At 52.2% G+C, this 114,129-nt stretch carries 112 protein-coding genes and 1 tRNA gene (1 of these 113 only partly in view); 55 read left to right on the top strand and 58 right to left on the bottom strand.

Annotated features, from left to right (window positions below; genetic code table 11):
- The 3 genes in view from BCM14_RS06350 to BCM14_RS06340 are tightly spaced (at most 20 nt apart) and all read left to right on the top strand, a layout consistent with a single transcriptional unit that may run on beyond the window.
- Nucleotides 1-873 carry the 3' portion of an amidohydrolase family protein gene (locus BCM14_RS06350; RefSeq protein WP_106227174.1) on the top strand. 741 nt of this gene lie to the left of the window's left edge, so only the last 873 of its 1,614 coding nucleotides appear in the window; its start codon lies beyond the left edge, outside the window; it ends in the stop codon at nt 871-873.
- Entirely contained in the window at nt 845-1,894 is a 1,050-nt protein-coding gene (locus BCM14_RS06345; RefSeq protein ID WP_106227173.1) for a CobW family GTP-binding protein, read from the top strand. The genes BCM14_RS06350 and BCM14_RS06345 overlap by 29 nt, the downstream gene beginning before the upstream one ends.
- Before the next feature lie 20 nt (nt 1,895-1,914).
- Nucleotides 1,915-2,955 carry an extracellular solute-binding protein gene (locus tag BCM14_RS06340; protein WP_106227172.1) on the top strand — a complete coding sequence of 347 codons (1,041 nt, stop codon included), beginning with the start codon at nt 1,915-1,917 and terminating at the stop codon, nt 2,953-2,955.
- 39 nt (nt 2,956-2,994) lie between these two features.
- Here the strand turns inward: BCM14_RS06340 and BCM14_RS06335 are convergent, their stop codons facing one another.
- On the bottom strand, nt 2,995-3,324 hold the full coding sequence (locus BCM14_RS06335; protein ID WP_106227171.1) for a DUF1840 domain-containing protein: 330 nt from the start codon (nt 3,322-3,324) through the stop codon (nt 2,995-2,997).
- Nucleotides 3,325-3,425: 101 nt separating this feature from the next.
- Here BCM14_RS06335 and argS point away from each other — a divergent pair, with 101 nt between their 5' ends.
- From argS to BCM14_RS06320, 3 genes are read left to right on the top strand one after another with little or no spacing between them, the layout of a single operon-like run.
- On the top strand, nt 3,426-5,129 hold the full coding sequence (argS, locus tag BCM14_RS06330) for an arginine--tRNA ligase (protein ID WP_106227170.1): 1,704 nt from the start codon (nt 3,426-3,428) through the stop codon (nt 5,127-5,129).
- Nucleotides 5,130-5,138: 9 nt separating this feature from the next.
- Nucleotides 5,139-5,864, top strand: coding sequence for an SPOR domain-containing protein (locus tag BCM14_RS06325; protein ID WP_106227169.1), 726 nt, complete (start codon nt 5,139-5,141; stop codon nt 5,862-5,864).
- A gap of 26 nt (nt 5,865-5,890) precedes the next feature.
- A complete protein-coding gene (locus BCM14_RS06320) occupies nt 5,891-6,526 on the top strand; it encodes a thiol:disulfide interchange protein DsbA/DsbL (protein WP_106227168.1) in 636 nt (211 codons plus the stop codon).
- 10 nt (nt 6,527-6,536) lie between these two features.
- Here the strand turns inward: BCM14_RS06320 and metC are convergent, their stop codons facing one another.
- Both metC and BCM14_RS06310 read right to left on the bottom strand, forming a co-directional pair.
- Nucleotides 6,537-7,730, bottom strand: coding sequence for a cystathionine beta-lyase (gene metC / locus BCM14_RS06315; protein ID WP_259673459.1), 1,194 nt, complete (start codon nt 7,728-7,730; stop codon nt 6,537-6,539).
- Between the two features lie 33 nt (nt 7,731-7,763).
- The gene (locus BCM14_RS06310; RefSeq protein ID WP_106227167.1) at nt 7,764-8,822 is read right to left on the bottom strand and encodes an MBL fold metallo-hydrolase; all 1,059 of its coding nucleotides are present in this window, start codon (nt 8,820-8,822) and stop codon (nt 7,764-7,766) included.
- Between the two features lie 107 nt (nt 8,823-8,929).
- Between BCM14_RS06310 and BCM14_RS06305 the strand changes: the two genes are divergently transcribed.
- The 8 genes from BCM14_RS06305 (at nt 8,930) to BCM14_RS06270 (ending at nt 19,440) form a co-directional block, all read left to right on the top strand.
- On the top strand, nt 8,930-10,108 hold the full coding sequence (locus tag BCM14_RS06305) for an isovaleryl-CoA dehydrogenase (protein WP_106227166.1): 1,179 nt from the start codon (nt 8,930-8,932) through the stop codon (nt 10,106-10,108).
- Nucleotides 10,109-10,157: 49 nt separating this feature from the next.
- Nucleotides 10,158-11,765 (top strand): carboxyl transferase domain-containing protein, encoded by a 1,608-nt coding sequence (locus BCM14_RS06300; RefSeq protein ID WP_106227165.1) that lies wholly within the window; start codon nt 10,158-10,160, stop codon nt 11,763-11,765.
- 21 nt (nt 11,766-11,786) lie between these two features.
- Complete coding sequence (locus BCM14_RS06295; RefSeq protein WP_106227164.1) at nt 11,787-13,814, top strand: acetyl/propionyl/methylcrotonyl-CoA carboxylase subunit alpha; 2,028 nt, start codon at nt 11,787-11,789, stop codon at nt 13,812-13,814.
- A gap of 113 nt (nt 13,815-13,927) precedes the next feature.
- Nucleotides 13,928-14,386, top strand: coding sequence for a Smg family protein (locus tag BCM14_RS06290; RefSeq protein ID WP_106227163.1), 459 nt, complete (start codon nt 13,928-13,930; stop codon nt 14,384-14,386).
- A gap of 17 nt (nt 14,387-14,403) precedes the next feature.
- Nucleotides 14,404-15,294: a tRNA glutamyl-Q(34) synthetase GluQRS gene (gluQRS, locus tag BCM14_RS06285; protein WP_106227162.1), complete on the top strand. Its 891-nt coding sequence runs from the start codon at nt 14,404-14,406 to the stop codon at nt 15,292-15,294.
- 92 nt (nt 15,295-15,386) lie between these two features.
- Complete coding sequence (locus BCM14_RS06280) at nt 15,387-18,077, top strand: DNA topoisomerase III (RefSeq protein ID WP_106227161.1); 2,691 nt, start codon at nt 15,387-15,389, stop codon at nt 18,075-18,077.
- 13 nt (nt 18,078-18,090) lie between these two features.
- The gene (gene panB, locus BCM14_RS06275; protein ID WP_106227160.1) at nt 18,091-18,912 is read left to right on the top strand and encodes a 3-methyl-2-oxobutanoate hydroxymethyltransferase; all 822 of its coding nucleotides are present in this window, start codon (nt 18,091-18,093) and stop codon (nt 18,910-18,912) included.
- 39 nt (nt 18,913-18,951) lie between these two features.
- On the top strand, nt 18,952-19,440 hold the full coding sequence (locus BCM14_RS06270; RefSeq protein ID WP_106227159.1) for an SET domain-containing protein: 489 nt from the start codon (nt 18,952-18,954) through the stop codon (nt 19,438-19,440).
- On the opposite strand, the gene BCM14_RS06265 is transcribed toward BCM14_RS06270, so the two are convergent.
- Nucleotides 19,441-19,929, bottom strand: coding sequence for a DUF3429 domain-containing protein (locus BCM14_RS06265; RefSeq protein WP_106227158.1), 489 nt, complete (start codon nt 19,927-19,929; stop codon nt 19,441-19,443).
- A gap of 37 nt (nt 19,930-19,966) precedes the next feature.
- On the opposite strand from BCM14_RS06265, the gene BCM14_RS06260 reads away from it, so the two are divergent.
- Entirely contained in the window at nt 19,967-20,746 is a 780-nt protein-coding gene (locus BCM14_RS06260) for a ferritin-like domain-containing protein (RefSeq protein ID WP_106227157.1), read from the top strand.
- A 36-nt stretch (nt 20,747-20,782) separates the two neighbouring features.
- Here the strand turns inward: BCM14_RS06260 and leuA are convergent, their stop codons facing one another.
- On the bottom strand, nt 20,783-22,456 hold the full coding sequence (gene leuA, locus BCM14_RS06255; RefSeq protein ID WP_106227156.1) for a 2-isopropylmalate synthase: 1,674 nt from the start codon (nt 22,454-22,456) through the stop codon (nt 20,783-20,785).
- A gap of 341 nt (nt 22,457-22,797) precedes the next feature.
- A complete protein-coding gene (locus tag BCM14_RS06250; protein WP_106227155.1) occupies nt 22,798-23,403 on the bottom strand; it encodes a hypothetical protein in 606 nt (201 codons plus the stop codon).
- A 16-nt stretch (nt 23,404-23,419) separates the two neighbouring features.
- Here BCM14_RS06250 and rpoN point away from each other — a divergent pair, with 16 nt between their 5' ends.
- Nucleotides 23,420-24,928, top strand: coding sequence for an RNA polymerase factor sigma-54 (gene rpoN, locus BCM14_RS06245; protein ID WP_445972072.1), 1,509 nt, complete (start codon nt 23,420-23,422; stop codon nt 24,926-24,928).
- Between the two features lie 6 nt (nt 24,929-24,934).
- Here the strand turns inward: rpoN and BCM14_RS15270 are convergent, their stop codons facing one another.
- From BCM14_RS15270 to BCM14_RS06225, 5 genes are all read right to left on the bottom strand, one after another.
- Complete coding sequence (locus BCM14_RS15270) at nt 24,935-25,639, bottom strand: hypothetical protein (RefSeq protein WP_259673458.1); 705 nt, start codon at nt 25,637-25,639, stop codon at nt 24,935-24,937.
- Between the two features lie 15 nt (nt 25,640-25,654).
- On the bottom strand, nt 25,655-27,262 hold the full coding sequence (locus BCM14_RS06240) for a peptide chain release factor 3 (protein ID WP_106227153.1): 1,608 nt from the start codon (nt 27,260-27,262) through the stop codon (nt 25,655-25,657).
- A 20-nt stretch (nt 27,263-27,282) separates the two neighbouring features.
- Entirely contained in the window at nt 27,283-28,629 is a 1,347-nt protein-coding gene (locus BCM14_RS06235) for a DEAD/DEAH box helicase (protein ID WP_259673495.1), read from the bottom strand.
- Between the two features lie 242 nt (nt 28,630-28,871).
- A complete protein-coding gene (locus BCM14_RS06230; RefSeq protein ID WP_106227151.1) occupies nt 28,872-29,840 on the bottom strand; it encodes an alpha-E domain-containing protein in 969 nt (322 codons plus the stop codon).
- Between the two features lie 11 nt (nt 29,841-29,851).
- Nucleotides 29,852-31,285, bottom strand: a complete 1,434-nt coding sequence (locus BCM14_RS06225; RefSeq protein ID WP_106227403.1) for a circularly permuted type 2 ATP-grasp protein — start codon at nt 31,283-31,285, stop codon at nt 29,852-29,854.
- A gap of 179 nt (nt 31,286-31,464) precedes the next feature.
- On the opposite strand from BCM14_RS06225, the gene BCM14_RS06220 reads away from it, so the two are divergent.
- Genes BCM14_RS06220 through BCM14_RS06210 form a run of 3 tightly spaced genes read left to right on the top strand, consistent with a single transcriptional unit; the run spans nt 31,465 to nt 38,396 of the window.
- Nucleotides 31,465-34,908 carry a transglutaminase family protein gene (locus BCM14_RS06220; protein ID WP_106227150.1) on the top strand — a complete coding sequence of 1,148 codons (3,444 nt, stop codon included), beginning with the start codon at nt 31,465-31,467 and terminating at the stop codon, nt 34,906-34,908.
- An 18-nt stretch (nt 34,909-34,926) separates the two neighbouring features.
- Complete coding sequence (locus tag BCM14_RS06215) at nt 34,927-37,509, top strand: circularly permuted type 2 ATP-grasp protein (protein ID WP_106227149.1); 2,583 nt, start codon at nt 34,927-34,929, stop codon at nt 37,507-37,509.
- Nucleotides 37,506-38,396, top strand: coding sequence for a transglutaminase family protein (locus tag BCM14_RS06210; protein ID WP_106227148.1), 891 nt, complete (start codon nt 37,506-37,508; stop codon nt 38,394-38,396). The genes BCM14_RS06215 and BCM14_RS06210 overlap by 4 nt, the downstream gene beginning before the upstream one ends.
- Before the next feature lie 18 nt (nt 38,397-38,414).
- Here the strand turns inward: BCM14_RS06210 and BCM14_RS06205 are convergent, their stop codons facing one another.
- Nucleotides 38,415-38,768 (bottom strand): hypothetical protein, encoded by a 354-nt coding sequence (locus tag BCM14_RS06205; RefSeq protein WP_146129725.1) that lies wholly within the window; start codon nt 38,766-38,768, stop codon nt 38,415-38,417.
- Between the two features lie 115 nt (nt 38,769-38,883).
- Between BCM14_RS06205 and BCM14_RS06200 the strand changes: the two genes are divergently transcribed.
- From BCM14_RS06200 to BCM14_RS06190, 3 genes are read left to right on the top strand one after another with little or no spacing between them, the layout of a single operon-like run.
- Nucleotides 38,884-39,672, top strand: coding sequence for a class II aldolase/adducin family protein (locus BCM14_RS06200; RefSeq protein WP_106227146.1), 789 nt, complete (start codon nt 38,884-38,886; stop codon nt 39,670-39,672).
- A gap of 4 nt (nt 39,673-39,676) precedes the next feature.
- Nucleotides 39,677-40,684, top strand: a complete 1,008-nt coding sequence (locus BCM14_RS06195; RefSeq protein ID WP_106227145.1) for a Bug family tripartite tricarboxylate transporter substrate binding protein — start codon at nt 39,677-39,679, stop codon at nt 40,682-40,684.
- Nucleotides 40,681-41,676 carry a D-2-hydroxyacid dehydrogenase gene (locus BCM14_RS06190; RefSeq protein ID WP_259673457.1) on the top strand — a complete coding sequence of 332 codons (996 nt, stop codon included), beginning with the start codon at nt 40,681-40,683 and terminating at the stop codon, nt 41,674-41,676. The genes BCM14_RS06195 and BCM14_RS06190 overlap by 4 nt, the downstream gene beginning before the upstream one ends.
- An 18-nt stretch (nt 41,677-41,694) precedes the next feature.
- Here BCM14_RS06190 and BCM14_RS06185 read toward each other — a convergent pair whose 3' ends face one another.
- Genes BCM14_RS06185 through phnF form a run of 3 tightly spaced genes read right to left on the bottom strand, consistent with a single transcriptional unit; the run spans nt 41,695 to nt 43,851 of the window.
- A complete protein-coding gene (locus BCM14_RS06185) occupies nt 41,695-42,333 on the bottom strand; it encodes an FMN-binding negative transcriptional regulator (RefSeq protein ID WP_106227144.1) in 639 nt (212 codons plus the stop codon).
- Between the two features lie 42 nt (nt 42,334-42,375).
- Nucleotides 42,376-43,089, bottom strand: coding sequence for a DUF1045 domain-containing protein (locus BCM14_RS06180; protein WP_106227143.1), 714 nt, complete (start codon nt 43,087-43,089; stop codon nt 42,376-42,378).
- 18 nt (nt 43,090-43,107) lie between these two features.
- Nucleotides 43,108-43,851, bottom strand: coding sequence for a phosphonate metabolism transcriptional regulator PhnF (gene phnF / locus BCM14_RS06175; protein ID WP_106227142.1), 744 nt, complete (start codon nt 43,849-43,851; stop codon nt 43,108-43,110).
- A 76-nt stretch (nt 43,852-43,927) separates the two neighbouring features.
- Here phnF and phnG point away from each other — a divergent pair, with 76 nt between their 5' ends.
- The 11 genes from phnG to BCM14_RS06120 all read left to right on the top strand — a co-directional run bounded on the left by phnG (nt 43,928) and on the right by BCM14_RS06120 (nt 53,069).
- Nucleotides 43,928-44,431, top strand: coding sequence for a phosphonate C-P lyase system protein PhnG (gene phnG, locus BCM14_RS06170; RefSeq protein ID WP_106227141.1), 504 nt, complete (start codon nt 43,928-43,930; stop codon nt 44,429-44,431).
- Complete coding sequence (gene phnH / locus BCM14_RS06165; RefSeq protein ID WP_106227140.1) at nt 44,428-45,078, top strand: phosphonate C-P lyase system protein PhnH; 651 nt, start codon at nt 44,428-44,430, stop codon at nt 45,076-45,078. Before phnG ends, phnH begins: the two co-directional genes overlap by 4 nt.
- A complete protein-coding gene (locus BCM14_RS06160; RefSeq protein WP_106227139.1) occupies nt 45,069-46,205 on the top strand; it encodes a carbon-phosphorus lyase complex subunit in 1,137 nt (378 codons plus the stop codon). Before phnH ends, BCM14_RS06160 begins: the two co-directional genes overlap by 10 nt.
- Nucleotides 46,202-47,077 (top strand): alpha-D-ribose 1-methylphosphonate 5-phosphate C-P-lyase PhnJ, encoded by an 876-nt coding sequence (locus BCM14_RS06155; protein ID WP_106227138.1) that lies wholly within the window; start codon nt 46,202-46,204, stop codon nt 47,075-47,077. Before BCM14_RS06160 ends, BCM14_RS06155 begins: the two co-directional genes overlap by 4 nt.
- A complete protein-coding gene (phnK, locus tag BCM14_RS06150; protein ID WP_106227137.1) occupies nt 47,074-47,856 on the top strand; it encodes a phosphonate C-P lyase system protein PhnK in 783 nt (260 codons plus the stop codon). The genes BCM14_RS06155 and phnK overlap by 4 nt, the downstream gene beginning before the upstream one ends.
- On the top strand, nt 47,853-48,581 hold the full coding sequence (phnL, locus tag BCM14_RS06145; RefSeq protein WP_106227136.1) for a phosphonate C-P lyase system protein PhnL: 729 nt from the start codon (nt 47,853-47,855) through the stop codon (nt 48,579-48,581). Before phnK ends, phnL begins: the two co-directional genes overlap by 4 nt.
- Nucleotides 48,578-49,735: an alpha-D-ribose 1-methylphosphonate 5-triphosphate diphosphatase gene (locus BCM14_RS06140; RefSeq protein WP_106227135.1), complete on the top strand. Its 1,158-nt coding sequence runs from the start codon at nt 48,578-48,580 to the stop codon at nt 49,733-49,735. The genes phnL and BCM14_RS06140 overlap by 4 nt, the downstream gene beginning before the upstream one ends.
- Before the next feature lie 92 nt (nt 49,736-49,827).
- Entirely contained in the window at nt 49,828-50,691 is an 864-nt protein-coding gene (gene phnC / locus BCM14_RS06135; RefSeq protein ID WP_106227134.1) for a phosphonate ABC transporter ATP-binding protein, read from the top strand.
- 40 nt (nt 50,692-50,731) lie between these two features.
- The gene (gene phnD / locus BCM14_RS06130) at nt 50,732-51,688 is read left to right on the top strand and encodes a phosphonate ABC transporter substrate-binding protein (RefSeq protein ID WP_106227401.1); all 957 of its coding nucleotides are present in this window, start codon (nt 50,732-50,734) and stop codon (nt 51,686-51,688) included.
- A gap of 9 nt (nt 51,689-51,697) precedes the next feature.
- Nucleotides 51,698-52,492 (top strand): phosphonate ABC transporter, permease protein PhnE, encoded by a 795-nt coding sequence (gene phnE, locus BCM14_RS06125; RefSeq protein WP_106227133.1) that lies wholly within the window; start codon nt 51,698-51,700, stop codon nt 52,490-52,492.
- Between the two features lie 16 nt (nt 52,493-52,508).
- Complete coding sequence (locus tag BCM14_RS06120; protein ID WP_106227132.1) at nt 52,509-53,069, top strand: phosphonate degradation HD-domain oxygenase; 561 nt, start codon at nt 52,509-52,511, stop codon at nt 53,067-53,069.
- Between the two features lie 38 nt (nt 53,070-53,107).
- Here the strand turns inward: BCM14_RS06120 and BCM14_RS06115 are convergent, their stop codons facing one another.
- Nucleotides 53,108-54,685 carry a gamma-glutamyltransferase family protein gene (locus BCM14_RS06115; RefSeq protein ID WP_106227131.1) on the bottom strand — a complete coding sequence of 526 codons (1,578 nt, stop codon included), beginning with the start codon at nt 54,683-54,685 and terminating at the stop codon, nt 53,108-53,110.
- A gap of 149 nt (nt 54,686-54,834) precedes the next feature.
- Here BCM14_RS06115 and BCM14_RS06110 point away from each other — a divergent pair, with 149 nt between their 5' ends.
- Together BCM14_RS06110 and gbd are read left to right on the top strand one after the other, a co-directional pair.
- Nucleotides 54,835-55,134, top strand: a complete 300-nt coding sequence (locus tag BCM14_RS06110; RefSeq protein WP_106227130.1) for an ATPase with chaperone activity — start codon at nt 54,835-54,837, stop codon at nt 55,132-55,134.
- A 29-nt stretch (nt 55,135-55,163) separates the two neighbouring features.
- Complete coding sequence (gene gbd, locus BCM14_RS06105) at nt 55,164-56,303, top strand: 4-hydroxybutyrate dehydrogenase (RefSeq protein WP_106227129.1); 1,140 nt, start codon at nt 55,164-55,166, stop codon at nt 56,301-56,303.
- Nucleotides 56,304-56,314: 11 nt separating this feature from the next.
- On the opposite strand, the gene ppa is transcribed toward gbd, so the two are convergent.
- A complete protein-coding gene (gene ppa, locus BCM14_RS06100; protein ID WP_106227128.1) occupies nt 56,315-56,848 on the bottom strand; it encodes an inorganic diphosphatase in 534 nt (177 codons plus the stop codon).
- 171 nt (nt 56,849-57,019) lie between these two features.
- Here ppa and BCM14_RS06095 point away from each other — a divergent pair, with 171 nt between their 5' ends.
- Nucleotides 57,020-59,095, top strand: a complete 2,076-nt coding sequence (locus tag BCM14_RS06095; protein WP_106227127.1) for a sodium-translocating pyrophosphatase — start codon at nt 57,020-57,022, stop codon at nt 59,093-59,095.
- A 201-nt stretch (nt 59,096-59,296) separates the two neighbouring features.
- Entirely contained in the window at nt 59,297-60,796 is a 1,500-nt protein-coding gene (locus tag BCM14_RS06090) for a M81 family metallopeptidase (protein ID WP_106227126.1), read from the top strand.
- Between the two features lie 13 nt (nt 60,797-60,809).
- Here the strand turns inward: BCM14_RS06090 and BCM14_RS06085 are convergent, their stop codons facing one another.
- The 9 genes from BCM14_RS06085 to petA all read right to left on the bottom strand — a co-directional run bounded on the left by BCM14_RS06085 (nt 60,810) and on the right by petA (nt 66,749).
- Entirely contained in the window at nt 60,810-61,058 is a 249-nt protein-coding gene (locus BCM14_RS06085) for a hypothetical protein (RefSeq protein WP_106227125.1), read from the bottom strand.
- 131 nt (nt 61,059-61,189) lie between these two features.
- Nucleotides 61,190-61,453, bottom strand: a complete 264-nt coding sequence (locus BCM14_RS06080) for an NfeD family protein (protein ID WP_106227124.1) — start codon at nt 61,451-61,453, stop codon at nt 61,190-61,192.
- A 1-nt stretch (nt 61,454) separates the two neighbouring features.
- Entirely contained in the window at nt 61,455-62,339 is an 885-nt protein-coding gene (locus tag BCM14_RS06075) for an SPFH domain-containing protein (RefSeq protein WP_259673456.1), read from the bottom strand.
- Nucleotides 62,340-62,507: 168 nt separating this feature from the next.
- A tRNA-Thr gene (locus tag BCM14_RS06070) sits at nt 62,508-62,583 on the bottom strand.
- A 69-nt stretch (nt 62,584-62,652) separates the two neighbouring features.
- On the bottom strand, nt 62,653-63,081 hold the full coding sequence (locus tag BCM14_RS06065; protein WP_106227122.1) for a ClpXP protease specificity-enhancing factor: 429 nt from the start codon (nt 63,079-63,081) through the stop codon (nt 62,653-62,655).
- Between the two features lie 15 nt (nt 63,082-63,096).
- A complete protein-coding gene (locus tag BCM14_RS06060; RefSeq protein ID WP_106227121.1) occupies nt 63,097-63,708 on the bottom strand; it encodes a glutathione S-transferase N-terminal domain-containing protein in 612 nt (203 codons plus the stop codon).
- Nucleotides 63,709-63,783: 75 nt separating this feature from the next.
- On the bottom strand, nt 63,784-64,650 hold the full coding sequence (locus tag BCM14_RS06055; RefSeq protein WP_259673492.1) for a cytochrome c1: 867 nt from the start codon (nt 64,648-64,650) through the stop codon (nt 63,784-63,786).
- 19 nt (nt 64,651-64,669) lie between these two features.
- Nucleotides 64,670-66,049, bottom strand: coding sequence for a cytochrome b (locus BCM14_RS06050; protein WP_106227120.1), 1,380 nt, complete (start codon nt 66,047-66,049; stop codon nt 64,670-64,672).
- A 58-nt stretch (nt 66,050-66,107) separates the two neighbouring features.
- Nucleotides 66,108-66,749, bottom strand: a complete 642-nt coding sequence (gene petA, locus BCM14_RS06045; RefSeq protein ID WP_106227119.1) for a ubiquinol-cytochrome c reductase iron-sulfur subunit — start codon at nt 66,747-66,749, stop codon at nt 66,108-66,110.
- A 173-nt stretch (nt 66,750-66,922) separates the two neighbouring features.
- Here petA and mscL point away from each other — a divergent pair, with 173 nt between their 5' ends.
- Nucleotides 66,923-67,393 (top strand): large conductance mechanosensitive channel protein MscL, encoded by a 471-nt coding sequence (gene mscL, locus BCM14_RS06040; RefSeq protein ID WP_106227118.1) that lies wholly within the window; start codon nt 66,923-66,925, stop codon nt 67,391-67,393.
- 24 nt (nt 67,394-67,417) lie between these two features.
- Here mscL and BCM14_RS06035 read toward each other — a convergent pair whose 3' ends face one another.
- Complete coding sequence (locus tag BCM14_RS06035) at nt 67,418-68,188, bottom strand: Nif3-like dinuclear metal center hexameric protein (protein ID WP_106227117.1); 771 nt, start codon at nt 68,186-68,188, stop codon at nt 67,418-67,420.
- A gap of 1 nt (nt 68,189) precedes the next feature.
- On the opposite strand from BCM14_RS06035, the gene BCM14_RS06030 reads away from it, so the two are divergent.
- Nucleotides 68,190-69,377 (top strand): trypsin-like peptidase domain-containing protein, encoded by a 1,188-nt coding sequence (locus BCM14_RS06030; protein ID WP_106227399.1) that lies wholly within the window; start codon nt 68,190-68,192, stop codon nt 69,375-69,377.
- A gap of 24 nt (nt 69,378-69,401) precedes the next feature.
- Here BCM14_RS06030 and BCM14_RS06025 read toward each other — a convergent pair whose 3' ends face one another.
- The 26 genes from BCM14_RS06025 to BCM14_RS05900 all read right to left on the bottom strand — a co-directional run bounded on the left by BCM14_RS06025 (nt 69,402) and on the right by BCM14_RS05900 (nt 92,451).
- Nucleotides 69,402-69,725 carry a helix-turn-helix domain-containing protein gene (locus BCM14_RS06025; RefSeq protein WP_106227116.1) on the bottom strand — a complete coding sequence of 108 codons (324 nt, stop codon included), beginning with the start codon at nt 69,723-69,725 and terminating at the stop codon, nt 69,402-69,404.
- A 218-nt stretch (nt 69,726-69,943) separates the two neighbouring features.
- A complete protein-coding gene (gene tatC, locus BCM14_RS06020) occupies nt 69,944-70,657 on the bottom strand; it encodes a twin-arginine translocase subunit TatC (protein ID WP_106227398.1) in 714 nt (237 codons plus the stop codon).
- 47 nt (nt 70,658-70,704) lie between these two features.
- A complete protein-coding gene (gene tatB, locus BCM14_RS06015; RefSeq protein ID WP_106227115.1) occupies nt 70,705-71,247 on the bottom strand; it encodes a Sec-independent protein translocase protein TatB in 543 nt (180 codons plus the stop codon).
- Between the two features lie 47 nt (nt 71,248-71,294).
- On the bottom strand, nt 71,295-71,528 hold the full coding sequence (gene tatA / locus BCM14_RS06010; protein WP_106227114.1) for a Sec-independent protein translocase subunit TatA: 234 nt from the start codon (nt 71,526-71,528) through the stop codon (nt 71,295-71,297).
- Between the two features lie 13 nt (nt 71,529-71,541).
- Complete coding sequence (locus tag BCM14_RS06005; RefSeq protein ID WP_106227113.1) at nt 71,542-71,910, bottom strand: histidine triad nucleotide-binding protein; 369 nt, start codon at nt 71,908-71,910, stop codon at nt 71,542-71,544.
- Nucleotides 71,907-72,257 (bottom strand): phosphoribosyl-ATP diphosphatase, encoded by a 351-nt coding sequence (locus BCM14_RS06000; RefSeq protein ID WP_106227112.1) that lies wholly within the window; start codon nt 72,255-72,257, stop codon nt 71,907-71,909. Before BCM14_RS06000 ends, BCM14_RS06005 begins: the two co-directional genes overlap by 4 nt.
- Entirely contained in the window at nt 72,254-72,664 is a 411-nt protein-coding gene (hisI, locus tag BCM14_RS05995; protein ID WP_106227111.1) for a phosphoribosyl-AMP cyclohydrolase, read from the bottom strand. Before hisI ends, BCM14_RS06000 begins: the two co-directional genes overlap by 4 nt.
- Nucleotides 72,664-73,470: an imidazole glycerol phosphate synthase subunit HisF gene (gene hisF, locus BCM14_RS05990; protein ID WP_106227110.1), complete on the bottom strand. Its 807-nt coding sequence runs from the start codon at nt 73,468-73,470 to the stop codon at nt 72,664-72,666. The genes hisI and hisF overlap by 1 nt, the downstream gene beginning before the upstream one ends.
- On the bottom strand, nt 73,467-74,207 hold the full coding sequence (gene hisA, locus BCM14_RS05985) for a 1-(5-phosphoribosyl)-5-[(5-phosphoribosylamino)methylideneamino]imidazole-4-carboxamide isomerase (RefSeq protein WP_106227109.1): 741 nt from the start codon (nt 74,205-74,207) through the stop codon (nt 73,467-73,469). Before hisA ends, hisF begins: the two co-directional genes overlap by 4 nt.
- 67 nt (nt 74,208-74,274) lie before the next feature.
- Complete coding sequence (hisH, locus tag BCM14_RS05980; RefSeq protein ID WP_106227108.1) at nt 74,275-74,922, bottom strand: imidazole glycerol phosphate synthase subunit HisH; 648 nt, start codon at nt 74,920-74,922, stop codon at nt 74,275-74,277.
- Nucleotides 74,923-74,925: 3 nt separating this feature from the next.
- On the bottom strand, nt 74,926-75,513 hold the full coding sequence (gene hisB, locus BCM14_RS05975) for an imidazoleglycerol-phosphate dehydratase HisB (RefSeq protein WP_106227107.1): 588 nt from the start codon (nt 75,511-75,513) through the stop codon (nt 74,926-74,928).
- Between the two features lie 73 nt (nt 75,514-75,586).
- Complete coding sequence (gene hisD, locus BCM14_RS05970) at nt 75,587-76,897, bottom strand: histidinol dehydrogenase (protein ID WP_106227106.1); 1,311 nt, start codon at nt 76,895-76,897, stop codon at nt 75,587-75,589.
- Between the two features lie 30 nt (nt 76,898-76,927).
- Nucleotides 76,928-77,623 (bottom strand): ATP phosphoribosyltransferase, encoded by a 696-nt coding sequence (gene hisG, locus BCM14_RS05965; protein ID WP_106227105.1) that lies wholly within the window; start codon nt 77,621-77,623, stop codon nt 76,928-76,930.
- On the bottom strand, nt 77,620-78,888 hold the full coding sequence (murA, locus tag BCM14_RS05960; protein WP_106227104.1) for a UDP-N-acetylglucosamine 1-carboxyvinyltransferase: 1,269 nt from the start codon (nt 78,886-78,888) through the stop codon (nt 77,620-77,622). Before murA ends, hisG begins: the two co-directional genes overlap by 4 nt.
- The gene (locus BCM14_RS05955; RefSeq protein WP_106227103.1) at nt 78,888-79,130 is read right to left on the bottom strand and encodes a BolA family protein; all 243 of its coding nucleotides are present in this window, start codon (nt 79,128-79,130) and stop codon (nt 78,888-78,890) included. The genes murA and BCM14_RS05955 overlap by 1 nt, the downstream gene beginning before the upstream one ends.
- 16 nt (nt 79,131-79,146) lie before the next feature.
- The gene (locus BCM14_RS05950) at nt 79,147-79,944 is read right to left on the bottom strand and encodes an ABC transporter permease (RefSeq protein WP_259673455.1); all 798 of its coding nucleotides are present in this window, start codon (nt 79,942-79,944) and stop codon (nt 79,147-79,149) included.
- Nucleotides 79,941-80,732 (bottom strand): ABC transporter ATP-binding protein, encoded by a 792-nt coding sequence (locus BCM14_RS05945; protein ID WP_106227101.1) that lies wholly within the window; start codon nt 80,730-80,732, stop codon nt 79,941-79,943. The genes BCM14_RS05950 and BCM14_RS05945 overlap by 4 nt, the downstream gene beginning before the upstream one ends.
- A gap of 14 nt (nt 80,733-80,746) precedes the next feature.
- On the bottom strand, nt 80,747-81,391 hold the full coding sequence (locus BCM14_RS05940; RefSeq protein WP_106227100.1) for an MlaC/ttg2D family ABC transporter substrate-binding protein: 645 nt from the start codon (nt 81,389-81,391) through the stop codon (nt 80,747-80,749).
- A 6-nt stretch (nt 81,392-81,397) separates the two neighbouring features.
- Nucleotides 81,398-82,177 (bottom strand): MlaA family lipoprotein, encoded by a 780-nt coding sequence (locus BCM14_RS05935; RefSeq protein ID WP_106227099.1) that lies wholly within the window; start codon nt 82,175-82,177, stop codon nt 81,398-81,400.
- A gap of 66 nt (nt 82,178-82,243) precedes the next feature.
- Nucleotides 82,244-82,753: an outer membrane lipid asymmetry maintenance protein MlaD gene (mlaD, locus tag BCM14_RS05930; RefSeq protein ID WP_106227098.1), complete on the bottom strand. Its 510-nt coding sequence runs from the start codon at nt 82,751-82,753 to the stop codon at nt 82,244-82,246.
- 17 nt (nt 82,754-82,770) lie between these two features.
- Nucleotides 82,771-83,556, bottom strand: coding sequence for a lipid asymmetry maintenance ABC transporter permease subunit MlaE (gene mlaE / locus BCM14_RS05925; RefSeq protein ID WP_106227097.1), 786 nt, complete (start codon nt 83,554-83,556; stop codon nt 82,771-82,773).
- Complete coding sequence (locus tag BCM14_RS05920) at nt 83,553-84,362, bottom strand: ABC transporter ATP-binding protein (RefSeq protein WP_106227096.1); 810 nt, start codon at nt 84,360-84,362, stop codon at nt 83,553-83,555. Before BCM14_RS05920 ends, mlaE begins: the two co-directional genes overlap by 4 nt.
- Nucleotides 84,363-84,366: 4 nt before the next feature.
- A complete protein-coding gene (locus BCM14_RS05915) occupies nt 84,367-85,836 on the bottom strand; it encodes a glutamate synthase subunit beta (protein WP_106227095.1) in 1,470 nt (489 codons plus the stop codon).
- A 9-nt stretch (nt 85,837-85,845) separates the two neighbouring features.
- Nucleotides 85,846-90,591: a glutamate synthase-related protein gene (locus tag BCM14_RS05910; RefSeq protein WP_106227397.1), complete on the bottom strand. Its 4,746-nt coding sequence runs from the start codon at nt 90,589-90,591 to the stop codon at nt 85,846-85,848.
- 187 nt (nt 90,592-90,778) lie between these two features.
- A complete protein-coding gene (locus BCM14_RS05905; protein WP_106227094.1) occupies nt 90,779-91,477 on the bottom strand; it encodes a hypothetical protein in 699 nt (232 codons plus the stop codon).
- Between the two features lie 29 nt (nt 91,478-91,506).
- A complete protein-coding gene (locus BCM14_RS05900; RefSeq protein WP_106227093.1) occupies nt 91,507-92,451 on the bottom strand; it encodes an SdiA-regulated domain-containing protein in 945 nt (314 codons plus the stop codon).
- A 214-nt stretch (nt 92,452-92,665) separates the two neighbouring features.
- Between BCM14_RS05900 and rpoH the strand changes: the two genes are divergently transcribed.
- Nucleotides 92,666-93,541 carry an RNA polymerase sigma factor RpoH gene (rpoH, locus tag BCM14_RS05895; RefSeq protein ID WP_106227092.1) on the top strand — a complete coding sequence of 292 codons (876 nt, stop codon included), beginning with the start codon at nt 92,666-92,668 and terminating at the stop codon, nt 93,539-93,541.
- A gap of 1 nt (nt 93,542) precedes the next feature.
- Nucleotides 93,543-96,092, top strand: coding sequence for a cation:proton antiporter (locus BCM14_RS05890; RefSeq protein ID WP_106227091.1), 2,550 nt, complete (start codon nt 93,543-93,545; stop codon nt 96,090-96,092).
- Here the strand turns inward: BCM14_RS05890 and BCM14_RS05885 are convergent.
- Nucleotides 96,072-96,848, bottom strand: coding sequence for an NUDIX hydrolase (locus tag BCM14_RS05885; protein WP_311042723.1), 777 nt, complete (start codon nt 96,846-96,848; stop codon nt 96,072-96,074). The two genes, BCM14_RS05890 and BCM14_RS05885, sit on opposite strands and share 21 nt — an antisense overlap.
- A gap of 175 nt (nt 96,849-97,023) precedes the next feature.
- On the opposite strand from BCM14_RS05885, the gene coxB reads away from it, so the two are divergent.
- From coxB to BCM14_RS05865, 4 genes are all read left to right on the top strand, one after another.
- Nucleotides 97,024-98,178, top strand: a complete 1,155-nt coding sequence (gene coxB / locus BCM14_RS05880; protein WP_106227089.1) for a cytochrome c oxidase subunit II — start codon at nt 97,024-97,026, stop codon at nt 98,176-98,178.
- An 88-nt stretch (nt 98,179-98,266) separates the two neighbouring features.
- Complete coding sequence (gene ctaD, locus BCM14_RS05875; protein WP_106227088.1) at nt 98,267-99,868, top strand: cytochrome c oxidase subunit I; 1,602 nt, start codon at nt 98,267-98,269, stop codon at nt 99,866-99,868.
- Nucleotides 99,869-100,014: 146 nt separating this feature from the next.
- Nucleotides 100,015-100,239 (top strand): DUF2970 domain-containing protein, encoded by a 225-nt coding sequence (locus tag BCM14_RS05870; RefSeq protein WP_106227087.1) that lies wholly within the window; start codon nt 100,015-100,017, stop codon nt 100,237-100,239.
- An 85-nt stretch (nt 100,240-100,324) separates the two neighbouring features.
- Nucleotides 100,325-101,200: a cytochrome c oxidase subunit 3 gene (locus tag BCM14_RS05865; protein ID WP_106227086.1), complete on the top strand. Its 876-nt coding sequence runs from the start codon at nt 100,325-100,327 to the stop codon at nt 101,198-101,200.
- 87 nt (nt 101,201-101,287) lie between these two features.
- Here the strand turns inward: BCM14_RS05865 and BCM14_RS05860 are convergent, their stop codons facing one another.
- The gene (locus BCM14_RS05860; protein ID WP_106227085.1) at nt 101,288-101,491 is read right to left on the bottom strand and encodes a twin transmembrane helix small protein; all 204 of its coding nucleotides are present in this window, start codon (nt 101,489-101,491) and stop codon (nt 101,288-101,290) included.
- Nucleotides 101,492-101,527: 36 nt separating this feature from the next.
- Between BCM14_RS05860 and BCM14_RS05855 the strand changes: the two genes are divergently transcribed.
- From BCM14_RS05855 to BCM14_RS05835, 5 genes are read left to right on the top strand one after another with little or no spacing between them, the layout of a single operon-like run.
- Nucleotides 101,528-102,361, top strand: a complete 834-nt coding sequence (locus tag BCM14_RS05855; protein ID WP_311042722.1) for an SURF1 family protein — start codon at nt 101,528-101,530, stop codon at nt 102,359-102,361.
- A gap of 58 nt (nt 102,362-102,419) precedes the next feature.
- Entirely contained in the window at nt 102,420-103,064 is a 645-nt protein-coding gene (locus BCM14_RS05850) for an SCO family protein (RefSeq protein WP_106227084.1), read from the top strand.
- A gap of 6 nt (nt 103,065-103,070) precedes the next feature.
- On the top strand, nt 103,071-104,090 hold the full coding sequence (locus BCM14_RS05845) for a COX15/CtaA family protein (protein WP_106227083.1): 1,020 nt from the start codon (nt 103,071-103,073) through the stop codon (nt 104,088-104,090).
- Nucleotides 104,087-104,983: a heme o synthase gene (gene cyoE / locus BCM14_RS05840; protein WP_106227082.1), complete on the top strand. Its 897-nt coding sequence runs from the start codon at nt 104,087-104,089 to the stop codon at nt 104,981-104,983. Before BCM14_RS05845 ends, cyoE begins: the two co-directional genes overlap by 4 nt.
- The gene (locus BCM14_RS05835) at nt 104,980-105,594 is read left to right on the top strand and encodes an SCO family protein (protein ID WP_106227081.1); all 615 of its coding nucleotides are present in this window, start codon (nt 104,980-104,982) and stop codon (nt 105,592-105,594) included. The genes cyoE and BCM14_RS05835 overlap by 4 nt, the downstream gene beginning before the upstream one ends.
- 46 nt (nt 105,595-105,640) lie before the next feature.
- On the opposite strand, the gene BCM14_RS05830 is transcribed toward BCM14_RS05835, so the two are convergent.
- Entirely contained in the window at nt 105,641-105,865 is a 225-nt protein-coding gene (locus BCM14_RS05830) for a DUF3717 domain-containing protein (protein WP_106227080.1), read from the bottom strand.
- Nucleotides 105,866-105,925: 60 nt separating this feature from the next.
- Between BCM14_RS05830 and BCM14_RS05825 the strand changes: the two genes are divergently transcribed.
- Genes BCM14_RS05825 through glmS form a run of 5 tightly spaced genes read left to right on the top strand, consistent with a single transcriptional unit; the run spans nt 105,926 to nt 112,274 of the window.
- Nucleotides 105,926-106,501, top strand: coding sequence for a PhaM family polyhydroxyalkanoate granule multifunctional regulatory protein (locus BCM14_RS05825; protein ID WP_106227079.1), 576 nt, complete (start codon nt 105,926-105,928; stop codon nt 106,499-106,501).
- Between the two features lie 59 nt (nt 106,502-106,560).
- The gene (glmU, locus tag BCM14_RS05820) at nt 106,561-107,931 is read left to right on the top strand and encodes a bifunctional UDP-N-acetylglucosamine diphosphorylase/glucosamine-1-phosphate N-acetyltransferase GlmU (RefSeq protein ID WP_106227078.1); all 1,371 of its coding nucleotides are present in this window, start codon (nt 106,561-106,563) and stop codon (nt 107,929-107,931) included.
- The gene (locus BCM14_RS05815) at nt 107,904-109,325 is read left to right on the top strand and encodes an MFS transporter (protein ID WP_106227077.1); all 1,422 of its coding nucleotides are present in this window, start codon (nt 107,904-107,906) and stop codon (nt 109,323-109,325) included. Before glmU ends, BCM14_RS05815 begins: the two co-directional genes overlap by 28 nt.
- A 5-nt stretch (nt 109,326-109,330) precedes the next feature.
- Nucleotides 109,331-110,386: a glycosyltransferase family 4 protein gene (locus BCM14_RS05810; protein WP_106227076.1), complete on the top strand. Its 1,056-nt coding sequence runs from the start codon at nt 109,331-109,333 to the stop codon at nt 110,384-110,386.
- Nucleotides 110,387-110,441: 55 nt separating this feature from the next.
- Entirely contained in the window at nt 110,442-112,274 is a 1,833-nt protein-coding gene (gene glmS, locus BCM14_RS05805) for a glutamine--fructose-6-phosphate transaminase (isomerizing) (RefSeq protein ID WP_106227075.1), read from the top strand.
- 151 nt (nt 112,275-112,425) lie between these two features.
- Here the strand turns inward: glmS and BCM14_RS05800 are convergent, their stop codons facing one another.
- Complete coding sequence (locus tag BCM14_RS05800; protein ID WP_106227074.1) at nt 112,426-112,707, bottom strand: hypothetical protein; 282 nt, start codon at nt 112,705-112,707, stop codon at nt 112,426-112,428.
- Between the two features lie 153 nt (nt 112,708-112,860).
- The gene (locus tag BCM14_RS05795) at nt 112,861-113,664 is read right to left on the bottom strand and encodes a flagellin (RefSeq protein WP_106227073.1); all 804 of its coding nucleotides are present in this window, start codon (nt 113,662-113,664) and stop codon (nt 112,861-112,863) included.
- Nucleotides 113,665-114,129 lie beyond the last annotated feature (465 nt).

Raw genomic sequence — 114,129 nt, 5'->3', positions numbered from 1 at the left:
AACGCATTAAGCTCTGCGAAATGGGGGTTGACCAGTTCTGAACATTATTACGGTATTCCAGAGGCGTTGTTTGAAAAACGAGTCGTGCAAAACTTCCCGGCCGATTACAACTACGGCGATGAGTACATGCGCTTTTCTGTGGCTGGACAGATGTTTATGCAGGCTGCAGCGCCTGGTAGTCAAAAATGGAATGACGTGCTTGATCAGTTTTTAGAGCTGGATCATACGTTTGTGCCGACTTTTAATATTTACGACGCCAATCGCGATTTGATGCGAGCTCGTCGTGCGGATTGGCATGGCGCCTACACCTGGAAGTCGATCTGGAAGTATTTCCAGCCGCAACGAGGTGGGCATGGCGCTTATTGGTATCGCTGGAGCACGCAGAACGAAATTGAGTGGAAACAAAACTATGCGCTTTGGATGCAGTTTGTTAATGACTATAAAAACCGGGGCGGCCGAGTGTGTACCGGAAGTGACTCTGGCTTTATCTATCAGATTTACGGCTTTGGGCTAATTCGTGAACTCGAGCTACTGCAAGAAGCAGGATTCAATCCTCTGGAGGTATTACGTGCTGCGACGTCTCAAGGTGCTGCGCTCTTAGGTATCGATGAAGATACGGGATCAATTGATTTGGGGAAACGAGCGGATCTGTTGGTGCATCAGTGCAATCCTCTCGAGGACTTTAAACAGATGTATGGCACTGGAGCGCTTCGACTAAATGACGCTACTGCTGCGACCGAATGGAAAAAGTCCCTGCAATACACGATCCGTGCAGGCGTTGTTTATGACGTTGAAGAATTGCTCGCAGATGTGCGTGCGTTAGTTGATTCAAGCTGGGAGGGTGATGACAGTGACCGACCATCAGGGCGTTGAGCTTATTCTGCTTTGCGGATTTCTGGGTAGTGGCAAAACGTCTCTGGTTGTTGATTTTCTGGCCCAGAATGATTTGAACGACACGGCTGTCATTATTAATGAAGCTGGCGAAATCGGTATTGACGGTGTGTTGGTTCAGGAAGAAACGACTGAGGTGCCGTTCACCCTATTATCAAACGGGTGTGTTTGTTGTTCTTTGCGTAGCAGTCTGGTTTACACCGTCGAGCAATTGTTGGAGGCGCCACGTCCCTCAGGTTCGCCGCCTTTGCGCAGGATTGTGCTTGAAACTAGCGGGGTGTCCAAGCCCAGCCCGATTCTTGCTTCGTTAGCGGATCCTGCCTTGGTCGTCAGACGTCTGCGCGTGTTGGTCGTGAGCACCTTTGATGCCCAAGTTGGTGAACTGAACAGTGAACGTTTTGACGAGGCCGTCGCGCAGCTCAGCGCTGCACAGCGGATTGTTTTCACCAAGCTTGATTGTGTTGATGAAACCTTGCTACCCCGTCGAATTAACTATGTGAGCTCGATCAATCCTTTGGCGCAGATCGTTGCCGACACCGACCGACGCATCCTGGTCGAGAAAGCATTTCAGTGCTACGAAATGGAGCAAAATCAAGATGAATGGCAACAGCAACTGACGATGAGAGACCTCTCAACGACCGCAGCCCATCCCAGAATTCATGTCTTGAAAGGGATCGCGACGCGAGCGCTTTATTGGGAAGATGTCGCGCAATGGTTGGACGACTTAGCGGGATTCTGTGGGGATAGACTTTTGCGCACAAAGTTGCTTGTGCATGTCTCTGATTGCGCCGAGCCGATACTCATACAAAGCGTTGGCACGACCTATTCAATGCCAAGACGATTGACGAAATTTCTGACTGAGGCTGATGTTATTGTGGTGATGACAATGGATCTGGATGCTATTAGTATTATGAATGAGTTGGCGGATGGGATTATCTGTCTCTCAAATGCCTTAATGCCGACCAATGCCCCACAGCCGTTGTTCAACGTTGTTTCTCATTAACTACGCAATCAGGATCGCTTATGTCATCGCCAAATACGACCAGACGTCAATTACTGAAAACTGCTTCGGGGCTCTTATTGCTGCCAACTGCACCACTGCTAGCAAAAAAGGCAATGGCTGAAGGCACTGATGTCGTGGTCGGAACGTGGGGGGGCGACTACCAGAACCTATTGCTGAAAATCGTTAATCCTGTTTCTGGTGTGCCTGTTGTGTTTGATACCGGCAGCGCCGAAGCGCGATTGACGAAGTTGCGAACAGAGGTGAATGCGCGTCGGGGTTCGATGGATGTTGCCCTGTTACAAGATCTGGATATGTACGACGCTTCACAAGCCGGCACGCTCGAAGCGCTTAGTGACAAAACGATCCCTAATCTCGTGCACGTCCATGATCAATTTAAAACTGCATATTCGATCCCCCATATTTTTAGTGCCATGGTGCTGGTCTACAACAAAGAAAAAATTTCAACGCCGCCCCAATCTTTTAACGATGCACTAGATCCAAAGTACAGGAGTCGGGTAGGTTTTTCCGACATCCTCTTTGCGGCAAGCACGCTTTTTGCGGGTTTGGCTAATGGCGGAAATATGGGTAGCTACGATGCGGGGACTCAGTTTTTATCGAAACTAAAACAAAACGATCCCAAGGTGTTTCCCTCAAACGAAGCGGTTGCCGCTGCCTTCAAGTCGGGTGAGATCTGGATCAGTTGCATGTGGAAGGCCCGCGCTCTGCAATGGCAGAACGACGGTTTGCCGCTTGGTTTTGTCGTGCCGCAAGAGGGTGCGGTGGCGGTGACTTTTGAGGGTGCTGTGCCTAAGAGTTCGCGAAACAAGGAAGGTGCCGCTAAATTTCTTAACGCAATGCTAGATCCTAAGGGGCAAGTCGAGTTCGCTAGGGCGATGGGCTATGCGCCAACGGTTCGTAATGCCGACCTTCCAGCTGATTTGCGTGCGCGCGTCAGTTTTACGGATGACGAAATGAAGCGAGTCTTTGCCTATGATGCCAAAAAACTCATTACACAGAAATCAGTCGTTTTGGATTATTGGAATAAGTCGTTCAAAGCTTGAGTCAAAAGTTTTAACCCCTACGTCAGTCAAGATTAGACCTTACCAACCGGAGCCTGTCTCCCATAAGACAGGCTTGCCGCTCTTCTGAGCTTTGCGCATCAGGTCAAGCAAGGGGAAGGCCCTTTGCCTCAAACTTACCGGTAACAAAAAGGGGCTGGGAATGGTCTCTTCATCTACTTCGGCTGGGACTTCGCTTGCCACCCCGCCTTCAAGCCGTTGGATCGCTTCGGGTAACTGTTCAATGCTAAAAACGCCGCGAACGGGGAAAGGGTTTTCGGCGATTTTACCCGCCAATAGCAAGATGGGTTTGGCATGTTCGCCAAGCATTAAAACGTCTCCGCCGGCTTTGCTGCTGAATGTCACTAGCATTTTTTTCTCCTAGTTGAACTAACCATACACCAAAGCGGTCAGAAGTTTCTAAAACCAATTCAGGCTATTATTTCAAGCTTCCCATTGCGCAGCCACACACCATGCTCCCCGAGCAAAAACAAAACTTAATAAAAAGCCTTCAGGCAGCCGTTAAAAGCGTGTTGCCCGACGCCAATCCCAATGTCCTACTTGAGCGCCCAAAAATTGCCTCGCACGGGGATTTGGCGACAAACGTGGCGATGCAACTGGCGAAGCCAGCCAAATTGAACCCACGCGAGTTAGCTCAAAAAGTGGTTGATGCCCTGATGGCTGACGAAAGCGCCCGCGCCATGATCGAGTCTGCCGAATTGGCCGGGCCCGGGTTTATCAATTTTCGTTTGACGCATCAGGCACGTGTGGCCGTGTTGACGGCTATTACAGAGCAAGGCGAGTCTTATGGGCGAGCCTCTCGTAAAGCTGAAAAAGTAATGGTTGAATTTGTTTCGGCAAACCCAACAGGACCTTTGCACGTCGGCCACGCGCGTCAAGCCGCGCTTGGCGATGCCCTTTGTCGCATCTTTGATGCCAGTGGTTACGAGGTAAGTCGCGAGTTCTATTACAACGACGCGGGTAACCAGATTCATAATCTGGCGATTAGTGTTCAGGCGCGCGGCCGTGGGGTGAACCCAGGCATTGGCGATGAGCCTGGCCATCCTGAATGGCCGGAGGATGGCTATCGCGGTGAATACATTGCCGATATTGCCCGCGATTTCATCGCCAAAAAGACCGTTACCGCGAGCGACGGTCTACCTGTCACCGCAAACGGTGATCTCAATGATTTGGATAATATCCGCCGTTTCGCCGTTGCGTATCTGCGCCGCGAGCAAGACTTGGATCTGCAGGCGTTTGGCCTGGCTTTTGATAACTATTATCTTGAAAGCTCTCTGTATACGAGCGGTCGTGTTGAAGAAACCGTGACCAAGTTGGTGGCGAGCGGCAACACGTATGAAAGTGAAGGCGCTTTGTGGCTGCGCACGACCGAGCTCGGTACGGGCGACGACAAAGACCGCGTGATGCGCAAATCTGAGGGTGGTTACACCTACTTTGTGCCTGATGTGGCCTATCACGTGACGAAATGGGATCGTGGATTTGCCCACGCCATCAACATCCAGGGTAGCGATCACCATGGCACGGTCGCGCGTGTTCGCGCAGGCCTCCAGGCATTGGAAATGGGAATCCCGAAGGATTTCCCTTCATATATTCTGCATAAGATGGTCAAGGTAATGCGCGCGGGTGAAGAGGTCAAAATCTCAAAGCGCGCAGGCAGTTATGTCACCCTGCGCGACTTGATTGATTGGGTTGGGCGCGATGCCGTTCGATTCTTTCTGATTCAGCGTCGGGCTGATACTGAGTTTGTGTTTGACGTAGATCTTGCTCGTTCGCAAAGTGAAGAGAATCCCGTTTATTACATTCAATATGCCCACGCGCGTATCTGCTCAATGCTTGCCCAGTCTGGCACCAATGAGGCAGCACGAACTTTGGCACCGTTAAGCCTCTTGAGTGCGCCGACGGAGCTCTCGTTGCTGCAACGTCTTGCCGAGTTCCCTGCGTTGATTGAGCAGGCAGGGCAAGAATTATCTCCCCATTTACTGGCGTTTTGGTTGCGTGACTGTGCATCTGATTTTCATGCGTTCTATAACGCCGAAAGAGTGCTCGTTGATGATGTTGAACTGAAATGCGTGCGTTTGCGTCTGGCAGACGCAACCCGCCAGATATTGGCAAATGGCCTGGATTTGTTGGGTGTGTCGGCACCTGAACGGATGTAAGATTGAGGTATGGCTAAACGTAAATCTTCAGGCGGTGGTGGTATTGGTGGCATCGTCTACGGTGTGCTGGCTGGATTGTTGATTGGTTTGATGATCGCGGCTTCAGTCGCCTATTACCTGAAGAAATCGCCCCTGCCTTTTGTTGATAAGGTCAGCCGCTCACCCGATAAGACGCTGCCCTCGGGCTCCGTGACTGACGCGCCCGATCCAAACGCTGCGTTTGGTAATCGAACGGGAAGTAATCCCGATGGGCCTCTTGTTGACGTACCGAAAGTCTCAGAGCAACCTGGCGCGGCGACATCGTCGGCTGCGAACAAGCCGGGTGACATGAAAGATGACTTGGGCGACTTAATCGCGACGCTGCAGCCTGTTTCGCCGTCTTCCTCCCGATCGCAAACAGCGCCCTCAGTGGCGAAAGATTCTGCCGCTAAAATCGATGTTCCAAAGCCCGAGGCAAATAAGTCCGAGACCGGTAAATCGGGTGACAGCGCTGCGGGCGCTTCGGGCGGTACTTATTACCTTCAAGTGGGCTCATTTAAAGCAAGGTCAGATGCAGAGACCTTGCGTGCCAAGCTTATTTTGATGGGGATATCGTCAGAGATACAGCAAGCCGAAGTGGGCGGTGGTCAAGTTCATAGAGTGCGAGTCGGTCCGTTTAGCCGTCTGGACGAAATGAATCGTGTACGAGCCCGGTTAGGTGAAGAGAAGATCCCAGCAGTTGTCGTCAGACAATAATTTTTTAAATCATCAGGTAGCCGAAAATGAAGTCAAATATGTTTTTGCGAGCGCTGGCCGTCTGTGCAGTCGCTATGACGACCTTCGTGAGTGCCTCAGCGGTTGCCGCTCAAGACGTGTCCTCAGCTAAATATAAAGCAATTGACCCACCCCAAAGAACTGAGCCTGGCAAAATAGAAGTCCTCGAGTTTTTCGCCTACTCATGCCCCCATTGTGCAGTTCTTGATCCGATGTTGCAGTCCTGGGCAAAGACCTTGCCCTCTGATGTGGTGGTGACCCAGGTGCCTGTCGTCTTCAGCGCGGCGTATAAGCCCCTTGCACAACTGTACTTCTCTCTTGAGGCATTAAATCGGCTGGATCTGCACGGGTTAGTATTCAAAGCAATTCACGAAGAGCATAAGCGTATCTTCACCAAAGCAGAGATGTCAGACTGGGTGGCGAGTCAGGGCGTCGACAAGGCTAAATTCGAAGGGGTGTTCGACTCGTTTGGTGTGTTGTCGAAAACCGAGAGAGCCAATCAGCTGTCTAAGGCCTACAACGTGGAGGGCACTCCATCAATGGCCGTGGCGGGTAAATACCTTACCTCGCCATCCGAAGCTGGCGGGTATCAGCAAACCATTGACGTTGCAGACGCATTGGTCAAGAAAGTGAGAGGCAACTAGTTAAATGCGATTAAAGATCCCAGTTTTGGATCTTGCCCAACGCCTGAGTTAAGTCCTCAATCAGATCCACCGTTGATTCGAGGCCGATGTGCAATCGGATCACCGCGTGTGGATTGTTGGCCCAGTAGGTGTGTGGCGCTAATGAGCCGGGCTCAACCCATTGCACCAGGCTTTCATAGCCACCCCAAGAGAACCCAATTCCAAAGAGCGTGAGCGCGTTGACGAAAGGCTTGGCAGCCTCTGGGCTGCAGTTAAGCTCGATCGAAAGCATGCCGTTTGATCCCGTCGCATCGCGCTGCCATAGCGCATGGCCTGGGTCTTTGTGCCATGCCGGATGAAACACCCGTGCGACTTCTTTGCGTGAGTCAAAAAACTGACAAATTTCAAGCGTATTTTTAGCGTGTTGCGGCATACGAACAGCGATGGTTTTGACGCCACGTAATGCAAGCCATACGTCGTCCGCGCTAATCGAATTACCCATTGCATACTGGGTCTGAAAAATCCGCCTAGCTAAGGCCTCGTCATTGGTCACCACAGCACCCAGCATCACATCAGAGTGCCCCACGACGTATTTGGTCCCGGCGATCACAGAGATATGAGCGCCCAAATCCAGTGGCTTGTAGATGTATCCGGAGCCCCAAGTGTTGTCAGCGGCTAAAACGAGGCCCCTTGCATTGGCGATTTTGGCTAAGGCGGGGATATCGATCATCTCGAACAGTAAGGAACCTGGCGACTCGACGTAAATCATTTTGGTATTGGCTTGTATTAGCGCGGCGACATCATCATGGCCAACCGAGAAATACGATGCCGAGATCCCCAAACGACTCAACAAAGCGTTGTTGAGGTTGCGGACGGGGGCATAAACACTGTCGGAAATCAGCACGTGATCGCCGGCTTGCAAAACGGTCATGAACAGGATGTTGATTGCTGCTAAGCCAGACGGCGCCAGGCAAGTGTAGCAACCGCCTTCGAGCGCGTTAAATACCTCTTCGAGCGCGCGATGGGTATCCATGCCCGATCGACCGTAGGTAATCGGACGCTCACCTTTCATGCGACGTGCAACGGTTTCTTGTAATCGATCGAGATTCTCAAATCTGACCGTACTGGTGCGCATCGAGGGCAGGTTAACGGGGGCAGTACCCGTTACAGGGTCAAAGGGGGCACTGCCAATATGTAGCAAACGAGTATCGAGGTCGTGGTTCACAAAAAATCCTTAATTGTGGTGGCAGCCGTTCGGTTAAACGCATGTAAATCTAATGATGCCATCTTCGCCGACTGTCCGGGATAGCTTGCCGTCGTAATAGAGGGCGTGTAAGTGAGCAGTCGCTTCACCCATCGCAAACGTGGTTTGGTGCAAGTCTAGCTTGCGCTTGAAGAGCACGGGCAAGATATCGTGCGTGCTCTGCGGCGTCGCACACGCCTCCAGTACCTCTGCCAGCCGGTCACGATGATGTTCTTGTTGTTGATTGACGCGCTCGTGCAGGCCGGTAAACGGTTTGCCGTGCGAGGGCAGGATGAGCGTATCTTCGGGAAGCGGATTGAACGAGGCGATCGAGCGCAAATACAGCGGCAGAGGGTTGCTCATTGGTTCGATGTCAAAGACGCTGATATTGGTTGATATTCGCGGCAGCAGCATGTCGCCTGATATCAGTACTTTAAGGTCTTGGCAAAACAGCGCCATATGTTCAGGAGCATGGCCGTATCCGACAATGGTCTGCCAGTTGTGGTCACCAATCCTGATGATGTCGCCATCAAGCATGCGAATATAGGACTCGGGCACGCTGGGCACCAAGCCACTGTAATAAGTTGATCGGGCACCCAGCTGAGCTAAGGCTTCTTGATCGCGCAGGCCGTGACTAGCAAAGTGTGCAACGGCAGTCGCCCCACCCGTGCCGGCGCCGTTGGTGTGCGAGCTCCAGTGTTTGGCTGTCATGTAATCAGTCATACTCATGAACAGGGGCACGCCCCAGTGCTTGCAGATCCAGTCGGCTAAACCCACGTGGTCCGGATGCATGTGTGTGCAGATCACTCGCAGCACGGGCAGTCCTTCAAGTTGGGTATCAAAAATTTGTTGCCAGAGCGCTTTGACCTCGTCTCGACCAATACCGCAATCGACGACCGTCCATCCTTCTACGCCTTCGATATTGTCCCGTAACAGCCACAAGTTGATATGATCGAGTACAAAAGGAAGCGGCATTCTGATCCAGCGAACACCTGGCGCGACCTCAATGGTTGTTGCAGGTTGGGGCAAGGTGTCGCCTAAGGGGTAATGTAATCTGCTTTCGAGTAGATTCATGAGCTTGTTTGTCTCTGTGCTGGATCTGGTGGCTTGACCACGCGAGTTTTATGTCGAAGTCTAACTATACCAACGCTTGCCCCAATTAAAAACGTGAGGAGACTGATATGCAATTGCCAGGCCTGAATTTTGAACTCGGACAAGACATCGACATGTTGCGCGAGGCGATCCGGGACTTTTCTGACAAGGAGATTGCCCCATTAGCCGCTGCGGCGGACAAGGATGATCAATTTCCGATGCAGCTATGGCGCAAAATGGGCGATGTAGGCGTTTTGGGGCTGACGGTGAGCGAAGAGTACGGGGGCGCCAACATGGGCTACCTCGCCCATATGGTTGCCATGGAAGAAATATCTCGTGCGAGTGGTGCAATTGGCTTGTCTTATGGTGCGCACTCTAATTTGTGTGTGAATCAGATTCATCGCAACGGAACCGAAGCGCAGAAGCGCAAATACCTGCCCCAACTGATATCGGGCGAGCATGTTGGCGCTTTAGCCATGAGCGAGCCGGGTGCCGGGTCGGACGTGGTTAGTATGAAACTGCGAGCAGATCCCAAGGGAGCTGACTACGTGTTGAACGGCACGAAAATGTGGATCACCAATGGCCCGGATGCGGACACACTGGTGGTTTACGCCAAGACGAATCCTGAGGCTAACGCGAGAGGTGTCACTGCTTTTTTGGTCGAAAAAGGGATGCCCGGGTTCAGCATCGCTCAAAAGCTGGATAAGCTAGGCATGCGCGGTAGCCATACCGGTGAATTAGTGTTTGAGAACTGTCTGATACCCGGCGATCATGTGCTCGGTGAAGTCAATGGCGGCGTCAAAGTGCTGATGAGTGGTCTCGATTACGAGCGGGCTGTGCTCACCGGGGGTCCGCTGGGCATTATGCAGGCCGTGATGGATCAGGTCATCCCCTATATTCACGATCGTAAGCAGTTCGGCCAGTCCATTGGTGAATTTCAATTGATACAGGGCAAGGTAGCAGATATGTACACGACGCTTCAGGCTTGCCGGGCGTTTTGCTACACGGTTGGAAAAAATTTGGATCAGCTAGGCGTTCTGCATGTCAGACAGATCCGCAAAGACTGCGCGGCAGTCATTTTGTATTGCGCTGAAAAAGCAACGTGGTTGGCTGGCGAAGGGATACAGATTTTTGGTGGTAATGGCTATATCAGCGAATACCCGCTTGGGCGCTTCTGGCGTGACGCGAAGCTCTATGAGATCGGCGCGGGCACCAGCGAAATTCGCCGGATGTTGATCGGTCGTGAGTTGTTCAATGAGACGATGTAATCCATCTAAAAAACGGATGACTGATGTTTGCAAATAAAGGCTGGTTAACATGCCCCAGATAGAATCAAAGATTAATACCCGCTCGGCGGAGTTCATTGAGAACGCCAAGAATCTTCAGTCTCAGCTCGACGATCTCAAGCAGAAGCTCGATCAAACGGCCAAGGGCGGATCTGAGGAAGCTCGAGCGAAGCATATCGGGCGAGGCAAGTTGTTGCCGCGCGACCGTGTTCAGCAATTGATTGATCCTGGCTCACCGTTTCTTGAACTGTCACCCCTGGCAGCGCACGGCATGTATAACGGTGACGCGCCGGGAGCCGGCATCATCACGGGCATCGGTCAGGTTTCAGGCAATCAGTGCGTGATTGTGTGCAACGATGCGACAGTCAAGGGCGGGACGTACTACCCGTTAACAGTGAAGAAACACCTGCGCGCGCAAGAGATCGCCGAGCAAAATAATCTGCCCTGTATTTATCTGGTTGACTCGGGTGGTGCCAACTTGCCTCAGCAAGAAGAGGTTTTCCCCGACCGGGACCACTTCGGGCGTATTTTTTATAACCAGGCCAACATGTCGGCCAAGGGAATTGCGCAAATAGCAGTGGTGATGGGCTCGTGCACGGCGGGGGGGGCGTATGTGCCCGCCATGAGCGACGAATCCATTATTGTGCAAAATCAGGGCACCATTTTTTTGGGTGGACCCCCACTGGTTCGCGCAGCGACGGGCGAGGTCGTTACCGCAGAAGATTTGGGTGGTGGGGATGTTCACACCAGGCTCTCTGGTGTCGTGGATCATCTCGCCGCCAATGATCAGCATGCCCTCTTGTTGGCGCGCAACGCCATCGCCAGATTGAATCGCCAGAAACCCCAGCAACAGGTATTGCGCGAGGTTGTTCCACCAAAGTACGACCCACAAGAAATTAACGGGATTATCCCGTCGGATACGCGCAAGCCTTATGACGTTCGTGAAATCATTGCTCGTATTGTTGATGGTTCTGAGTTCGACGAATTCAAAGCACGATTTGGCACAACACTCGTTACAGGCTTCGCTCATATCCACGGCATGCCGGTCGGTATTGTCGCGAATAACGGCATTCTGTTTTCAGAGTCTGCACAGAAGGGCGCACACTTTATTGAGCTTTGCGCACAACGCAAAATCCCACTGGTGTTTCTGCAGAATATTACGGGCTTCATGGTCGGTCGCAAATACGAGAACGAAGGGATTGCGCGCCATGGCGCAAAAATGGTCACTGCGGTCGCGACGGCTGCCGTTCCCAAATTCACCGTCTTGATCGGCGGCTCGTTTGGTGCCGGTAATTACGGCATGTGTGGTCGGGCGTTTGGTCCAAGGTTACTGTTGATGTGGCCCAACGCGAGAATATCGGTGATGGGCGGTGAGCAGGCTGCGAGTGTCTTGGCCACCGTCAAACGCGATGGTATTGAGTCCAAGGGTGGAGCGTGGTCGCCCGAGGAGGAAGAGGCGTTTAAAGCCCCTGTGCGAGAGCAGTACGAACGCGAGGGCCATCCCTATCATGCGACTGCGAGGCTTTGGGATGACGGCGTGATTGTGCCGGCCGATACGCGCAGAGTACTGGGCTTGGGTTTGTCGGCGGCGTTGAACGCACCGATTGGTGAAACGCGCTTTGGCGTGTTCCGGATGTAATCGGTCTAGCAAGGACAAAAAATGTTTCATACCCTATTGATTGCAAACCGCGGTGAGATTGCGTGCCGTGTCGCAGCGACTGCCCGTCGTTTAGGTATCAAGACCGTTGCGGTGTATTCGGATGTTGACGCGAATGCCAAGCATGTGGCAAGTTGTGATGCTGCAGTTCGTGTTGGTGCTGCGCCAGCGAGAGAAAGCTACTTACTGAGCGATGCTATCCTCCGTGCCGCGCTTGAAACGGGCGCGCAGGCCGTGCATCCCGGTTATGGGTTTTTATCCGAGAACGAGGCGTTTGCAGAAGCGTGCGTTAAGGCAGGGATTGTCTTTGTTGGCCCACCGGCCTCAGCGATTGCTGCCATGGGTAGCAAATCGGCCGCTAAAACCTTGATGGACAAAGCAGGCGTTCCGTTGGTGCCGGGTTATCACGGCGAGCAGCAAGACCCGAATTTTTTGTTGCAACAAGCAGACTCCATTGGTTATCCGGTGCTCATTAAAGCCAGTTCAGGTGGCGGTGGTAAGGGAATGCGAGTGGTCACTAGCCGCGATGCCTTTCAGGATGCGCTTGGCTCGTGCAAGCGAGAAGCCCTGTCCAGCTTTGGTGATGACAAGGTTTTGATCGAGCGTTATCTGCAAAAACCGCGGCATATCGAAATTCAGGTCTTTGCAGATCAACACGGCAATTGCATTTATTTGTTCGAACGAGATTGCTCGGTTCAGCGCCGTCATCAAAAAGTCATTGAAGAAGCCCCCGCTCCAGGGATGACGGCAGCACGTCGTCAGGCGATGGGTGAAGCTGCTGTCGCGGCCGCCAAAGCCGTTAACTATGTTGGCGCTGGGACAGTCGAGTTTATTGTTGAACCCGATGGTCGTTTCTATTTCATGGAAATGAATACCCGTTTGCAGGTAGAGCACCCGGTTACCGAGATGATCACTGGACTGGACTTGGTCGAGTGGCAGTTACGGATTGCTGCCGGCCAGCCTCTGCCCCTGACGCAAGAGCAGCTGCAATTCAAAGGCCACTCAATTGAAGTTCGTATTTATGCAGAAAACCCCGATAATGGATTTCTGCCATCTGTTGGGACGCTTCAATACCTTGATTTCCCTGAGAGCACCGCGTTTCTAAATGGCCCTGTTCGCATAGACGGAGGAATTAGAGCCGGTGACGCGATCTCGACCTATTACGATCCCATGATTGCAAAGCTGATTGTCCATGGCGAGGATAGGGATCAAGCTCGAGCGCGCATGGTGCAGGCTCTCGAGCACACCCGCATTGTTGGCGTGCACACCAATGTCGCGTTTTTACGCCGATTGATGACGAATCAGGCCTTTGCCGAAGGGGACCTGGATACCGGGCTCATTGAGCAACACCGTGATACGTTATTGCCCGCCGCGGTTCGCGCGACTGACCAGGCCTTGGTCTTGGCAACGATTGCAGTGCTAACAGAGCAAGGAGCACAGTCACGTTTGTGGAGCGACCCGTGGCGTGATCAGAGCACTTGGCGTTTGGCGGGTTTAGCTGCTCGCCAGGTCATGCTGGTCGATGGCGAGAGTGTCCGAACTATTCTGGTGACCGGTGACGGGCACACTCGTACTTTTGAGTTAGAAGGCCGAAAACTGTTGGTCAGCTGGACTACTCAATCTGATCCTCAAGCTTTGGCGATGCAGGTTTGTCTCTCCATCCTGGGTCAACAGCATCAGGCAACCGTGCTTCGGGACGGTACAGCGATTCAGGTGTTTGAGCCATCCAGGCAAACAAGTTTGATCTTGACGGATCCTCTGGCACAAGCAGAGCAGGGCACGCACACGAATGCGGGCGGAATGACTGCCCCAATGCCAGGTAAGGTTATTGCTGTTTACGTTAAGTCTGGCGCGTCGGTTAAACGGGGTGATGCCCTCTTGGTCATGGAGGCGATGAAGATGGAGCACACGATTTCTGCGGCGACAGATGGAGTGGTCGGAGAGGTGTATTTCGCGGTGGGTGATCAGGTTGCTGAGGGAGTTGAGTTGCTGAGCGTGCAGTCCGAGCAAAATTTCAATGTGGCATCTTAACCACGCGTAAAATATATTTGCGTTAGACGTTGTCGCAAGTTAGTTTTGAGCGTAAAGTGAAATCACAACAGCGGGAGTCCAATCCGGCTCCCGGTTTTTAAATAGGCGACCTTATGTTTGACATTCTGGTGTACCTGTTCGAAAACTATTACACCCCAGAAGCTTGTCCATCAGCGGATGTACTGGCTAAGCGGTTAGCCGCAGCGGGGTTTGAGCATGAAGACATCGACGATGCCCTGGGCTGGTTGATGGGATTGGCCGAGACCACTGAACAGTGTGTCGAATTGGCACAATCACCCGGAAGCGGTACCCGGGTCTATGCCGACAGTGAGCACAGCCATCTTGGCTCTGACTCAATAGGATTCATCACCTTTCTTGAAGCGACCGAGGCTTTATCGCCTGCGTTGAGAGAAATAGTGATTGATCGTGCCATGGCAACGGCCGAAGCACCTGTCTCGCTCGAGAAAATCAAGATCATCGCGCTGATGGTTCTCTGGAGCCAAGAAGCAGAAGTCGATCATTTGATCCTTGAAGAGCTGCTGCGCGACGACGAAGACCGACTGCTGCACTAGATGCTGCACTGATTGGTTTGTCGTACGTCGGACGTTTTGCTCCCAGCCCCAGCGGGCCCTTGCATGAAGGGTCTGCAGTGGCTGCGGTGGCTAGCTTCCTTGATGCTCATGCGAGCCAGGGCAGGTGGATTGTTCGCTTTGAAGATCTCGATTCTCCCCGCAATGTAGCCGGCGCTGACCGAACAATACTTAAGCAACTCAAGGCTTTAGGCATGAATTGGGACGGTGACGTCTGGTACCAGTCGACCAGACTCCCCCACTATCAGGCTGCCTTTGATCGTTTGCTTGCCCAACAATGCGTCTATCCCTGCGGTTGCACCCGGCGCGAGATTGCCGATTCGGTCTTGCGGCAACAGGGCCAGTTTCCGGACGGTGAGCGGCCCTATCCGGGCACCTGCCGCCAGGGCCTACCTGCGGGCCGACAAGCGCTCTCGTGGCGCTTTAGGGTGCCTGAGGGAGTCGTTGCGTTTACAGACAGACGTTTGGGTTCCCTGCAACAGGATGTCGCCCAGGCTGTGGGCGATTTTGTGCTGAAACGGGCGGATGGGATCTGGGCCTATCAGCTAGCAGTGGTCGTTGACGATGCGGCGCAGGGTGTCACCGATATTGTCCGGGGTGAGGATTTACTGAGTAGTACGGCCAGGCAGCGACTGCTGAATCAGTTTTTAGGCTACCCGCAACCGACAGTCTGGCATGTACCGGTTGTCACAGATGAATTGGGGTTGAAGCTCTCAAAACAGAACGGAGCGCCCGCGCTCGACTTGACCAATCCGCTTGAAACCTTACAAAAAACGTGGAAACTCTTAGGATTCGAGCGCATTCCTGCCAGCGACCTCACCCTTTTTTGGCGGGAAGCCATTCGGATTTGGGATCAGGCAGCACAACGTGCTAACTTGCACGCCTGTTGATAACGCACTTATGATGCGCTTGCGGTGTCTTGACCTATTGTGGTTAAGCGTGCCTTAATGCGTGCCGTGCTCATCGGTGTATCTGGATAGACATGACTAAAACATTGATCATTGCCGAAAAACCCTCAGTAGCCCTTGATATTTCAAGAGCGCTTGGCGGCTTTACGCGTGAAGGCGACTACTTCGAGAGCGAGCAATACGTGCTTTCGTCCAGCGTTGGCCACCTTTTGAGCTTGATTGCGCCCAATGACCCAGTCAAAGGTAAATGGAGCTTCGCTCATTTACCCGTGATCCCACCGCAGTTCGAATTGAATCCTTCGGATAAAAAGACCACCGAGCGTCTCAAGATGCTGGTGCGGTTAATTAAACGCAAAGATGTCAGCGCTTTGATCAACGCCTGTGATGCCGGGCGTGAAGGTGAGTTGATTTTCAGATACATCCAACAGTACTCTGGCCAGAATAAGCCAGTGCAGCGGCTGTGGCTGCAGTCGATGACTCAAGATGCGATTCGTAAAGCGTTTACTGAGCTACGCACCGACGAATCTCTCAAACCATTAGAAGCCGCCGCACGATCACGAGCTGAGGCCGACTGGCTGGTCGGTATTAATGGCACTCGGGCCATGACCGCATTCAATAGTAAGGATGGGGGTTTTTTCAAGACCCCGGTTGGTCGTGTGCAAACGCCCACTCTGGCCATCGTTGCCAGACGCGAAGAGCAAATTCGGCATTTCGTTTCGCGCGATTACTGGGAAGTTCGTGCAAGCTTTGTTGCGGCAGCTGGTTTCTATGAGGGGCGCTGGTTCTATCCCAAGTTTGCAAAGACCGATCCTGACGATAAAGAGCAGGTCGAATCCCGGCTCTGGACAGAAACTGCTGCGAAAACAATCGTTGTGGCTTGCCGTGGCCAAAATGGCGTGGTGACAGAAGAAGCCAAACCGACGAGCCGCGGGGCCGATGCCTTGTTTGACTTGACGTCGTTACAGCGGGCCGCCAATGGCCGTTTTGGCTTCTCGGCAAAAACGACCCTGGCGCTGGCTCAGTCGTTATACGAGCGGCATAAAGCACTCACGTATCCCAGAACAGACTCTAAACATCTGCCCGAGGATTACATCCCGACAGTGATTGAGACGGTTGGTGCCTTGTCTCAAGGGGAGGGCGTAGCACGTGCCCTAGCCCCCCATGCTTCCAAAATTACCAAAAATGGTTGGATCAAACCGAACAAACGAATCTTTGATAACACCAAGGTATCGGATCACTTTGCCATTATCCCAACCTTGCAAATCCCTAAAGAATTGAGCGAGGCCGAGGCCAAACTTTACGATCTTGTGGTCAAGCGTTTTCTGGCGGTGTTTTTCCCCCCAGCGCAATATAGCGAAACCATGCGGATCACAGTCGTATCCGGTCATCATTTTCAAACCAAAGGCAAAGTGTTGACTGCCCCTGGTTGGCTTGAGGTCTATGGCAAAGAGGCGCAAGAAGAAGATGCCAATCTGGTTGCGGTAGCCGACAAAGAAAACGTTCGTACCGAAGAAATCGCTGTTGTCGCCTTGGTGACTAAACCACCAGCTCGGTATAACGAAGGCACCTTGTTGTCAGCCATGGAAAAAGCTGGCAAGGATATTGAGGATGACGAACTCAGAGAAGCAATGTCTGAGCGAGGCCTGGGCACGCCGGCGACGCGTGCATCGATTATCGAGGGGTTGATCAATGAGGTCTACCTGCGACGTGAAGGCCGTGATTTGGTGCCCACCGCCAAAACACGCCAGCTGATGACTTTGCTGAAAGGCCTGGATGTGCAAGAGCTTACCTCTCCCGAATTAACAGGTGAGTGGGAGCACAAGCTCAAGCAAATGGAGCAAGGACAATTGGCGCGCGAGGTGTTCATGCGCGAGATCGCCCAGATGACGCAGGTCATTGTTAAGCGCGCGAAAGAGTATGACCGCGATACAGTGCCTGGCGATTACATTACCCTGACCACCCCTTGCCCGAAGTGCGGCGCGGTCGTGAAAGAAAACTATCGCCGGTATGCTTGCACGCAATGCGATTTCTCGATCAGCAAGCACCCAGGAGGCAGAACCTTCGAACCGGCTGAAGTCGAAACCTTGCTGCACGACAAGCAGATTGGCCCGATGCAAGGTTTCATTAGCAAGATGGGGCGCCCGTTCGCTGCGATCCTTACGCTGGATGGTGAGTGCAAGTTAGCGTTCGATTTCGGTCAAAATGATGATGACAACGCCGAGCCAGTTGATTTTTCAGGACATCAGGCGCTCGGGACTTGTCCCAAATGCAGTGCCCGCGTGTTTGAGCACGGCATGAGCTATTTGTGTGAGAAAGCGGTTGGTCCGGCTCGGACATGCGACTTCAAGTCGGGTAAGGTTATTTTGCAGCAAGAAGTCAGCGCAGAGCAGATGAGCAAGCTGCTTGAAACGGGTAAAACGGATTTGCTCGAGGGCTTTGTCTCAAGCCGAACGAATCGTAAGTTCAAGGCGTATTTGTCGCGGGGAGCTGACGGCAAGGTGAGCTTCGAGTTTGAGGCTCGACCCGATAGACCAGCGCGTAAAACGGCGGGTGGTGCGGCGGCCAAAAAGCTAGCTGCTAAAACCGCAACGAAAACCGCAACCAAGACTGCAACCAAGACTGCAACCAAGACTGCAACCAAAACGGCAGTGAAGAAGGCAACGCCTAAGAAGGCGGCAGCAAAAAAGGCTCCCGCGAAAAAAGCGGTAAAAAAAGCAGCAAAGAAGGTAGCTATAACAGTTGAGACCGCCGGCAGTGATGACTAAAAAAGGCTAAAACGTGAGCGTACACCCAGACGTAAGACGTATGACCGTGCCGCAACTGCTGGCATGCAAAGGTCATCGTAAAGTCGTGGCCCTGACGGCGCATAACGTATCCACGGCCAGGATTCTCGATGACTACGTCGACTTTATTCTGATTGGAGACTCGACGGCGATGGTTGCTTATGGGTTACCGAATACGTTGTCGATCACACTAGAGCAGATCGCTCAACATACGGCGGCTGTCGTGAGAGGTACGCAAAGAGCCTGCGTTATCGCTGACATGCCGTTTGGTAGTTATCAAGAGTCACCCGCCCAAGCATTTAGAAGCGCCGCCTACCTGCTTGAGCATGGCGCTGATGCGATCAAGCTTGAAGGCGGTTCTGTGATGGCAACAACCGTCGAGTATCTCGTTTCTCGCGGAATACCTGTGTTGGCGCATATCGGTTTGATGCCACAATACGTGAATACGATGGGTGGCTATCTTGCTCAGGGTCGCACAGAAGAATCTGCCAAGCGGGTGATGGACGATGCTAAGGCACTCGAAGCCGCAGGGGCCTTCGGCATCGTGCTAGAAGGTTTAGCCGAGGCGGTGGCAGCCAACATCAGTTCGGCTGTATCGGCTTTGACCATCGGTATCGGTGCGTCAGTTTCTTGTGATGGTCAAATTTTAGTCACCGAAGACATGCTCGGTTTGAGCGGTTCGCGAGTACCGAAATTCGTGAAGCGTTATGCCAATCTTGAAAATGAAATGCGTCAGGCTGTTGAACGCTACGCCGATGAGGTACGATCGTCTAAGTTTCCTGAATTGCAACATTGTTTTGCAGTCAAAAAAGACTAAATCGACTTCCCCTTCAAAGCTGAACGATGCACTTGATTCATGAGCAAAACTGAAAAGCCCTGGCACGTTGTCCGTCAATCTAAAGTGCATGGCAGTGGGGTGTTTGCCGCCCGCAAGATCCCGGCAGGCACCCGAATCATCGAGTATCTCGGGGCTACCATCAGTGCAAAAGAAGCAGATCGCAGGCATCCCACTAATCCTGATGATCCGTTTCATACTTTCTTTTTTGCTTTGAGTTCTGGCAAGGTTATCGACGGCAACGAAAATGGTAACGACGCGCGGTGGATCAACCACGCTTGCAGCCCCAATTGTGAGAGCAGTGAGGGCAAGGGCGGTAAACGGGTCTATATCGAAGCAAAAAAAGATATCGCTCGTGGCGAAGAACTGAATTATGACTATGGCCTAGTCATCGACGAAAAGTTAACTAAGACGCTCAAGGGGCAATACGCCTGTCGTTGTGGCGCGCCAGATTGTCGAGGGACGATGCTTGCACTACCCAAGAAGAAAGTCAGTAAAAAGGTCGACTAGTTAGTTCGCAAGCCCTATCGCGTGCCGCAAACCGTACCAGCCGTATACCAAGGCAGTACAAGCCCCCACAGTTAACAAGGTACGCAACTGAAGCATCCAGGTGGTTACCACGAGCGGCATACGCTTGTGCAACATCAAGTCCAACAGCCACTGAAGGCCAAGACCCGCCATCAGCATGATCAATCCGACATCTGGCGTAACCACCATCGCGAACCAGCCGATCAGAGCAGGGAATACGCTCCAGAGAAACATCGCGTTTCGTCTCGTTCCTGATTCGGTATGGGCAGCGATTCCCCACCAGATTGCGCCGACAAAACTCAGAATCACAGCACCGTAGCCCAACAAAGCGAGCAAAGCGGTGATTGGGTCAAGCCCGATATCGTGATTCGACGCAACGGCAAAAAACCAAAAGGGGATGAGACCCATCAAACCGGGGAGGAGTGCAGCCAGCGGGATGCCACGGAGATTGGTTACAGTTTTAAATGGCATCGTAGTTTGTTCACAAAAATATCAGTAACATGAGCGGATGAAGAATGAGCTGAGACATCTTGCACTTGAGGCGCTTACGCAGAGCGACTGGCATGGCAAGGCGCATATTTTGTCGCAAATCGACAGGACCAGTCCAATTGATTTTAGGGCAAGTTTAGTCGCGGCTGAGGGTATCCCGGGACGACCCGTGCTGAGTTTAGTGGCGCCGAGCCAATTGCCACAGAGAAGTGTCAGTACCCATGAGGGCAGAGCAGGCTTGATCCACTCGCTTGCTCATATTGAATTCAATGCAATTAACCTGGCTTTAGATGTGTTGTGGCGATTTGCTGATATGCCCGAGGCGTTTTATCGTGACTGGCTAACGGTCGCGCAAGAAGAGTCTCTGCACTTTAGTCTGCTCCATGATCATCTCAAGCGGCTGGGCTATGCCTACGGGGACTTCGCTTGTCACGATGGCTTATGGGAAATGGCTGAACGTACGCAAGGGGATGTTTTAGCCAGACTCGCGCTCGTGCCGCGAACCCTGGAGGCAAGAGGCTTAGACGCGTCACCGCTTGTCCGCCACAAGCTAGCCAGTGGGGGAGACAAAGCTGCGGCTGAGATTGTTGATCTCATTTTGCGAGATGAAATCGGTCACGTGGCGATCGGCAACAAATGGTATCGCTACGTGTGCGATCAGCGTGGATTGGATCCCATCACCACCTATCGTGATTTATCGAGAACTTATCGCGCACCGACGTTGAAAGGCCCCTTCAATCTCGAAGCACGACGTGCTGCGGGGTTTGAAGAGGCCGAGTTGACGGCTCTGGGGACGTAAGTTTTTACGTGCGTAGGCCGCCCTGAGGTTGTTTGGCTAATTGACACTCAGGTGACGGTTAACTGCGCTTAAAACCGCGTTAAACGAGGCTGTCACGATATCTCGATCGATCCCGACACCAAAACCGGTGTTGCCGTCATCAATGCGCGCTTCAACATAACACGCTGCGCGTGTATCGGTACCCGTACCAATTGCATGCTCATGATAATCAACAATCCGAACTGGCACGCCCAGACAATCCACAAAGGCTGATATTGCACCATCACCACTGCCGTTCAAGGTACGGCGCTCACCATCAACCTCAAACTCTGCTTCGATCGTAAAGCTCTGACCCGCAGCAGCTGTTGGGTTACCAGTGATACTGTGTTTGATCAGGCGCCAAGGTTTGTTCAAGGTCAGATATTCTGACTTGAATACCGAGTGAACATCATCTGCAGTGACCTCGCGTCCGGTTTCATCTGTCACCCGCTGAATGGCTCGGCTGAATTCGATTTGTAACCGACGAGGTAACACCAGACCATGCTCTTGCTCTAGCAAATAGGACACGCCGCCTTTACCTGACTGGCTGTTGACCCGAATCACGGCATCGTAGCTGCGACCCAGATCAGCGGGATCGATAGGCAAGTAGGGGACTTCCCAGACGCCGTTTGGATTTTGAACCGCAAAGCCTTTTTTAATCGCGTCCTGATGTGAGCCAGAGAAGGCGGTAAACACTAAATCGCCCACGTAAGGATGCCGTGGGTGGACGGGCAGCTGGTTGCAATACTCAACACAGCGTCTTACTTCATCGATATCCGAAAAATCCAGACCGGGGTGGATGCCTTGTGTATAGAGGTTCAACGCCAGGGTCACCAGATCGACGTTGCCCGTGCGTTCGCCACTGCCGAATAAGCAACCTTCGACGCGATCTGCGCCTGCCATCAAACCGAGCTCTGCAGCGGCAACTGCTGTACCACGGTCATTGTGCGGATGCAGGCTGACAATAATACTGTCGCGGCACTTCAGGTTTTTGTGCATGTATTCGATTTGATCGGCATACATGTTGGGCGTCGTCGCCTCGATCGTCGCCGGTAAGTTGTAGACGATTTTTTTCTCAGGCGTCGGCTGCCACACTTCAGTGACCGCGTTGCAGACTTCGAGCGCAAAGTCGGGTTCGGTCGTGCTGAATACTTCGGGACTGTATTCGTAGAGCCAGTCGGTCTGTGGGTATTTGGCCATCTCGGCCATCACACTGCGGGTGCCATCAATGGCGACTTGTTTGACTTCGTCGCGGTTCATGTTGAACACGATCCGACGAAAGCCTGGCGCACAAGCGTTATACAAATGGATCATGGCTCGTTTCGCACCGGCTGCGGACTCGACCGTGCGAGCGATCAACTCGGGCCGCGCTTGCGTCAACGCAATGATGGTGACGTCGTCAGGGATCAGCTTGTCATCGACTAACTTGCGCACGAAATCAAAATCAGTTTGCGAGGCAGAGGGAAATCCAACTTCGATTTCTTTAAAACCGATTTTGATGAGCATGTCGAAGAAGCGCAATTTACGCTCGACACTCATGGGTTCAATGAGCGACTGATTGCCATCGCGCAGATCGGTACTCATCCAGACAGGCGGCTGGGTAATACGCTTGGTTGGCCAGGTTCTCTCGACAAAATCGTGTTCGAAGGGCTTGAATGGAACGTATTTACTTGCTGGGTTGGAAAGCATAATGACCTCGAATCATGACAAATATCCCTTAAAGATTGAATTCAAGAGAGTTTTTTTACTTTTTAGCATGTTGACCTGACTGGATTGCGCCAGGTTTTGAATCAGTGGGTGGCGGATGGCTGCCGGACTGCCACGGGGCGCTAGGCCCGGCAACCGATCGCTAGTAGTAGCGGTAGCGCAAAGGTAGATTGCTCGCCAGACATGGCGGGCGAACACGCGCGCTCAACACTCAGGTTGACACGGGTTGTCTTTGGGGAGAAGTTACGACGGCTAGCCGTAAAAATTACTTTCATACCGTAAGTCGAACATAAATTGACGAGAAATGCAAACGCGAGCTAAACCAGTCAGCGGGAACGCGGTGCCTGAGCAGGGGTTTCTGTGGGCACGGTACTAGCCGCCGCATTGGCTGCTAGTGCTGCATCAATGACTGCCTTTTGTTCGCGCGCAAGTGCCAGTTTTCTGGCGCGACCAGACCGAAGCTGTCTTAAAGCCATCCGCATATTGCCGTAGTTAATAGGCACTTCTTTGTCTTTCCAGACCCACCGCAGTACATCAAGTGCTTCAGGGGAAAGTTGCTCGGATAACTCCTGGATGATCTCCAGGGGCACTAAAGCATTGCGCCCGGTCGCCATGCTTTGAATGAGGTAACTTCTAATCCCGCCCAGAATAAATAAGGTGATGATGAGTAGCAACCCCGCCCAGATATACCAGTTGATGCGATTCAGAAAGTCAAGCACCTGCGGGCCGAGAATGCTTAGCCAGCTGAAGCTCTCATATCGCAAACCATCCGTTCTTTTGAGAACGCTGATGCAGACCGAGTACCAAGCGACAGCAACGATGCCAACCACTAAGACCCGAATCAAGACGGGCAACCACGCTAGTCTAAGGCAGATATTTTGCAATAAACGCGAGTCTTGACGGCGATTTTTGGCACTGAGTGGGATGATCATGCACAATATTATATATATGAGCCGACAACTACTCGAACTGAGAACGGGCCAGCAACTGACGTTGACCCCAGCTTTGCAACAATCTTTGCGGATTTTGCAGTTATCTACTCTTGATCTCGAGGCTGAAGTGGCACGTGCGCTGGCAGAAAATCCGCTCTTAGAGTCCCAAGCGCAGGACGTTGAGTCTGATGAAAAACCTAGTTCTGGTGAGACAGGACTCGCCCTAAACCGATACGAAACATCGACTGCGCAGACTGATAATGGTCAGAGCAGTGAAGTGAACGCAGCTGCAACAGAGCCACTGAACACCGATCCGGATTACGGTTCGGGTACCTTGTCGGTCGACTTCAAGTCGGCACGAGACTCGAGCGATGATGATCAGGATGTTCGGCCAGAAACGGCAGTTCAAGGGAGTTTGCGGGATTATTTGCTGGATCAGTTGAACACCACTCGTTTTTCTACAAGAGATGCAGCGCTGGTCGAGATATTGATTGAAGAATTAAATGATGATGGTTTGCTCGCGTCGTCCGTCGAAGAGATCGTCACGTGGATGGATCCTTCTCTGGGCCTCACGGTTGATGATTTTGTTGTTGCGCTGAATCTGTTGCACTCGTTTGACCCGCCAGGCATCGGTGCTCGCGATCTTTCTGAATGCCTCGATTTACAGCTTCAATACGCAGACCTGGATCAATTGCCTGAGGCCAGAGATCAGAAGACACTCGCTTTGGCTCGAGAGCTTTGCCGCACAGGCTTACCGACGCTCGCGACTGGCAACATGATCAAATTGCGCGAAATGTTGGGTTGCGATACTGCGCAACTAAAGAGGGCTCACGCGCTGATCTTAAAGCTAAATCCAAGACCCGCCTCTAATTGGACGCGTCCCGCTGCGGAGTTCGCAGTACCTGACGTGATTGTTCGCAAGACCGATGAGGGTTGGCGGGTGTTTCTTAACGACGCAGTGATGCCCAAACTGCGCATCAACGAAATGTATGCCAAGGCGCTAGGTACTGCGCGGTCGGGTTCGAATGCAGACCTGCACGGGAAGTTGCAAGAAGCCAGATGGTTGATCCGCAACGTTGTTCAACGCTTTGACACGATTCGGCGAGTCGCAGAGATCATCGTCAGTTATCAACAAGCATTTTTCTTCAAAGGTTGGCAAGCAATCAGGCCGTTGACACTTAAAGACATCGCAGGTGAACTCGGCATGCACGAGTCGACGATCTCAAGAGCCACGACGCAAAAATATATTCTCACGCCTTTTGGCACTGTTGAGCTTAAACGTTTTTTTAGCACTGGGTTGGCATCAACCGATGGGGGCGAAGCAACGTCGGCTACGTCGATTCAAACTCGAATCAAGGCATTGATCGCCTCTGAAGATAGGCACAAGCCCTTATCGGATAGTCAGTTGGTGACGCTACTTGATAAAGACGGCATAACTGTTGCTCGGCGCACGGTGGCTAAGTATCGTGAGTTATTGCGTATTCCCACTGCACCACTGAGAAGGTCTCAAGCGCAGGCTAACTAAGGGTTGTTAACCGCCCGCTGTCCGGTTCGAAGTTCCTGCAATGTCCGGGCAATTGGCAGTTTGGCCCCAACCACGGTTTGGCTCGCAGAACTTGCGTTGCGCTTGTTCTACACACCGGGGGCGGTCAAGAAATCTGAGCTTATTGCACTGATCGAGATCGTTTTTGAGAGCTTGCTGCCAACTAAGCATCGGGCTGTTGGGTTTGGCTGGCTTAAGGGGTTCTGCCGGCCTTGCGGGTATTGCGGGTATAGCAGGCATCGCAGGCGTTTGCGGAATGCTGGCGACGACCATAGGGGATTGACCGGACGCTCGAGGAGCGTCGATCGTGACAATATCCGAAGGGCCTTGCGATAGTTGGCTACCCCCAGTAGAGAGTTCTCGACTCGGCATATCGGCCTCTGCTTTGGGGATATCGATGCGGATCATCTCATCAGGGTCACGCACGATACCGTCAACGCTCATCGCCAGAACAGACCATTCGACTGGCGGAATTTCCTTTGGTACACCCAGGGTGCCGTCAATTCGTGGCTGCGGGGGTTGCGCCAGTGTCAGCTTGCTTTTATCGTCTAGCGCAGCTTGGTTTTTTGCGTCGTTGCCAGCTGAGATAGTCGCGGGTGCTTTATTGACAAGCCACTCACCAAGCCTGATACCGCCTTGCCAGCAACCAATGCCGACAATCACAAGAAAACCGATCAACACGCGCCATGACATGGTCTTTCGTCTCAGTTAATGCGCAGCGGATGGGGCTGCACCGTGTTCTCGCATGGCATGAAAGCGAATCGACGGATAGCGCTCTTCTGCAACACGAAGTTGCGCGCCTGAGGTCACCAAGAACGCAGGCGCTTCGACAACATCATAGGCGATATGGGAGGCATTAGCGTCGATAAATTTGCGTAGTTCTTTCGGGTCTTCGGCGGTGATCCATCTTGCCATACTGTAACGAGAGGCCATCATGCGAGCTTCGCAACCATACTCTGCCGCGAGACGATGCGCGACGACCTCAAACTGCAATTGACCCACAGCACCAAGCAGTAATGCGCCACCTGCAGCAATTGGACGAAATACCTGGATTGCCCCTTCTTCGCCTAACTGAGCCAAACCCGTGCGCAACTGCTTAATGCGCAAGGGATCTTTGACTTCTACAGCTTGAAAAAGCTCGGGGGCGAAAAATGGTAAGCCGGTGAAGTGCAAGGATTCGCCTTCGGTTAACACATCGCCCAGGTGCAAAATGCCATGATTGGGGATGCCGATCACATCGCCGGCGTAGGCCTCATCGACCAACTCACGACGTTGTGACAAAAATGACACGACATTATTAGGACGAATCTCTTTACCGTTGCGCGAGACTTTTAAACGCATACCGCGATTAAATTTGCCAGAACTCACGCGGACAAACGCAACACGATCTCGGTGAGCCGGATCCATGTTCGCCTGCACTTTGAAAACGACACCTGTGAATTTGGGTTCTTCAGGATTGACCTGTCTCTCCATGGCTGTTCGCGCCCCGGGCGGTGGCGCTTGTTCTACCAAGGCATCCAATACCTCTTGAACGCCAAAGTTGTTGATGGCAGAGCCGAAGAACACCGGTGTTTGCCGACCAGCCAGAAACTCAGCCCTGTCAAAAACGGGCGAAGCAGCCTGAATGAGTTCGATATCGTTTTTTGCGCTCGTAAAAGCGTCGCCGAATCGTTTAGCGATCTCTGGATTATCCAGACCGTCGATGACGTCGTCTTTGCTGTCGTCACGACGCTCCTGGCCCGGGCGAAACAGACGCATTTTGTCGCGGGCGATATCAAATACCCCCTCAAAAGCCTTACCCATACCGACAGGCCATGACATGGGGACTGCATCCATACCGATGTGCTCTTCGATCTCGGCTAGAAGATCGAGAGGTTCTTTGACCTCGCGATCCATCTTGTTGATGAAGGTGATGATGGGCGTGTTTCGTGCACGACAGACCTGCAGCAAGCGGATCGTTTGCGGCTCAACACCGTTGGCAGCGTCAATTACCATCAAAGCGGCATCAACCGCCGTCAGCACGCGATAAGTATCCTCGGAGAAGTCCTGGTGGCCGGGCGTATCAAGCAAGTTGATGACACAGTCGCGGTATTCCATTTGCATAACGGAGGAGGCAACTGAAATACCCCGCTGCTTTTCGATTTCCATCCAGTCAGAGGATGCGTGTCTTGACGCTTTTCGCGCCTTCACACTACCGGCAATTTGAATCGCCCCCGCGAAAAGCAAAAGCTTTTCGGTGAGGGTTGTCTTGCCCGCATCGGGGTGCGAGATGATGGCGAATGTGCGACGCCGTGCGACTTCAGTTTGGATACTCATGGCGCGAGAATTTAGTCGGGTTATTTACTCAAAGGGGAGGGGCGGCGAGCTCGGTTCGCTTGCCCAGCCGCACCGGTTGAGGCGCCAGCGCCGGGACGGCCAGTGCTTGGACCAGAGCGGGCGCGTGGTGGACCAGAGCGTCCGGGGGCAAAGGCTGGGCGATTGCCGTTCGCTGAGGCGTTGCCTTGCGGTCTTGGGCGCCGGGGCGCTTCACGCCGGCCAGCGGCTCTTTCGTCATCGTCAGCACCGTGCGCTGACGGGGGCGAGGCGGTCCAACCGGTTGGAGCTGGCAAAACAGTGATTTTGCGTTTAATTAAACGCTCGATATCACGTAGATATTTAAGTTCATCGTTATCAATTAATGACAAGGCCGAGCCATTTGCCCCCGCGCGTGCAGTGCGACCAATGCGGTGAACGTAGTCTTCAGGCACGTTGGGCAACTCAAAGTTGACGACCTGTGGAAGTTGATCGATATCAATGCCGCGCGCTGCAATATCCGTTGCGACCAATACGGATACTTTTCCTGTTTTGAAATCATCCAGCGCACGAGTGCGAGCCGCCTGGCTCTTATTGCCATGAATCGCGGCAGATTTTAGTCCGTCTTTGACGAGCTTTTCGGCAAGGCGGTTTGCGCCATGCTTGGTGCGAGTAAAGACCAGAACTTGATGCCAACCGCTTTCACGGATGATATGGCTGAGCACATCGCGCTTGTGTGCTTGTGGCACCATGTGCGCACTTTGATCGATACGCTCGACTGTTGTGTTGCGGGCAGCGACCGATACTTCAATCGCGTCACGTAAAACGCCTTTCGATAACTCGCGGATTTCGTCAGAGAACGTTGCCGAGAACAACAGATTTTGTCGTTGACGGGGCAATAACGCCAGGATTTTGCGAATGTCGCGAATAAAGCCCATATCCAGCATTCGGTCTGCCTCATCCAGCACCAGGATTTCGACGCCAGACAAATCAACCGTTCGTTGACCGCAATGATCGAGCAAACGACCAGGGGTCGCGACAAGGATATCCAGCGGTTTGCGTAGCGCATTGATTTGAGGATTGATATTGACGCCACCAAACATCACCATAGATGAAATATTGGTGTGCACACCATAGGTTTTGACGGACTCTTCAACTTGAGCAGTTAGCTCGCGAGTTGGTGTCAGAATCAGGCAGCGTGGCCGGCCAGGTTTGCGTAATTCGGCAGGCTTGGATAGCAGCAGATGAAGAATTGGCAACGTGAACCCAGCTGTTTTGCCAGTACCGGTTTGTGCAGCGGCTAACAGATCACGGCCTTCTAAGACTCGGGGGATCGCTTGCGCTTGAATAGGGGTGGGCGTGGTGTAGCCGACATCGGCAATGGCACGCATAAGGGAATCGGCTAACCCGAGGTCAGCAAAAGTAGTAGAGGTAGACAAGAAAAGTGCTCCATCGTCATACCGGCTCGCGGGGTCGCCGCAGGCTCCAATCGGGGTAGACGAACAGGGAGTAAAACGCCGTTGAGGCGGGCGCCCACAGAAGCGGGGCTTAGCGAGACACGAGGACTGGAACGTTGTGTCGTGCAGGCATTATACGCTAGCGACGCTAACCCGACGGATTTTTCTAGTTGCTGTTACTGCTGCGTTTGAGTCTGCTCAATCAAGGGCATCAAGAAATCCCGACTGATCCCACTACCGATTCGGTTAATGCGATCAAGAAACTCAGTTAAATAGGGATGAAGCCCTTTTTGCAGAATTTCTTCAATGACGGAGTCTTGCAGTTCTGACAACAAACCGAAGGCGGCCAGCTGTGTACCGCCGGATTGCCGATTCCGAACGCGTACCAGGGTCTCGCAGACCTCTTGCACACTTGCTGCCAAAGACCGCGGCATGCTGGGGTTAAGGATCAGCAATTGAGCGATACGCTCAGGTGTGATGACGTCCTTGTAGTGGCTGCGATAGTTTTCAAAGGCAGATACAGACCGGAGAATAGCGGTCCAATAATAGAAATCATCGACTGCGTTGGGGTCTTCGTGACGGTATTTAGTGGCAGCTAAAAATTTGACGTCAAGCAAACGCGCGGTGTTGTCGGCTCGTTCAAGAAATGTACCGAGCTGACTAAAGTCATACACCTCATTGCGCATCATGGTGCCGTTGTGCACCCCGCGCGTCAGGTGCGAGCGAAACTTCACCCAATCAAAGAAATGTGCAGGTGCGCGCGTAAGCGCCTCGTCGCTGATCATTCTTTGCGCTTCGAGCCAGGTGGTGTTGATAGTCTCCCAGAGCTCGGTCGTGATCGAGCCGCGCACGGCCCGAGCGTTTTCGCGAGCGGCTTGCAAGCAGCGCATAATCGACGAAGGATTATCCATGTCGCTCACCATGAAGGCGATGACGGGAGCAGGTAAATATTTCGACTGCTCTGCGTTGTATTGCGCGCTTAGCTCAGAGATCTCAAGCATGGCTCGCCAGGCGTGCTCGGTTGCCTCTTCAGATTGGGGCAGCAGTGACATTTGATAATTGACGTCCAGCATCCGCGCGGTGTTTTCAGCGCGCTCGGTGTAGCGGGACATCCAGTAAACGTGGTCGGCGGTTCTTGATAGCATGATGTTTAGCCTTATTCCTCAAGAATCCAGGTGTCTTTGGTGCCGCCGCCTTGCGATGAGTTCACCACAAGAGAGCCTTCTTTCAGTGCGACGCGTGTCAGTCCACCGGGAACCATGCGCACGTGATTGCCAGACAGCACGAAGGGTCGCAGATCAACATGTCGAGGAGCGATGCCCGACTCAACAAACGTCGGACAGGTCGACAGCGCAAGCGTTGGTTGAGCGATATAGTTGCTTGGATTTGCTTTCACTCTCAGTTTGAAGTCTTCGATCTCGGCTTGCGTTGAGGCGGGTCCGACCAGCATGCCATAGCCACCAGCGCCGTGAACTTCTTTGACGACCAACTGCGCCATGTTTTTGAGTACATGATCGAGCTCTGAAGCTTTGCGGCAAAGGTAAGTGGGTACGTTTGCGATGAGTGGCTCTTCGCTTAAATAAAATTTGATCATGTCGGGTACGTAGGGATAGATGGACTTATCGTCCGCCACCCCAGTACCGATTGCATTGCAAATTGCAACATTGCCTGCCCGATACGCGCGCAATAAGCCTGAAGCACCAAGCGTGGAATCTGCCTTGAAGGACTCAGGGTCAAGAAAGTCATCATCAACGCGGCGGTAGATGACATCAACCCTGCGTGACCCTTGTGTCGTGCGCATGTAAAGGACGTCGTCGTCGACGAAGAGGTCTTTGCCTTCAACTAGCTCGACGCCCATTTGCTGGGCGAGAAACGCATGTTCAAAATAGGCCGAGTTATACATCCCCGGCGTCAACACGACCACGTTGGGCATGCTGGTGTGCGCAGGCGTCGCATTGCGCAGCGCCTCAAGCAGCAAATCCGGATAGTGTGCGACTGGCGCGACACGGTGCTGGGAAAAAAGCTCAGGAAACAACCGCATCATCATTTTGCGATTTTCAAGCATGTACGACACGCCAGACGGCACGCGCAGGTTATCTTCGAGCACAAAGAACTGCCCTGACGAATCACCATAGTTTGCGCGCACGAGGTCAATGCCAGCGATGTGAGCGTAGATATCTAAGGGGACTTGAACGCCCTTCATTTCGGGTCGAAACTGAGCGTTGTTGAGGACTTGCTCTGCCGGTACGATCCCTGCTTTAAGGATATTTTGGTCGTGATAGACGTCGTGCAAAAACATATTCAACGCGCGAACGCGTTGTATCAAGCCTTTTTCAAGTAACGCCCATTCACTGGCCGGAAACACTCGTGGCACGATATCGAAGGGGATGGTCCGCTCGGTCCCGTCATTGTCCCCATAGACCGCGAAGGTAATGCCAACCCGGCGAAAGATAAGCTCGGCTTCCTCGCGGCGGGCGTTCAAGACGTGATCGGGTTGTTGCGCCAGCCAGGCAGCGAAGGCTTTGTAATGCGCCCGTGGATTGGCGTGCGTGACGTCGCCAACCTGATCGGTCAGTCTGACTTCGTTCATCATTTCGTCAAAAGCGGCTACTCGTTGTTGCATGCAGATACCTTTAAGAAAAACGACACAAGCTCGCTTTTCAAAAATATATCTCAATTCGACAATATCTTCGAGGACTAATGAAGTTAGTATAAGAATTTGGATTGAAGTTAACCTTTTATGCACCTAAAAAGTGCAGTATTGAGATCATGGCCATCCACGTCGCACTTCATCACGTTACAACCTATCAATACGATCGGCTGGTGAATTTGGGGCCGCAGGTCGTTCGCCTGCGCCCCGCTCCGCATTGCCGAACCAAGATACTGTCGTACTCAATGCGCGTCGAGCCAGCAGAGCATTTCATTAACTGGCAGCAAGATCCCTTCTCGAATTATCAAGCGCGGTTGATGTTTCCGAGCCGAACGCGTGAATTCAAGATTACGGTTGATCTGGTCGCCGAGATGTCTGTTTACAACCCTTTCGATTTCTTTCTCGAAGAAGATGCCGAGCAGTTTCCGTTTACCTACGATCCGGCGCTCGCCGATGATTTAGCCCCTTATCTGCGTGTCGAGAAGCCGGGCCCTTTGCTGGCCAAGTTTCTCGCAAAGGTTCATTACGACAAACTACGAACGATCGATTTCATTGTTGATCTCAATACTCGTCTGCGCGATCAGGTCGATTACACGGTTCGTATGGAGCCTGGCGTGCAGGAGCCTGAAGAGACGCTTGAGCTTGCTTCGGGATCCTGCCGGGATTCGGCGTGGTTATTAGTCCAGATATTTAGGCATTTTGGCCTCGCGGCACGTTTTGTTTCGGGTTACCTGATCCAGCTTAAGGCTGACGTTGAGGCGGTTGATGGCCCGAGCGGCGCTCAGTCTGATTTCACTGATCTGCACGCTTGGTGCGAGGTTTATTTGCCAGGCGCGGGATGGGTCGGTTTGGACCCCACTTCAGGGTTGCTTGCGGGTGAAGGCCATATCCCCATTGCGTGTACACCAGAACCGTCTTCTGCCGCGCCCGTTTCGGGCGGGCTTGATGAATGCGAGGTGGAGTTCGATCATCTGATGTCGGTTCAACGGGTACACGAGTCTGCTCGGGTGACCAAGCCTTACGAGGATAAAGACTGGCAGGGCATTGTCGACCTGGGTCAGAAAGTTGATCACTCCCTGGCAGGCATGGACGTGCGCTTGACCATGGGGGGCGAGCCTACCTTTGTGTCCGCGCTCGACCGCGATGGTGCTGAATGGAATATCGATGCATTGGGTCCCACCAAACGAGGCTTGGGAACTGAGTTACTGAAAAAGCTGCAGGCACGTTATGCAGTAGGCGGTTTTTTGCATTTTGGTCAAGGTAAATGGTATCCGGGTGAGCAGTTGCCTCGCTGGTCTTTATCTGCATACTGGCGCAAGGATGGTAAGCCTTGCTGGACTGATCCGACGTTGTTTGCTGACGAAAGAGATCCACATCACTACACCAAAGCCGACGCCGAAAGCTTTATCCGTTTGTTGACAGACAAGCTGGGTGTGTCGAGCGCTTTCATCAAGCCCGGGTTTGAAGATGTTTTTTACTACCTCTGGCGTGAAAGAAAGCTGGCTGTCAACGTTGATCCCTTCGAGTCAAAACTTGATGATGAAATGGAGAGAGCTCGGCTGCGTCGAGTGTTTGAACAGAAGCTTGATTCGCCCGTAGGTTATGCGTTGCCCCTGAGAGTTTTATCTGAGGAGGAAGCGACTGGCAGTAACAAGTGGCGATCTGGCCCTTGGTTTTTTCGCGATGATCGCATGTACCTCATTCCCGGCGATTCGGCGATGGGTTACCGCTTGCCCCTTGACTCCTTGCCCTGGGCCAGTGCAGCTGATCAGCTGCGCTCCTACGATCAGGATCCCTACGCACCGCGCACTGCCTTGCCTGCGCTGACTGAACTTAAGCGGCAATATTCCGATCGGGATGGTGCTGCACTGGGTGTTAATTCGGTAGCCGCGAAAATAAAGGCTGAAAGCCTGACGACGACCAAGGCTGATTCTGTCGATGAAGGGCGGACGCCGCTTGCACCTGCCAAGAACGAGTCTGTGCCCGGGCTGATCAGAACGGCTTTGGTCGTTGAGGTTCGCAACCCTAAGCGGGCGAATGGCCCGACAATCGAATTCGCTGGCAGCGCGAGTTCGGTTCTTTACGTGTTTATGCCGCCACTGACCTCACTAGAGGACTATCTCGCGCTGCTCAACGCAGTAGAAGAGACGGCTGCGACGCTGAAATTCAAGATTGTCATAGAAGGCTATCCACCTCCGCGGGATCCGCGACTGACGGTCTTGCAGGTCACGCCTGATCCGGGCGTGATTGAGGTCAATATTCATCCAGCAAATAGCTGGGATGAATTGGTTGCCAATACTGAGTTTCTGTATGAGGCCGCGCATCAGACCAAGCTGAGCACCGAAAAATTTATGAACGATGGGCGTCACACCGGCACAGGTGGGGGCAACCATTTTGTAATGGGTGGCGCGACAACAGCGGATAGCCCTTTTTTGAGGCGCCCGGATGTTCTGGGCAGCTTGCTTGCTTTTTGGCACAACCACCCCTCGATGTCTTATTTGTTCTCGGGTTTGTTCATCGGACCGACAAGCCAGTCGCCGCGGGTCGATGAAGCGCGCAATGATCAAGTCTTTGAACTTGAAATTGCATTAAACGAAATTGAACGTCAGTTAGAGACCAATGGGCATTGTCCACCCTGGATGGTTGATCGCGCGTTGCGTAATATTTTGACTGATGTGACCGGCAACACGCATCGTGCCGAGTTCAGTATTGATAAGCTGTATTCACCAGATGGCCCGACAGGTCGTCTCGGCTTGCTTGAGTTGCGCGGGTTCGAAATGCCGCCCCATGCGAGGATGAGTCTGGTTCAGCAGTTGTTAATCCGTGCCTTGGTGGCCTGGTTCTGGAAAACCCCTTATCAGCCTGCGTCAAAAACCAGGTTGACCCGGTGGGGGACTCAACTGCATGACCGATTTTTATTGCCGACTTTTGTCATGATGGATTTTGAAGATGTACTGACTGAGTTGGGTCGTGCAGGTTTCAAGTTTGATCGGTCATGGTTTGAGCCGCACATGGAGTTCCGCTTTCCCGCAATTGGCCATGTCGACATCAGAGGGATGCGTTTATCGTTGCGCACAGCACTCGAACCTTGGCATGTGATGGGTGAGGAAGGTTCTGCGGGCGGTACAGTCCGTTATGTCGATTCGTCGCTTGAGCGGATCGAGCTCAAGGTATCGGGCTACACAGACAATCGCTACGCCATCTCGGTCAACGGCGTTGTGCCGAGCTTACAGCCGACGGGGATAGAAGGTGAATATGTGATCGGCGTTCGCTACAAGGCCTGGGCGCCACCGTCGGCCTTGCATCCGTCTATTGGCGCTCATGCCCCCCTGTCATTCGACTTGGTCGATAACTGGCTATCTCGCTCGTTGGGTGGGTGCCGCTACCATGTCACTCATCCTGGCGGTCGCAATTACGACACCCTACCTATCAACGCCTTCGAAGCTGAAAGCCGTCGACTGGCGAGATTTTTTCCACAACAACATACACCAGGTGCTGTGCAACTGACCCATCAAGCCACGGGAATTGAATTTCCATTTACACTTGACCTCAGACGAAACTAATTCAACAGTTCTACATACATGTCGCTTCAATCGACCTCTCAATTTGGCTCAGAAAAGCTTGATGCCAATGGTCAAGATGAGTTAATTAAAAATATTTTAGCGCTGACTGCTGCTGTCAAAACCGGCCACTTTGATGAATGCCGTGATTTACAAGATGAGTTGCGGCCGCACTGGAAAACCTTTTTTCAATATCTTGGGCAAAATGGCCTCGAGCAACTTCCCGAAAGTGCCGAGACCATTGCGCGCCTGATCGCGCAGAATGGCGTGACTTACAACGTGTTTGCCGACAATAAAGGTCAAACGCGTCCCTGGTCTTTGAATCCCCTGCCTCTTTTGATCACTCCTCCAGAGTGGCGCTTGATTGCTGGTTCGCTCGCACAGCGGGCGAAATTACTGGATCTGATGCTTCATGACATCTACGGCGAACAAACGTTGATCAAAGCGGGCTATCTGCCTGCAGCCCTGATCTTTGGCCATCCAGGCTATTTGCGAGGCATGAAAGACGTCAAACCACTGGGCGATATCTATCTACATGTCGCTGCCTTCGATATTGCCCGGGGGCCTGATGGCAGATGGTGGGTGGTCAGGCAGCGAACCCAATCACCTTCGGGTCTCGGTTATACGCTTGAGAATCGCTTGATTACGTCTGGGTTGTTTCCCGAGGCTTATCGTGAGATGCGCATTCAGCATGTGGCATCGAGTTACAAACGACTGCTTCACTCGATACGGACGGCGGCCTCAGCAATCGCCGGTGGTGGTGCTCGGCTCGCTTTGCTGACCTCAGGTCCGTCAAGCGACACGTATTTTGAACATGCTTACCTTGCGCGCTACCTTGGCCTGGCTTTGGTCGAAGGCGCTGATCTGACTGTGCGCGATGACAAGCTGTATTTAAAAACGATGCATGGCTTGCAGCGAATACACGGACTATTGAGACGAATAGATGACGAATATTGCGATCCACTAGAACTCAAGGCGGATTCGACTCTGGGAGTTCCCGGGTTGTTGCAAGCTGTGCGCGCGGGCAATGTTGTGATGGCGAATGCCCTCGGCACTCGATTCGTCGAGTCGCCCGCCGTTCAGGGCTTTTTGCCATCGATATCCGAGTATCTCTTGGGTGAGCCATTGAAGATGCCTTCCTTGCACACGTGGTGGTGCGGTGAGCGAGCCGCCTGGAAGGATATTTCACAAGATCTGCATACCCAGGTTGTGAAGCCGACTTTTGGCACCAATGGCCGAGAGGGCTTTCCTCCGGTCATCGCCAGTTTGCTCGATACGCCAGAATTGCAACATTTGCGTGATCGCATTGATCTGGATCCAGACAGATATACGACGCAGAGTTACTTACCTTTTTCGCAAGCGCCAACCTGGTCCGGCCAGGAACTGACGCCTCGCACGGCAATGCTGCGTGTCTATTTAATTGCGGATGGCAATGGTGGCTGGGAAGCCTTACCGGGAGGCATGACCCGCATCGCAGCGGTTGATCCTCATGTCGTCTCGATACAAAGCGGGGGCAGTACGCTTGATACCTGGGTCATGACGGACCAGTCTGTTGACGACTATTCAATGTTACCGAGCCGAGTCAAGCTGCCGCGATGGACGGAGTCTAACCAACTGGTGTCGAGCCGCTCGGCTGAAAACCTCTTTTGGCTGGGGCGTTATACAGAGCGTTGCGAGTCCATGGTGCGCTTAGCCAAAGAAGCGTTAGTGCTGATGAGCACTGATCAGCAAAATAGTTTACCTGTGCTGAACGATACGGTTAGTGATCTGCTTGAACAGCACGGCATGATCCCGCCAGTGTCGCCAGATCTGACCAGATCAGCCGCGCTCTTAGGTAAGACACTCATTCGTGGATTAACCCTACGCGGTAACAATGGGTTGACTGATCATATTGACTTGCTTGAGTTCACACTAAAAGCAGCGCGTGATAGATTGCCGGCCGAGCATGCGGAAATTGCGCACGCGATGAAAAAAATACTAGGCATTGATTTGATGGTGCCTCGGGCCGAAGGCTCGCTGAAAAACAACACGAGAGCGCAGGCGCGCAAAGCGATCAGCCTCGCGAACAGGCCCGCCATTGATACGATTGAGCTACTCGACGCTGTTGGCGTTCAGTTAGCAGCGCTTGTCGGCTTTCAATCTGATCGCATGACTCGTGATTTGGGTTGGCACATGCTGACGGCGGGCAGGTTAGTCGAGCGCATGATTATCCTCACCACGACGATCAAGGCATTTTTCAAGCACTCAGCGGTTTATACGCCTCGGGGATTTGATAGCCTGCTCACCCTCTTTGATAGCTCGATTACTTACCGTGGACGCTATCAGCGGCAGCAAGACACTTTGGCTCTGATTGATTTGATCGTGCACGATCAGACAAATCCTCGAGCTCTGGTCTGTATTCTTGATCAGCTCGTCGCTGAGATCGCTCATATCCCGCATGCAGAAGGCATCTTGTCGACGATACCGACTATTGACTCCTCAGAAGAGGAGGTACTTAAGATCGTACAAAGTGTTGAAGGACTGGGGCTTTTTGCCCTGCAGTTATCTGACAGCATCAGCCACCGGTTTTTTGCACACGCCGTAGATAGGCATTTCGTATCATGACGCGCATACAAATCGAACACGAGACGATATATGGCTATCAAACCGATGTTGAGCTTGCACATCATCTAGCCTATTTGCATCCGCTTACCTCGCGATGGCAAAAAATCATCAGTGCTGACTTGTCAGTCGATCCCGATCCGACCAATCGATCCGAGGGACGAGATGTTTTTGGCAACATACGTACTTTTTTTACCATTGCCGCGCCTCATTCATCTTTGTCGGTGCGGGCATCATCGGTAGTAGAGATCGAGGATCGCTATATCAGCCTGAATTTGGATGATTCTCCCGCTTGGGAAGAGGTGGCAGAATCATTGAGCTACGTGCTTGATAGACCCTATGTGCCAGCAACCGAGTTCGTCTTTTCAAGCCCTCATGTGCCCAGGCTTGAGGTTTTAAAACAATATGCGCTGGTGTCCTTTAAAAGAGGGCGTCCGATCGGATTGGCTTGCCTGGATCTTAATGAGCGCATCTATAAAGATTTCACCTATTCAACGACTGCGACGACGGTCGATACTCCGATCACTGAGGCGTTTAACAAGCGTGCAGGCGTTTGCCAGGATTTTTCGCATATTTTGATCGGTTGTCTGCGGGCCCTCGGTTTGAGTGCGCAATATATCAGCGGCTATTTGCTTACTCGGCCAGCCCCAGGACAAACCAAGTTACGTGGCTCAGATGCTTCACATGCTTGGGTATCTGTTTATTGTCCTGGTGTCCCTGGCAGCTGGCTTGAGTTGGACCCCACCAATAACGTGATCCCCAGACATCAGCATGTTCGGCTCGCAGTTGGCCGGGATTTTGGCGACGTCTCACCTTTAAGAGGCGTCATCCGGGGGGGCGGCGATCACGCATTAAAAATCGCCGTGACCTGTGAGGAGATTGGCGTTTAGATCAGAGGTCGATCAGCTCTATTTTGCCGAGCAGTCAACTTGAGCTGTCAAGAGCATCTGGTCTTTTTCGTGTGTGACGTCGTATCCCGATGAAACGACCTTGCAAAGTGAGACGGTCTCTATCGCTTTGATTTGTCGTTGCTGTACGTTACCGGTTGGCTGGGTTTCTTTACCCGGATTACCGCCGTAGGCTTCCCAAGTGTTCTCGCTGCGAGGCATCACGCTAATCTCTTGCCGGTCAATCACCGCAACGTGTCGGGCAGGGTCGTGATGATAGAAGGCAGCGGATTGCTGAAAGAGATGACTTGACTCGCAGCCCGACAAGGTCAAGACTACTGTCACAAAGAAGAAGCACAATGCTCTGGATGTCAATTTACACTCGCTTACGGGCGCTGCAGTTAAAAACCATTTAGATCAAATCAACGACGACTGTTAATCATAACCAATTGGCAAGAACGATGTGCCAACGAGAAGGGAGACGAGCATCATGACCAAGCAAGGAATTTTGGCTATTCCATCGCTCAAAGGGAAGGTTTCTGAGGCTGAATGGCAAGCGCGAGTAGACCTGGCGGCTTGTTACCGCTTAGTAGAGATCTACGGCATGGCCGACATGATGGCCAACCACATCTCAGCCCGGGTGCCAGGTGAAGAGGGCACGTATCTGATCAATGCCTATGGCATGATGTACGAAGAAATCACTGCGTCGAGTTTGCTTAAGGTGGATCACCACGGAAACATTCTCACCAAGCCTGATTTTGGTTCATTGAACTATGGGATTAATAAAGCGGGCGCTGTGATTCATAGTGCCGTCCACCATGCCCGCCCCGAAGTCGGTTGCGTGATTCATACGCACAGCTGGGCCTCAATGGCGATTTCTTCTCTTGAATGTGGTCTATTACCTTTGACGCAGACAGCCATGCGGTTTCTGAAAATAAGTTATCACGATTACGAAGGCGTGGTCCTTGACGAGGCAGAACAAGAGTCGCTGGTGCGAGATTTAGGGACTGGCGAGGCAATGATCCTTCGTAACCATGGCGCGCTGACGGTCGGGCGAACCATTGGTGAGGCGTTTAACTGGATGCACAGGCTTGAGCTGGCTTGTCGCGCGCAAATTGGATCCCTGTCGTGCAATACGCCATTGATGAAGGTGTCTCAACCTGTGCTAGAAGACACCTGGAACAATTATCAGCCGGGTACGCGCAGACCCTATGGTGTCATGGAATGGCCAGCCTTGCTTCGCAAGCTTGACCGGCTTGACCCCTCTTACCGAGACTAAGAGTATGCTGACTCTTAGGCTATTGAGGGCAAGGTGTGTCGCTGGCGCCCTGTCCGTCTTGCTTGTGTCGTTAGCACTACTGAGCCCAGCCACGATCGTCAAGGCACAAAGCAGGCTGGACGACTATCCCACTAAGCCTGTCAAGATTGTTGTGTCTTTCACCGCAGGTGGGACAACTGACGTAATTGCCCGTAGCGTTGGGCAATTACTGTCCGAAAAATTTAAACAATCATTCATCGTCGAGAACAAACCAGGCTCAGGCGGCAATATCGGTAATGAGTATGTTGCCCGATCAGCAGCGGACGGCTACACGTTGACGATAGCCTCGGTTGGCCCCATCGCTGTCAATCCGACGCTTTTCAAAAACCTTCGCTATAACCCACTGACAGAATTGACACCCGTGATTCTGATTGCAGACGTCCCGAACGTGTTGCTGGTCAGTCCAAAATTGCCTGTTCATAGTTTCAAAGAATTTATTGCCTACGCGAAGGCTGCGAACGGCAAAATCAACTACTCGTCGACCGGGGTAGGTACATCGTCTCATTTGTCGAGCGTCATGTTGATGGATCTATTGGGTGTTGACGCGCAGCATATCCCCTACAAAGGGGCTGAGGCGCTCAATGATTTGATCGCTGGGCGAATCGACTTTATGTTCGCGACGATCCCCTCTGTGATTGGGCAAATTAAAGCTGGCAAGCTTAATCCGCTTGTGGTGAGTAGCTTGAACAGATCTCGTTCGCTACCCGATGTGCCAACCGTCGCTGAAAATGGTTATCCAGGATTTTCGTCGGGCTCATGGTTTGGCATGCTTGCACCGACAGGTACACCGCCAGAGATCATTACTAAGTTGAACCAGAGTGTGAACGAAGTGATGGTCGGGTTAGAGGAGCGTTTCGTGTCAGAGGGAGCAGATCCGGTTGGCAAGTCCCCTGAATTTTTCAAGGCCTTTATTCAGGCGGAGTATGTGAAGTGGAAGGCCGTGGTTGAAAGCTCAGGGGCAAGCGAAAAGTGAGTAAGCTGAGGATCTTGCTGTCTGACCATAGCGCCCGCGAACTCGGGGTCAAAATCAGTGCGATTTGTGGACTTGAGGGATGGTCTCACGTGACCGCCGAGGACGTTCACTCAGGTGCAGCAACACCTGACGTGGCGTTTATTTCGCGGGAAGTGACGGGTCATTCGACCAAGCATCGCATCATGCCGGCTACCCAGTTTTTTTACGATGCGTTACTCAAAGCTCAGGAATTGAAATGGCTGCAAATCCATTCTGCCGGCGCTGATCGTCAGGTTTTTCTCGATTTGCTTGCCAAAGGAGTGATGGTTACCACTGCATCTGGCGCAAGCGCTGGGATGGTTGCACAAACAGCCTTGACGGGTTTGCTGAGTTTGGCAAGGCGGTTTCCTCAGTTGGCTGAGGCGCAACGTGCACACGAATGGATGCCTTTTATTAAAACCAGCATGCCACCCGAGCTGGAGGGGCAAACTGCGACCATCGTAGGCTGGGGGCCCATCGGCCAAAAATTGGGCGCGTGGTTAAGCGCAATCGGACTAAACATTGTCGCGGTTCGTCGCACTGCGCAAGAACGTGAGGGTGGTGTTGAGTTTGTCGCGTTTGAGAAATTTGAAGAGATCCTTCCGACAACTGATTGGCTAATTCTCGCCTGTCCGCTCACCGCACAGACTACCAATCTGTTGAGTGCCCATGCTCTGGCCAAGATGAAGCCGACTGCTCATGTTATCAATGTGTCACGTGGTGCGGTGATTGATGAGCCAGCGATGATTGCAGCCTTGAACAGTGGGAAACTCGCAGGCGCGTTTCTTGATGTCTTTGCCCAGGAGCCCTTGCCAAAAGAATCACCACTCTGGGACATGCAGAATGTGATTTGCAGCCCGCATACTGCGGGGTTTTCAGACGGTATCGTTGCTCGAGTCGCGCAGGTCTTTATTGATAATTTGCAGCGCTGGCATGACCGCAAAACGCTTATCAATATTGCCAGCCTGGGCTGATCGACTAGCGTCAGACGTTCAGTGTTGGCCCCAGCGAACCAGCTCACTCATCTGCCTGTCTGCATCAGAAAGCGCTGACTGCTCTAAACCGTCTGCAACCCCTTCGCGGTCAGTCGCGGAGCGATTTTGATTGATTTTCCATTTGGCCTGAATACGGGTCACCGTGACATCTACACCCACAATCGCGTCAAGCATTTTCTCGATGAAGTCTGGTGGCGCGTCGCCTACCTTCCAGGTACTGGAGCGTGTTTTTTCCATCGACTGAGTCAGGTGATCAACGATGGCCAGTTTGCTTGGTCGGTCATGGTAAACCGACAACTTACCGTAAACATGTACGACGACATAGTTGTAGGTCGGCACAACTTGGTGGTGCTCTTGTTTTGACGGATACCAGTTGGGCGTGATGTAGGCGCTTGATCCCTGAAATACCAAAAGAATATCTTTGGCAGAGTCGGCGTGTTGCCAGACGTCGTTGTTTTTCGCAACGTGCCCCTTAAGCGTTGCACCAGGCACTAAAGGCCCGGTTAACAAGTAGGGGATATGGTTTGCAACGAGCTCATCGCCGTTCATGGTTACCATGGTGGCCAGGGGATATGCCTTGACCAGTGCTGCTAATTCTTCGGGATCTTGCTGATCAAAGTGTGCAGGTAAGTACATGGTGCGATCTCACGGGATTTGTCTTTGGTGATACGTCACACGTTACCTCAAATTATGAATCTCGACGAGTCGGAAATCGCCACCCTTGATGGGCTCAGCAAAAATCGCTAAACCATCGAGGTTTAAATCAGGCAATTGTCCAAAATGCTGACTCGCTGCCTCAAGAATATTCGCGACGCCTGCCTCGGACAGCTGATCCAGTCGATCCGTCAAGGACATGTGGAATTTAAATTGATCCATGACGTAGGGATAGCCCCAGCGCAACATCAACGCGTCTTGCTCGGGGGTTAGTCTGCTTTGACGGCGACGAGCAATGTCATCGTCAGACAGAGGGCGCGCAAGCGGTTGCAAATGTTCGACAGTCTGTTGCGCGATCAGGCGGATCTCGGTTGCTTGATCTGCAAGCTTTGGAACTAAAGCGATGAAGTGCCCCAATTTAACGGGGTGTAGTTTGAGGTTACTGATTTGAGTTAAGCGCGCTGCTAAACCAGCGACGGCTGCTCGAAGGTCTTGCAAGCTCACTCCAGTGTTCAGACTGAAAGGTGCTTTCAAGGTTGCGTGCCAACCATAGCGTCGAGGATCTGCGGTTCGGGTTGCAAACTCGTTCGCAGTCAGTCCGGGTATCTTGGGCTGGGTGTAGGCTTCCTCAGTCCAGGCGCAACGGCCTAGCCACTTGCTGCCGGCTTGCCACCAAGCGCTATCGGGCGCAGGGCAGAAGTAAATCGCGTATCGGTAGGCGCCGTCGTAAGTATTCATGGCTTTGTTATCTCGCAGTCAATCAATATGGCTGATCGTCAGTTTGACCCGATCACCGGCAAACCAAGTCGTGGCGAATTCAATCGGCGACCCCTGCTCATCGATATTGATACTCTCAACCCGGAGGACGGGCCGGCTTTGAGGTTGTCGCAGATAGTCGGCGATCTCTCGCTCTGGCATTTGTGCGGCCACCCGACTTTCAAGGCGACTGTATTGCCCAACGCCGCAATGGCGAAAGCCGGCGGAAATAGAGCCAGTTTCTGTCACGATTTTTTCTATTTGCGCAAAACGGGGCAAAGGGAAAAGGCGATCGCCCACGTGTAAAGGTCTGCCCTGTGCTTCGCCCAGCACGGTCAGGCGTACAACAGCGCTTCGCAACGGGATCCTCAATAAGCGCGCGTGCTCAGCATTTGCCCGCAAGGTACCGCTAGACAAAACGACCAGTCGGCCTTTCAACCCAGCAATCGCCAGACTGTTTTGCTGGCTAGGTTGCTTTTTGATCATCAGATCAACTGCGAAATCTTCGACATAGGTTCCACTGCCTCGAAGCACTTTCACCAAACCTTGCCTGCTGAGGTGATCGAGCGAGCGTCGGATGGTGTGACGGTTGACGCTAAATTCAACGGCGAGCGCATGCTCGGATGGCAGACGTTGGCCTGGTTGATAGCCACCCGTAGCAATCGTCTGCGCGAGCGTCTCGGCAATACGCGCCCAGGCACTGATGCGCGACGACGTTGACACAGCAGCGAGTGGTGATGTCATAAAAGGGAAATGAAAAAAGGTTATGCTATCCGCATATCCCAAAAGTTGTCTATACAAATATTACGGTAATCGTTCAATGTTTCAGTCTGTTGACAATGCCAGTGTTGCGGTCGATCGCCAAGCTTGGCTCAAGCTTTTATCGCGAGCGCCCTCGGATCTCCTGGAAAAAATACCTCCGCTCTGTGCTGATTCGAAACCTCAGTGGTTACGCAAGCCTGAAATTGGTTTGATGATGGTGCAAGGGCGTGCCGGTGCGACAGGCGAGCGTTTTAACCTGGGTGAAGTGACCGTCACCCGATGCGCGCTTAAATTGACGTTGTCTGCTAACAAGACAGTTGTTGGCGTTTCTTATGTGTTGGGCCGTGCTCACCGACAAGCAGAGCTTGCAGCGATGGCTGACGCCTTGCTTCAAGATGAGACGACATGCTCGGTCGTCAGAGAAACCATCCTAGCACCTATCCAACAATTTCTTGAAGGCCAGCGAGAGGCTCGTCGCAAGCGGGCTGAAAGCACCAAAGTCGAGTTTTTCACCGTGGCTCGAGAATCCAGTTCTCCGGATGCAGACGAGGATCAAGCATGAACACAGTTGACCTGGAAGAAATCGGTGCTGGCTTTAGTAATGAATCGATCGGTAGTCAGCAAGTGTTTCGGGCAGTGCTGGAGGCGTTGTCACGTCCTGGCCTGCCTGTTGCTCTGACGCATGATGCCGAAGTACCCCCGCAGGGTCACGCAAGTTCTGCAGCCTTACTGCTTGCCTTGCTTGATCCCGATTGCCAGCTTTGGTTGTCACCTAGTTTGTTGGCAAGTACAGCACCCACGTGGTTGAGATTTCATACGGGTTGTGTAGTGGTAGATGATCCGTCTGTTGCGAATTTTCTTTGGTTTCATCAAGATGACGCGCTGATTGATTTCAGTCAGTTTTCGCTGGGGACAGAGAGCTATCCTGATCACTCTGCGACGGTCGTGGTCGATATGGCAGAGCAACCAGAGACAGCGAGTCGGCGCCCAGCACTGCTGCTAGCCGGGCCAGGCATCAAGGACCAGATTGAGTTGGCACTTGATGGGCTGAAGGATGAATCTTTTGAAACGCTATTGAACGGTATCAAAGCAAACAGGCTGAGCTTTCCGCGAGGCGTCGATGTGTTGCTTACCAAGCCGACACAGATAACCGGCCTCGCTCGCACGACGTTTCTTTTGACCGAGCAAGGGGTTAAGCCATGTATGTAGCAGTTAAAGGTGGCGAGACAGCTATTCTCAATAGTTATGAGTTGCTCGCGCGACAGCGTCGTGGCGATACAGGCGAAGCTGAGCTCAGCATTAGTCAGATACAGCAGCAGTTAAAGCTGGCAGTAGATCGGGTCATGACGGAGGGCTCCCTCTTTGATCCCGAACTCGCGGCGCTGGCAATCAAACAAGCATCGGGTGATCTGGTTGAGGCAATTTTCTTGTTGCGTGCTTATCGGGCGACTCTACCGCGCTTAGGCACAACCGTCGCCCTTGATACGGCGCGCATGCAACTTGATCGGCGAATCTCTGCGACGTTTAAAGACCTGCCTGGTGGACAAGTTCTTGGCCCAACGTATGACTACACGCAACGCTTGCTCGATTTCAGTCTGCTTGTACAGGATTACGATGAGAAAAAACAAAATCTTCATCCCGACAAAGCGAAGGAATCGCCGATACGCAGGGTTGACAGTGCATCGGAACCCATCGTTGACAGCACGCCGCGAGTGGTTGACTTGCTCAATCATGAGGGCCTGATTGAAACCGCACCCTTACCTGAAGGTGATCCGGCACCCAAAGATTTAACCCGTCAGCCGCTCAGGTTTCCGGCCGATCGCGCAACTCGACTACAAAATTTAGCCCGTGGTGACGAAGGCTTTTTGTTAGCAATGGCTTATTCCACCCAGCGTGGCTATGCTAACTCGCATCCCTTCGTGGGAGAGATCAGATTTGGTGCGATCGAAATTGAAATTGCCCCTGAAGAGTTGGATTTCACAATTTCAATTGGCGATATCGAAGTCACTGAGTGCGAAATGATTAATCAATTCGCTGGCAGCAAAACTGAGCCACCGAAATTCACACGCGGGTATGGTTTAGCGTTTGGGCACAGTGAGCGCAAAGCAATGGCGATGAGTCTGGTGGACCGGGCCTTGCGTGCTGAAGAACTTGGCGAGACCGTCAAGGCGCCGGCCCAGATGCAAGAGTTTGTCTTATCGCATAGTGACAGTCTTGAAGCCTCAGGCTTTGTCCAGCATCTAAAGTTGCCGCACTACGTTGATTTTCAGTCTGAGCTTGAATTGGTCAGAAAAATGCGGGCAAATCCAAGCATCACTGATGAGGATAATGTATGACTACCCCCGTCCATACGGATGGCGATATTAATTTCGCCTATCTTGATGAGCGCACCAAGCGCATGATTCGTCGCGCTATCCTCAAAGCGGTGACGATACCTGGCTATCAGGTGCCCTTTGGCTCGCGCGAGATGCCGCTGCCCTATGGTTGGGGTACCGGCGGTATCCAAGTCACCGCCGCGGTAATCGGGCCCGCTGATGTCCTAAAAGTAATTGACCAGGGATCAGACGATACCGTCAATGCCGTCAATATCCGTCGATTTTTCCAGCGTACAACTGGGGTGGAGATCACCACGAAAACGACGCAGGCGACGATCATTCAAACGCGTCACAGAATCCCCGAGGTGACGCTGACTGAGAATCAAATCATCGTATATCAGGTGCCTAAGCCTGAACCGATGCAACAACTCGAGCCGCGGGAGACTGAGACGCGACTGCTGCACGGTCTTGCAGAGTACGGGCTGATGCATGTCGAGCTCTATGAGGACATCGCCAGATATGGTCATATTGCGACGACTTACGATTATCCGGTCCTCGTTAATAATCGCTATGTCATGGCGCCTTCGCCGATTCCTAAATTCGATAATCCGAAGATGCATATGAACCCGGCCCTGCAGCTCTTTGGCGCTGGCCGGGAGAAACGGATTTATGCTGTCCCGCCATACACCAGCGTTGAAAGTCTGGGCTTTGAGGATCATCCTTTTGAAGTTCAGCGGTGGGATGCCGCGTGTGCCTTGTGTGGGGCAACTGACAGCTTCCTCGATGAAGTCATCACTGATGATCAAGGCTCACGAATGCATGTCTGCTCGGATTCGGATTACTGCGCAGAGCGGCAAGAGCAAAATGAAGCAGGGATGGACACCTCGTCATGAGTATTGTTGAGCAACCTATCCTTCGAGTTCAACACCTCGAAAAAAGTTATGGCGATCATTTGGCGTTGACCGACGCAAGCTTTGACCTCTGGCCGGGCGAAGTGCTTGCCATCGTCGGTGAATCCGGTTCGGGCAAGACCACCTTGTTAAACGCCGTCGCAGCGAGGATTGCTCCCGATCGCGGCTCAGTGCATTACCGTACGACTGACGGTGAACTTCACGATGTCTATCAAATGACCCAGGCACAGCAACGGCTGCTCTCACGCACTGAGTGGGGCTTTGTTCATCAGCATGCAGCCGACGGTTTAAGAATGGATGTATCGGCAGGCGCCAATGTCAGTGAGCGACTCATGGGCATGGGCGACAGGCATTATGGCAAGTTGCGTGCGACGGCGATTGACTGGTTGCAGCGGGTTGAGATCGACGCCAAACGAGTAGACGATATCCCTCGAACCTTTTCGGGTGGGATGCGTCAGCGCTTGCAGATTGCCCGCAATCTCGTGACTAAACCTCGGTTGGTATTTATGGATGAACCAACCTCGGGGCTCGATGTGTCAGTTCAAGCCCGGTTGCTGGATCTGCTCAGGCAACTGACAAGAGAGATGCAATTAGCTGCCATCATCGTGACGCATGATCTCGCGGTCGCTCGACTATTGGCGCACCGCATGATGGTGATGCAACGGGGCAGAGTGGTCGAGTCAGGTTTAACGGATCAAGTCCTTGATGATCCTCATCACCCCTACACACAGTTATTGGTATCTTCGGTGCTGCAACCATGAGCCTTCCTATCCTTAAACTACAAGGCGTTTCTAAAAGCTTTGTGTTGCACAATCAAGGCGCCGCAACCTTGCCAGTGCTGCAGAACGTTGAGTTGACTGTCGAAGCGGGGGAGTGCGTGGTGCTTGACGGCCCCTCAGGCATGGGTAAAAGTACGTTGCTCAAGCTGATTTACGCAAACTACAAAGCGAGCAGTGGTCAGATATGGGTCATCGGTGGTGACCCAAATGCCCACAGCCCTCTGATTGATATGACACAGGCAACGTCCAGAGAGTTGCTGCAGATCAGACGCGACACAATTGGCTACGTCAGCCAGTTTCTGCGGGTGATACCGAGAGTGAGCGCGCTTGATGTCGTGGCCGAACCCTTAGTTGATTCAGCGGCAAGCGATAGCGATAAAATCAAGCAGGCACGAGAGCAGGCGAGCGAGTTGCTTAGGCGACTTCGTATCCCCGAGAGGCTTTGGCATTTGCCACCTGCAACGTTTTCAGGCGGGGAGCAACAGCGCATCAACATCGCGAGAGGTCTGATTAAGCGGCGGCCCTTGATGTTGCTCGATGAGCCCACCGCCTCGCTTGACCAAGGTAATAGCGAGACTGTTGTTGAACTAATTAAAGAGGCACGTGACCAAGGCTCTGCCATCATCGGCATTTTTCACGACGCCCACGTCGGAGAAAAAGTGGCCACACGCAGAATCAATGTAGGTGAATTCAGGGGGATAGTATGAGCGGGACAATGGTGATTACGAACGCGAAGATCATTCTGCCAACTGAGGTTATTGACGGCACAGTTCATGTGTTGGACGGAAAAATCCAATCGATTGACCACAGGGTGTCGTCTTTACCCGAAGCGATCGATTTTGGTGGTGATTATTTGATGCCCGGGATGATTGAAGTTCACACCGATAACTTCGAAAGACATTTGATGCCAAGACCAAAAGTGCACTGGGCCGAAGTGCCAGCGCTGTTGGCACACGACGCCGAGATTGCTGCGGCCGGCATCACGACCGTGCTGGATGCCTTAGGCGTTGGCGAGTCGGATAAGGAAAGCCTGCGTGGCAGTGCTTGGGGTACTGTGCTCAATGCAATTAGGCTTTGTCATGAACAGGATCTGTTGCGTGCCGATCATTACTTGCATGTTCGTTGCGAGTTGCCAGCGCCCAACACCATCGAATTGTTTGAGCCATTTCATGAGCATCCCACACTCTCGTTGATTTCTTTAATGGATCACACACCAGGGCAACGGCAGTGGGAAGATATTGAGCAGGCTCGTATTTACTTTGTGGGCAAGAAGGGCTGGAGCCAAGAGAAATTCAATGACAAAGTGCTGCATGCCGAGAAGCTGCAAGCTGAGTACGCGGCCCCGCATCGTAAATATTTTGTCGACTATTGCAAGTCGCACAATATTCGCTTGGCAAGTCATGACGACACCACACTCGAACATGTTGAGCAGGCTCATCACGAGGGAGCGGTCATGTCCGAGTTTCCAACGACGCTGACATCCGCGCAAGCGGCCCATGCTCTGGGATTGCTCACCGTCATGGGAGGCCCAAACGTTGTTCGCGGCGGCTCGCACTCCGGTAACGTTGCGGCATCCCAACTGGCTAAGCTAGGCTTGCTAGATATCTTGTCGTCCGATTACGTGCCCGGCAGTCTGATCGGTGCGGTCATGCGGCTCGTCAATGACGGTATCTTATCAATCTCGGACGCGGTTAATACCGTCACCAAGGCACCTGCTCAGGCGCTTGGCTTAGTTGACCGCGGTGAGATCGAGATCGGCCTGCGGGCAGATTTGGTCCGGACCAGATTCGTCCAGCTGGGTAACGACCATCGACACGCCGTTATCCGCTCGGTTTGGCGCGAGGGTAGACAAGTCATTTGAGCTCGCGGTGTCAGGCGGCTTGACTGTCAAAAATCTGTCATAAGGGTGTAGCACACTAGCGGTCTCAGTTGAAAACTCCATCGAGTACTCACATGACCGCCTCTATCCTGCGCGTTGCCAATCTCAATAAACACTTCTCCAGCGATAAGCATGCGTTGATCAATATCAATCTGTCCGTGCAACCAGGCGAGATGGTGGCATTGATTGGTGCATCGGGGTCTGGTAAATCAACCTTGCTTCGACACATTGCTGGTCTTGTCGCCGGCGACGCAGCCAGCGATTCATTGATCGAGGTGGATGGTCAGGTCGTACAGCGGCGGGGCAAAATTGATCGCAATATTCGCCGCACACGTGCAAATATCGGTTTCGTATTTCAGCAGTTCAATTTGGTGGATCGTCTGCCCGTTGTGACCAATGTCTTAGTGGGCTTGTTGCATCGTATCGCCTGGTGGCGGGGGATCACGGGCCTGTTTACCAGCGCCCATAAGCAGCTGGCCATCCAAGCCCTCACGCGTGTAGGGATCGCACAATGTCAAGCGCAGCGCGCCTCGACATTGTCTGGCGGCCAGCAACAGCGTGCCGCCATCGCTCGCACGCTCGTTCAAGGTGCGACGGTTGTTCTGGCAGATGAACCCATCGCGTCGCTGGATCCAGAATCATCGCGCAATGTGATGGAGATCCTGACACGAATTAATCGCGAAGATGGGTCAACCGTAATCGTATCTTTGCACCAGGTTGAGATGGCGATCAAGTATTGCCCGCGAACCATCGCTTTGCATCAGGGGCGCGTCGTTTTTGACGGTGCCTCATCGTTGCTTACCCCAACGCTTCTAAAAGATTTATATGGTGTGCAAGTTGATGAACTCTTTTCATCAACAACGAATGATGCACATCAAAGTAGTGCGCAGTTTAGTCAAGGCAAGACTAACGCTGTGTTGATTGCCCAAGCCGCTTGATTGATTTGACCTCCCCACTGGCCTAATGATAGGAAAACCCATGTTTAAAAAGCTACTTGCAACGACTGCTGCAGCCTTTGCCTTGAGCAGCGCGTTTGTTGTCGCCCAAGCACAAGAGATTAACTTCGGTATTATTTCGACCGACTCCACGCAAGCACTTAAAGCTCGCTGGCAGCCTTTGATCGACGATATGGTCAAGCAAACAGGTTTGGACATCAAGCCTTTTTTCGCGCCTGACTATGCTGGTGTGATCGAAGCGATGCGTTTCAACAAGGTCCAAGTGGGTTGGTTTGGCAACAAATCAGCGATGGAAGCTGTTGATCGCTCAGAAGGTGAGATTTTCGCCCAGATGGTCAATGCTGATGGATCGAAGGGTTATTACTCTTACATGATCGTTAACAAAGACAGCCCCATCAACAACATTGACGATATGTTGAAAGCAGCCAAAACTTTGAGCTTTAGTAATGGTGACCCAAATTCAACATCTGGCAATCTCGTTCCAGGTTTTTACGTGTTCGCCAAAAATAAAGTCGACGCGAAAACTGCATTCAAAATCATGCGTTCAGGCAATCATGAAAGCAACGGTTTAGCTGTTTCTGCTAAGCAAGTTGATGTGGCGACTTTCAATAGCGAGCAGTTCGAGATCATGAAGGCCAATGCACCAGACAAGGCTAAAGAGATCAAAATCATCTGGACTTCACCGCTGATCCCTTCGGATCCTCTCGTCATTCGTAAAGATGTACCGGCCGCAACCAAAGAGAAAATCACGAAGTTCTTCCTGGGCTACGGTAAGGATGATCGCGAAAAACAGGTGTTGAAAGATGTTGCTAAGCTGTCTGGCTTCAAGGCGTCGACCAATGATCAGTTGATCCCGATTCGTGAACTCGACTTGTTCTCTAAGCGCCTTAAGTTAGAAGCTGACACGACGATGGCTGAAGGTGACAAAACTAAAGCGATTGCTGAAATTGATGGCAAGCTCGCTGCGTTGAAAAAGTAAGTTACTGATATGTCTACCGCCACGATGCTCTCTAGCGCTGATAGCTTGTCCCGCCGCAGTCTGTTGATACAGTTCGGTTGGGCAATCCTTGGCATCTTGTTGATTGCGTCGTGGCATGGTGCCGATATGCGTCCCGCTGAGTTATGGCGGGATTCAGGCAACATGGCAAAATTTGCGGCGGATTTTTTTCCGCCCAAATTTGCAGACTGGCGAGTGTATCTTGATGAGATGCTCGTCACCTTAGAGATTGCCCTGTGGGGTACCGCCCTAGCAGTAGTCAGTGCAGTGCCGATGGCTTTGCTGGCTTCATCCAACCTCGTGCCCTGGTGGTGTTATCAACCGGTACGTCGTTTGATGGATTCGTGTCGCGCGATTAATGAAATGGTCTTTGCCATGTTGTTCGTCGTGGCTGTTGGTTTAGGACCGTTCGCAGGTGTCTTGGCACTGTGGGTGCATACAACTGGAATTTTGGCTAAGCTTTTCTCTGAAGCGGTTGAAGCAATCGATCCCCAGCCGGTTGAAGGCATTCGTTCAACAGGTGCAAGTAGTTTGCACGAAGTCATTTATGGCGTCCTGCCACAAGTGATGCCGCTCTGGGTGTCATTCACCTTATACCGTTTTGAATCGAATGTGCGTTCAGCGTCGGTCGTCGGCATGGTTGCTGCAGGTGGTATCGGTGCCATTCTCTGGGACATCATGCGCAGCTTTCAGTACGGCGAGACTTGCGCCGTCATGCTTATCATCATCGCAACCGTGATTCTGCTGGACTTATTGTCAGCCAATATCCGCAAGCTGTTAATTTAACTAGGCAATAATTCATATGGCACTGACCTTAGAGCAGATTCAGGTTCTCTTTTTGACACGTGGTTCAAACCAGTATGGTCGCGAGGCGGTGAGTCAGTTGGATCATGCCCTGCAATGCGCGCATTTGGCAGAGCAAGCAGGCGAAACGCCTGAGACCATCGGAGCCGCGCTGCTGCATGATCTTGGCCATTTTCTCGGCGAACAAGAGGAGATGGATAGAACTCAACCCCCCGCAAAAGACGACTTGCATCAGTACATTGCGCTACCGTTTTTGCGCCCGCTGTTTGATGATGCTGTGCTTGAACCGATTCGTTTGCATGTCGACGCAAAACGTTATTTGTGCGCGACCGAGCAGACTTATTGGGATACGTTATCACCCGCATCAAAGCACAGTTTGGAGCTGCAGGGCGGGGTGTTTAACGAAGAGCAGGCGGCAGCCTTCATCGCACAGCCCTTCGCACCCGAAGGCGTTCGTCTGCGTCGTTATGATGATCTGGCAAAAGTACAGGGTCGTGAGACCCCACCGCTTGCCTACTTTATCGCTGGGCTCGAAAAGCTTCAACGAGTCAGTAACTGAGGTGGTATTGGCCAACCCAGTCCGTTCAGTCGAAGCTATCAACTTGCCTGCGCGACAGAATCTCCGTAAGGCGACATGATTTCAGTGCAACCAGTGTTGAGATCACCTGCACGCATGACACCCGCCGGACAGGCGAAAGAATAAGGATAGACGCTTCGGCGAGTTGCCACGGTAGGCATGACTTCATTCAAGGCGGCCATCACCTTGTCAGGCAAGGTCTGATCCGCAAGGATGGTCTCGCCACCACTCACATCGATACGTGGCTGATGAAACGCCTGGTCAATGTCCAGACCGTGATCCATGATGAACGAAGTTAACTGCATCACGGACCCGAGAATCTTGCGCCCTCCTGAAGCACCCAACGCAAAGGTTCGACCCATCGCGTCTTGTCCCACGATAGGGCAATAGTTTGCCAGACAGCGCTTGTTGGGAGCGAGTGAATTGGCTTTGCCCGGTTCTGGATCAAACCACATGATGCCGTTGTTAAGTAGTAAACCGGTCGAGGGCGACACCACACGCGAGCCAAAAATAGATAACAAGGTTTGCGTGACTGCGACCATGTTGCCTTCTTGATCGACAACGCTGAAATGGGTCGTGCATCCTGGTGCAGCTGGGGATTCGTGATCACCCATGTTTTCAAAGCGAAGCTTGAAGGCAAGGCTCAAGGCACGTGCGTAGGCTGAATAGGTGTCTGAGCCTGGTGCACCAGCCTTAGGGGTCAATTCTTTTGCGAGGATCTCAAGCGCTTTGCCATAGGTGGGCCCGCCAGTTAAGCCAGGGGCTGCAAAAACCTTGCCGCCACGATAATGAATGGTAAGCGGATCGACCAGCTCAGCTTCGTAGTGTGAGAGATCGTCAAGGCTCAGGCAGCCGCCTTTATCCCGAACATCTTTGACCAAAGCGTGAGCGATATCGCCATGATAAAAAGCTTTCGCACCCTGATCTGCGATTTGCCCGAGTGTTTTGGCAAAGGCTTTCTGGTTGAGATGCTGCTCGATGTTGGCTGTCCATGAGCCGGCTATTGGGTAGCGGCCTTCGTCCAGAAACATGGCGGCAGTGTCTGGGTCTTTTGAAAGCACTTTTGCGTTGGTACCGGTGACCAGAGACGTATACCAATCCACCAGTAAACCTTCATCAGCGAGTTGAGCGGCCGGTTTCACAAGGTCCTTCCAAGGCATCTTGCCGAAGTGCTTGTGCGCCAAATCCATCCCCGATACGACACCAGGTACGGCGACAGCTGTGGCGCCTTGGACATTGCGATTGTCGACCACCTCGGGCCAGGGGAAGAGGTCTGCTGATTTGCCACTTCCAGACAAAGGATAGTCGGCGGGATCGAGCTCGCGAGGCGAGCGGCAACCGAAATTGATAACGTGTGCTTTTTGTTCTTTAGCTCGCCAAATTACCATCGCACCGCCCGCTGCTGGACCGCTCATCCAAGGCTCCAGTACACCGATTGCGAACGACGTGGCAATCGCTGCATCGATCGCATCCCCGCCCGCTTGCAGAACCGAAGCGCCTACCTCAGCGGCGCGGCGATGTTGAGCCGAAACAACCCCTCCCTTGGTGGCGACAACGGCTTTCCGGATGATCTGTGAGCTTGAAAAGTTATCCAGCATTTTTATTATCCCTGTGGTTGAGTGCATTAGATAGCATGCCCGATTATCAGAGATAGCAAGGCAGATGACAACCTCCTCCCAGGCGTCCAGGTATCTTCGGTTAAGCTGAGTGCGGCAATGCGTATTATTACTAGATACAGAGAGACTAGATGTCGGACGACAACCAAATCATTATCCCGCCGTCTTTTATTTCTATGTTTGTTGAACCCGGTCGGATCAAGCCGAGCGCTTCAAGAGAGCATATTCATGAGCGCTATGACTTGTGTGAAGACCTCGCCAATTTACTGACTGAGCAAGCGAGCAATAAACTGTGGGAGCTCGGTATCACCGAGTCTGATGTCTTGCAGCGGATCAGTACTGGACTGGCTGAGACCGATATTGGACTGAGCGACGCAGAGGCGGGCTGGGTCATCAAGCGTTTGGCAGAGATTCTTGGTTGGCAGCAGTAAAATACATAAAACATAAACGGAGACAAAGCATGGCACTCATTAACTACGTCACCCAAGTTCAATTTGAACACGGTGCAATCAAACTTTTACAAGCAGAATGTGATCGCTTGGGTGTGACTCGGCCGATGCTTGTGACCGATGCAGGTGTGCGAGCAGCAGGCCTTGTTGATAAGGTCTTGGCGCAACTCAAGAACGCTTCAGCTGTAGGTGTCTTTGATCAGACCCCGCCTAATCCAACCGAGGCCGCCATGCGTGTGGCGCTTGCACAATATCGCGCAGGCAAGTTTGATGGCTTGATCGCGTTGGGTGGCGGATCGGCCATGGATCTAGCCAAAGCGGTGGCGATTTGTTCTGTACACGAAGGCCCCCTTAAAGACTTTGCGGCAGTGGAGGGCGGTGTTGCCCGGATCACCGCTGCGACTGCCACGGTTATCGCTATCCCAACCACTGCAGGCACGGGCAGTGAAGTTGGTCGCGGTTCGATGATGATTCTCGATGACGGTCGCAAAGTGGCACTGGTATCGCCTTACATTATCCCCAAGGTAGCTATCTGCGATCCAGAACTCACACTGGGTTTACCACCGCTGTTAACTGCAGCAACGGGTATGGATGCGATCACCCATTGCATGGAAACCTTCATGTCGGCCGCCTTGAATTTCCCTGCTGAGGGGATTGCGTTGGACGGCCTATGGCGCGGTTGGGCTCACATTGAGCGAGCCACCAAAAACCCCGGAGATAAAGAAGCGCGTTTTCACATGATGAGCGCCTCTACTCAAGGCGCGATGACGTTTCAAAAGGGCTTAGGTGCTGTGCATAGCCTGAGCCATTCTTTGGGCGCGTTGAATCCCAAGCTACATCACGGTACGCTGAACGCCATGCTGTTGCCGGCAGTGATCAATTTCAACTCGAGTGTTGATTCAATGAAGCAGGCCAATAAACTGGCTCGACTGGCGCAAGCAACCGGCCTGTCATCTGGCACTGACGTGTCGCCTGCCGTGAAAGCCATGAATCAACGCTTGGGCTTACCTTCAGGTTTGGGCGCATTGGGCGTGACGGAGGATATGTATCCGGCAGCTATAGAAATGGCGATGAAGGATCACTGTCACTTCACCAATCCCCGCATCGCCACTGAACAAGACTACGTAGAAATTCTGCGTGAGGCAATGTAAGCCTCGACAAGTTACTTTTGAGCGTTATAGTTCGCGATGCCCTCAAGGATTTCCTTGTGGGCATCTTCAATCCCACCCCAGCCTTGCACTTTGACCCACTTGCCAGCCTCAAGATCTTTGTAATGCTCAAAGAAGTGCTGGATCGCGTTTAAGCGCATCGGGTGAATATCTGTCGCCTGCTGCCAATGGCTGTAAATGGGCAAAACTTTATCGATTGGCACGGCCAACAGTTTGGCGTCTTGACCGCCTTCGTCTTCCATCAACAAAACACCAAGGGCGCGGCATCTGACCACCACGCCAGGGATAACGGGGAAAGGCGTAATCACCAGCACATCAACCGGGTCGCCGTCACCAGCAATCGTCTTGGGGATGTAGCCGTAATTGCATGGATAGTGCATGGACGTGCCCATGAAACGATCAACGAACAGCGCACCTGACTCTTTATCGACTTCATATTTGATTGGGTCAGAATTCATCGAAATTTCGATGATGACGTTGAAGGATTCAGGCACTTTATCGCCTGCAGTGACCATATCTAAACTCATGCGAACTCCATCAAACCATGTTTAATTAGTGAATACCCTAATGTTAACAAAGAAACACGGCCTAGCCCCCTTTGCATCGTGAACAATCTGTTACATACTGAGGGCGCAGCAAAAGTTCTAATGAGTGAATCAAAACAATTCAAGAGACCACACTTAAGGGAGTTTTTAAGCATGCCTATCGAAACACAGGGCCTTTATTTTGCGTTGGCCTGCGGGTTGATCGCAGTGATCTACGGTTTCACCGTCAGGTCGTGGATTCTTAAGCAAAGCACGGGTAATGCGAAGATGGTTGAGATCGCGGATGCCATCCAGCAAGGGGCAGCGGCCTATCTATCCAAACAGTATCGCACCATTGGCATCGTTGGCGTCGTATTGACCGTCTTGATTGCTGTCTTCATTGATCATGGCGTGGCTCCTTACACGACCGCCCTGGGTTTTGTTATTGGCGCTGTGCTGTCGGGTGCTTGCGGCTTTATCGGCATGAATGTCTCTGTGCGAGCTAACGTACGAACGGCTCAGGCAGCAACTCAAGGCATGAACGAAGCTTTGAATGTTGCATTTAAAGGCGGTGCGATAACGGGCATGCTGGTAGTCGGTTTAGGCTTACTTGGTGTTGGTTTGTTCTACATGTATTTGAGCGCGACAGGTAAAGGCACGGATATGTCCGCTGTCTTGCATCCGCTAATCGGCTTGGCGTTTGGCTCATCGTTGATTTCGATCTTTGCCCGCTTAGGTGGTGGGATCTTCACCAAAGGCGCCGACGTGGGTGCTGATCTGGTTGGTAAGGTTGAAGCCGGTATCCCGGAGGATGATCCTCGTAACCCTGCAGTGATTGCCGACAACGTGGGCGACAACGTTGGCGACTGCGCCGGCATGGCGGCTGACTTGTTCGAAACATACGCCGTAACCCTGATTGCGACGATGGTGCTGGGCGCCTTGATGATTAAGGGGGCGGTTGCTGCTGCCGTGATCTATCCGCTCGTCTTAGGCGGTATTTCTATTATCGCTTCAATCATCGGTTGCTCGTTTGTTAAAGCGACACCGGGTATGAAAAATGTCATGCCCGCCTTGTACAAAGGTTTGATCATCGCTGGCGTTATCTCTCTGGTTGCGTTCTACTTTGCGACGAATTGGGCGATGCCTGACGACGCACTCGGCCATGCTGGCAGCCGGATGCAATTGTTTGGGTGCACGGTTGTTGGCTTGGCACTGACGGCTTTGTTGGTGTGGATTACTGAATACTACACGGGTACTGACTATCCACCGGTCAAGCATATTGCTCAAGCGTCAACACAAGGTCACGGCACCAACATCATCGCTGGTCTTGGCGTATCGATGAAGTCGACCGCAGGCCCTGTCTTGTGCGTCTGCGCGGCGATTTATGCTGCTTATGCGTTGGCAGGGATCTACGGTATTGCCATCGCTGCCACAGCCATGCTGTCGATGGCTGGCATTGTTGTTGCCTTAGATGCTTATGGGCCGATTACTGACAATGCAGGCGGTATCGCTGAGATGGCTGGCTTGCCGCAATCAGTGCGGGATATTACCGATCCGCTTGACGCCGTCGGTAACACCACTAAGGCTGTGACTAAAGGCTACGCGATTGGCTCTGCTGGTCTGGCCGCCCTGGTCCTTTTTGCTGACTACACTCATGCACTCGAGTCTGCCGGCCAAAAAGTGACGTTTGATTTGTCTAACCACATGGTGATCATCGGTTTGTTCATCGGCGGTTTGATCCCCTACTTGTTTGGTGCAATGGCGATGGAGGCGGTTGGCCGCTGTGCAGGTTCTGTTGTTGAAGAGGTCAGAAGACAGTTTCGTGAGATTCCCGGCATCATGGATGGTACGGGTAAGCCAGAGTACGGCGTTGCGGTTGGCATGTTGACCTCAGCTGCGATCAAGGAAATGATTGTGCCTTCTTTGTTGCCAGTCGTTGTGCCGATTGTGGTGGGCTTGGCGCTTGGCCCAGCCGCCCTGGGCGGTTTGCTCATGGGGACCATCGTGACAGGTCTGTTTGTCGCGATCTCGATGTGTACCGGAGGTGGTGCTTGGGATAACGCCAAAAAATATATCGAAGAGGGTCATTACGGTGGCAAAGGTTCAGACGCGCATAAAGCGGCTGTGACCGGCGACACAGTGGGTGATCCCTATAAAGATACGGCTGGCCCAGCGGTCAATCCTTTAATTAAAATCATTAATATCGTGGCACTTTTGATCGTGCCACTGGTGGTGAAGATGTGGAGTTAAAGAGACCAACGTAAGCGATCGCTAAAACGATCGTGAGTCAAAAAGCCGCTCAGGGAGACCAGGGCGGCTTTTTATTTCAACCGTTCATCCGGCCCGGCCATGAAAAAGGCAAACGCTGGTCGTACAAGCTTTTGCCCATTCAATTCACAGTTGTGACAAAATGTTCTATCCATAGAATCGTCTGAACAGAAGGGGTGCCTCTTGAAGATTTACGTCGCAGGATTTCAGCATGAGACCAATACTTTTGCGCCCTCGCTGGCCGACTGGGCTGCTTTTAATCGCGGTGATTCCTTCCCGGCGTTTATCAAAGGACAGGCAATGCTCGACAGTTTGCGCGGCGTCAATATCCCGATAGGTGGCTTCATGGATGCGGCTCGTCGCGAGGGGTGGCAACTGGTGCCTGGCTCTTGGTGCGGCGCGATCCCTTCCTCTTACGTCACCCGCGATGCGTTCGAGCGTGTGAGTGACTCAATCCTTGCCGATGTTCGTCAAGGCGGCTTCGAGGCTGTCTACCTCGATCTTCACGGTGCTGCGGTTGCCGAGCATGTCGATGACTGCGAGGGCGAATTGATTGGGCGGATTCGCGCGATCGTTGGTCCCAAGATGCCCATTGTTGTCAGTTTGGATCTGCACGCGAACGTGACAGTGAAAATGTTGGCAGAGGCCGATGCTCTGGCGTCTTACCGGACTTATCCTCATGTGGATATGGCTGCGACTGGCGAGCTCGCAGCGAAGTTGCTAAAGCGCCGAATCGAACTGGGTCGCAAAGAGCCCCTGGCGTATCGACGTCTGCCATTTCTAATCCCCTTGAACGCACAGAGCACCTGGCTAGAGCCTGCCAAATCACGTTACGAAGACATCCTCGATCTTGATAAAGAGTTCAATGCTTGTCTTAGCTTCTGTATGGCTTTTCCTGCAGCGGATATCGCTGAGTGTGCGCCAATGGTCTGGGGTTACGGGCCGGCGGCAGACATTGCGGTTGATCGCTTGTATCGACTCGTTAGTGAACCGACGCAATGGCAGCTTGAAATCTTTTCAGCGCGAGATGCTGTTGAGCACGCCTGTGTGCTTGCCGAGTCGAATGACAAACCAGTTGTGATTGCAGATACCCAAGACAATCCGGGCGCTGGCGGCGATAGCAACACCACCGGCTTGCTCAGAGCGCTATTAGAGAAAGGCGCGGGCAAACGGATACCCGGTAAAGTGGCGATCGGACTGATTTATGACTCAGCGGCAGCAGCGATGGCACATGCTGCAGGACTGGGCTCGACGATCACGACGACGGTTGGTACCGCCGTCCCGACCTTCACAGGTCAACTGAGTGATGATCCTGTGCAAGGGACTTTTAAAGTTAAGGCTTTATCTGACGGCAAGGTCACCCTTAAAGGTCCAATGATGACAGGGCTATCAATCAAATTGGGCCAATGTGCGCTGCTTGAAATAGATGGTGTGTTGGTCGCGGTGGCTAGTGGTAAAAAGCAATTGCTAGATCGGGAACTCTTCAGAATGCTCGGCGTTCACCCGGAGACGATGAAGATACTGATTGTAAAAAGCTCTAATCACTTCAGAGCAGATTTCACTCCGATCGCGTCGCATGTGTTGGTTGCCAAAGCGGCTGGGCCAATGGCCGCTGATCCAGCGGATTTGCCGTGGACAAAGCTGCCTGCCACGACTCGCAGAAACCCTGGTTTAGTGGCTTAGCGGAAAACCCGAACTAAGTGCGTGTAGCCAGGAAATAGGTAGCTGATACTAAAGCGGTTGATGTGGCGATGATGGTGGATACCATCTTCCACATCAAAGCGGCAATGGTCTCGTGTACCCGGCCTATTTCTTTGTGAAGGGATGACACTTCGCGATGAACTGCCGAGATTTCCCGGTGCATCCCGACTTCAAGTTTTGCCAAATCCTCACGCGTTGCGAGCGTGGGAATAATTGCTTCGAGTTTGGCGATACGAGTTTGCATGCAACACCTTCAAGATAATTAGACGATGATTCTAGTCTAGTGGTGGACGTTTCAAGCTGAGCGATGAGTCAAAAATGTCCTGGCAGCGCTACTGTTTCTGACTGTTACTTGCTTTCACCGCAGCACTCGCGCTAGTAACGATTCACGTCATCTTCAAGAGGCTGTATTTGATCCGTACGCTTTTTAAACACCAACCGGCAAAACACCACAGCTAACACTGAGACTACTGAAAATATGACGATGTCTCGGCTCCAGCTCAGACCAGCAAATAAGTATTGGGATAGTGCAACTGCCATCATGCCAATTGAGAAGCTCAGGAATAGAAACGTAAAGGTTAATACCTCGATGATCGCAAACCCAACCGCGATGAGCAAGCTGATTTGATAGATCGCCATATCAGAACTTGTCGGTAATGCGCGCAATGGTCGATGTCAGTGACGATAAGACATCAGTCGGTAGCATGATGATTTTTGAATTGCTACTTTTTGAAAGCTCTTGCACAGCGGCAGCTTGTATTTTTCTGATCTCAAATTCAACTGCGCTGTTACCGCCGGCACTGATGGCTTTAGATACAACCTCTAACGCATAAGCCTGTGCATCAGCGCGCAAGCGTGTGGCCTCAGCGACTCGTTGCGCCGTGTATAACTCTGCATCAGCCTGCAACTGCAGCGCTTGTTTTTTTCCCTCGGCCTCGGTGACGCTACCACGTCGCATGCGCTCTGCATTGAGCTGAATTTGCATGGCTTCTTTTGTAGCGGGGTCGACATCGACTTCGATGATTTCGACACGAGTCAGCTTGATACCCCATTCGCTCGCGACGTGCTGAAGTTGTTCTTCAATGACCGCGGCCAGATGTTGCCGATTGGTTTGCACGCCATCTAAATCCGTTTGGCCGATTACATTACGAATTGCACCGATTACGACTGTCTCTACTGCGCTTTTCACGTCTTGGATGCGATAAACCGTACGCGAGACATCGACGATGCGATAAAGGATGGCGAGCTTAATGCTGATCGTGACGTTATCTTTCGTGATTGCGGCAATTCGATCGGTAGGGAGTTGGACTTCTTGAATTGAAATCTTGTGCAACGAGGAGATCGATTCGAAGAAAGGGATAATCAGATGTAGACCGGCCCCAAGGGTTCGGTTGTACTTGCCGATCCGCTCTACTAGCCAGTTTTCGGATTGCGGGACTATTTTGACGGTTCTCGTCAGGGACACGATGATCAATAGAGCCAGGAACAGGTAAACGACGGTGCCAAAGGTAAATGATTGATCCACGAAGGTCTCCGATGAGGTTAAATCCCAAACCTTGTTTTGATCGTTTATAACCCTTTTCCAGTCCTCCAACAAAAGGCCTTATCCTTCTTTGGACGGAAACACACATAACGTCGGGCGCAGAAGCAAAAAAGCCCAACCTCTTGAGTCGGGCTAAGTCCTTGATATAACTGGTGCCGGAGAAAGGAATCGAACCCTCGACCTTCTCATTACAAGTGAGCTGCTCTACCAACTGAGCTACTCCGGCATTGCTGCTGCTTTTGTCGCGCTTGATTTAGTAATCAAGGCACGAGATTATAGGTGATTTTTGCCGACTTTATTTGACGATACTCAGTTTGGGTCGAGCTGGGGGCGGATCTTTTGGATCGTCCTCACTTTTTGAACCCTTATCCGCCTGAACTGACACATGACTTGCTGCAACTGGGGCAGCCGAGTCCGTGGCCTCAAAGGCCATGCCTGCACCAGTTTCACGTGCGTAGATAGCAGTCACAGCGGCGACTGGGACATAAAGATCTTCAGTGACCCCGTTGAAGCGAGCCTGAAACTCAATGGCTTCGTTGCCAATAACCAAACGGTTAGTGGCAAGAGAATCGATATTGAGCGTGATCTGGCCGTCTTTAATATAGCCTCGGGGCACCATGGTGTTCGAGTCAACCTTGACGGTCAAATGCGGGGTGTAGCCATTATCCGTGCACCACTCATGTAGTGCACGAATCATGTAGGGCTTTGTAGAGCTTTCAGCCATCTTCAAACGCCTCGCTTAACGACGCATTACCTTTTCTGACGGAGTCAGTGCCTCAATATACGCAGGGCGCGAGAACAGACGCTCACCGTATTTCTGGATTGGGGCTGCTGTCTTGGGTAACTCGATACCATAGTGATCCAAGCGCCAGAGCAAAGGTGCCATGGCAACGTCAAGCATGGAGAACTCTTCGCCCAGCATGTACTTGTTTTTCATCATCAAGGGCGCCAGTTGCGACAAGCGATCGCGTATGGCGATGCGGGCAGCGTCAAGGCGTTTGGTATCGCCACGTGCTGAGCGATCTTCCAGTGCTGCAACATGGATGAACAATTCTTTTTCGAAGTTGTACAAAAACAGACGCGTGCGGGCACGCATCAGGGGGTCAGCAGGCATCAACTGCGGATGCGGAAAACGCTCGTCGATGTATTCGTTGATGATATTTGATTCATACAGAATCAAATCGCGCTCAACCATGATGGGCACTTGACCGTAGGGGTTCATGACCGCGATGTCTTCGGGCTTGTTGTAGAGATCGATGTCACGGATTTCAAAGTCCATGGCTTTCTCGAACAGCACAAAACGACAGCGGTGCGAAAAAGGGCAGGTTGTGCCGGAGTAGAGGACCATCATGATGGGTTCCGTCCTAATAAGAAAAGCGAAAGGCCAGCGCCCACTTTTTGGTAGACGCTGGCCTCGGAAAAGACATTACTTGACGTGCTTCCAGAAGGAAGCGTTTAAGCGCCAGGCAATGACAAAGAATACGCCTAGAAACAGCAACACCCAAACACCGATACGTTTGCGAGTTTGTTGCACAGGCTCTGACATCCACGTCATGAACGCAGTGATATCTGCTGCGTCATTATCGTAGGCTGTTGCGCGGGCAGGATCAGCACTCTTGAACGTCACCGTTGAGGTAGCGGCCCCATGGTAGTTTTCAACAGCTTCGGTTTTAACGGTGGAGTAGCCCATCGCATCGTAGGTCGTTGTGACGCGCTGCCATGCGGCGTGCTCACCGCCGTGACCTTCCGCTGCTGCATGCTCATGCATCGCGACAACCGTCATCTCGCGATCACCCTGACGATCCCATAAAACGTGAGGCATGGCTACATTGGGATAAGCAAGGTTGTTCCAGCCAGTCGGCCGACTTGTGTCACGATAGAAGGTACGCAAGTAAGTGTAGATATAGTCCGAACCGGTTGGGCCTGCCGTAGCCGATTTGGCCCGAGCCATGACAGATAAATCTGGAGGCGCAGCGCCAAACCAGGCTTTACCATCTTTGGCAGAGACCGAACCCATCATCATGTCCCCGACTTTTACGCCGGTGAACAAGAGGTTGGACTTGATCTGCTCATCCGTCAAACCAATTTCTTTAAGTTTGCTGTAGCGCATCGACGATGCACTGTGGCAATTCAAACAGTAATTAACGAACAGCTTGGCGCCATGTTGTAGCGCCGTGAGGTCATTGATACGGTTCGGTGCGGCTTCTAGCTCGTAGCCACCCGTGTTAGCACTAGACCCTGTGGCTAAGATTACTAGGGCAAGAGCACCAATCAGCTTCTTGATCATGGTCATTCCGTAAATAAAGTTGGGCTCAGTGGGCGTGGAAGATGACACGGTCGGGCACTGCTTTGAACGTGCCAAGTGTGCTCCAGATGGGCATCAGGAAGAAAAAGCCCAAATAGATCAACGTACCAATCTGCGACATCAAGTTAAACACGGCGCTGGGTGGTTGAGTGCCCAGATAGCCTAACACCAGAAAGTTGGCAAAGAAGATGCCATACAACACCTTGTGCCAACCCGGGCGATACCGGATCGATTTGACTGGACTGTGATCGAGCCAAGGCAGGAAGAACAGTAAAACAACTGCGCCACCCATCGCAACAACACCCCAAAACTTCGCATCAATCACTTGCAGCAGAACGGCAACGACGATGAGCGCGCCGGCCGAAATAATCTTCATGATGCCTTGTTGCCGAATGAACATGAGGATGGCACCCAAGCCAACCAAACCAGTCAACACAGTCGTGAACTCACTGGTCGTTGCACGCAACATCGAGTAGAACGGTGTGAAGTACCAGACTGGGGCAATGTGGGGAGGTGTTTTTAGCGGATCAGCTGGGATGAAGTTGTTAAATTCAAGGAAGTAACCGCCCATCTCAGGACCAAAAAAGACGATGGCCATGAAGATGATCAGAAAACCTGCCAGACCCATGATGTCATGCACGGTGTAAAAAGGATGAAAAGGGATCCCATCCAGAGGGCGACCATGCTTGTCTTTATACTTCTTGATATCAACGCCGTCAGGGTTGTTTGAACCAACCTCATGCAATGCCACAATGTGTGCAGCCACAAGGCCTAACAACACGAGCGGGATGGCGATGACGTGGAAGGAGAAGAAGCGGTTCAGAGTGGCATCCGATACAACGTAATCACCGCGAATCCAGATTGACAACTCAGGACCGATGAAAGGAATGGCCGAGAACAGGTTCACGATAACCTGCGCGCCCCAGAAAGACATTTGACCCCAAGGCAGCAGATAGCCAAAGAAGGCCTCGCCCATCAAACAGAGGAATATGCCGACACCGAAGATCCAGATCAGCTCGCGTGGCTTGCGGTATGAGCCATAGATCAGCGCACGAACCATGTGAAGATAGACTACGACAAAGAACATCGAAGCGCCGGTTGAGTGCATATAGCGGATGAACCAGCCACCCGGTACTTCGCGCATGATGTATTCAACTGACTGAAACGCGAATTGGGCGTCAGGCTTGTAGTGCATGACGAGGAAAATACCCGTCACGATCTGCAACACCAGCACGATTAGGGCGAGTGAGCCAAAAAAGTACCAGAAGTTAAAGTTCTTTGGTGCGTAGTACTCTGACAGGTGTGCTTTGTAAGTCGACGTCAGGGGGAATCGACGATCTATCCACCCAATCAGTCCTGTCGTTTCGACGGTTTTATCGCCAGCCATGCGATGGCTCCTTGATATGTTTCAGTGTCGCGTTGTTACGGTTTCGTCGGTATGACGATTAAGCTTTATTATCCTCGTCAACACCAATGATAATTTTGGTGTCACTTAAATATTGGTAAGGTGGCACTTCAAGGTTATCTGGTGCGGGCTTGTTTTTGAATACGCGACCAGCCAGATCAAATGTTGATCCGTGGCAAGGGCAGAGGAAGCCGCCTTCCCAGTTGTCGGGCAGGCTGGGTTGCGCACCGGGCTTGAAGTACGGTGATGGTGAGCAGCCCAAGTGCGTGCAGATGCCGACCGCCACAAAGAGCTCTTCTTTGCGCGAACGCCATTGATTTTGAGCGTACTTTGGGGTGTAACCCGGGCGGTTCGATGCAGGATCCGCAACTTCATTATTGGTCACTTTGAGCGAATCGAGTTGCTCTTTTGTGCGGCGGATCAGCCAGACAGGCTTACCTCGCCACTCGACCGTCCGCATTTCGCCGGGCTGCAAAGTGGAAATATCCACTTCGACAGGTGCGCCTGCAGCACGGGCGCGCTCAGATGGCTGAAAAGTACTGACAAACGGCACCGCCATCCCTGCGCCTGCAACGCCGCCTGCAGCACAGGTGGCGCCAATCCAGAAGCGACGTGAGGGGTCTGACGGCAGATTTGGGGGCACTGAGCCCTCGTCGTCTTGCATAGCTGAATCCTGACTCATTCTCTACGATCCTTGTTGCAGCTGCGGAAGTTGACTATTTCTTGGAACCCGAAAAGTCATGTCTTCGGTCCGTTGAAAGGGTCGTTGCAGCGAGAAGGTTACGGTTGTTACTATATCCTTAACCACTTATTATAGCGTCAGCCGCAAAGCAAAAAAAGGATGGAGAACAAGAAATGAGTAAAGCCAGTAGTCTTTTAAAGGAATTTCGTGATTTTGCCGTCCGTGGCAACATGGTCGATCTGGCGGTCGGTGTGATTGTTGGTGCAGCTTTTGGCAAAATAGTCGAGTCTTTAGTCAAAGATATCATCATGCCAGTGATCAATTTCATGGTCGGGGGCACAGTTGATTTTAGTAACAAATTCATCGTCTTACACATGCCGGCTGGGTATAGTGGGGCGCTCACTTATGCGGACCTCACGAAGGCGGGTGCGAATGTGTTTGCCTGGGGTAGCTTTGTCACAATTGTGATCAATTTTGTTTTGCTTGCCTTCGTCATCTTCTTCATGGTGAAGGGGATTAACAGCACGCGAGCCCGCCAGGCGCTTGAGGCCGCAGCCCCTCCGCCCAAGCCCGAAGAAGTGCTATTGACTGAAATCCGCGATTTGCTTCAAGCTAATCTGAACAACGCCAGCAAAACCGAGTAGGGACACTTGTCCTTGCCTGGTTGGCTAGACCGGATTGTCAACATCCATGAATTTGACGGTAATGGGGAAGTGTTCTAGAAGCGCTTGCCCCAGTGCCTGAACACCATAGCGCTCGGTCGCGTGATGTCCTGCGCTGATAAAGGCGACACCCGACTCTCTCGCCAGATGCACGGTTGGTTCAGATATTTCACCAGTAATAAAGACGTCTGCGCCCGCGTCGATAGCCTCTTGAAACATGCTTTGTGCAGCGCCCGTGCACCAGGCAATACGGGTGATCTTTTTCTTGCTGTCGCCGATGACCAACGGCACGCGACCAAGTTTGTCGGCAATTCGGGCGGTTAATTGTCCCAGGTTGCGGATGGATTGACTGCGCCCGACGCCAATCAGTCCATTGCGTCCGGTGGTATGGCTGGTATCAAAGCCAAGAATTTGTGCCAATCGGGCGTTGTTCCCTAATGTGGGATGCGCATCGAGGGGTAGGTGATAAGCAATCAAGTTGATATCGTGCGCCAGCAGTTTGGCTAAGCGAGTGCGGCGGATTCCAATTATCCGGGAATCCTCCCCTTTCCAGAACCAACCATGATGAACCAATAACGCGTCAGCTTTTTCTTGTATTGCCAAGTCGATAAGGGCTTCGCTTGCCGTGACACCGGCGATAATATGCGAGACAGAATCGCGGCCTTGAACCTGCAGCCCGTTTGGGCAGTAATCTGCAAAGGCTTGAGCATTAAGTGTTTTATCTAGCCACGCGCATAATTCGTTTGTGGCAACGGCTTTCTTTTTGTGTGATGACATGATGCGTCGAATTTGGCTGTTATTTGCGCAGACTGTGACGGTCTGCCTAGGGGTTTTATTCGTTGTGGTGACTTTGCGACCAGATTGGCTGGGCCGCGCGACGACCAAGCAGGCATCGCCTCCACTTGCATTGAATACTAACGTAGACCCGTCGAAGTTGTCTAAAGAATCAGAGCGGATGGCTCGTTCTTTTAACGCTCCGACCTCGTTTGCTAATGGTGTTGCTGCCGCCACGCCAGGGGTCGTTAATATTTTTACGACCAAACACGTTGCTGTGAGCAGGCTACCTTTGCCAGCGGATCCTTTTATCAGGAAGTTTTTTGAGCAAATGCCTGGGTTTAGTGAGCGGCGCCAGAGCAACAGCCTTGGTTCGGGCGTCGTTGTATCTAAGGCCGGCCATATTCTTACGAATTTTCACGTTATTGATGGTGCCGAAGAGATTTTGGTTGCGTTGAGTGATGGCCGGCAAGCGAATGCAAAAGTGATTGGCGTCGATCCGGAGACCGATCTAGGGGTATTGAAGATCGAATTACCTGACCTACATGTTTTGCCTTTTGCTACGCAAGAGACCCTGCGAGTTGGCGACGTTGTGCTGGCAATCGGCAATCCATTCGGCGTTGGCCAGACAACCACAATGGGTATTGTCTCGGCGCTCGGTCGAGATGGCCTTGGCATAAATGTTTACGAGAATTTTATTCAAACTGATGCCGCCATTAATCCGGGCAACTCAGGGGGCGCTTTGATCGATACTCAAGGAAAACTTGTCGGAATTAACACCGCGATTTACTCTCAATCGGGCGGATCCTTGGGAATCGGTTTTGCAATTCCCGCCAGCGCCGCTTTGCGCGTGATGGATCAGATAATTAAAGAGGGCCGAGTCAAGCGAGGCTGGTTGGGGATCGAGCCTCAGGACATGACGGCTGAACTTGCGCGAGCTTTTGGGGTTGAGCAAGCTCAAGGCGCCATTGTGGCAGGCATAGTCCGCGATGGGCCCGCGATGATTGCAGGGTTACAGGTGGGGGATATCATTCAACATCTGGACGGTAGGAAAGTTGAAGATGCAAACCGACTTTTGGGGCGGATTGCCGCTTTGTTACCCGGCAAGACCGTCAAGCTGGATGTGGTTCGCAAAGCTCAGCACCAGGACATCACTGTCACATTGGGCACTAAGCCACCGATCAATAGATAACTGACCAGCCGAATGCCTGGTTGCTTATTCGGTTGCTGCCACGGGTGTGTTTCGTGCCAACAAAGTCTCTGCTGAAGCCAGAATCGATTTGCGGTTGTCTGCTGATAAATTGAAGAAAATCTCTTGTAACTTTGCAGCGTCTTCGTCTTGAGTGTAAAACCAGCTCACTGGCATGGTCAGAATTTCAGACACTTTGCACATTAACTGGTAGTCGGGTGCGTGCTTGCCACGTTCGTACTGATTCATGCGAGCACTTGCTGACATTGGGTCAATGCCGGCGAGTTTCCCAAGCTTCTCTTGTGATAAGTTGGCTTTTAAGCGGGCTTGCTTGAGGCGGTGAGCTAGCATGGGATGAAGCTCCTTTAACGAGATCGGGTTGCGATGCTCAAAGAAGCATCGTTCAAAAAGAAATCCTGAGTTAAAGGTTATATGCAACAGAAAAAGACATCAAGATGTTTTTGATGCCTTTCAGAGATATTTTATACGCCAATTAGGGTGTTTTCGACGAAAAACCGCGTATTTGAGTTTTTTCTGAGGGGCAATAAGCTGAGCACAGCAAACTAAACTTAATCGTCTTCTTTAGCGCGCGGCTTCACGCCTCGAGCAAACAGTAAACCCACTTCATAGAGGATGCAGAGTGGCACAGCGAGCATAAACTGGCTGACGACGTCGGGCGGTGTCACAATGGCTGCAATAAAGAAGGCGGCAACGACGAAATAACCTCTGAAAGACTTGAGTTTCTCGACGGTCACTAAGCCCATTCGAACCAGGATCACGACGACGACTGGCACCTCAAACGTGACCCCGAATGCCAAAAACATACTCATGACGAAGCTGACATAGGCTTCGATATCCGGCGCTGGCGTGATGGATTGAGGGGCGAACTGGGCGATAAACGTAAAGACAGTTCTAAAAACGACAAAATAACAAAACGCCATCCCGCCGATAAATAAAACTGAACTCGAAACAATGAGCGGCAGGGCGAGCTTCTGCTCGTGTTGGTACAGGCCAGGCGCTACAAAAGCCCATGCTTGATAAAGCACCACCGGCAGGGCGATAACGAAAGCCGCCATCAAAGTTACTTTGACTGGCACCATGAAAGGAGTAATGACCCCCGTAGCAATCATTTTGGTGCCCTCTGGCAGAGAGGCTAACATTGGTTGCGCTAGTAAGTCGTAAATATAGGACGCGCCGGGGTAAAAAAACAGGACGAGAAAAACAGCCAGTATTGCAGCGACCGCGTAGAGAAGCCTTTGCCTGAGCTCGATGAGATGCGACATGAAGGTATCGCCGGGCTTTGCATCCTGTTCAGCGTTATCCGTTGAGCTCACGAACTTGCCCCCGTCTTGGTCTGGGTGGTCGCAGCAGTGCTCGCAGACGGTTGCGGATGCAGCGCATCGATTTCAAGTTGTTGGGGCACAGCAGGCTCTTCTCTCGTTGCACTTGGCGTCGCTGCTTCGACCTGTGCAAGCGCTGAGTCTGAATCAGTGAGTTCAACCTTGACTAAGTCCTCAGCCCCAGTTGCCGAAGATGCTGTGGATGGAGATAGCCCCGAGTCATGACCGACCTCATGAAGTGTATCCATGGTGTCTTTTTCAAACGTCTTCAAGGGGTCGGAAATGGCTGCTTGAGCTTCGTTAATCGAACTCTTCATCGATTGTGCTGCTTCCTGCACTTGATCCTTGAACTTATGCAAATCGTCAAGATCCATTTCGCGCTGAATGTCGGCTTTCACGTTGTTCACATAACGCTGTGCACGTCCTACAAGATGCCCAAGTGTTTTAGCCACCTTAGGTAAGCGTTCGGGGCCGATGACAATCAGGGCAACGACACCGACGACCATTAATTCAGAAAAACTGACGTCAAACATTTTGAGATGCCGGAGAGATCAGGTTCAACCAAGGTTGAACCCGAAGTTTAGTGCGTGGTGCCAGATTTCTCTTTAGCGGTCACGTCGATCGTTTCACCGGTTGCAACACGCGGTGTTTCGGTGGGTTCAGTTTCTTTTGCGTTGGGATCTTTCATCCCTTCTTTAAATCCTTTGACCGCACTGCCAAGGTCTGATCCGATATTGCGAATTTTCTTTGTACCAAAAACCAGCGCAACAATTGCCAGCAAAACCAGCCAATGCCAAATACTAAAGCCGCCCATAGTGGATCTCCGTTTACCCGTTAGCTGTGGTGCGCCCCTGCCAGGGTCGCTTACCACCAAGAATATGAAAATGCAGGTGATTTACCTCTTGACCACCCTCAATACCTGAGTTGACCATAAGGCGAAAACCACCATCGTGGCCAGGATTGCAGCCGTTTTCTAGTGCAATCTTGGGAAGCAATGCCATTATTCTACCCAACCAACCCGCATCTGTGGGGTTTACCTCTTGCAAAGATATGATGTGGTGACGTGGTACGACCAATAAGTGGACTGGCGCAGCAGGCGCAATGTCGTGAAAAACAACGCAATCCTCATCCTCATGGACAATTTTGGCAGGAATAGCTCCTCCAACGATCTTGCAAAATAGGCAGTGATCACTCATGTTTGACGGCTCGCTTTTTCTATCAATCCCGATACGCCTTCGCGCCGGGCCAGTTCTGCTAAAACTTGCTCTGGTCGGATACCATGCTCAACGAGAGTGACCAGGCAGTGAAACCATAGATCGGCTGTTTCAGAAACCATTCTATCTTTTGCCCCATCTTTAACCGCCATCACGAGCTCAGTTGCCTCTTCGCCGATCTTCTTCAAAGCGGCATCTGGGCCTTTTGCAAACAGCTTGGCTACATAGGACGAGGATGAGTCGCCACCCCTGGCAGGCAAACGGGTCTCTAGCACGTCGGCGATGCGTGCCAGAACCAGATCATCGTGCAGGTGGTTTTCAGTGGTCATTTGTAGATTAACTCTGGATCTTTCAGCACAGGGTCGACTGAATCCCAGTTTGCCTCGATGGTACTTGTATTTAACCGACGATAAAAACAGCTGACCCGACCGGTGTGACACGCAATCCCGCCGTGCTGCTTAACTTTCAACAAAATGACGTCTGCGTCACAGTCAATACGCAGTTCAATGACGTCCTGTGTGTGCCCGGATTCTTCACCCTTGCGCCAAATCCGATCGCGGGAGCGTGACCAGTATACGGCGCGGCTTGTCTGGGCAGTCTCGAGCAGTGCTTCCGCATTCATCCAGGCCACCATTAATATCTCGCCGGATTCAGCGTCTTGCGCGATCGCAGGTATCAATCCCTTGTCGTCGAAGCTAACTTCGTTCAGCCAAGCCGGCCTTAGCGAATTTGTCATCACGAGCTCCTGACAGGGATGCCGCGTTCAGCCATGTAGGCTTTCGCCTGGCGAACTGTATATTCACCATAGTGAAAGATACTTGCCGCCAGCACTGCGCTAGCGCCACCTAACGTCACGCCATCCGCGAGATGCTGCAGGTTGCCGACGCCACCCGAGGCAATGACGGGGATTGAAACCGAGTCGCAAATCCGTCTAGTCAGATCAAGATCGAAACCTGCTTTGGTGCCATCCCGATCCATGCTCGTTAGCAGTAATTCGCCTGCACCGAACTCAGCCATTTTTTTGGCCCAGTCGATCGCATCGATACCTGTTGCCCGACGACCGCCGTGAGTGAAGATCTCCCAACGAGCAGGTTCTTCTGCTTTGCTGACCTTTCTTGCGTCGATTGCCACGACGATGCATTGGGACCCGTGGTAATTGGATGCGTCCCTAACCAGAGCAGGGTTGGCCACTGCAGCGCTATTGATAGAAACCTTATCAGCACCAGCGTTTAGCAAACGTTGGACGTCGCTTACTTGCCTGACACCACCGCCAACCGTCAACGGGATGAATATCTGCGACGCCACTTGTTCGATGATGGGTAAGATCAGGTCCCTCGCATCGCTGGTTGCAGTGATATCCAAAAATGTCAGTTCGTCGGCACCTTGATCGTTATAGCGGCTCGCAATTTCAACAGGATCGCCAGCGTCCACGAGTTCAACGAAATTCACCCCTTTAACGACCCGACCTGCCGTGACATCAAGACAGGGAATAATGCGGCGCGTGAGGCCGCTTTGTGCGCCAATAGGGGGGTTGCCAGTCATGGTGCAAGTTCATCAGCACGCAGTTGCGCCGCTTCAAAATCCAGTGTGCCTTCGTAAATGCTGCGACCGAGAATACAACCTTCTACGCCCTCTTCTTCAACCGCACAGAGAGCGTCGATGTCGGTCAGATCCGTGACACCCCCAGATGCAATGACTGGGATTCTGACGTGTTGAGCCAGCCGCACAGTTGCCTCGATATTGACACCCGAGAGCATCCCGTCCCGACCGATATCGGTATAAATAATCGATTCACAGCCGTAGTCTTCGAATTTTTTGGCCAGATCTGCTACGTCGTGCTTAGTGAGTTTGCTCCAGCCGTCGGTTGCGATTTTCCCGTCTTTAGCATCAAGCCCGACGATGATGCTACCTGGAAACGCACCGCAAGCATCGTGCAAAAACCCTGGATTTTTTACGGCAGCTGTCCCGATGATGACATACGAAATACCAAAATCCAGATATCTTTCGATTGTGTCCAGATCTCGAATGCCACCACCAATCTGCACCGGGATAGTTGCACTAACCGACTGAACAATGGCTTTGATCACGGACTCGTTTTTCGGTTTACCCGCAATCGCGCCGTTCAAGTCAACCAGATGCAAACGTCTTGCCCCTTTGTCCAGCCAATGTTTTGCCATGGCTACCGGGTCTTCGGAGAATATCGTGGCGTCGTCCAAGTCACCTTGGCGAAGACGGACACATTGCCCGTCCTTTAGGTCAATCGCGGGGATCAGCAGCATATCGTTTTTGATCGAGAAGTAAATGTCATTTCTGTTAGTTGTGGTCGAGAAGTGGACATTATTAGATTTAAGGGTTCCAGTCTACAAAATTACGGCACAGGCGCAAACCGGAATCTGCGCTTTTTTCAGGGTGAAACTGCACTGCAAAAATATTATCTCGCGCGATGGCACAGGCAAAGGGAGCGCCGTACAGGCTTGAACCAACGGTTAGCTGTGGATCTTCAGGCACAGCATAATAGCTATGAACAAAATAAAAAGGCGTCATGTCCGGGATGCCAGACCACAGTGGGTGAGTGCGCACTTGCCTCACGGGATTCCAGCCCATGTGTGGCACTTTTAGTCGGTCATCCGACTCTGCACTGTTTAGACCGAAGGCAGGACCACTAAATCTTCTCACAACGCCTTTGAAGAAACCAAGGCTCTCAGTGTTGCCTTCTTCGCTACGGTCGAAAAGCATTTGTTCGCCGACACAAATACCTAGCAAGGGCTTGTTATTGAGGGCCCGCAACACGCTGTCGCGAAGCCCGGCCTCATCAAGGGTGCGAACACAATCCGCCATCGCCCCCTGGCCTGGAAACACGACTCGGTCAGCCTCATCGATCTCAGTTGCTGACTGGCAGAGTTTGACCTCGGCCTCTGGTGCGGCATGTTGCAGAGCACGCGCGACCGAGTGATAGTTGCCCATCCCGTAGTCAACGATGGCGATCTTTAGCATGGGTCAGAGCACGCCTTTTGTTGAAGGGACAACCCCTTCACTGCGAGGGTCCCTCTCAAGTGCCATGCGTAAGGCTCTTCCGGTTGCCTTGAAAATAGTTTCGCATTGATGATGGGCGTTAACGCCGCGGATATTATCAATGTGCATGGTAAGTAACGCGTGGTTGACCAGGCCTTGAAAGAACTCGATTGTCAGGTCGACATCAAAGTCGCCCACCCGTGCTCTGGTGAAGGGCACATGAAATTGCAACCCTGGGCGACCAGAGAAATCAACGACTACCCGTGAGAGCGCCTCGTCGAGGGGCACATAGGCGTGACCATAGCGACGAATCCCGGACTTGTCGCCGACCGCTTTGGCAATTGCCTGGCCAATCGTGATCCCGACGTCTTCAACCGTGTGGTGCGCATCGATGTGAAGATCACCCTCAGCATGCACCTCGAGATCAATCAAACCATGTCTCGCGATTTGATCCAGCATGTGATCAAGAAACGGCACACCCGTATTCAAGTTTTGACGACCGGTGCCATCAAGGTTTAACGCTACCCGGATCCGGGTTTCGTTTGTATTGCGGGTAATCTCGGCGGTACGCATTTCATGCACTCGAAATATTGATCGGCCAATCGGATATCTAGGCTGTTATTGTAGGGCTTGTTGCAGCATTGTTTTATTCAAACACTTTTTTTAGTCTGAACCGAGCGCTCGCAGCATGGGCATGTAGCCCTTCACCGTCAGCGAGGGTGCCAGCAATTGCTCCCAGCGTTTTCGCCCCTTGGCTCGAAACTTGTATCAAGCTGGATCTTTTCTGAAAATCATAAACGCCGAGTGGCGATGAAAATCTGGCTGTGCGAGAGGTTGGTAAAACGTGATTGGGACCTGCACAATAGTCGCCCAGTGCTTCTGAGCTGTAAGAACCCATGAAGATGGCGCCAGCATGCCGGATTAAGGGTAACAACGCATCTGGATCGGCGACAGACACTTCCAGATGCTCTGGCGCAATCAGGTTGCTCAGATCGCATGCTTCTTGCAGATCCTTTACTAGCACCAAGGCGCCTCTGTTAGCTAAACTCGTGCGAATAATATCGGCCCGTGGCATCGTGGGCAATAGACGATCAATGGCAGCCTCGACCGCATCTAGGTAAGCCCTGTCATCACAAAGCAGAATCGCCTGAGCCAATTCATCATGTTCAGCTTGTGAGAACAGATCCATGGCGATCCAATCAGCGGGGGTTTTGCCATCACAGATAATCAGGATTTCACTAGGTCCTGCAATCATGTCGATGCCGACCGTACCAAAGACACGCCGTTTGGCGGCAGCTACATATGCGTTGCCTGGCCCGACAATTTTGTCAACTGCGGGGATGGTGTCAGTGCCGTAGGCCAGCGCACCGACGGCTTGGGCGCCACCTACAGCAAAGGCACGATCTACACCGGCGATCGCAGCAGCCGCGAGCACGATGGGGTTACGAATCCCGTCAGGCGTAGGGGTCACCATAATAATTTCATCAACACCTGCGACCTTGGCCGGAATAGCATTCATCAGCACTGATGAAGGGTATGCCGCTTTGCCACCCGGTACGTAAAGGCCAACACGATCTAGTGGAGTAATCTGTTGACCAAGCCGAGTGCCGTCTGCCTCCGTGTAAGACCAGCTATTTTGGCGTTGATGCTGGTGATAGGATCTGACGCGCTCTGCTGCTGCCTCCAGTGCGAGGCGCTGAAGGCGCGGCAAACTGTTCAGTGCGGCCAACCACTCGTGGCGATCTATTTCCAGTTCGGTGGCGCGACTGATATTCATCCGGTCAAATTGATTGGTCAGCCGCACTAAGGCTGTATCGCCTTCCGCTTTAATTTCTCGAAGAATGCGTGCGCAGGCGGCCTCAATGGCGTCATCTTGCTCAGCGTCGACTTTTAACAACTGACTGAGCGTCGCTTTAAAACCTGGGTCACGAGAGTCGAGGCGACATATATTTGCCATGGGTTACACCGTGCTTAACAAAACCAATATTTATGATGCCGCATGACTGCGGCTCGCTTGTTCAAAAGCATCTAGCAAGGGCTGAAGCTCAGCATGCCGTGTTTTCAATGAAGCTCGGTTGACGATCAGGCGAGACGAAATTTCGACAATGTCCTCGACGGCGACCAGATCATTGGCTTTTAGCGTGTTGCCTGTTGACACTAGGTCTACGATCGCATCGGCAAGGCCAACCAGCGGTGCGAGCTCCATGGAGCCATAGAGCTTGATCAAATCGACGTAAACCCCTTTCGCAGCAAAGTGCTCGCGAGCAGCATTCACGTATTTGGTTGCGACCCGAAGCCTCGCCCCTTGCTTGACTGCGGAGCTATAGTCGAAACCTTTGCGAACGGCGACGCAAAGCTTGCAACGGGCGATGTTAAGGTCAATCGGTTGATAGAGACCGCCCGGATGGTCGCTGGCATGCTCGATCAGCACATCCTTACCCGCAATGCCCAGATCTGCCGCGCCGTATTCGACATAAGTTGGTACATCAGACGCGCGCACGATGATCAGTCTGACCATGGGGTTGCTGGTACCGATGATTAGCTTGCGCGAGGTCTCTGGATTTTCGGATACTTCAATACCAGCGGCAGCTAACAGGGGTAGCGTCTCGTCAAAGATGCGTCCCTTTGAGAGTGCAAGGGTGATGGGGAGCGCTAGCGGGTTGGTATTCGTTTGACTACTCATTGGTTTGCCCTGCTCGAAATTCGCTCAATATTGGCACCCAGTGCGCGCAACTTTTCTTCCATCCGCTCGTAGCCGCGATCCAGATGATAAATCCGTTCAAGCGTTGTTTCGCCTTCAGCTGCCAAAGCGGCGATAACCAAACCTGCCGATGCTCTTAAATCGGTTGCCATCACGGTTGCACCCGAGAGTCTTTGAACACCGCGCACAACAGCTGTATGACCATCAATATCAATATTAGCGCCAAGACGGATCATCTCTTGAACATGCATGAAACGATTTTCAAAAATAGTTTCGTTGATAACAGACGTACCCTGAGCAATCGTATTTAAGGCCATCAACTGGGCTTGCATATCGGTGGCAAACCCCGGGTATTCATGCGTACGCACATCCACTGCGCGGGGTCGTTTGGACATGCTGGCCTTGATCCAGTCGTCACCCTGTGTAATGTCGAGCCCGGCCTCTTGTAACTTTGAAATAGTTGCGCCAAGTGTAGTGGGATCGACACTGCGCAAGACGATGCTGCCCCCCGCTGCACCAACCGCGCAAAGAAAACTTCCGGCTTCGATTCGGTCTGGCGTGACGCTGTGAGTAGCGCCAGAAAGGCTTTTAACGCCCTGAATCACGATTTTGTCAGTGCCATGACCTTTTATCTTCGCGCCCATTTTGATCAGCAGTTCCGCTAAGTCAACAACCTCTGGTTCGCGTGCAGCATTTTCAAGAATGGTTTCACCCTCTGCCAATACGGCTGCCATCATCAGGTTTTCGGTGCCAGTGACCGTCACCATATCCGTGCGGATAATGGCGCCTTTGAGCCGTTTCGCTTTGGCAATGATATAGCCATGCTCGACCACAATCTCGGCTCCTAAAGCGGTTAGGCCTTTGATGTGCTGATCGACAGGGCGCTGCCCGATTGCGCAGCCTCCTGGCAAACTAACCTTGGCTTCGCCAAACCTTGCAACCAGCGGGCCTAAAACGAGAATTGATGCCCGCATGGTTTTCACTAAATCGTAAGGCGCTTCAAAGCCAGTTACTTGATTTGCGCAGGCGGTTACCTTGTAATGACCTTGGCGCTCGCTTTTTACGCCAAGCTTATCTAGAAGTTTGAGGGCGGTGGCCGTGTCGTTGAGATGAGGGACATTCTGTAAATCGAGGGGTTCGCTAGTCAGCAAAGAGGCAAACAGAATTGGCAGTGCGGCGTTTTTTGCGCCTGACACATTGATTTCGCCTTTGAGCTGCGTACCGCCTCTGATTAAGAGCTTGTCCATTAACCCAGCGCCTTGTATTCATCAGGCGTGAGAGTCCGCATGGAGAGCGCATGAATTTCGTCTTTCATCCGTTCGCCCAGTGCTTGGTAGACGAGCTGATGACGGGCAATCAATCGCTTGCCGGCGAACTCAGGGCTCACAATAATCGCTTCAAAGTGAGCGCCGTCGCCGGTGACATCAAGGTGTTCGCAGGTCAGCCCGGCGGCAATGTAATCCCGAATATTTTCTGGGGTGGGTAGCATAAGTGAGTAATCAACCTTAAGTTCGTAGTTTGTAGCCAGTGGCGAGCAGACGCAGCGCAAAGGCCGCCAGTGCGATGAAGACGCAAACGATGACTGCCAGGCTATGCCAAGGTGAGACGTCTGAAACACCGAAAAAACCGTGTCTGAATCCATCAATAGTATAAAAAATCGGATTCCAGTGCGTCACGTATTGCCAGAACTTTGGCAAAGCGTGTACAGAATAGAACACGCCGGATAAAAACGTGGCTGGCATGATCAGGAAGTTTTGAAATGCAGACAGTTGATCGAATTTTTCGCAGGTCAGACCACCGATTAAACCGAGCATGGCCATGATTCCGCAAGAAAGCCCAGCGAAAACCAAGATCCAGAGCGGTTGCACACATTCAATCGTGACAAAGAAAAAAGACACGAGCCAGATACAGATGCCAACAGCAATCCCGCGGATCACACCAGCAAGCACGTAGGCGCTGAAGATCTCGTAATGAGACATTGGCGTCACCAGAACGAACACAAGATTACCCGTCATCCTACTTTGAATGAGTGACGATGACGGGTTAGAAAATGAGTTTTGTAGCATGCTCATCATCATCAAGCCGGGGATCAGAAATGCCGTGTACGGCACGTGACCATACATTTGAACTTTGTCCTGCAGCACTTGCGCGAAAACGACAAGATAAAGCAGGGCAGTGATCACAGGTGCCGCAACCGTTTGGAAACTGACCTTCCAAAAACGTAGTAGTTCTTTTTTGAAGAGTGTTGGAAAACCCAATCCCATCACTTGCGGCGAGGCCATTTTTGTAGTGCTCGTGCTCACGAAAGAGCCTCCTCATTTTGCGAGTCGTCTTTCATGATTTCAACAAAAGCCTCTTCCAGGCTACGTCCACCAAATTGCTCAAGTAGCGCTGCAGTGGTGGATAAGGAAACGATTCGCCCGCGTTTAAGCATGGCAATCCGGCCGCAGAGTGATTCAGCTTCTTCGAGGTAATGGGTGGTGAGCAGGATCGTGTGGCCTGCTTTGTTCAGCCGGGAGATGAACTCCCATAGACTGCGACGTAAATCGACGTCAACGCCAGCGGTCGGCTCGTCCAGCACGATGACAGGAGGCCGATGTACTAAAGCTTGTGCGACAAGCACGCGACGTTTCATGCCACCCGATAAGGTGCGCATGTTGCTGTCTGCTTTTTCGGTCAGACCAAGATTTGCCAGGATTTCATCAATCCAGTCATCATTTTTGGGTAAACCAAAGTAGCCTGACTGAATTCTTAGCGTTTCTCGTACAGTGAAAAACGGATCAAACACCAACTCTTGCGGCACCACACCAAGGGAACGCCTTGACTGTTTGTAATCGGTCACGACGTCATGCCCGCACACGCTAGCGCGCCCAGCGCTCGCCTTTGCCAGACCAGCAAGGACCGATATCAGTGTCGTTTTGCCCGCCCCATTTGGCCCAAGCAGGCCAAAAAACTCGCCCTGCTCAATTGTTAGCGTCACGTCATCCAAAGCTTGAAAGCCTGTGCCTTCAGGTTTTGAGAATAGTGATTTAAATCCACCACGACGCGGTGGGTAGATTTTAGAGACGTGCTCAAACGAAACTGCATGCATGACGGCGCTTTGCCTTATTGTTTTTGATTGTGTTGGTTCAACGCGTCAATCAGCCCGGCGATACCGTTCTGGGCAATTTGCTGTGAAAACTGGTTTCGATAGTTTTCAATCAGCCAGATGTTTTCTACGTTTACGTCGTATATCTTCCAGCCTGTTGGTGTTTTTTCGAGCCGGTAATCCAGAATAGTTGCGTCACTGGTCGGACGCCTGAATAGCTGTGTTCTGACGACGGTGTCGCTGGCAGTTAGGTCGCCTCTAAACGGCATGATCTTCATCGCGGTAGCAGGTTCGACGCGAGTAAACGCCCCAGCATACGTTCTCAATAATGTTGCTCTGAAAGCTAGCGCTAATGCCTCTTGTTGTTCAGGTGTGGCGTCCTTCCAGTAGCGCCCTGCGGCAAGCCGGGTTGTCTTTCTGAAATCAACGTAAGACGCGACAAACTGTTCGACTACCTGTGAAATACGCACCATATCGCCCATTTTTATGGACGGATCATTTTGAATGCTGTGCAAAGTCGAATTGACTGCCTGTTCGATGAACTCGACCGGTGTTTTGGCTGCACTAGCGTCCGCTGCCGCAGTTGTCCCGTTCGCTTGAGCGAAAGCGATTTGGACAAGGCCAAAAAGGGCAATAGCGGTGATGATTTTCTTTAATGTCATCGCTTTCTACTTCTTCGGGCTATCAGTAGCTGTTTGAGTGGCGGAGGCATCGTCGCTATCGTCATAGTTGGGGATGTGATCGGCCTCGGCCGCCGCACCACGAACCTGAGCCGCTCGGCTTTGCAGGTAAGCATCGCGGATGAAGCTATAGGAATCGAGCGCGGTTTTATCAATCGTGTCAGAAATTCCGAGCAAAGCCTCTCGTCGTGCAAGCAATTCGAGCCCATACAGACTGTTGCGAAGCCCGACGTTCTGAATGCTTGTGCCAACTTCAATTTGATTGACGTACAGGTCGGCTAGTTTACCCACGCCGTCACGCGCATTGCTTGGGCCTAAGATCGGTAAAACAACGTAAGGCCCAGTGCTCAGACCCCACACACCAAGTGTTACGCCAAAATCATTTGGAATACGCTTGGCGCCATTTGCACCCGCCCAGTCAAAACAACCAAGACCTAAGCTTGTGTTGAGCAAGAAGCGACCCAGCGTCGTTAAAGCATCTTCTTGTCGACCTTGCAGGGCACTGTTTGCACCCGCCCAGATTTCACCCACGTTCAGGAACATATTGTTGATGCAATTGCGAATATCTGGCGTGGTCACTGCCTGATAACCCTGAGCCAAGGGTTTTAGCACAGCACGATCCACGCCATCATTGAAGGCGAACATGCTGCGGTTTGCTGCCTCAAAGGGATCCCTCGGGTTAGGTGGCCCAGCGGGACCTGCGGCGCAACCGATCAGCGCGGTGCACAGAACAGCACAGGACAGTGCCTTAATAAATGGGACGACCATTTGAGAGCTTAGCCTTGGTGAAACAAGCGTGACCTTACATCAGGCCAATAACGACAATTTGTAACATTATCGCTCGGCTTTGGATCCCGTGCTTGAATCGGAGGGGGTAGTGCTAGAACCCTGTTTATCAGCAAAGCTGAATAGAAACTGGCTGATGAGATTTTCAAGCACGATAGCACTCTGTGTGTAATGAATCGTGTCACCTGTTTTCAGGGTTTTGTCATCCCCACCTGGTTCTAATCCAATATATTGCTCCCCTAGCAAGCCAGAGGTCAGAATTTTTGCTGAAGAATCTGCAGGAAAATCGACCCCCTCCTGAATATCCAGCGTGACAACAGCTTGAAAGCTCTTGTGATCCAAATCAATATTTGACACCCGACCCACTACAACACCTGCACTTTTAATGGGTGCGCGAGCTTTGAGCCCCCCGATATTGTCAAATTTTGCGTAAACGACGTAGGTTTTATTCAGAGAAAATGAGCTCAGATTGCCGGCTTTCAATGAGAGAAAAGTCAAGGAAATAAGCCCCAGTAAGACAAAAAGTCCTACCCACCAATCAGCTTTTTCGTTAGACATGTTGAGTGTTTCCTTTGTTAGTTGCCAAACATCAGGGCTGTCAGCAGAAAATCTAACCCCAACACGGTTAGCGATCCCACGACAACTGTTTGGGTGGTTGAGCGCGCCACACCCTCTGGGGTAGGTTTGGTACGCCAGCCCGAATACAACGCAATCGCAGTAACTGCGATACCAAAAACAAAACTTTTGATCAGGCCGTTCGTAATGTCTTTCCAGATATCCACGCCACTTTGCATCTGAGACCAAAAAATACCATTATCGATGCCAATCAAGGCAACCCCAACCAGCCAGCCGCCCAAAATCCCGACCGCGGAAAAAACTGAAGCCAGGATTGGCATGGCGATAACACCACCCCAAAACCTGGGGACTAGCACCCGTTTGACAGGATCGACTGCCATGACCTCCATGGCATCGAGTTGTTCGCCTGCCTTCATGAGACCGATTTCAGCCGTCAGGGACGTACCAGCGCGTCCAGCGAAGAGCAAGGCTGTGATCACAGGCCCCAGTTCGCGCGTGAGTGAAAGTGCTACCAGCAAGCCGAGCGCATCTTCCGAGCCATAGCGATTGAGCGTGTAGTAGCCTTGCAAGCCAAGAACAAACCCGACAAAAAGGCCTGATACGGCAATGATAATCAGAGAATAGTTACCGATAAAATGAATTTGGCTGATGATGAGGCGGGGGCGTTTAAAGGCCATGCCGCTATTTAGCAGCATGGCAGCAAGCAGCCTCGCGAAGGCACCCACTGCCATCAGATTTTGATTGACGAATCGGCCCGTTGCCGCAATCCAGGTGAATGCTTTCATGAACAGCCCGTGTGTTTGACCAGCCATGCTTCAAATTCAGCGCTCAGCGGATAGTCAAATTTGACTGGGCCATCGGGCAAACCGCGGAGAAATTGCTCAACATAAGGGTCAACCGCGTCGCGCAGTTCGGCTGGGGTCCCTTTGGCCTTGATGGCGCCTTGCCCGATTAAATAAACCTGATCGGCAATCTCAAAGGTTTCGGCCACGTCATGCGTAATAATGAGTGAGCCGCAATGCAAAGTCGTCGATAAATGTCGAATTAAACGCGCGGTAACACCCACAGCGATCGGATCAAGACCTGCGAAGGGCTCGTCATACAAAATCAGCTCGGGGTTCATCACAATCGCGCGGGCTAAGGCGACGCGCCTGGCCATACCCCCCGAAATCTCGGATACCTTGAGATGAGCGGCAGCACGTAATCCGACCGCCGCCAGCTTGTCGAGAACAGTTTGCTGAAGCTGCTCGTTAGGTAGCGACAGGTGCTCTCTGAGGGGGAACGCTACATTCTCGAAGACATTAAGATCGGTGAACAGCGCACCTTGCTGGAAAAGAACCCCCATGCGTTGCCTAGCTTCGCGCAGTGATTTGTTGTCGAAACTATTCACCTCTTGACCGAACAGTTTGATCGATCCCGAGCGTGCCTTTAACTGGCCGGTTGCAGCGCGAAGCAGGGTTGTCTTTCCCGACCCTGAACCGCCCATGAGCGCGACGACTTCACCTTGCGCAACAGTCAGAGAAATATCTTTAAGGATGGTCCTCTGACCGTAACCCAGCGAGACATTGTCTAGCGCAAGGATGGCTGACATCGTTTTAGCGAGGTAGCACAGTTGAACCCATCAAGAACTCATCGACCGATCTTGCGCACTGACGGCCTTCGCGAATCGCCCAGACAACCAGCGACTGACCGCGACGCATATCGCCCGCAGCAAATACCTTGTCGACGTTCGTACGATAGTCGTCGGTGTTCGCGCGAACATTACCGCGCCCGTCTTGATCAACTTCGAAGGCTTTTAGAATGTTGTTGATCGGTGCAACAAACCCCATTGCAAGAAGGACCAAGTCAGCTTTAATATCGAAATCTGAACCCTTGACTTCTTGCATTTTAAGTTGACCAGTTGCTTCGTCTTTGATCCATTCAACCCGACAGGCGACAAGCTTTTGTACCTTGCCGTCCTTGCCTTCGAGATGTTTTGTGGTGATAGCCCAGTCGCGTTCCGCACCCTCTTCATGAGAGGACGAGGTGCGCAGTTTGGCTGGCCAATATGGCCAAGTCATGGTTCTGTTCTCGGTTTCAGGCGGTTTAGGCATCAATTCAATTTGTGTCACCGATTTTGCACCGTGACGGTTGCTCGTGCCAACACAGTCTGAGCCCGTATCGCCACCACCGATCACGACGACGTGTTTTCCTTTGGCAAGCACTTGCCCTTCGACTTTGTCGCCTGCAACAACCTTGTTTTGTGGCCGTAAGAAGTCCATGGCGTACATGACCCCATCCAGTTCACGGCCCTGCACAGGCAAATCGCGAGGTGTCTCGGATCCACCTGATAAGACGATCGCATCGTACTCAGCCTTCAATGCTTCAGGCGTAATGACGGCCAGGCCTTTGGTTGCTGCTGGATCAGTGGCTTTACCAATGTAATGGGATGGCTTGAAGGTCACGCCCTCAGCTTCCATTTGTTTCATGCGTTGATCGATCAACTGCTTCTCGAGCTTGAAGTCGGGAATACCGTAACGAAGCAAGCCACCAACACGATCGTTTTTCTCGTAAACCGTGACGTCATGTCCAGCACGCGCAAGTTGCTGAGCACAGGCGAGACCGGCGGGACCCGATCCCACAACCGCTACACGTTTGCCTGTTCTGGACTCTGGCGGCTCGGGCGTTACCCACCCTTCGGCCCAGGCTTTGTCGATAATTGCGTGCTCAATGGATTTGATTCCAACAGCGTTATCGTTAATGTTCAGCGTACAAGCGGCTTCACACGGAGCAGGACAAATTCGCCCGGTGAACTCAGGAAAATTATTGGTCGAGTGCAATACATCAATCGCCCCACGCCAGTTCTGGTGATAAACCAAATCGTTCCAGTCGGGGATGATGTTGTTGACGGGGCACCCGTTGTTACAAAAGGGGATGCCACAGTCCATGCAACGAGCGGCTTGTTTGCCCGCTTGTTCATCTGACAGGTGCAGCACGAATTCTCGCCAGTGCTTTACACGACTCTGAGGAGCTTCCGATGCTTCCTGTAGACGTTCTACTTCAAGAAAACCAGTAATTTTGCCCATGATGATCTCTTATGCAGCAATAGATTTGGGGTTAGCGGCAGCCCACATTTCAGCAAGCGCGCGTTTGTACTCGATAGGCATGACTTTGATGAACTTGCCACGGGCGCTATCCCAGTCACTCACCATGTCACGGGCGCAAAAACTACCAGTGTGGCGGAAATGATTTTCAACTAATCTGCGCAAGATGGTTTCATCCGCTTCGCGTTCAGCGCCACGGGTCATATTGTGGAACAGAGCAATACCTTGATCTTTTTCTTGCTGTTTAGCAGAAAGAACGGGTTCAATTGCCACCATGCTCAGGTTGCAACGATCGATGAAGCTACCGTCCGGATCCCAAACATAAGCAACGCCACCTGACATACCGGCTGCGAAGTTTCTACCAGTCGCGCCGAGCACGACAACTGTGCCACCTGTCATGTATTCGCAACCGTGATCGCCTGTGCCTTCAACGACGGCTGCGGCGCCCGAGTTGCGCACGGCGAAGCGCTCGCCTGCGACGCCGTTGAAATAGGCCTCGCCAGAGGTCGCGCCATACAGCACCGTGTTGCCGATAATAATGTGCTCTGGGCCGAAACCTCTGAAATCGTTTGGTGAGCGCACGATAATTCGACCACCCGACAAGCCTTTGCCAACGTAGTCGTTACCTTCACCAACGAGGTCGAGTGTGATGCCACTGACCAAGAAGGCGCCGAAGCTCTGTCCAGCGGTACCGTTACATTGAATGTGGATGGTGTCATCGGGCAGGCCCTCGTCGCCATACTTGCTGGCGATACGACCAGATAGCATCGTCCCGATGGTGCGATTGCGGTTTCGTACCGGGACGATGAAGGATACTTTTTCACCGCGCTCGATGGCAGGTGTCGCGCGGTCGATTAGCTCGTGATCGAGTGCAACATCGAGACCGTGGTCTTGTTCTTCGATCTGGCGCCGTGAGCTGTCGGTTTGCGGCTGATAGAACACCCGACTGAAATCTAAACCGTTGGCCTTCCAGTGATCGATGCCAGCACGCGTATCAATCAAATCAACGCGCCCAACCAGATCGTCAAACCGCCGAATGCCAAGCTGAGCCATGATTTCGCGAACTTCTTCTGCGATAAAGAAAAAGAAGTTGACGACGTGCTCGGGCTTGCCTTGAAACTTTTTACGCAATACTGGATCTTGCGTTGCTACGCCAACAGGGCAGGTATTGAGATGGCATTTGCGCATCATGATGCAGCCTTCAACGACGAGCGGAGCGGTAGCAAAACCGAACTCATCCGCACCAAGCAGCGCACCAATCACAACGTCACGCCCCGTCTTCATCTGACCGTCAGCTTGCACGCGTATGCGACTGCGCAGGCGATTGAGCATTAAAGTTTGTTGGGTTTCAGCAAGACCGAGCTCCCAGGGCGTGCCAGCATGTTTAATTGACGAAACAGGTGAGGCACCCGTGCCGCCATCATGACCCGAGATGGTCACATGATCTGCTTTAGCTTTGGCAACACCAGCAGCGACCGTCCCTACACCGACTTCCGATACGAGCTTGACCGAGATCGATGCTTTGTCGTTGATATTTTTGAGGTCGTGAATGAGCTGGGCCAAATCCTCAATCGAGTAAATGTCGTGATGGGGTGGTGGTGAAATCAGACCAACACCAGGCACTGAGCAACGAAGCTTCGCAATGTATTCCGACACTTTGTGTCCGGGCAATTGACCGCCTTCGCCAGGCTTGGCACCTTGAGCCATCTTGATTTGAATCTGATCAGCACTTGCCAGATACTCGGCGCTCACGCCGAAGCGACCGGATGCGACCTGTTTGATTTTCGAGCGCATCGAGTCACCCGCTTGCAGCGGTACATCAGCCGCAATGCGATCTGCCCCCAACTCGGAGGCAAGGGTGGCACCGGCTTTGATGCCGCTGCTGCCTGTGCGCAATTCGTTGCGATAGCGCAGTTCGTCTTCGCCACCTTCACCAGTATTTGATTTACCACCAATACGGTTCATGGCAACCGCCAGCACTGAGTGAGCTTCGGTGGAGATCGACCCGAGCGACATCGCGCCCGTTGCAAAGCGTTTGACGATCTCTTTTGCAGATTCGACTTCGTCAAGCGGAATCGCGCGCGCGGGGTCGACTTTGAATTCGAACAAACCTCTGAGTGTCATCAGACGCTTGCTTTGATCATTGATCAGTTGTGCGTATTCTTTGTATGTGTTGTAACTGTTGGCGCGCGACGCGTGTTGTAGTTTTGCGATTGAGTCTGGCGTCCACATGTGCTCCTCACCACGAACGCGGAAGGCGTATTCGCCGCCTGCATCCAGTGCGTGGGCAAGGACAGGATCTTTGCCGAAGGCCGCGCGATGCGTGCGCAGCGCTTCTTCTGCGATTTCAAAAATACCGACACCTTCGATATTGCTTGGCGTGCCTGAGAAGTATTTGTTAATCAGGCCAGATTGCAAACCAACCGCTTCAAAAATTTGCGCGCCACAATATGACATGTAGGTCGAGATGCCCATTTTGGACATGACCTTGTTTAGTCCCTTACCGATCGCTTTGATGAAGTTCTTAACGGCCTTTTCAGCTTTTTCGGCGCTGGCGGCTTCTGCCTCTAGTGACTCGATTACCAGATAAGGATGAATCGCCTCGGCGCCGTAGCCACCGAGCAGCGCAAAGTGATGGACTTCACGAGCTGAACCGGTTTCTACAACCAAACCCGTGTTGGTGCGCAGCCCTTCATGGATCAGAGTTTGATGAATGGCTGAAGTGGCAAGTAATGCAGGGATGGCAACACGCTGATGATCAACGGCGCGATCGGTCAAAATGAGGATGTTGTAGCCGCTTCTCACAGCATCTAAAGCGCTGGCGCACAATGCCGCAACGCGGGCTTCAATCCCTTCTGCGCCCCAAGCAGCGGGATACGTGATGTCAATCTCATGGCTGCTGAACTTATCGCCCGTTATTGCTGCAATCGATCGGATCCGCGACATCTCTTTTGCATCAAGTATCGGCTGATTGACTTCGAGGCGTAGGGGCGGATTGACGTTATTGATATCAAGCAAGTTAGGCTTGGGACCAATAAAGGACACCAGAGACATCACCATTTGTTCACGAATCGGATCAATGGGTGGGTTGGTGACCTGCGCAAACAATTGACGGAAGTAGTTATAAAAAGGTTTGTCCCGATTGGACAAAACTGCCAGCGGCGCGTCATTGCCCATCGAGCCGGTCGCTTCTTCTCCCGAAGCAGCCATGGGCTCGAGAATATATTTGAAATCCTCTTGCGTCCAACCGAACGCTTGCTGGCGATCAAGCAAGGTTTCCCTGCTTGTCGCCGGCGTTTCGCCTTCAGGTGCGACGAGCGTTTCGATCTTGATGCGAAGCCCTTCAATCCACTGCCGGTAGGGACGCGAATTGGATAACTGGGCCTTGATTTCAGCGTCATCGATGATGCGACCTTGTTCAAGGTCGATCAAGAACATCTTGCCCGGCTGCAGACGCCATTTTTTAACGATGCGGCTTTCAGGGATTGGCAAAGTACCCGCTTCTGACGCCATCACGACCATATCATCATCGGTGACGAGATAGCGGGCTGGGCGCAAACCATTGCGATCCAGTGTTGCGCCGATTTGGCGACCATCTGTAAAGGCGACGGCTGCCGGACCATCCCAGGGCTCCATCATGGCTGCGTGATATTCGTAGAAGGCGCGGCGGCTGGCGTCCATTTGGGTATGTTGTTCCCAAGCCTCTGGGATCATCATCATCATGGCATGGGCAAGTGAATAACCTGACATCACAAGCAGCTCGAGACAGTTATCAAACGTGGCTGTGTCAGATTGCCCCTCGTAAACGATTGGATAGAGTTTGCTTAGATCTTCACCCAGCACAGCAGATTGCATTTTGCCTTCACGGGCCCGTAACCAGTTGAAGTTGCCTTTCACCGTATTGATTTCGCCGTTGTGGGCGATCATCCGGTAGGGGTGGGCCAGAGGCCACGCAGGGAAGGTGTTTGTCGAGAAACGCTGATGGACCAAAGCAACGGCCGATACGGTGCGTGGATCAGCGAGGTCACGGTAATAGCGCCCCACTTGGTCCGCTAACAACAGGCCTTTGTACACTACCGTACGGACAGAGGCTGAAGGGACGAAATATTCTTTGCCATGAGCGAGCCCCATTGACTGAATGGCATGGCTTGCCGTTTTGCGAATCACGTACAGCTTGCGCTCGAGCGCGTCGGGCACCATCACGTTTGCGCCGCGCCCAATGAATAGCTGCCGAATGAAGGGCTCACAGGCACGTACGGCTGGCGACATGGGCATGTCGGTGTCTACGGGTACGTCACGCCAGCCCAGTACTACTTGGCCCTCAGCTTTCACTGCGCGCTCGAGCTCTTGTTCACAGGCGAGCCTCGAGGCGATCTCTTTAGGCAGAAACACCATGGCAACGCCGTACTCGCCTGGTGCGGGGAGTTTTACGCCTTGTTTGGCGAGTTCTTCGCGGTAGAAAACATCAGGGATCTGGATCAGTATCCCAGCGCCATCTCCCATCAACTTGTCTGCGCCAACTGCGCCACGGTGATCGAGATTTTCGAGGATCTTCAAACCTTGTTTGACGATATCGTGGTTCTTATGCCCTTTTATATGAGCAACAAAACCAACCCCGCAAGCATCATGCTCATTCGCAGGTGAGTACAGCCCTTGCGACGGTGGCAAACCGACGGGGGCAGTTGCTGAGGTCCGTACCGAATTGGTCGGATGGAAGTGTAATGGGTGGGTGCTCATTGGGTGCTCCGGTGGCGCTGCGATCATGGTGCAGTGCGAAAAAAGACAATACCGTGGAAAACCCTAGCATGCAAGTAAAATCCGACGATCCGTCCCCTTTTAAAGTCTCAATAAGCAGGGATTCGATAATATTGGGGACGGACCGGTGTCGTGAGAAGTTCAATGTATAGACTGTGTGAATAACGTTTCACCGAGAGAGGTTTGGTGGGCCAGTTTTTTTTGGACGCCCTCGAGACAAGGCAGTCGGGCGGCGATTCGCTATCAGCGACAATGCGCTTAAAAATTGCTTGTCTCCCAAAGCCCACTGACCTCGGACAGCCGCCTCAATGGCTTCTGAGTCTTTTGGGGTATTGCCGAGAACCAATCTTTGCCTGTATTCGGCCTGTCTGTCGAAAGGGGTGTTGCCGCAAGCCCAGTAATCAGAGTGAGGGTTATGCCACGCTGGCGGTTGCAACCCAATATGGACAGCTGCCGATGACCAGGGCCAAGGATCTGCTGGAATGAACGCCCTACGACTAAAGGCGCGACTCTCCAGCCAAACGAGGGACGGTACAACCCACCGATCACTTTGAATCAGACAAGAATGGTACCGCCCAGCAAACACGGCACCTTGAACCAAGCGTGAAGCCAAATTACGGCCAACTGACTGCATCAGCCGCCCCAGGCCCCTGTCATCCTGAGGAGTTGCTAAAAGCCCGATTCCATCGTGATCGATACACCAACCGTGAACCGGCACATGAAAGCGTTGACTTGCCTCGGCGAGCCATCCCTGTATCTGAGTAAAAACTGTTGCCGTGAGCAACTTGCCGTGTAACAAATCGGCCGAGAACGAGGCAAAGGCAAGTTGAGCGATGCCGGGCGCATAAAGTCGAGCTAGTCGAGCCACTTTTGTCAGCCCAGTCGCTAGAGGGTTAATTAGGGCTTACGGAATCGGTAAAACAGGTTCGGCGCACTCACGATGTAGATGTTACCTCGATCGTCCATCGCCACCCCTTCAGGTTTCGGCATGGGACCACCCTTATTGGTGGATAGCTCAAGCATGCCCCGACCCGCTCCCGTATCCCCGTCAACCTGCACGAGAATCTGGGACTCTTCGCTTAACAGAAGGACTCTGCCGTTGCTCGGATCCACTTCGACAGAGGCGAGATCTGTGGCGAAGGGGATTTCATCGAGCCAAAAACTAAAGTTTTCAATCCGTAATCCCTTGGACTCGGAGGATTGCAGATTGCTCAAGCCACTAATACGATAGAGACCCTTGGGGCTGTGCTCTTTCGCAATATAAAGCCGATCGCGTTTTAGGTCGTACCCGAGGCCCTGAAAGCCGTGATTACTGTCCTCGTCTTCGCCAAACCTCAACACCAGAGAAAAAGCGCGTGTGACATCGATGGTTTGCGGGGTGTTTGGGATTTCAGCAATGACGACTCGATTGCGGCGGCCGTTAACTAATGCGATCCGGTTGGCGCCAAGCCAGGCCACCCCATTAGCCTCCGAAATTCCTTTAAGTGGATAGGTCGCAAGCACCAATCCGTCTAGTGATAAAGAAACCAATGCGGCTGGTTTATCTACAACGGCCCACAACTTGTCCTGTAATGAGTCATAGGCTAGACCAGACAAATTACCTTTCACTCCTTCGATCACTCTCGCCGAATCTGGCCCTGAGTAACCAATGAGCGTATTGCCACCAGCCGATGCAATCTTGTTCTCCCAGGCCGCCTGCTTGGCCTTTAGGCCAGAAACCCAGCGATATGCCACTTGCTCTGCGTGGTAATACCGGACGCCAATGTAGCTTGCCCATCCAACCAGGATGACAAGCACGCAAGCAAGCAGGATTTTAGATAAAAATTTGAATAAATCGGCCATGCTGAGTCCGGGGCATAAACAAGACAAGCGAGGGGTAGTGACGCCCGACGTCTGCAGCCCAAGATTAACACCCTCCTAAAAAATTCGGAACTTTCGCGAAAATAGCCAATCCTATTAGCACTCAGTTTAGGAGAGTGCTAAAATCGATACGAATGAAATAAAAGTCATCCCGAGTAAAAAAAGTCATTCTGTGTGGGGGCGGTAACGAAACATCATGACGACGACTGTGACTTTGGCCCAAAACAAATTGGCAATGGCCATTGCCAACCCAGGTGCTCTGGGTTCCATCGACGCCTACATTACGGCAGTTAATCACTTGCCCGTTTTGTCTGCCGAAAAAGAAGTGAGTCTTGCTCGCGCGCTGCGCGATCAGCAAGATCTTGATGCTGCCCGCGAGCTCGTGCTGTCACACTTGAGACTGGTTGTGTCAATTGCGAGGCAATATCTTGGCTACGGTCTCCCGCACGCGGATCTGATTCAAGAGGGCAACGTTGGTCTAATGAAAGCTGTTAAGCGTTATGACCCTGAGCGCGGCGTGCGTCTCGTGTCGTTCGCCGTTCACTGGATCAAAGCGGAAATTCACGAATACATCGTCAAAAACTGGCGTATGGTCAAGGTTGCTACCACCAAGGCTCAAAGAAAGCTCTTCTTTAATTTGCGCAGCATGCGCCCGGATGGTCACACACTTGATCCAGATCAGGTGGCGCATATTGCTAAAACGCTGAACGTCAAACCAGAAGAAGTTCGCGAAATGGAAGTCCGCATGTCGGGTCGCGAGATGGCTCTCGAGAACCCCGAGGATGACGACGACACCTTTGCGCCCATTGCGTTTCTGTCCGACGAAGGCCACGACGACCCGACCCAAGTCATAGAACGTCGGGCTATCGACCTGCAGCAGGGTGAGGGCCTGGACACGGCTCTGGCAAAGCTTGATGACCGCTCTCGGCGTATCGTTAAAGCAAGATGGTTACAGGATGATGGTGGTGCCACCTTGCATGAGCTAGCTGATGAGTTTGGTGTTTCTGCCGAGCGTATCCGTCAGATTGAGGTTGCTGCAATGAAAAAAATGAGATTGGCCCTGACTGCTTAAGATGGAAATCGGCTCGTTAGTGTTCGGCTTAGCGGGACTGCTTATGCTGGTCTGCTTTATGCCACCACTCGCGGTGAAATTAAGACTTCCCCATTCGCTGCTCTTGGCAATTTGTGGCTTTCTGCTCGCCTACGCGGCGCACCCAAACGCCTGGTTGCCACCAGTATTAGGCGATTTTTTGGGCATCATTAACACCTTCGATGTATCGCACCAGACCTTTCTGGTCGTATTTTTGCCTGTGCTCCTGTTCGAAACGGCCCTGGCAATGAACGTGCGCAGACTGATGGAAGACATTGGTCCAATATTAATGCTTGCCATTGTCGCTGTATTTGTGAGCACCCTGTCTGTGGGCTTTCTGGTGAGTCAGTTCACTCCTTACAGCTTAGCCGCGTGCCTATTGTTGGGCGCAATCGTCGCCACAACGGATCCCGCAGCAGTTGTAGGCATTTTTAAAGAAGTTGGCGCCCCCAATCGGTTAATGACCTTAGTGGAAGGCGAAAGCCTGCTGAACGATGCCGGCGCAATCGCGGTCTACACGGTGCTGCTTGGTGTGGTGAGTCACTCCGGCAGCTGGCAAGTCGGGCTCGTCTTGTCGGATACAGTGATCATGTTTTCAGGCGGAGCACTCACGGGTTTTGTGTTGGGACGAATTGCCTGCGAGCTCTTCTTCTGGCTTCGCGGTTGGCCCGCTGCAGAAATTTCGCTGACTCTGTCGCTAGCCTACCTTTCATATTTAGTTGCCGAGCACTATTTTGGCGTGTCGGGAGTCGTCGCCACGGTTGTCGCCGGACTCGTCGTCGGTTCAACTGGCCGAACCAAAATGGCACCCAACACCTTTGAAATGCTGACCCAAGCGTGGCATCAGTTTGGATTCTGGGCTAACTCTCTTATCTTTCTTTTAGCAGCCATGCTCATCCCCCGGCTAATGCCGGATTTGAATCTTGAGAATCTGTTCGAGATCAGTCTCGTGTTTGTTGCGACGTTATTTGCGAGAGCGTTGGTGGTTTTCGGCCTGCTGCCGCTGTTGAGTATGGCAAACCTGAGCGCGGGAGTCGGCACTCGGTACAAACTCGCACTGTGCTGGGGAGGGTTGCGTGGCGCTGTTTCATTAGCTTTGGCGCTTGCCGTTATCGAGCATCAGACTATTCCAGAGGACATTCGGCATTTTGTTGGCGTTTCTGCTACTGGCTTTGTGCTCGCCACGCTTGTTTTGAAGGGCCTCACTTTGCGACCGTTAATCGCCTTACTTGGGTTAAACCGACTGAGCCCGAAAGAAGAAGCGCTGCGCAACACTGCGCTGTTCGAAGCGACGAGCAGCGTCCAGTTGGCGACAGATGAGATCGCCGAAGCAGAGGGACTGTCAGGGCAAGCACGCGACAAGCTACGGGCTGTTTTGGCAGTCAATACGATTCAACTAACGGAAGGTCTGCTCAAAAATTTTTCGGTGACCGAGCGTGTTGAACTGGGCCTGGCGATCGTGGCTCGACATGAGCATGAAATGTTTTTCGAGATTCTTAAAGAGCAGCTTATTGATGAAAAGATAGCGGCACAGCTGCTCAGCAGAGCAGAACAAACGGAAGATGGAATTCGAACCCTTGGTGTGCAGGGGTTTCGTCTTGCGTCGGCAAAAGCAATGCGCTATCCGCGTCGATTCAGGCGAGCGCTGCAAGCGCATAAAGCAATTGGTTTGCAACGCTGGCTTGCTGCCGAGTTGGCGCAACGCTTCGGCTTGCTGCTGGTCATGCGATCAGCCGCGCAGTTGGTCATTAAGTTCGCTGAAAAGGAGGTGCGCCCGCTGCTCGGCGAAGAAATCAGTCTTGAGATCCTCTCGCTTCATCACGAGCGGCTTGCGTTAATCAACGAAGGGTTACAAGCACTGAACTTGCAGTACCCAATTTACGCAATGTGGTTGCAAGAACGATACTTAGGCCGCATTGCACGCAAACTAGAACGAGAGCGATATGAGCAGATGTTTCGTCACTCCCTACTCAGCGGCGCAGTCTATCAAGATTTGCTAAGCCAGCTGCGCAACCGCTGGGCTTTTCTGGAGCAAGATCCGCGGTTGGATATTGAAATGGGTGCGAAAGATTTGGTCGCCCGTGTGCCACTCTTGCAGGGGCTCTCTAACAGCAAGCAAATTGAAGTGACAAAACTGCTGCGTCCCAGGCTTTACTTGCCTGACCAGAGGGTCCTCGCAAAAGATAAGCCATCAATAGAGCTCTACTTCGTCGCTTCTGGCGCTGTGCGAATACTCTTGCCGGACAATACCCATGTCGAACTGGGTACTGGTGAATTTTTTGGTGAGCTACATCTGCTCGGTCAACAAACCGCCGGATTCGAGGTCAGGTCGTTGGGCTACAGCAAACTCTTGTGCTTACCTGCCAAGGCGTTTAACACGCTGCTCGAGCAAGATCCAGACTTGCGAGCGCACATCGAATCGGTTGCTAAACAACGGCTCAGAGCGATTGAGGTGTGGCAGGCTCAGCAGACAGCGTCCGGCACAGCCGCCCCAAAGGATCTTGTGAGCGCCTCACCCAACACTTCTGCGTAACAGATCTTCCGCAAGCACAATGGATGCTTCGATAGTGAAGGCATCTTCTCCCAGCATTCGCATGAGGGTGTCGGGCGCCAGACAGGCGATTTCCATGACTTCACCGTCCCGGTTTTGAGGGGTTACACCGGATTCGAGTACGCACTCGCTGGTGAGCACATCCTCAGCCTGAAAGCCTTCTTTAACTTGTCTGTGCATGCGCGTAATTTTTCTGAGTGAAGTTCTTTGCGAAATTTGAGGTGCATCTAAACCAGCCTCTTCATCGGACTCGCGGATTAAGGCGATTTCCGGGTCCTCCTGATAGCCAACGAGTCCGCCGACTAGCGTATCCCACACCCCCGGGTCTGTTGCTTTGGTTAGTGAACGGCGGGCAACCCAAATGCCACCGTCTGCCGAGAGGCCATTCAGATGCACAGCCTTGGTGACCAGTCCAAGCGGACGCACCACCCCGCGCTCAATGCCCGCGATTGATTGATTTTGCTCTGACCAGACGTCCAGCAGTTCATCACGCCAACCTGGCGCTTGGCCGGCTGCCTTTAACGCCAAGGCGATCTCGGCAAGAGTCTCATTGAGTGCTGGCAGTGAGGTCAGCTCGTCACCAATGTGAACGGTGTGTGTGTGTAAGCGAACTGAACGGCTCGCACGCAATGTCTCGACAGCGGCACGACGCAGCGAGCCACAAAGATGGCCGCCAATCCACAAGGGCAGTGCGTCAGACGGGGCAGACTGATTCGCTTGCCCTAAAAAGTATGACAATAAACCGCTCAGCTTAGAACGAGAAAGACTCAAGTTAACTTGGTGTGGAAACAAGCGCATGGCATCCTTAATAGGAATGATTCCGAATAGAAATATTAATTAACCTATCGTAAACCACTACACCTCGCTGTCGTTTATACTCACGCGGTTTGGTGATGAATTTTTCGAGGTCAGCATGAAGAAGTTCAGTGGATTTCTAGGCGCCTGTGCCATGCTCATGAGCGAGCTGGTGACTGCGCAGGTCAAGGATATGCCCGGCGGGCCGCGTGTTAATCAGATCAATATGCCAGAGGGCGTCACTCAGATTACGCACGCCATCAATGATTTGCACTACATGCTGTTGTGGATTTGCCTGGTCATCTTTCTGGCAGTCTTCGGTGTCATGTTCTATTCAATATGGGCGCATCGGAAATCACGCGGTGCAAAGCCTGCTACTTTTCATGAACATGTCGGGGTAGAAGTTGCCTGGACGGTTATCCCTTTCCTGATCGTGATCGCAATGGCCCTGCCAGCAACCCGCACGGTTGTTGCCATGAAGGATACCAGCGGCGCTGACATGACCATCAAAACCACGGGCTACCAGTGGAAATGGGGTTACGAATACATCGATGGGCCTGCTAAAGGCGTCAAGTTTTTATCAAATCTGTCGACGCCACGCGCCCAGATTGAAAACAAAGAGCCTAAAGGCCCTTTCTATCTGATGGAAGTTGATAATCCGTTAGTCGTGCCTGTCGGCAAGAAGATTCGTATCGCGACGACCGGTGGCGATGTGATTCACTCCTGGGCCGTTCCTGAATTGAGCATGAAGCAAGATGCAATTCCCGGCTTTATCCGTAATACGTGGTTCCGCGCCGACAAAGTAGGTGTCTATCGCGGACAATGTTCGGAACTGTGCGGTAAAGACCACGCGTTTATGCCTATCGTCGTTGACGTCAGATCAGAGGCCGACTTTGCCAAGTGGTCCGAAGATCAGCAAAAACTGCTTGCCGCTTCAGCCGATGACCCGAACAAAGAATGGACCCAAGCCGAGCTCGTTGCACGGGGAGAAAAGGTTTATCAGACTTGCGCAGCCTGCCATCAAGGTAGCGGCAAAGGTGTCATGGGTGCATTCCCTGCACTTGACGGTAGCAAAGTCGTGATGGGCCCCAAAGCAGATCAAATTGCGATTCTGCTCAAAGGGCGCCAAGGCACCGCCATGCAGTCGTTTGCCAATCAGCTGAGTGACGTCGAGATTGCCGCGGTGATTACTTATACTCGTAATAGCTGGGGCAATGCAGGCAAAGGTCAGGATCCTGTTGTGGCGCCGGCAGATATCAAGGCGGCTCGCTAAGTTCAGAGCCAGGGATCTAACAATCAAATTTAACGACGTATCGTGCCACGTTTGCACGATATAGGTAAAAGCAGCAGGGGAGTCCAATATGAGCAGCGTTACAGCAGACCACGTTTCAGGACACGGGCACGAAGGCGACCATGATCATGGCATGCTTCATGGCTGGCGTCGCTGGTTGTTCGCAACCAATCACAAAGACATTGGGACGATGTATCTCATCTTCTCGTTCACAATGCTTCTTGAGGGGGGCACCTTAGCCCTTCTGCTGCGCACAGAACTGTTTGAACCCGGGTTACAGTTCTTTAGGCCTGAACTGTTCAATCAGTTCACGACCATGCATGGTCTGATTATGGTTTTTGGTGCGATCATGCCAGCTTTTGTTGGCTTTGCGAACTGGATGATTCCGTTGCAAATCGGCGCCTCAGACATGGCTTTTGCGCGGATGAACAACTTTAGTTTCTGGTTGCTGCCCGTTGCCGCTGTTCTGTTAACCACTTCGTTCTTTGTGCCAGGTGGGGCAACTGCAGCTGGCTGGACCTTATACGCACCTTTAACCGCGCAAATGGGTCCAGGCATGGACTTGACGATTTTTGCTGTGCATATCATGGGTGCATCTTCAATCATGGGGGCGATTAATATCGTCGTCACAATCTTGAACATGCGTGCGCCTGGCATGACGTTGATGAAAATGCCTTTGTTCTGCTGGACATGGCTCATTACGGCTTACCTGTTGATTGCTGTGATGCCCGTTTTAGCAGCAGCCATCACGATGGTACTGACGGACCGCCATTTCGGTACAGGGTTCTTTAACGCAGCAGCCGGTGGCGACCCAGTGCTGTACCAGCATATCTTCTGGTTCTTCGGTCATCCCGAGGTTTACATTATGATTTTGCCGGCCTTCGGCATTGTCTCGGCGATCGTCCCAGCCTTCTCACGCAAGCAGCTGTTTGGCTATGCCTCCATGGTTTATGCAACAGCCTCGATCGCCATCCTCTCGTTCATTGTGTGGGCCCATCACATGTTTGCGACAGGTATGCCGGTTACAGCACAGTTGTATTTCATGTACGCAACGATGCTGATTTCAATCCCAACAGGCGTTAAGGTGTTTAACTGGGTGGCTACGATGTGGAAGGGTTCGATGACATTCGAAACCCCTATGTTGTTTGCGATCGGGTTTATCTTTGTGTTTACGATTGGTGGTTTCACTGGCTTGATCCTGTCGATGGCGCCTATCGACATCCAAGTGCATGACACCTATTACGTCGTGGCACACTTCCACTACGTGCTGGTTGCTGGGTCGCTGTTTGGCTTGTTTGCAGGTACCTACTACTGGCTGCCCAAGTGGTGCGGCTACATGTATGACGAAACCTTGGGCAAGGTCCATTTCTGGTCAAGCATGATCTCGTTTAATGTCACCTTCTTCCCGATGCACTTCTTGGGGTTGGCTGGGATGCCGCGTCGTTATGCCGATTACCCAGCTCAATTTACTGACTTCCATCAGATAGCCACGATTGGTGCCTTCTGGTTTGGTTTGTCGCAGTTATTGTTCCTCTACATCGTGCTTAAAGCATACGCAGGCAAAGGTGCGCCCGCAGCTGCGAAGCCCTGGGACGGCGCCGAAGGTCTCGAATGGACTGTGCCTTCACCTGCACCGTTCCACACTTTCGTAGAACCACCAGTCGTTAAATAAGCCAAGCTAATGACACCAGAACAACGTAGCAAAAATAAACGCGTCGGGCTGGTGTTTTTGTTTATTGTTGTCGCGTTATTTGCGTGGACTATCGTTAAGAATTTGTAGCGGTTTAGTGTTTCTTGATTGTCGAGGTAACTTTACGCATGACTGAAGATCTGAAAGAACTTAGCCAGAGAAAGCTGAATTTCTTTCAGACGCTCAAAGCAGTATCCTGGGCAATGTTCGGGGTGCGTAAGGGCTCTGGGTATCAAGAAGATATGGCTAAGTTGAACCCCGTTCACTTAGTCATTGCAGGACTGATCGGCGGTGTGATCTTTGTCGTGGCTTTAGTGTCTGTAGCAACTTGGGCAATATCACTACTAAAGTAACGACCCAGATCGGCTCGGTAAAAATCTGTTCAAGTTATTTCTTATTAACTGTTTGTAACCAAACATCTGTAGCTGGGAGAACGACATGAGTGCAGGACACTCGATTCAAGCCAAAGAGGCGCCTTATTACTATGTGCCGCATAGCTCGCCTCATCCGGCTCGTGCGAGTATGTGTCTGCTCGTTGTCATGTTGGGTGCGGCAGCCTGGGTCAATCACGTTGATCTTGCCAAGTGGGCCGTACTTGCAGGCGTGTTGGGGTTGTTTGTTGTCCTGTATTCATGGTTTGGCGACGCGATCCACGAATCTGAAACCGGACTTAACAGCAAGCGCATCGATAATTCATATCGCTGGAGCATGAGCTGGTTTATTTTTTCTGAAGTCATGTTTTTCTCGGCATTTTTTGGTGCCCTCTGGTACACGCGGACAGTCACTATCCCCTGGCTCGGTGATCTGGATCACAAACAATTGCTGTGGCCAGCGTTTAACGCCGTATGGCCCAATGCTGGTCCGGCTGGCACGGTTGAGTCGTTTGGTACGGTGACACCTTTCTGGTTGCCAACAATCAATACCGCCTTGTTGTTGTCCTCGGGCGTTACCTTGACAATTTCCCATCACGCTCTGATCGCCAATCATCGCGCCAAAGCGATTTTCTGGATGGCTGCGACGATCATCCTTGGCTTTATCTTCGTGGGCTGCCAAGCTGTTGAATATATACACGCATACACAGAGCTGAATCTGAAGTTCTCTTCTGGAGCCTACGGATCACTGTTCTTTCTGTTGACAGGCTTTCATGGCTTTCACGTGTTGTTGGGTGCGACCATGTTGACCGTGATCATGTTCAGGATGATCAAAGGTCATTTCAAACCCGATCACCACTTCGGTTTTGAAGGTGCTGCCTGGTATTGGCACTTTGTTGACGTGGTGTGGCTTGGCCTGTACATCTTTGTTTACTGGATGTAAGCAGCTCGATCGACACGCGTAAAAAAGGCCGGCAATGCCGGCTTTTTTTATCAAAATGACAGACTAAGTATCACTGCAGTGCTCGTATCAGCGCAGTGAGCCTGTCGCTTGAATCCAACCCATCCAGTTGGCGAACAGCAGGAACAGAAACAATACGACAGACAGACCGATACGCACTGTCAGCGCATAGACAGTCTTGCTGCTTTTGCCCTTATCCCTCATCAGATAAAACAGCGCCGAACCGAGACTTGCCAGGATAACCACAAAGATGATCGCAACAACGATACGCATTAGAAATACCCCCGTAATAATCGGATTATCGCTCAAATGACCACCCGGCATGATCGGCTGATGACTTGGGCGGCCCTGCTGTTGCTGGCGGTGATTTGTGTCGTGTTTGTCTCTTTAGGTCGCTGGCAATTGCGTCGTGCAGAGGAACGTAAAGCGATCGCAGCCCAAATCGACTCAGGACGCAAAGGCAGTCCGCTATTTTTGTCAGCAACCCTTGCGCCATCCAGTCTAAAGGCCTGGTTGCCAGCGATTGCTGAAGGTCGGTGGATGCCCGAGTTGAGTTTACTCATCGACAACCGCAATCAAGAAGGCCGCCCAGGTCTGTGGCTTGCGACCCCCTTGATGCTTAAAGATGGCTCGGCGGTCTTGGTATTGCGAGGCTGGCTACCCCGAATGATTGACGGTCTTACAGTAGATCCAGCTAGTGAGGAAGCTAAAAATATTGCTTTAATTAAACAAGTGGTAGGCGGGAACGAAGAGCAAATCGTCACCGGAGAATTAGCAGAACACGTGCCTCGGCTTTTTGAAATCTGGCGCCTGAGTGGACCGGCCGGCCAAGGCACCTTACCAAAGGGTTGGCCGCAGCAACAAGCGGGTAGTCATCAACCTTCATTAGAATCCTTGCCGCGGGTTCAAAATATCGAGCTGATTGACCTAAAAACGGCAACAGGTTTGAACTTTATCTCGACTGTGCTGCTGCAAACCGACACAAAGGCTGATGGCTTGAGCCGATCTTGGCCGCAACCCTCAATTGACTCCGATAAAAATCAGGGCTACGCCTTGCAATGGTTTGGGTTTGCAACGATTGCCCTGATAGCTTGGGTGGTTATTGCTTTTAAAGCCTATTACCGGACAAAGCGTGAAGACTAGATCGGCGATAATGGTGGGTGCGCCATAACCTGCGCAAGCTTTTATAGGTAGATGTGAAATGAGCCAAATTAACGTTGGTCGGTCACCAACAGGTCCACAGGGCAAGAGCCGGTCTCGGCTGCCCTTGATCCTTATTTTTTTGCTGAGTCTGGCCCCCGTTCTCGCAGCAGTGCTGGTTTATTTCAATCCCAGCCTGAGGCCCGCCAATAGTGTTGCCTACGGCATGCTTATCGACCCCCAACGACCTGTTCCAGCATCAGGCGCCCTAGTGCTCACGACCATTGAAGGTGAGCCATTTGATCTGGCAACCCTGAACGGTAAATGGGTACTGGCCACAGCCGATAGCGGTCAGTGCGGTGATGACTGCGCTAAAAAACTATTTATCTGGCGCAATGCCCACGCAAGCCAAGGTAAAGAAGTCGAACGGCTGAAGAGAATCTGGTTCATCACCGATGATGCCCCAGTGCCCCAAAAAGTGCTGGACGCTTACAAAGGGACGATCATGGTCCGAGTCAAGCCCGAGCAGCTCACGGTGTTTTTATATCCCAACGACGGCAAAAACCCAATTAATAAAGGTATCAATAATTTTCTCTGGATCATCGATCCACTCGGTAACCTGTTTATTCAATACCCTGAAGATGCGGATCCCAGCAAAATCCGCGATGAACTTCGTAAGCTGCTTACCAACTCGCGGATTGGTTAGCTAAAAATGAGCGATACCCAACTTCGACGGTATAGTCGTCTCGTTTTTTTGACTTGGTTTCTGACCCTCGATCTGATTATGTTTGGTGCCTTCGTCAGGCTTACTGACTCGGGTTTAGGATGCCCAGACTGGCCAGGCTGCTATGGTAGCGTCACGCCCATTGGTGCAGCGCATGACATCAACACCGCCACCACCGCCATGCCTGACGGTCCGGTGACCGTTTCGAAGGCGTGGATCGAAATGGTTCATCGCTACGCGGGCGCAGCTTTAGGTCTGCTGATCATCGCCATTGTTTTCATGGCTTGGCGCCATCGCAAGCCGATAGGCCGCACGCCCTTTTTGGCTAGTCTCACCCTAGTCGCCGTTTGCCTTCAAGGCGCCTTTGGTGCCTGGACAGTGACCCACCGGCTCATGCCAATCGTCGTAACCGCCCATTTGCTATTTGGTATGTCTCTGCTCGGTTTAATGACTTGGCTCGCTGCCCGCCAAAAAACACATGCGACGATTCCCCAGTCGGCTAAGCGCTTTATCCCCTGGGCCGCCTTGGGTTTGATCGTTCTTTTTACGCAAATCGGTCTCGGTGGCTGGGTCAGTACTAATTATGCGGCACTGGCCTGTATGGATTTCCCGACCTGTCAGGGGGACTGGCTACCTGAAATGGATTTTAACGACGGTTTTTCGTTGTTGAGAGGCTTGGGAGAGACAACTGCAGGTGCAATGATTTCTCAGCATGCGCTGACCGCTATCCACTGGGTTCACCGAAATGCCGCGTTTGTGGTGTTTAGCTATCTGGCAATCTTGGCATGGCAACTCCGGCAGTTTGCAGGCCTGCGAGGTCCAGCCAATCTAGCGTTAACTTTGTTGTGCGCGCAAGTTTTAACAGGATTGACGACTATTTTTTTCCAGTGGCCGATTGCGATCGCGGTCATGCATAGCGGCGGGGCAGCAGGCCTTGTGATTGTGACAGTGACCATGCTGGTTCGGCTCGGTACAATGTCGACTCACTCAACACAAACGCAGTCATGACATCAACCACCGCTAAAGACAGCAATCTCGGTTTGTTGCGCCAATATTGGGTGCTGACTAAGCCGCGCGTCACCCAATTAGCGGTCTTTTGTGCCGTGATTGGGATGTTTCTGGCAACACCTGGCTTACCTGATCTGTCTAAGGTCGCTTGTGCGACCGTTGGTATCTGGTTGTTGGCTGCGGCAGCCTTTGCCATCAATTGTTTGATTGAGCAACAAGTCGATGCCAAGATGCTTCGAACAGCGAGACGAGGAACCGCTGCAGGCACCATCCCGCCCACACAGGTATTATTGCTGTCGGGTCTGCTGGGTGGTGCTGGAATGTTGATTTTGTATCGATGGGTCAACCCACTCACCATGTGGTTGACCTTCGCGACATTTGTTGGTTACGCAGTGATCTACACCGTCATCCTTAAACCTCGGACCCCTCAGAATATTGTGATTGGCGGGCTATCAGGCGCCATGCCGCCAGCGCTGGGTTGGGCAGCTATTGCCGATGCAGTGCCGGCGCAGGCTTGGTTGCTGGTGTTGATTATCTTTATATGGACGCCGCCCCATTTCTGGGCTTTGGCGCTATACCGTACTAAAGATTACGCCAGCGCAGGACTACCCATGCTGCCTGTCACGCATGGTGAAAAATTTACCCGGTTGCATATTTTGCTATACAGCGTGGCTCTCTGGGCCACCACCCTGTTGCCCTATGTGATTGGCATGAGCGGTTTGTTATATCTTGCGCTAGCGACGCTGCTTGGTGCGTGGTTCGTGTTTAACGCCTACCGCTTGTTCCGTTCTTATAGTGATGAGCTGGCGCGCAAATTATTTAGAGATTCAATTATCTACCTCTCTCTGCTGTTTGCAGCTTTACTGCTTGATCACTGGGTGGTGATTCAATGACGCTGGCCTTGGCACTCAGGCATTTGAGACATTATGGCCTGGCTTCTCTGATCTTCGTCAGCGTGCTTGTCGCGCTGGCTGGTTGCAGCAATGAAAAGCCAGTGTTTACTGGCAGTGATATCTCAGGCACTCATTTAGGCCGTGGACTCAGCCTAACGGGTATGGACGGTAAACATTACACGGATCACAGCTTCGAAGGTAAAGTGACGTTGGTATTTTTTGGTTTTACGCAGTGTCCTGACGTTTGTCCCACGACGCTGGCAGAGTTGGCCGAGGTCTTAAAGCAGCTCGGTGATCAGGCAAACAAGGTGCAAATGCTTATGATTACCGTTGATCCCGAGCGAGATACACCCGAGGTCTTAACCGCCTACATTAAAGCCTTTGATGACAGAATACTCGGACTGACAGGCACGCCAGCAGACATCAAACAGGTGGCAGGCTTGTATAAGGCTTATTACGCGAAAGTGCCACAAGCAAACGGTCAATACACCATGGATCACAGCGCATCGTTTTATCTTTTTGACAAAAAAGGCGAATCGCGCGTTTTGTTGCAAAACAATTCTGGTGTAGCTGCAATCATTAAAGATTTAACAACACTGCTTGCTGAGTAAAGAACAGCGCTTGCTTGACCGGAACCCCGGAGTTAACGGTTGATAGTTAGCCAGTGACGCTTGCTTGCCAGGACAACCAAGCCTGCTGAGCAGCCTCGGGCATTTCGTTAAGGTTGATAGATTGGCGATGCAGATAAATCAGCAGCGCATAAGGATTGGCGAGGGCAGACGCTTCTTTGCATAAACGTAACTCTTCGCCAACAGAAGGGCTACGCTGACGCCAAAAGTTAATCGCAGCTTCAAGTTCAGTAATAGTTATAGTCGTTTGCATATCGCTATTGTCCCAGAATATCTTAATATCTTACTGAACCCAAGACAAAAGGACTGTCATATGAACGCTTTTTCTTCTAACCCCTTTGTGTTGCCCGGGATGGGGCAGCCGGGTGAGGCAGGTAGCAACCCATTGTTAGCCAGTATGGAGATGATGCGACAGGCGTTTGCGGGGTTGACTGGGGCGGGCGGCCTCAATGCCGGTCTTCAAATGACTCGTGCAATGGATCCTGACGAACTCGAGAAAAAAATTACCGACTTACGTGCTGTCGAAAACTGGTTGAAACTTAATTTATCCATGTTGAGCAGCACCATACAGGGCATGGAGGTCCAGCTTGCAACCATCGTGACACTCAAGTCTTACGTGTCAGGCATCAATGCTGCGGCAGAACCATCTCCTTTGCCCGCAGCCGATACCAAGGTGACAGAGGCCGCTGAAGCATGGTGGGATATGTTGCAAAAGCAGTTCGGTCAGGTCGCGCAGGCGACGGCAGCAACGATGGCAGCATCAACCGCAGCGACGCAGTCTGTCGTCAATTCAGCATCGACAGCAGCGGCTAAAAAGAAACCCGCCGCAAAAAAAACGACGACTCGACGAGCCAGTAAGACAAGCAAGTCAGCTACGACGAAGTCTTAACAGAGAGCCGTTCAAACAACTCAATTAAAACGGTTCGCTACCAAAACAAATACACAAATATGTTGAATATCGTTATTCTCGCGGCCGGTCAAGGCAAGCGAATGCAGTCTGATCTGCCTAAAGTACTTCATCCGATAGCTGGTAAATCCATGTTGAGTCATGTGCTGGATTCTGCGCGGGCACTACAGGCCGACAATATTATTGCTGTCATCGGGCATGGGGCCGGGCAAGTGCGAACCCGTTTTGCTGATGAAGTCGGTTTGCAGTTCTCGATCCAGGATCCGCAGCGCGGAACAGGGCATGCCGTCCAGCAGGCTGAGCCGCTCCTCTTAGAGAATCAAGACAACGATGTCACATTGGTTTTATACGGGGACGTGCCGCTGGTTCAGCCCTCGACCATGCAGCGGTTATTAGACGTGAGGGGCAGTGGTGTCGCGATTCTGACAGAGCTGCTAGACAACCCAACAGGATATGGCCGAATCGTGCGCGATGCCCGTGGCCAAGTTGTTGCTATTGTTGAGCATAAAGATGCCACTGAGGCTGAAAGTCAAATTAAAGAAGTCAACACGGGCATCGTGGTCGCACCTACCGCGAAATTAAAAACCTGGCTAGCGAGGCTCACCAATAACAACGCTCAGGGTGAGTACTATTTGACAGATATTATCGGCATGGCTGTAGCCGATGGCCTGAGTGTGAATGTGGCACACCCCAGTGCACCCTACGAGACCGCAGGCGTCAATAGTCGCGTACAACAAGCGGCGGTCGAGCGAACCTGGCAAGCAGAACTCGCAAGAAGACAGCTTGAGGCGGGCGTGACTTTGGCCGACCCGGCACGCTTTGATCAACGTGGGTCACTTCACTGTGGACGAGATGTGTTCATCGACGTTGGCTGCGTGTTCGAGGGTATTGTTACTTTGGGCAACGGAGTCCACATTGGTCCCCATTGCGTATTACGAGATGTGAGTATCGGGGATTCAACACGAATCGAAGCCTTCAGCCATCTGCAGCAGGCGGTCGTGGGTAAGGATGCGCACGTCGGACCGTATGCACGACTTCGTCCGGGCGCTGCACTGAGTGATCGTGTGCACGTTGGTAATTTCGTTGAAATTAAAAATGCTCGACTCGGTGAAGATGCCAAAGCCGGTCATCTCGCCTATCTTGGGGACGCAGAGATTGGTGCACGGGTCAATATTGGCGCTGGCACCATTACCTGCAATTACGATGGTGCAAATAAATACACGACAGTGATCGGTGACGATGCCTTTATTGGATCCGATACCCAATTGGTTGCGCCGGTTACCGTTGGGCGTGGTGCAACACTTGGCGCCGGCACGACCTTGACAAGCGATGCGCCAGAGCATCAACTGACAATCTCACGTGCCAAGCAAATAACTATCCCAAAATGGAAGCGGCCGGTAAAGAAAACTTGACCCACAATACAACAGCAGCGCCCAAGCCAGCTTACTCGGCCCCAGAGGGGTTGCCCTTGCCAAGGCGGCACTGGGCAACTTTGATCTTTTTGATGGGACTGAGTATTTCGGTGCTCGATTCCTCAATGACCAATATGGCATTGCCGGCGATTGCCCGTGATCTGAATCAATCTTCTTCCCTTGTCGTGTGGGTAGTCAACGCCTACGGCATCACAGTAGCCATGACACTTTTGCCGCTGGCAGCGCTTGGTGAGCGGATTGGGTTTAAAAAACTATTTCACTACGGCTTGTTGGTCTTTACGCTGGCATCGCTGGCGAGTTCGCTCGCGCCGAACATGGGGTTGTTGCTGTTCTGTCGGGTTTGCCAGGGTCTCGGTGGCTCTGCGATCATGTGCCTGTTCGGAGCGCTAGTGCGCTATATCTATCCGCCTGACAAAATGGGACAAGGGATAGGGATCAATGCCATGACAGTCGGTGTCATGTCAGTTTTAGGGCCGGCAATCGGGTCGTTTATTCTGCATATTGCGAATTGGCACTGGATTTTCGCCTTCAATATTCCGTTTGGTTTGCTCGCCATGCTAGGGGTGAAAGCGTTGCCCGATGTACCCCCCGTTAAATCGCGCTTTGATTTCGTGGGTGCGCTGATGAGTATGTTGACGCTGGGATCGCTGATCGTGGGCGTCGATTATCTCTCTACCTATCCTTTGCTCGCGGTTTGTGCCATCTGCTTCAGCATTGGTGTCGGTTTTCTGCTTGTCCGGCAGTCCTCCGCACAGACGGCACCGTTGGTGCCAGTTGACCTGTTCAGGATTCCAGCGATGCGCTTTGCCATCGCTGCTTCAGCGAGCACCTTTATGGCTCAGATGGCTACCTTTGTGTCTCTGCCTTTCTATTTTCAGCATGTGATGCACCGCCCACCGATATCAATGGGTATTTTGATGGGCGGGTGGCCAGCTGGTGCGGCCTTGACGGCATTATTCGCAGGTAGGCTATCTGATCGCTTTCCTGTCTCCTTGCTCAGCGGTGCAGGGGCGGCCGCGATGGCCTGTGGAATCGTTTTCATCATTTTGTTGCCCTCCAGCACTGCTGACGCGTGGATCATTATGGCTATGATTGTCGCGGGGGTGGGTTTCGGATTTTTTCAAACACCCAATAATCGTGTGTTGATCAGGTCTGCCCCTAAAACCCGTGCGGGTGCCTTGGGTGGATTGCAGGCGACCACGCGTGTATTTGGCCAATCTTTCGGCGCAGCGACGGTTGCGTCTGCCTTTGCCTTGACCGAGCAATGGGGGTCAACGATTGGCTTGCTTGTGGGTGCAAGTTTTGCTTCGATTGCGGTTTTGGTTAATGTCATCAGACATCGCCAGGCCACTGCATCTAGGTCGGACGGCTGAGCGCGATGCGCATTCTGCAAATTAATACTGAAAAATCCTGGCGTGGGGGTGAGCGGCAAACCTTGCTCACCATGCAGACGCTCGCAGAAAAAGGCCATCAGCTTGACTTGTTAACTGCCCGAGAAAGCGAGCTTGCCTCGCGAGCTAAGGCCGCGGGATTCAATGTTTTTGAAGCAGACTCGGGGATCGGTTTCGGGCTCAAGCTATTGTCGCTTGCGCGCGGCTACGATGTTGTCCACGCTCAAACTGCGAAAGCGGTTACCTGGGCTGCGCTGGTTCGACTGCTCGTATCGACCCCCCTCGTATTTACCAAGCGCACCAGTTTTGCCCTGAAGCGAGGCCATTGGAAGACCCGGCTAAAGTGGCTGCAAGTGGATCGCCTGATCGCCATCAGTGAAGCGGCTGCGGCAGGCCCACGTGAACTGGGCATAGAGACCCAGGTGATCCCCAGCGCAGTCGCTGTCATAGATCCTCATCCAGAGCGGATTCAGGCGTTTCTAGTCCACCGAAGCTTGCAAGGACGTCGGTTGGTCGGGACAGCTGCGGCCTTGTCTTTTGAGAAAGATCCCTTGACTCTGATCGAGGCTGCAGCCGAGGTGTGCAAGGCACAGGACGATGTCACCTTTGTGCATTGGGGGGCGGCCGAGCAAGCGGCGCATGCTGCGCGCGAGCGTATCGATCAGCTGGGTCTGCAGGATCGCTATTTGTTGCTAGGATTCGAGCAGTCGGTCGAGCAGTTGTACCCAGCTTTGTCGGTTTTCGTGATGGCCTCCAAGTTTGAGGCACTGGGTAGTAGCGTTCTGGACGCGATGCAACAGAGGGTTCCAGTCGTATCAACGGATGCAGGTGGGTTAAAAGAAACTTTAGCAAATGGGCGAGGTCTCTTGGTTGCCGTGGGTGATGTACACGCCATGGCGAGCCAGATTTTGCTGGTACTGGGTCGCCCCAGCGTTATTGCACCCATGGTTCAACAGGCTTTCGAAGATGTGCAAGCGCATTACAGCGTCAGCGCAATGGCTAACCGCTATCTCGAGGTTTATCGAGGCTTGACGACAGCCTAGTTTGCACCCTTGTCGCAAAGCGGTGACAATCACGGGATAGACAGGAGATTGATTTATGTGTGGCATCGTAGGCGCTGTTTCGACCCGTGACATTACCCCAATTTTGGTCGAGGGCTTAAAGCGTCTCGAGTATCGAGGTTACGATTCTTGCGGCGTCGCGGTCTATCAGGATGGAGGCTTGCGGCGTGCTCGTAGTGTTGAGCGCGTAGCAGAACTTGATCGTGTCATCGAACAGGACAAGATTAGCGGTTTCACTGGTATTGCTCACACGAGATGGGCAACACATGGCGCCCCAACAACCGGCAATGCGCATCCGCATTTCTCATCGTTCGGTGGCGGCGAGCCACGCATTGCGCTTGTTCACAACGGTATCATTGAAAACCATGAGGCGCTGCGCGCCGAGCTGCAAGCAGCTGGTTATGTATTTGTGAGCCAGACTGACACTGAAGTGATTGCCCATTTACTCAATCACCTATACAAGGGTGATTTGTTAGCGGCATTTCAACAGACAGTCGCACGCTTGCATGGCGCTTACGGTATTGCTGCTTTTTGTAAAGACGAACCACATCGAGTGGTCGGTGCCCGTCAGGGATCGCCTTTGGTTGCTGGCATCGGTCAAGGCGAAAATTTTCTGGCGTCTGATGCCCTCGCTTTAGCGGGCACGACAGATCAGATTATTTACCTTGAAGAAGGTGATGTGGTTGATCTGCATCTCGATCGCATTGATATCTATGATGTCAATGGCGTGAAGGTAGATAGAAAGGTCAATACGGTGCTCGTTCACACGGGTGCGGCTGAGCTCGGGCCTTATCGCCATTACATGCAGAAAGAGATTTTCGAGCAACCTCGCGCAGTTGGCGACACCATCTCTGGGATTGAGTCGATCTCACCTAGTTTATTTGGTGAACAAGCGGCTGCAGTGTTTAAGCAGATTGATCGGGTGTTAATTTTGGCTTGCGGTACCAGCTACTACGCTGGTCTGACCGCCAAATACTGGATCGAATCGATCGCTAAAATCCCTGTTTCAGTTGAGATCGCCAGTGAGTATCGCTATCGCGACAGCGTGCCTCATCCCGACACCTTGGTCATTACAATTTCGCAGTCTGGCGAGACAGCAGATACGCTGGCGGCCTTGAAACATGCGCGTTCGCTTGGCATGGAACAAACACTGACCATCTGTAACGTCGGCACCAGTGCGATGGTGCGCGAGTGCAAGCTGGCCTTCTTGACTCGCGCAGGTGTTGAGATTGGCGTGGCATCCACCAAAGCCTTTACAACCCAACTGACAGCCTTGTTTTTGTTGGCGCTGACCTTGGCCAAGGTCAAGGGTCATATGACTCCCGCGCAAGAAGCTGAACACTTGAAAGCCTTGCGGCATCTGCCCGCTGCTTTAAGTGCGGTGCTGGCCATTGAGCCGCAGATCATTGCCTGGGCCGAGCGCTTCGCCACCAAAGAGAACGCGTTATTCCTTGGCCGTGGCATGCACTATCCCATCGCGCTTGAAGGGGCACTTAAACTCAAAGAGATCAGCTATATCCACGCCGAAGCTTATCCCGCTGGTGAGCTGAAGCATGGGCCTCTGGCGCTGGTGACAGAGTCGATGCCCGTGGTGACGATTGCGCCTAATGATGCGTTGTTAGAGAAGCTGAAATCCAATATGCAAGAAGTTCGTGCACGGGGTGGTCAGTTGTATGTGTTTGCCGATGCGGATTCGCATATTTCGAGCAGTGAGGGGGTGCATGTGATTCGTATGCCTGAGTTTTATGGGGTGTTGTCCCCAATTTTGCACACAGTACCCTTGCAGCTACTGGCGTACCACACTTCATGTGCACGCGGCACAGATGTAGATAAGCCACGCAATTTGGCTAAGAGTGTAACGGTGGAGTAGGCGAAACCATTGCTTGTTGGCGCCATTTGAGAATCAGGCGGCAGGTTGAAAGCAATTGTTTCAGTAGTATTGCGGATGGCTCAAGCAATGCACTAAGGTTACTGAGCCAGACAATAGGGTATCTGTCACATACTTTATCCAGCTAGCGTTTTTATTCGCCAGCTAGGAGAATATTTTTATCTTTTAAATGCTGAAGGTCTGTCTCGGCAAGAACCTTATCGCAGGTGTTGGCAAACGTGTCTAACACGATCGGTTTTGAGAGGACGCCCTCGCCAAATTCGAACGATTTACCAGTCAGCCATATGCTTTTTTTGATGTATCGAACTCTAACGACACCTTTAGCGTCTACAGGCATTTCAACGATTTTTCTCAATTGGTGGTTGTTCGTTGAATAGTAAGCACCAACTGTTATGGCAGTTTTTGGGATAGACATTTAAGCTTTCGTGATTTTCACTGAAAAAATACCGCGACCTAAACGGTATTTCCTCATAACTCCGACTTAGTGCCAATCCTCAAAACTAAGGGATTGTGCGGCGTGTGGTTTTACCCTAAGCCGCACAATCAGTCTTATGGTGAAGCTAGGGTATTAACGAAAGATGGACAAGACAGCCTGAGCTGCCGTGTTCATCTGGGATACGAGGTAGTAGTCAACCGATTGCTGGTTGTTTAACTGTTGGAGCTGAGCTTGCAGGGCAGTTTGATCAACCGCCTGGAGCGAGTTAATCGTGCTTTGCAAGTTGGTACCCAACGAAGTCACGGCGCTTTGATCCGCAGCCAAAGACACGCTGTAGGCATTCAGGTTGGATTGACCTGTTGAGACAGTCGTGAGCAAGGCAGTCAAGCTCGTGATGGAGGCCGACGCAGCGGTACCGGTGCTGATTGACAAGGCCGTGGCAACCGACACAACCGAGGTATCAAGCCCCAGGGTACCAAACGCAGCCGTTGAGCTTGCCGCAGTCGTCAAGCCGATCTGGACAGTCAAGCCGCCACCGGTTGAGAGCACGGTTGTGCTGTTGATCGAGGCGTTGGAGACGGCTGCCGAGATCTGGCTGGCGAGGGCCGTGAAGGTGGTGTTCAAGCTGGCCAAGTCAGTCGTTGATAAGCCACCGCTGGCTGCTTGCGTGGCAAGCTGCTGCATCTGTGAAATCAGTGAGCTGATGGTGGTCAAGCTGGTTTGACCCACGGCGACCACGTTCTGCGCTGCCGTGATGTTAGTGCCGATTGACGAGTACTGGCTGATGTTGGCCGACAGACGGGTAACAATACCCTGGATAGCGGGGTTGGTTTGTTTAATGCCCGTTGCCAACTGGTTTTGCGTGGTGGCGATTTGTGCTTGAACAGAGCTGACGCTTTGGTCAAGCAGCGAGGACAAGCCTGTGATTGCGCTCATGATAAATATCCTTTTAATTTGTAGATTGTGCAAATACACGATATGAGTAGGCGGGCTGCTTACTCATACGACCCTGCAAAAAGCTTCGGTGCGTGATACACAGACCACAGCAACCGAGCCCAGATAATGTTTGGCGCGTTGGCTTAGTTTTATAGCAACTGCAAAGCTTAAAAATGGTAAAACCCGTGAGCAAAACCGCAATGCGATCCCACTCAGCCCTTCGATAATTAAGTTTGTGCGAGCGATAACTCCTCAATTAAAGATTATTCAAATCAATTCAACTAACAACCGCTACTCAGATCAACGGAAGAGTGTGAGCACAGCCTGAGCGGCGGTGTTCATCTGCGAGACCAGGTAGTAGTCAACCGATTGTTGGTTGTTTAACTGTTGCAACTGAGCTTGCAGGGCGGTTTGATCGACGGCTTGGAGCGAGTTGACCGTGGCTTGCAAGTTGGTGCCTAAGGA

This window comes from Jezberella montanilacus (assembly GCF_003003055.1).
Lineage (GTDB): Bacteria > Pseudomonadota > Gammaproteobacteria > Burkholderiales > Burkholderiaceae_B > Zwartia > Zwartia montanilacus.
The sequence above is the reverse complement of the archived record's forward strand: the minus strand, read 5'-3'. Positions and strand labels throughout refer to the sequence as shown.

What these genes read in the sequence shown, in the direction of transcription:
- BCM14_RS06345 (WP_106227173.1), top strand. Translation starts at nt 845, where the DNA reads ATGACAGTGACCGACCATCAGGGCGTTGAGCTTATTCTGCTTTGCGGA.
- BCM14_RS06340 (WP_106227172.1), top strand. Translation starts at nt 1,915, where the DNA reads ATGTCATCGCCAAATACGACCAGACGTCAATTACTGAAAACTGCTTCG.
- BCM14_RS06335 (WP_106227171.1), bottom strand. Translation starts at nt 3,324, where the DNA reads ATGCTAGTGACATTCAGCAGCAAAGCCGGCGGAGACGTTTTAATGCTT.
- argS (WP_106227170.1), top strand. Translation starts at nt 3,426, where the DNA reads ATGCTCCCCGAGCAAAAACAAAACTTAATAAAAAGCCTTCAGGCAGCC.
- BCM14_RS06325 (WP_106227169.1), top strand. Translation starts at nt 5,139, where the DNA reads ATGGCTAAACGTAAATCTTCAGGCGGTGGTGGTATTGGTGGCATCGTC.
- BCM14_RS06320 (WP_106227168.1), top strand. Translation starts at nt 5,891, where the DNA reads ATGAAGTCAAATATGTTTTTGCGAGCGCTGGCCGTCTGTGCAGTCGCT.
- BCM14_RS06310 (WP_106227167.1), bottom strand. Translation starts at nt 8,822, where the DNA reads ATGAATCTACTCGAAAGCAGATTACATTACCCCTTAGGCGACACCTTG.
- BCM14_RS06305 (WP_106227166.1), top strand. Translation starts at nt 8,930, where the DNA reads ATGCAATTGCCAGGCCTGAATTTTGAACTCGGACAAGACATCGACATG.
- BCM14_RS06300 (WP_106227165.1), top strand. Translation starts at nt 10,158, where the DNA reads ATGCCCCAGATAGAATCAAAGATTAATACCCGCTCGGCGGAGTTCATT.
- BCM14_RS06295 (WP_106227164.1), top strand. Translation starts at nt 11,787, where the DNA reads ATGTTTCATACCCTATTGATTGCAAACCGCGGTGAGATTGCGTGCCGT.
- BCM14_RS06290 (WP_106227163.1), top strand. Translation starts at nt 13,928, where the DNA reads ATGTTTGACATTCTGGTGTACCTGTTCGAAAACTATTACACCCCAGAA.
- BCM14_RS06280 (WP_106227161.1), top strand. Translation starts at nt 15,387, where the DNA reads ATGACTAAAACATTGATCATTGCCGAAAAACCCTCAGTAGCCCTTGAT.
- BCM14_RS06270 (WP_106227159.1), top strand. Translation starts at nt 18,952, where the DNA reads ATGAGCAAAACTGAAAAGCCCTGGCACGTTGTCCGTCAATCTAAAGTG.
- BCM14_RS06265 (WP_106227158.1), bottom strand. Translation starts at nt 19,929, where the DNA reads ATGCCATTTAAAACTGTAACCAATCTCCGTGGCATCCCGCTGGCTGCA.
- BCM14_RS06260 (WP_106227157.1), top strand. Translation starts at nt 19,967, where the DNA reads ATGAAGAATGAGCTGAGACATCTTGCACTTGAGGCGCTTACGCAGAGC.
- BCM14_RS06250 (WP_106227155.1), bottom strand. Translation starts at nt 23,403, where the DNA reads ATGATCATCCCACTCAGTGCCAAAAATCGCCGTCAAGACTCGCGTTTA.
- rpoN (WP_445972072.1), top strand. Translation starts at nt 23,420, where the DNA reads ATGAGCCGACAACTACTCGAACTGAGAACGGGCCAGCAACTGACGTTG.
- BCM14_RS15270 (WP_259673458.1), bottom strand. Translation starts at nt 25,639, where the DNA reads ATGTCATGGCGCGTGTTGATCGGTTTTCTTGTGATTGTCGGCATTGGT.
- BCM14_RS06240 (WP_106227153.1), bottom strand. Translation starts at nt 27,262, where the DNA reads ATGAGTATCCAAACTGAAGTCGCACGGCGTCGCACATTCGCCATCATC.
- BCM14_RS06235 (WP_259673495.1), bottom strand. Translation starts at nt 28,629, where the DNA reads ATGCGTGCCATTGCCGATGTCGGCTACACCACGCCCACCCCTATTCAA.
- BCM14_RS06230 (WP_106227151.1), bottom strand. Translation starts at nt 29,840, where the DNA reads ATGCTATCAAGAACCGCCGACCACGTTTACTGGATGTCCCGCTACACC.
- BCM14_RS06225 (WP_106227403.1), bottom strand. Translation starts at nt 31,285, where the DNA reads ATGAACGAAGTCAGACTGACCGATCAGGTTGGCGACGTCACGCACGCC.
- BCM14_RS06220 (WP_106227150.1), top strand. Translation starts at nt 31,465, where the DNA reads ATGGCCATCCACGTCGCACTTCATCACGTTACAACCTATCAATACGAT.
- BCM14_RS06215 (WP_106227149.1), top strand. Translation starts at nt 34,927, where the DNA reads ATGTCGCTTCAATCGACCTCTCAATTTGGCTCAGAAAAGCTTGATGCC.
- BCM14_RS06210 (WP_106227148.1), top strand. Translation starts at nt 37,506, where the DNA reads ATGACGCGCATACAAATCGAACACGAGACGATATATGGCTATCAAACC.
- BCM14_RS06200 (WP_106227146.1), top strand. Translation starts at nt 38,884, where the DNA reads ATGACCAAGCAAGGAATTTTGGCTATTCCATCGCTCAAAGGGAAGGTT.
- BCM14_RS06195 (WP_106227145.1), top strand. Translation starts at nt 39,677, where the DNA reads ATGCTGACTCTTAGGCTATTGAGGGCAAGGTGTGTCGCTGGCGCCCTG.
- BCM14_RS06185 (WP_106227144.1), bottom strand. Translation starts at nt 42,333, where the DNA reads ATGTACTTACCTGCACACTTTGATCAGCAAGATCCCGAAGAATTAGCA.
- BCM14_RS06180 (WP_106227143.1), bottom strand. Translation starts at nt 43,089, where the DNA reads ATGAATACTTACGACGGCGCCTACCGATACGCGATTTACTTCTGCCCT.
- phnF (WP_106227142.1), bottom strand. Translation starts at nt 43,851, where the DNA reads ATGACATCACCACTCGCTGCTGTGTCAACGTCGTCGCGCATCAGTGCC.
- phnG (WP_106227141.1), top strand. Translation starts at nt 43,928, where the DNA reads ATGTTTCAGTCTGTTGACAATGCCAGTGTTGCGGTCGATCGCCAAGCT.
- phnH (WP_106227140.1), top strand. Translation starts at nt 44,428, where the DNA reads ATGAACACAGTTGACCTGGAAGAAATCGGTGCTGGCTTTAGTAATGAA.
- BCM14_RS06160 (WP_106227139.1), top strand. Translation starts at nt 45,069, where the DNA reads ATGTATGTAGCAGTTAAAGGTGGCGAGACAGCTATTCTCAATAGTTAT.
- BCM14_RS06155 (WP_106227138.1), top strand. Translation starts at nt 46,202, where the DNA reads ATGACTACCCCCGTCCATACGGATGGCGATATTAATTTCGCCTATCTT.
- phnK (WP_106227137.1), top strand. Translation starts at nt 47,074, where the DNA reads ATGAGTATTGTTGAGCAACCTATCCTTCGAGTTCAACACCTCGAAAAA.
- phnL (WP_106227136.1), top strand. Translation starts at nt 47,853, where the DNA reads ATGAGCCTTCCTATCCTTAAACTACAAGGCGTTTCTAAAAGCTTTGTG.
- BCM14_RS06140 (WP_106227135.1), top strand. Translation starts at nt 48,578, where the DNA reads ATGAGCGGGACAATGGTGATTACGAACGCGAAGATCATTCTGCCAACT.
- phnC (WP_106227134.1), top strand. Translation starts at nt 49,828, where the DNA reads ATGACCGCCTCTATCCTGCGCGTTGCCAATCTCAATAAACACTTCTCC.
- phnD (WP_106227401.1), top strand. Translation starts at nt 50,732, where the DNA reads ATGTTTAAAAAGCTACTTGCAACGACTGCTGCAGCCTTTGCCTTGAGC.
- phnE (WP_106227133.1), top strand. Translation starts at nt 51,698, where the DNA reads ATGTCTACCGCCACGATGCTCTCTAGCGCTGATAGCTTGTCCCGCCGC.
- BCM14_RS06120 (WP_106227132.1), top strand. Translation starts at nt 52,509, where the DNA reads ATGGCACTGACCTTAGAGCAGATTCAGGTTCTCTTTTTGACACGTGGT.
- BCM14_RS06115 (WP_106227131.1), bottom strand. Translation starts at nt 54,685, where the DNA reads ATGCTGGATAACTTTTCAAGCTCACAGATCATCCGGAAAGCCGTTGTC.
- BCM14_RS06110 (WP_106227130.1), top strand. Translation starts at nt 54,835, where the DNA reads ATGTCGGACGACAACCAAATCATTATCCCGCCGTCTTTTATTTCTATG.
- gbd (WP_106227129.1), top strand. Translation starts at nt 55,164, where the DNA reads ATGGCACTCATTAACTACGTCACCCAAGTTCAATTTGAACACGGTGCA.
- ppa (WP_106227128.1), bottom strand. Translation starts at nt 56,848, where the DNA reads ATGAGTTTAGATATGGTCACTGCAGGCGATAAAGTGCCTGAATCCTTC.
- BCM14_RS06095 (WP_106227127.1), top strand. Translation starts at nt 57,020, where the DNA reads ATGCCTATCGAAACACAGGGCCTTTATTTTGCGTTGGCCTGCGGGTTG.
- BCM14_RS06085 (WP_106227125.1), bottom strand. Translation starts at nt 61,058, where the DNA reads ATGCAAACTCGTATCGCCAAACTCGAAGCAATTATTCCCACGCTCGCA.
- BCM14_RS06080 (WP_106227124.1), bottom strand. Translation starts at nt 61,453, where the DNA reads ATGGCGATCTATCAAATCAGCTTGCTCATCGCGGTTGGGTTTGCGATC.
- BCM14_RS06065 (WP_106227122.1), bottom strand. Translation starts at nt 63,081, where the DNA reads ATGGCTGAAAGCTCTACAAAGCCCTACATGATTCGTGCACTACATGAG.
- BCM14_RS06060 (WP_106227121.1), bottom strand. Translation starts at nt 63,708, where the DNA reads ATGATGGTCCTCTACTCCGGCACAACCTGCCCTTTTTCGCACCGCTGT.
- BCM14_RS06055 (WP_259673492.1), bottom strand. Translation starts at nt 64,650, where the DNA reads ATGACCATGATCAAGAAGCTGATTGGTGCTCTTGCCCTAGTAATCTTA.
- BCM14_RS06050 (WP_106227120.1), bottom strand. Translation starts at nt 66,049, where the DNA reads ATGGCTGGCGATAAAACCGTCGAAACGACAGGACTGATTGGGTGGATA.
- petA (WP_106227119.1), bottom strand. Translation starts at nt 66,749, where the DNA reads ATGAGTCAGGATTCAGCTATGCAAGACGACGAGGGCTCAGTGCCCCCA.
- mscL (WP_106227118.1), top strand. Translation starts at nt 66,923, where the DNA reads ATGAGTAAAGCCAGTAGTCTTTTAAAGGAATTTCGTGATTTTGCCGTC.
- BCM14_RS06035 (WP_106227117.1), bottom strand. Translation starts at nt 68,188, where the DNA reads ATGTCATCACACAAAAAGAAAGCCGTTGCCACAAACGAATTATGCGCG.
- BCM14_RS06030 (WP_106227399.1), top strand. Translation starts at nt 68,190, where the DNA reads ATGCGTCGAATTTGGCTGTTATTTGCGCAGACTGTGACGGTCTGCCTA.
- BCM14_RS06025 (WP_106227116.1), bottom strand. Translation starts at nt 69,725, where the DNA reads ATGCTAGCTCACCGCCTCAAGCAAGCCCGCTTAAAAGCCAACTTATCA.
- tatC (WP_106227398.1), bottom strand. Translation starts at nt 70,657, where the DNA reads ATGTCGCATCTCATCGAGCTCAGGCAAAGGCTTCTCTACGCGGTCGCT.
- tatB (WP_106227115.1), bottom strand. Translation starts at nt 71,247, where the DNA reads ATGTTTGACGTCAGTTTTTCTGAATTAATGGTCGTCGGTGTCGTTGCC.
- tatA (WP_106227114.1), bottom strand. Translation starts at nt 71,528, where the DNA reads ATGGGCGGCTTTAGTATTTGGCATTGGCTGGTTTTGCTGGCAATTGTT.
- BCM14_RS06005 (WP_106227113.1), bottom strand. Translation starts at nt 71,910, where the DNA reads ATGAGTGATCACTGCCTATTTTGCAAGATCGTTGGAGGAGCTATTCCT.
- BCM14_RS06000 (WP_106227112.1), bottom strand. Translation starts at nt 72,257, where the DNA reads ATGACCACTGAAAACCACCTGCACGATGATCTGGTTCTGGCACGCATC.
- hisI (WP_106227111.1), bottom strand. Translation starts at nt 72,664, where the DNA reads ATGACAAATTCGCTAAGGCCGGCTTGGCTGAACGAAGTTAGCTTCGAC.
- hisF (WP_106227110.1), bottom strand. Translation starts at nt 73,470, where the DNA reads ATGACTGGCAACCCCCCTATTGGCGCACAAAGCGGCCTCACGCGCCGC.
- hisA (WP_106227109.1), bottom strand. Translation starts at nt 74,207, where the DNA reads ATGCTGCTGATCCCCGCGATTGACCTAAAGGACGGGCAATGTGTCCGT.
- hisH (WP_106227108.1), bottom strand. Translation starts at nt 74,922, where the DNA reads ATGCTAAAGATCGCCATCGTTGACTACGGGATGGGCAACTATCACTCG.
- hisB (WP_106227107.1), bottom strand. Translation starts at nt 75,513, where the DNA reads ATGCGTACCGCCGAGATTACCCGCAATACAAACGAAACCCGGATCCGG.
- hisD (WP_106227106.1), bottom strand. Translation starts at nt 76,897, where the DNA reads ATGGCAAATATATGTCGCCTCGACTCTCGTGACCCAGGTTTTAAAGCG.
- hisG (WP_106227105.1), bottom strand. Translation starts at nt 77,623, where the DNA reads ATGAGTAGTCAAACGAATACCAACCCGCTAGCGCTCCCCATCACCCTT.
- murA (WP_106227104.1), bottom strand. Translation starts at nt 78,888, where the DNA reads ATGGACAAGCTCTTAATCAGAGGCGGTACGCAGCTCAAAGGCGAAATC.
- BCM14_RS05955 (WP_106227103.1), bottom strand. Translation starts at nt 79,130, where the DNA reads ATGCTACCCACCCCAGAAAATATTCGGGATTACATTGCCGCCGGGCTG.
- BCM14_RS05945 (WP_106227101.1), bottom strand. Translation starts at nt 80,732, where the DNA reads ATGCATGCAGTTTCGTTTGAGCACGTCTCTAAAATCTACCCACCGCGT.
- BCM14_RS05940 (WP_106227100.1), bottom strand. Translation starts at nt 81,391, where the DNA reads ATGACATTAAAGAAAATCATCACCGCTATTGCCCTTTTTGGCCTTGTC.
- BCM14_RS05935 (WP_106227099.1), bottom strand. Translation starts at nt 82,177, where the DNA reads ATGGTCGTCCCATTTATTAAGGCACTGTCCTGTGCTGTTCTGTGCACC.
- mlaD (WP_106227098.1), bottom strand. Translation starts at nt 82,753, where the DNA reads ATGTCTAACGAAAAAGCTGATTGGTGGGTAGGACTTTTTGTCTTACTG.
- mlaE (WP_106227097.1), bottom strand. Translation starts at nt 83,556, where the DNA reads ATGAAAGCATTCACCTGGATTGCGGCAACGGGCCGATTCGTCAATCAA.
- BCM14_RS05920 (WP_106227096.1), bottom strand. Translation starts at nt 84,362, where the DNA reads ATGTCAGCCATCCTTGCGCTAGACAATGTCTCGCTGGGTTACGGTCAG.
- BCM14_RS05915 (WP_106227095.1), bottom strand. Translation starts at nt 85,836, where the DNA reads ATGGGCAAAATTACTGGTTTTCTTGAAGTAGAACGTCTACAGGAAGCA.
- BCM14_RS05910 (WP_106227397.1), bottom strand. Translation starts at nt 90,591, where the DNA reads ATGAGCACCCACCCATTACACTTCCATCCGACCAATTCGGTACGGACC.
- BCM14_RS05900 (WP_106227093.1), bottom strand. Translation starts at nt 92,451, where the DNA reads ATGGCCGATTTATTCAAATTTTTATCTAAAATCCTGCTTGCTTGCGTG.
- rpoH (WP_106227092.1), top strand. Translation starts at nt 92,666, where the DNA reads ATGACGACGACTGTGACTTTGGCCCAAAACAAATTGGCAATGGCCATT.
- BCM14_RS05890 (WP_106227091.1), top strand. Translation starts at nt 93,543, where the DNA reads ATGGAAATCGGCTCGTTAGTGTTCGGCTTAGCGGGACTGCTTATGCTG.
- coxB (WP_106227089.1), top strand. Translation starts at nt 97,024, where the DNA reads ATGAAGAAGTTCAGTGGATTTCTAGGCGCCTGTGCCATGCTCATGAGC.
- ctaD (WP_106227088.1), top strand. Translation starts at nt 98,267, where the DNA reads ATGAGCAGCGTTACAGCAGACCACGTTTCAGGACACGGGCACGAAGGC.
- BCM14_RS05870 (WP_106227087.1), top strand. Translation starts at nt 100,015, where the DNA reads ATGACTGAAGATCTGAAAGAACTTAGCCAGAGAAAGCTGAATTTCTTT.
- BCM14_RS05865 (WP_106227086.1), top strand. Translation starts at nt 100,325, where the DNA reads ATGAGTGCAGGACACTCGATTCAAGCCAAAGAGGCGCCTTATTACTAT.
- BCM14_RS05860 (WP_106227085.1), bottom strand. Translation starts at nt 101,491, where the DNA reads ATGCGTATCGTTGTTGCGATCATCTTTGTGGTTATCCTGGCAAGTCTC.
- BCM14_RS05855 (WP_311042722.1), top strand. Translation starts at nt 101,528, where the DNA reads ATGACCACCCGGCATGATCGGCTGATGACTTGGGCGGCCCTGCTGTTG.
- BCM14_RS05850 (WP_106227084.1), top strand. Translation starts at nt 102,420, where the DNA reads ATGAGCCAAATTAACGTTGGTCGGTCACCAACAGGTCCACAGGGCAAG.
- BCM14_RS05845 (WP_106227083.1), top strand. Translation starts at nt 103,071, where the DNA reads ATGAGCGATACCCAACTTCGACGGTATAGTCGTCTCGTTTTTTTGACT.
- cyoE (WP_106227082.1), top strand. Translation starts at nt 104,087, where the DNA reads ATGACATCAACCACCGCTAAAGACAGCAATCTCGGTTTGTTGCGCCAA.
- BCM14_RS05835 (WP_106227081.1), top strand. Translation starts at nt 104,980, where the DNA reads ATGACGCTGGCCTTGGCACTCAGGCATTTGAGACATTATGGCCTGGCT.
- BCM14_RS05830 (WP_106227080.1), bottom strand. Translation starts at nt 105,865, where the DNA reads ATGCAAACGACTATAACTATTACTGAACTTGAAGCTGCGATTAACTTT.
- BCM14_RS05825 (WP_106227079.1), top strand. Translation starts at nt 105,926, where the DNA reads ATGAACGCTTTTTCTTCTAACCCCTTTGTGTTGCCCGGGATGGGGCAG.
- glmU (WP_106227078.1), top strand. Translation starts at nt 106,561, where the DNA reads ATGTTGAATATCGTTATTCTCGCGGCCGGTCAAGGCAAGCGAATGCAG.
- BCM14_RS05815 (WP_106227077.1), top strand. Translation starts at nt 107,904, where the DNA reads ATGGAAGCGGCCGGTAAAGAAAACTTGACCCACAATACAACAGCAGCG.
- BCM14_RS05810 (WP_106227076.1), top strand. Translation starts at nt 109,331, where the DNA reads ATGCGCATTCTGCAAATTAATACTGAAAAATCCTGGCGTGGGGGTGAG.
- glmS (WP_106227075.1), top strand. Translation starts at nt 110,442, where the DNA reads ATGTGTGGCATCGTAGGCGCTGTTTCGACCCGTGACATTACCCCAATT.
- BCM14_RS05800 (WP_106227074.1), bottom strand. Translation starts at nt 112,707, where the DNA reads ATGTCTATCCCAAAAACTGCCATAACAGTTGGTGCTTACTATTCAACG.
- BCM14_RS05795 (WP_106227073.1), bottom strand. Translation starts at nt 113,664, where the DNA reads ATGAGCGCAATCACAGGCTTGTCCTCGCTGCTTGACCAAAGCGTCAGC.